This window comes from Nesterenkonia xinjiangensis (assembly GCF_013410745.1).
Lineage (GTDB): Bacteria > Actinomycetota > Actinomycetes > Actinomycetales > Micrococcaceae > Nesterenkonia > Nesterenkonia xinjiangensis.
Map to the genome: position 1 here is coordinate 3267306 of NZ_JACCFY010000001.1, position 115343 is coordinate 3382648.

Here is a 115343-nt window from a genome sequence, read left to right on the forward strand (position 1 = left end):
GCTGACGATTCCTGGTGTTCAGTGTTCCCCGGGTGCTGGTCCACGTGGTCCTCCGCCTGTCGCTGTTCGCCGGTGTCGCGTCCGGCAGGGCTTCGCCACGGCGGTGCCGGACTCCCCGACGCCGGTGGCGCCCTGCCCTGATCATGGCTCAGTCTTGCAGATCGGACGTGCTCGAGGAGGAAGATGTACAACGATGTAAGGGGGCCGTCGCGGGGAGTCGGCTTCCCCTGGGCCAGCGTCGTCCAGGCATCAAGGGCCATCCTCAGCGTGGCGGTACGGGTGGCGTGGTCTCCGGGTCCGGGGCCAATGACGACCTGAGCGATCTCACGAGCTCATGGAGGGCGGTTCCATGGGAGGACTTCACGATGACAGTGTCGCCGGCTCTGAGGTCAGACAGCACGGTGCGTGCCAGCTCGTCGAGATCGCTCCAGTGGGTGCTGACGAGCCCCCTTGTGGCAAGCGCCGCATGCAGGTGCCGCATGTCTGCGCCGTACAGGTGTGTGACCTGGGCACGGGACTCTGCCACGGCCGAGGCCAGTGAGGCATGGAGTTCAGCAGACGCGGTGCCGAGCTCGAGCATGTCACCGAGAACCAGGATCACGCGACCAGCACCGAGGTCAGGGACCTCTGCTGCCGCCTGCAAGGTGACCTTCATCGATCCGGGGTTCGCGTTGTAGGCCTCATCGACCACCGTCACCGCTCCGCCGTATGGCAGGCCCAGTGCATGGGAAGCGCCTCGACCGTCCAGGGCGGCGAAGGTGGCCAGGGAGTCGATGCCGCGCCGCCAGCCGGGGAGCCGGTAGCTCCGCAGGGTGGCGATGACCGCCAGGCTGTTCAGCGCCATATGCTTCCCGCGCGCCCCGACCGTGTAGGCGATGCTCTCTCCGGCGACTCTGGCTGTGACCTCACCGGTCTCAGGCCTGTACTCGAGGAGGCGGAGCGCCGCATGAGGCGATTCACCATAGGTCACGAGCTGACACCCCTGATCTGCAGCACGCTCCACCAGGATCTCCGCGTGCGGGGCGTCGAGATTGATGACCGCAGTGCCGGCCGCGGGAGGCCGGTCGAAGAGGTGCGCCTTCCGGGTCGCCACACCTTCGAGGTCGCCATGCTGATCGAGATGGGCCTCGGCGATGGACGTGACGATCGAGACGTCTGCAGAGACGGTGAAGTCGTTCGCGAGATACTCTGCGAAGGCTCCGCCGGCGATCTCGACGACGGAGTGGCGCACCTGGGGCGACCTGCTCAGATACTTGGCCGCGTCTGTCGAGACGTTGAAGGACTTCGGGCTGGACCTGACCCGAGCCCTGGGAGCGGCCGCGCGCAATGCGTGTGCGAGCATCCGCTTGGTGGTGGTCTTGCCGGAGGATCCGGTGATGGCGGCGATCTTGGACAGACCACGTGAGTCGCGCAGGACACCAGCCACACGGTAGAAGGTCTCCTGGGCCGTAGGTCCGGACAAGACGTTCTGGCCGGCCAGGGCAGGGTGAGTCGCACCCGCGGAGCTGGTGATGAAGCCGGCGACACCGCTCGCCGCCGCAGATCGGACCCAGTCCACCAGGTCATGCTCTTGCTGCTCCCGGATGCGAGCAGGTGCCGCACCGTGCCACTCGTCGTCGATGATGGTGGCGAACTGGTCGGCGATCCTGTCTTGGCCCCGCCCCAGCTGGACGCCTTCAATGCGAACCTCCGGGTCGCCCTGGAACGCGTAGCCGCCCCAGGCTTCAAGGCGCCCGATCACGAATGCAGCTCGCACGGGACGGTCCTCTCGGTGCGTGGTCGATGAAGCCCTATGGTGACATACCGCCTCAGATCCGCAGCGTCGACCTCGGGGAAGGGCCGGTGGCACACCCCACCGGACTTCAGATGGACTGGCTCCGATCAGGACGGGTACTGCTGGGGTTCACGCCTGCTGCTGGGCACGAGGGGCTCCACGGTCCTGGTTGGTCACCGGGGTCACCGTGGTCGCCGACGGTGCGGTGCGGGGCCAGGTCCAGGCGGAGCGGAGGATGTAGGCCAGGATGATCAGTTCGAGCACGACGCCGAGGCCCAAGAAGTACAGCCAGGACCCGCCGACCAGGTTGAACGCCGAGACGGGGATGTAGAGCGATGCCACGACGAGGTTGATCGTGCGGCTCGCACGGGCGGGCAGCGCCATGGAGAGCAGGATCATGAGGATCGGGATCCCCACGAGCACGAGCGCGCTGACGACGAATGTCTGGCTGGTGTCGAATTCGAAGACGATGCCGGCCAGGATGTCGTCGATGATGCCGGGCTTGTACAGGTGGAGGTAGTCGACGTAGATGTAGAAGAACATGAAACTCGTCCACGCTGCTGCAAGCTTGACTTTCACCGGCAACCGCAGGTCTTCCAGTGCGGTGGCGGTGGGTTGATGCTTTTTCATGGAGTGCTCCATTGCTGGGTGGCGGATCGGTAGTTCCACGATCGCTGACCACGACGGCGGGCACATCGGCCCTGAGGCCGGAGTTCACCTGGCCGATGGCACGGTCTCTCTCTCGTCAATTCGGCTGATCCGCCGCTGCCGCGCTGTCCCTACACTGGACAGATGGTGACCAAGGCGCTGCGCACGTTGTGGGCTGAGCCTCGACCGGCGAACCCGCCACGGCGGGTGTGGCGGGACTGGGCACTGCTCGGCGTGGCCGTCGCGGCGTCGCTGATCGAGGCCGTGCTACGGCCGGACCGAACCTGGCTGCTGGCCGCCCTGGTCGTCAGCGGCGTGGTCGCCGTTGCGGTGCTGTGGCGGCGGACCCAGCCGCTGGCTGCGGTCGCGGTCGCTTTCGGCACGCTGATCGTCTTCGATGTGGCACGGATCGTCGCGAGCGATGCGACCGGACTGGCGAGCATCGCGCTCGCGCTCGTGCTGCCCTACGCGTTGCTGCGGTGGGGGTCGGGCCGTGAGGCCGTCATCGGGCTCGGGATCATCCTGGTGTGGGTGAGTGTCACGCTTGTCGCAGTTCCGACCACGGTTCCAGAGGTGGTGGCCGGGTACGGGTTCTTCCTGTTCTCAGCTGCGCTCGGGGCCGCCATCCGCTTCCACGCGACCACTCGCATGCGTGAAATCGAGCAGGCCGAGCTCCGGCAGCGTCACGAGCTTGCTCGCGACCTGCACGACACCATCGGTCACTACATGTCGGGCATCGTCATCCAGGCCCAGGCGGGGCGGGCCTTGGCGGCCTCTGACCCCGATCGTGCGCTGGCCGTGCTCGAAACCATCGAGCAGGCAGCGACGAGGGTGCTGGCGGAGATGCGCACCATCGTCGGTGTCCTGCGTGTGGGGGCCGAGCCGGATCTCGCCCCTCAACCCGGCCTTGCTGACATTGAGCGGTTCGCCCGCGCCGCCGGCACGCCACGCATCGAGGTGGACCTGTCGGACCTGCACGACCTCCCTGCGGAGGTCAGCGTCGCGCTCTACCGGATCGCGCAGGAGGCCCTCACCAACACGATGCGCCACGCCTGCAACGTCACCCGCGTGCACATCGATGTCGTGGGTGACGTCGACCGGGTGCGTCTGACTGTCCGTGACGACGGGGTCCCCACTCCGGCCGGGGGCGCCCGCGCGGGGTACGGACTCGTCAGCATGCGGGAGCGTGCGACCCTCCTGGGCGGCACATTTCACGCCGGCCCGACCGCCGGCGGCGGCTGGCAGGTCGAGGCGATGCTGCCCCGCGTCGGGGCCACCTCATGAGCATCAAGGTGCTCATCGCCGATGACCAGGACATCGTGCGCACCGGCCTGACGATGCTCCTGAACGCCCAACCCGGCATCGAAGTGGTGGGTGCCGCCACCGATGGGCGCCAAGCGGTGAGTCTGGCGCGACAGCTGCGCCCGGACGTGTGCCTGTTCGACATCCGCATGCCGTGGATGGACGGCATCGAAGCCACCCGCCAGCTCGCCGGCCCTGACGTCGCCGACCCCCTGCCGATCGTGGTGATCACGACCTTCGATCTCGATGAGTACGTCCACGGGGCGTTGAAGGCCGGTGCTCGGGGCTTCCTGCTCAAGGACGCCGGACCCGCGCTCCTGGCCCAAGCGATCCACGCGGCTGCCGATGGTGACGCACTGATCGCTCCGAGCGTCACCGTCCGCCTGCTTGCGGCGTTCGCCAACTCGCCGAGCGGTCCATCCGCGCAGCCGGTCGAGCCGCTCACCGCCCGTGAGGAGCAGGTGCTCCTCGCGGTGGCTCACGGGCGAACCAACAGCGAGATCGCCGCTGAGCTCTACATCAGTCCCAGCACCGTCAAGACCCATCTGACCAGCCTGATGCGCAAGCTCGGCGCGCGCAATCGGGTCGAGCTCGCCATGTGGGCTCATGAGACCGACCGCTTCTGAGGTCGGAGCGGAGGTGCCGCAGATGCCAGCGTCTTACCTGATCCTCGCCCTGTCCCGGACGCATCGGCTACAAAGAAAAAACACCCCGAACCGGTGACGGTTCGGGGTGTCTCCCATCTCTTGAGACAGGACATCAGGGTGAGCGACGGGGCTTGAACCCGCGACCCTCGCGACCACAACGCGATGCTCTACCAGCTGAGCTACGCCCACCATGATCCGGCTCCGGGCCCCTTGGCCCTTCTCGGATCTCTGCTCGACCGATCCGGTGTCCGGATCGCTCGAGCAGCGCGAATCAGTCTACACATATTTCCGTCCGGATGAGACATCGAGCCCGGTCGGAGCGGAGTGTGATCTCGGCCGCACCTGGGCGAGGGTGTCGTCGCGCCCGCCTCAGAGGGTCCGGAACACGGTTCGGCGGTAGTGCTTGAGCTCCTCGATGGAGTCTCGGATGTCACCTAGGGCACGGTGGTTGCCGGTCTTCGCCGGCGCCTCGGCGCGGGCTTCGGGGTACCAGCGGGAGGCGAGCTCCTTGATCGTGGAGACGTCGACGATCCGGTAGTGCAGGTGGTCCATGAGCTTCGGCATGCCCAGACGCAGGAACGCTTTGTCCGCATGAACCGTGTTTCCGGCCAGCGGCGCCACACCCGCCTCCGGGACCCAGGCCCGCACATAGTCCAGGACCCGGCGTTCGGCCTCTTCGAGGCTGACTCCGGAGTCCAGCTCCTCGAGCAGGCCGGAATCGGTGTGCATGCGGCGCACCACCGGAGCCATTCCCTCCAGGGCGCCCTCCGGAGGTCGGATGACGACGGACACCCCGTCGCCGAGGATGTTCAGCTCGCTGTCGGTCACCAGGGCGGCGGCTTCGATGAGGACATGCGAATCCGGGTCCAGTCCCGTCATCTCGCAGTCGATCCACACCAGGCGGCCGGACCAGTCACCGGCGCCGCTGGATCCCGAAGGTGCCGTACCCTGCCGGGTGCCCTGGGTGGTGGTGGGGGCGGTGTCGTCTGCAGTCGTCTCAGTCACGGACCAACTCTATCGGCCGGGTCCCGACGCCGACACCGCAGCTTGTCCGCGGTTGGAACGGCACCCGATCCGGGCCGAGCCGGGAAAGGGGTCGGTGGTATCTTCGTGGGGATGACCGACGTGGCCGGCGCCGAGAACTCCGCCTCTGCCCAGCGCAGACCCGGCGGGGCCCTCAGCGACACCGTCACGCAGGGTGCGCGCCGGCTGGCCTCGCTCGGGCACACCACGCACCGCCCGGCGAGCCCTCTCGGTCCGATCGTCGAAGGTCTGGTGGGCTCCCTGTTGGTGCTCTTCGGCTCCCTAGGCGTGGGGTGGCTGGTCAGCACCTCGCCGATCGCCCGCCTGTCGTGGATCATCCCGCTGCGCACCGAGTCTCTCGGGGTGATCATCTGCACGGTGGCCCTCACGTTGGGCTGCTGGGTGATGTTCCGTGCCTGGCTCCGGCTGGGACGGGCCCTGGACGGGTTCGGGCCCAAGACGCTGCGCACGGTCAACCTGGCGGTGGTGCTGTGGTCACTGCCGCAGCTCGTCACTCTTCCGATCTTCTCCCGCGACGTCTTCGCCTACCTGGGCCAGGGACGGCTGGTGCTGGCCGGTGAAGACCCCTACACCACCGGAGTCTCGAGCCTGGACAACTGGTTCCACCTGGGCACCGACATCCTCTGGGCAGAGTCCGAGACCCCCTACGGTCCGCTGTTCCTCTGGATCGAGGCCGTCGTGATGAGGCTGACCGGGGAGAGCCCGGACCTGGCGATCCTGCTCTTCCGGCTCGCCTGCGTGGCCGGCGTCGTGCTGATCATGGTCTACGTGCCGAAGCTGGCGGCGCTGCACGGCGTGGACGGAGCGCGCGCCCAGTGGATCACGGTGGCCAATCCGCTGCTGATCATCAGCTTCATCTCCTCGGCCCACAATGATGCCCTGATGGTGGGCTTCGCCCTGGCCGGGGTCCATGCCGCGGCACGTGGCCACGGAGTGCTGGCCACGTTGCTGGTGGTCGTCTCCATCGGGATGAAGCCCATCTCGATGGTCCTGCTGCCGTTCATCGCGCTGCTCTGGGCCGGCCCGGCGGCGAGCTGGAGCCGTCGTTTCCTGTACTGGACCTGGACCGCGGGGATCGCCGCAGTCGTCCTGATCGCCGTGGGGGTCGTCCAGGGCTACGGATTCGGCTGGCTGGCGGTGATGGCCGGCACCGGCACCGGCAGCGTCTTCTGGTCCCCGCTGGGCATCGCCGACGGCATGGTCACCACCGTGCTGAACTCCCTGGGGATCCCCAGCTACTGGACCCTGGACACGCTGAAGCTCATCGGCCGACTGCTCTCGGTGATCATCGTGCTGGCACTCATGTTCCGCGGCGACCCCCGGCATGTCGTGCAGCGGATGACCTGGGCGTTCACCGCACTGGTGGTGCTCTCTCCGATCATCCAACCGTGGTACCTGCTGTGGCTGCTCCCGCTGTTCGCGGTCACCGGCATCCGGAAGGACTGGCAGTTCAAATGGGTCGTCTTCACGGTCGGCTTCTTCCTGGCATTCGGCGCCTCGGACCAGCTCTCCATCTGGCAGTTCCTGGACATGGATCAGCAGATGGTCGTCCTCTCCCTGGCCATCTCCTGGGCCTGCATGCTCTGGCTGGGCCTGTTCGACCGGGGGACACGGTGGATCGTCTACGAGGGATGGAACCTGCCTGCGGTGCGGCTCGAACTGCCGCGTCGGAGGAGAGAGAGTGCGTGACACCCTGATCTCGCGCGCCGCCCTCCGGACACGTGATGTGCTCGGTTCCTTCCCCGGCACCGCGTGGCTGATCGGTGGTGAGGAGGCCGCCGCCTCGCACACCCTGCGCCAAGGGCTGCTGGCCTCCCTGATGATCATGGTCGGCTCGTGGGGGGTGGGCTGGCTGGCGATGACTCCCTCCTCGGTGCTGGCCGTCCACCCGCTCCTGCTGCCGCTGCGCACCACCACCGCAGGTGTCATCACCTGCGCGGTGCTGCTGAGTCTGGGGGCGATGCTGCTGGTGCGTTCCTGGCTGCGGCTCTCCCAGCGCGTCGGTGGCTGGCACGAGGGCGCGACGTCGACCATCCGCCGCGCGGTGCTCATGTGGGGCGCACCGCTGCTGTTCACCGTGCCGATATTCTCCCGGGACGTCTATTCCTATCTGGCCCAGGGTCGGGTGCTCCACGCCGGGCTGAACCCCTATGAATCCGGTGTCTCGGAGCTGCCCGGATGGTTCATGGAGGGCGCCGACGGGCTGTGGGCGGAATCGCCCTCACCCTATGGGCCGCTGTTCCTGCTGGTGGCCCAGCTGATCTGGTTCCTCTCTGGCGGCGTCCCGGAGGTCTCCGTGATGCTCTTTCGGCTGCTCAGCGTCGCAGGGGTGGCGATGATGCTGCTGGTGGTGCCGCGCCTGGCTCGAGCCTTCGGCTCCCAGCCGGCATGGGCGTTGTGGCTGTGCGTGCTGAACCCGCTGAGTCTGCTGGTCTTCCTGCCGGCGGCCCATAACGACGCCCTGATGATCGGGCTGCTGCTGCTGGGCATGTGGTGCGCACTGCGTCGACGGCGGCTCGGCGCGGTGCTGCTGATCACCGCCGCGGTGGCGGTCAAACCCATCGCGATCACGGTGCTGCCCTTCGCCGTGCTGCTCACCCTGAAGAACCCCACACGCATCGTGGGCGACTACCGGGCCCGACTGCGGGAGTGGGTCCTCGCCGGGCTGCTCGCTGCCGGCCTGCTCGTGGGGGCGGGGGTGCTGCTCGGCGTCGGGCTGGGATGGATCACCGCGGCGCTGGGCGCCGGATCCGCCATCGCCCCGGTCGCACCGGTCGGGCTGCTGGGCACCGGGTTGGGCCTGGTGGCGGCCGTGGCCTGGGGCGCGGACCCGCAGCAGACCGCCTCCTGGATCTACACCGGCGCGCGTGTCGTCTCCGCTGCGGTGCTGGCCTGGATCCTGCTGCGCCGCCGCCTCGGCAACCCGGTGCTGTGGGCCGGCGTGGGGCTGATCGTGGTGGTGCTAAGCTCCACGGTCGTCCAGCCCTGGTACCTGCTGTGGATCCTGCCGCTGTTCGCCGTGGTGCATGTCCACCGCGGCCGTGCGTTGGTGCTGGTGAGCCTGCTGATCACGGTGCTGGTGCTGATCTCCCTGGTCGGCCAGCTCTCCGTGGCCCAATGGATCGACACCACTGTGGTGCAGACGGTCGCGGCCGGCGTCGCGACGGTCTACCTCGTCTACCTGCTGGTCTTCGACCCGAACACCACCGAGCTGTTCGACATGCGGCGCCCCTCACAGATCTGGAATGCCGCCGTCGGGTGGACCGGCCTGGGACAATTGACCCGATCCCCGGCCCCCGTGCCCGCGGAACCCCGGCTCGAGGGCTCCGAGAGATCCTCCCGCCCTGACCTGCCCGCTCCTGCGGACGCCCCGGACCGACCTGAAGGAGCCCGGTGACCAGCACCGCCGAGATTCGCCCCACGCCTCGTACCTCTCGGCTGCTCTGGATCCTGCTGGCCGCCACCTGCCTGGGCGCGGTCCTCTCGGTGCTGGCTGTGCAGTGGTGCCGGATCAACGGATGGACCGACCCGGGCCAGCACGTGCACATGTGCTACTCGGACTTCGCGCTGCTGTTCACCGAACGGGGTCTGGCCGCCGGGCACTTCCCGTTCCTCGGGGACGCCCCGCAGGGCCAGGCCATGGAGTATCCGGTGCTCATCGGCGTCGTCGCGGGCGTGCTGTCCTGGCTGGTCCCGGGCACCGGCGAGGGGCCCGAGCGTGTCCTGGCCTTCTACGATCTCAACCATGCTCTGGTAGTGCTCTGCTGGCTGGGCACCGTGCTGGCCACGGCCTACTCGGCGGGGCGTCGTCGTTCGGACGCGATACTTGTGGCCCTGGCCCCGGGCATCGTCCTGACCCTCTCGGTGAACTGGGACATGTGGGCGGTCTTCCTCGGCGCGCTGGCACTTCTGCTCTGGGGTCGAGGCCGACCCGGCTGGGCCGGCGTGCTCATCGGTCTCGGGGCAGCGATGAAGCTCTACCCGTTGTTCTTCTTCGGCGCAGTGCTGGTGCTGTGCGTGCGCTCGGGGCGCCTACGCTCCGCGGTGACCACCCTGTCAGCAGCTGCGGCGACGTGGCTGGCGGTCAACCTGCCGTTCATGGTCGCCGCATTTGACCAGTGGGCACTGTTCTATCGGTTCTCCTCCGAGCGCGAGGTCAGCTTCTCCTCGATGTGGCTGGCCTTCGGCTGGCTCGGGCTCGACGGCGAAGGCTTCTCGCTCCTCTCCAACGGGCTGTTCCTGCTGTGCTGCATGGGAGTGGCCTACCTGGCCTGGGCGGCTCCCACACGGCCTCGGATGGCCCAGCTGTGCTTCCTGATCGTGGCCAGCTTCATTCTGCTGGGCAAGGTCTACTCGCCACAGTTCGTCATGTGGCTGATCCCGCTGGTGGTGCTGGCGCGGCCCCAGGTGCGGGGCTTCGTGGTGTGGCAGGCCGCCGAGGTGTTCCACTGGGCGGCGGTGTGGCTGATGAGCGCCAAGATCACCTCCGGCGGGGAGTTCGGCGCCGGGCATCACCTCATCGAGGCCGCCTACGGGCTGGGCATCGTGCTGCACATGGCCACCGTGATCTACCTGATGGTGCAGGTGGTCCGGGAGATCCTGCATCCGGAGCGTGACGTGGTGCGGCAGGGTGCGCCCGACGACGCCTACGACCCTCTTGCCGGAGTGCTCGCCGGCCATGGTGACGCCTTCGCCCTCCCCGGGCTGGGCCGCCCGGCCGACCTGCGGCTGCGCTGGTAGGCCTGCTCGGCCACGTGCTGCCCGCAGCCGCCGACGGTGCTCGGGGCTGCGGGACTTCTGCCTCCGCCGTCGAGCACGTACGCTCCGGAGAAGTGGAGGACGTGGGGAATGGAGAGACATGTGTGGACGCTATGTGATGGCACTGCGCGCCGGTGACCTGATCGATGCACTCGAGGCCTGCGGGATCGATGACGTCGCCCTGGCCGGCCCGGCCACCGGCGTCGATGCGTCGCCGGCGGGTCCGGAGCAGTCGTGGCGTGTCTCCTGGAACGTCGCGCCCACCTCCACTGTGCCGATCCTTGTGGAGCGATATGAGGAGGGTGCGGACGAGGCCGGGACGCACGCGGGGCGACAGCGGGAGATCCACCCGGCCCGGTGGGGCCTGCTCCCGCGGTGGGCGGAGACCGCCGCGTTCAGCTCGAAGACCTTCAACGCCCGCTCCGAGACGGTGGTCTCCAAACCCAGCTTCCGCTCTGCGGTGCGCCGCCGTCGGTGCGTGGTGCCCGTCCAGGGATACTACGAGTGGAAGGTGTCCCAGGAGCCGCAGACCGGCAAGACCGTCCGTGTCCCGCACCTCGTCCGAGACCGTGAACGGCCGCTGATCCTCTTCGCCGGTCTCTACGAATGGTGGAAGGACCCCGAGCGCGAGGCTCAGGGGCGGGACGCCTGGGTGCTCTCCACCACGATCCTCACCGGCCCGTCACCCGATGTCGGCGAGGACGGCGCAGGCCCGGCCCACGGTGACCGTCCGGTGCTCACCGAGCTGGCCCAGCTGCACGATCGTCTGCCGCTGGCCATGAGCGCCGACGAGGCGGCCGACTGGATCGCTCCGGGGGAGCGGAGCCGGGAGGACACGGAGGCGGATGTGGAGCGGCTGCGGCTCGGGGCTGTGGAAGTCGCTCGCGGGTGGACGCTGCATGAGGTGGACCGTGCGGTGGGCAATGTCCGCAATGACTCTCCTGAGCTGATCCGGCCCCCTGACGTCATGTTCTGAGCCCCCGCTGGGCGAGGCCCGGGGGAGTGCCACCCATGACCTAGGATCGTACGGTGCTCTCCATGCTCACGACGATCGCCCCGATGTTCCTCGTGCTCGTCGTCGGATTCCTGGCGGGCTTCGCCTCCCGATTCCGCGGATTCCAGGGTGCGTTGAACGCCTTCGTCTTCTATTTCGGACTGCCGGCCTTCGTGTTCTCCGCCGTGGTGGCCGCACCTCCGACCGGCCGCTTTCCGGTGGGGGCGGTGATCATCGCCGCGATGGTCACGTTGGCGCTCTCCGTGGGGACCTACGGCACGGCCCATCTGCTGGGTTCGCGTGCCCGTGCTGGGGCGGCGCCGACTTCACTGGCGGCCACCTTCGGCAACGTCGGCTACTTCGGCATCCCGATCACGCTGAGCACGATCGGGCCTGAGGCCGCACTGGCTGCCGGCATCATCCATCTGGTGCACAACATGATCTACATGACCGGTTATCCGGTGGTCCGCACGGCCCTCGGCGGGGCTGAGACCACGCCGCCGGGTCCCGGGGATGCGGGGGACACCTCCTCAGAGGTGGGGTTCCGCTCTGCCTGGCGACGTCGGCTCTGGCCGATCGTCCGCCGAGCGGTGCTGCTGAACCCCATCGCGCTCTCCATGGCCGCTGCACTGCTGGTGGTGATGACCCCGCTGGCCCCGCCCCAGGTGTTCTCGGAAGGGGTGGAGATGATCGGACAGACCGCGGTCCCGCTGGCGCTGTTCGCCGTAGGGCTGGCCATGCACCCCGCACTGGAGGGCATCCGCAGCGGCGGAGTGCCCAAGCGTTCGATCGCGCTGGGCACGGGGGTCAAACTTCTGCTGCTGCCTGGGGTCACCTGGCTGGCGGTGCTTCCTTTCCTGGACCACTTGGGGCCGGTCTGGGCCGCGACACTGGTGCTGATGGCGGCCATGCCGTCGTCCACCACGGTCTTCATCTTCTCCGAGGAATACGATGGAGACGGTCGTCTGGCCGCGGCGATCCTGGTGGCAGGCACCGTGCTGAGCGTGGTGACGTTGCCGATGATCGCCGAGCTGCTGCAGATATAGGGGAGGTCGCGACGGTCGGTCGGGGACCATCACCCTTCGGAGGCCGAGCTTGAGCACGCGTGAAGGCGGCAGGCTCTCCTGCCAGAACTCACTCGTCACCGGCCTCATCATCGTGACGATGGAATCGAACGTCACGTCTTAACAAGGCGAGTGATCTTCCCTAGTGTGGGGTGCAGAGTCCGTCGGGAATCGTGGACCGCAGGCATTCGATGTGCGGCGATGCGGCGGCGCTCACTGAGCACACGGAAGAATGAGAACACCGCAGAAGGGGTGCCGAGAGACAATGATGACACGGACTTTCTATGCCACCGCAGCAGCCGCAGCACTGACCATCGGCACAGCAGGAGCCGCCTCCGCTGCCGGTGACGGCCACCACCCCGCTGAGCCAGAGGCCCCCGCCCCGAGCCCCGAGCCAGTGCTCACGGAGACCGAAGAGCCGCCGAACGCCCCGGTTCTCGAGATCAACCGTCTCAACCACCTGGTGATCGTGACCTGGGAACCGGTGGATGGCGCTGAGACGTACCGGTGGTCACTGGCAAGCGAAGAAGAGACCGTCGACGGCGGCCTCACGCACGAGGGCAACCGGGCGATCGCGTACGACACCATAGGACTTGAGCCCGGTTTCTACACGCTCAGTGTGATCGGATTCGACGAGAACGGTGTTCCCGGCGAGGCAAGCAGTGTGGAGGTCCAGGTCGCCGGGATGATCGGCGGCTGAGCGATACCCACAACGCAGAGGTGCTCTGAAGGCCCCGCCAGAGGTGAGGGCCAGCTAGGTGCTAAGACGGGACATCCGCACCAGCGTCTCGGCGGGCCGTCCGCGACGCTGACGCAGTGTCGGGACGGCCCGCCGTCGTTCATCGTCCCGAAGGGCTCGCCAGCACTGCGCGGGCGAAACGTTCCCCGATGAAGCGGTGCGTCGCAGTGTCGGGGTGCAGGCCATCCGGCAGAGGACGGGTCTGTGCGTCGTCAGGACCATAGAGCTCCAGGCCGTCCACCAGGTGAAGGTCCGGGTCGGTCGAGGCTCGCTCTGTCACGATGCGCGTCAGCTCGGTCCGCACCACCGTCAGGTCGAGCCGCCCCTCAGAGACGTGTGCCGGATCCCCGGTGGCGTGGAAGACCCGACGCACGCCGCCGTCGTCATCCGTATGGTCCGTCGCGACGACCGGCCCGGGGGTGAGCTCCTGGATGCCGCACCACAGGGGCGTGATCACGTGCACCGGCGTGTGCGGATGGCCGTCGCGGATCGTGTCCAGGAAGCCGTGGACCGCCGGAGAGAAGCTGCGCAGCCGGAAGACGTCCCCGTTGACCACGTTGATCCCCAGCTTGAGGGTGATCACCTCGGCCGGCAGGTCACGGATGGTGCGGGCGGTGAACTGGTCGAGCATCGCATTGCCGCCGAAGCCCAGGTTCACCACGTCGTGGCCAGAGAGCCGCGCCGCCACGGCGGGCCATGTCCGGGAGGGGCCTTCCGCATCGGAGCCGTGGCTGATGGAGCTGCCGTGGTGCACCCAGCGCGGTCCGGCCGGCGGCACCGGGAACACAGGCTCGTCGCTCTGCAGGGACACCAGCTCGGCGGGCTCCTCATACGGCAGCCAGATCTCCACGAGCTTCTCTCCGGTAGGCAGCAGCCCTGTCGGCGCCGCATCGGAGAGCTCCACCGTCCATGGTGCGTCCGGCATGTCGCAGGGGTGCGCCACCGCTCGTGAGGTCAGGACGCCGTCGACCAGCACATCATGCACCGGCGCGGGGCGCACAGGGTCCTGACGGGCTCCCAGGTCGGTCGGCAGCACCTGCATCGACAGACGTCGGGCGCTGGTCCGCAGTCGGAGCCGCACACCGGCCGGCGCCGCCGCCACGGCTGCCGTGCCCGGATCATGGAGCTGGGCGCGCGCGTGGGCAGGCAGACGCTGGGGCAGGAGCCCGTGCCTCCCGGGGACGAGCTCCACCGCCCCATGGAGGTGGTGATCCATGATGCGGGTGGTCTGCAGGGCAGTGGCCTGGGACAGCTCGGTCATGCCTCCAGAGTCTACTGACCTCCCCGTGGCCGGCCTGCGGGTCCACCCGTCGCTCGCAGGCCGCAGAACGGGACGAGGCGGTGACGTTCGCCATCCGTTAACCTGACTTCGACAGTCTGGAGTCCTGTGAGCCACGTACACCACCCCTCAGTCCCCGCTCGAGGCCATGACGGCAGCGTCGCCGAGGTCTTCCTCATCTTCCTCCGTCTCGGACTGACCTCGTTCGGCGGTCCGGTCGCCCACCTGGCCTATTTCCGTGAGGCCTTCGTGGAGCGGCGCCGGTGGCTGAGCGAGAAGGCCTATGCGGATCTCGTCGCTCTGTGCCAGTTCCTGCCGGGGCCGGCCTCCAGCCAGGTTGGGATGGCCCTGGGTCTGCAGCGAGCCGGCTGGGGAGGGATGTGCGCGGCATGGTTCGCCTTCACCCTGCCCTCGGTGCTGCTCCTGGTGGCCTTCGCCTATGGTGTCGCCACGCTCGGGGACTTCTCTGATGCGGGCTGGATCCACGGGCTCAAGGCCGCCGCCGTCGGCGTCGTCGCCCATGCGGTGCTCGGCATGGCGAAGACGCTCACCCCGGATGCGCCCCGGGCGAGCATCGCCGCCGGGGCCATGATCACTGTGGTGCTCGTCCCGCAGCCTTTCGTGCAGGTGGGGGCGATCGCCGTCGCCGGACTGGTCGGCCTGCTGTGGCTGCGTCCCGAGACTCCTCAGCCCCGGGACGAGGACGCCTTCACCGTCAAGGTCTCCAAGAAGGTCTCCGCCGGTGCGCTGATCCTCTTCGGTGCCCTGCTGGTGGGGCTGCCGCTGCTGGTCGCCTCCGCCGGGTCGGCCGCTTGGCACGGGGCGGCCCAGCTGGTGGACCTCTTCTATCGCGCAGGCTCTCTGGTCTTCGGCGGCGGGCACGTGGTCCTCCCGCTGCTGGAGGCGGAGATGGTCGGGCCCGGGCTGGTCGACTCGGAGGTCTTCCTGGCCGGCTACGGCGCCGCCCAGGCGGTACCCGGCCCGCTCTTCACCTTCGCCGGCTACCTGGGCGCCTCGACGATCGAGGGACCCGGCGGTGCCGCCGGGGCACTGATCGCCGTGGGGGCGATCTTCCTGCCTGCGGCGCTGCTGGTCATCGGAGCCCTGCCGTTCTGGGAGGCGCTGCGGGGTGCGCCGCTGGCACGGCGGGCATTGACGGGTGTCAACGCCGGGGTGGTCGGAATCCTCGCGGCCGCGCTCTATGACCCGGTGTTCACCGCCGGAGTGCTCGACGTCGGCCTGGTCGCCCTGGCCGTGGCCGTGGCCTGCTTCGTCGCGTTGAACAGCTGGAAGGTGCCGGCCTGGGCGGTCGTCATCGGTGCAGGCTTCCTGGGCTGGATCGTGCTCTGAGCACCGTCCGGGACGTGCCGTCGTCGGGCAGACCGTGTGAGGTCCCGCACGCCCTCGTCGACTAGACTCGATCAGCGGCACGGGGTGCCTGAGCCTGCGGAGCGACTCTGCACAGCGGCTCAGGCTGAGAGCACACCCGTTGAACCTGATCCTGATCATGCTCGCGAAGGGATGCCCCGATGACGTCACCCTCCTCTGCTCGCCCAGCTCCGGGCTCCCCACGGGAGATTCCCAACATCCTCTCCATCGCCGGGACCGACCCCACCGGGGGAGCCGGGATCCACGCGGACCTGAAGAGCTTCGCCGCCCACGGCGGCTACGGGATGGCGGTGGTGACTGCGCTGGTCGCGCAGAACACCCAGGGTGTCCGGGAGATCCATCTGCCCCCGGTCTCCTTCCTGCAGGCGCAGCTGGAGGCGGTCAGCGATGACGTCTCTCTGGACGCGGTCAAGGTGGGCATGCTCGGAACGGTGGACGTCATCGAGACCGTCTCCACTTGGTGGGACGCTCTGCCGGGCCGGCCTTGGCTGGTGGTGGATCCGGTGATGGTCGCAACCTCGGGGGACCGGTTGCTCCAACCGGACGCGGAGCAGGCGCTCATCGGATTTCTGCACCGGGCGGACCTCATCACCCCGAACATCCCGGAGCTGGCGCTCCTGGCCGGAGGACCACCCTCCGAGGACGGCGAGTCGCTGATCCGCCAGGCCCGCACCGTGGCGGACGCCCATGACGTCGTCGTGCTCGCCAAAGGCGGACATTTCGACGACGACGAGGTCGAGGACATCCTGGTCCACCCGGCCGAGGACGACGGCACGCGCAGGCCCGAGGGGCGGCACGTCTCGGAGCGCATCCGCACCACCAACACCCACGGCACCGGCTGCTCGGTGTCCTCGGCGTTGGCCGCACTGCGGGCACGTGGACTGGACTGGGAGACGGCGGTGCCTGTGGTCAAGGAATGGATGACGGCGGCCCTGCGAGACACCGAGCGGCTCGACGTCGGCCGCGGCCACGGACCCATCCAGCACTTCGCGCAGCTGTGGGAACGCCGCTTCTGAGCTCAGTTCTGCTGAGAGGAGGCCTGCTGGGCGATGTCCTCCCACTTCCAGGCGGCTGTGGTGGCCTGCTCGCCGGAGAACTCGTCCTCCGAGAGCTCCTCATCCGGGAACCACGGCCCGGTGCGGGGCCGGTCGGCAGCGGCTGGGGTGGGGCCGGTGGCGCCCTGGCCAGAGGTGGGGGCCTGCTCCTTGAGCTGAGTCACGCGGTCCCTGATCTCAGCCATCTGGCGATCCAACGCGGCAGCCTTCTCCGCGGCGTCACGCAGCTCCTCGTGAATGTCGTCCGGGACCTCGCCGGAGTAGGTGTAGTAGATCTTGTGCTCCAGGGAGGCCCAGAAGTCCATGGCGACGGTGCGGATCTGCACCTCGACGTAGACGAACTCGGTGCGATTCGAGAGGAACACCGGAACCTGCACGATCACGTGCAGACTCTGGTAGCCATTGGGCTTGGGACTACGGATGTAGTCCTTGACCTCCACGACCCGCAGGTCCGGCTGGCTGCACAGCATCTCCGCCACCCAGTAGGCGTCGGAGACGAAAGAGGTGGTGATGCGGATGCCCGCGATGTCTCGGATCGATCCACGGATGCCCTCCAACGTCGGCTCGCAGCCGTAGCGCTGCACCTTGTCCAGGATCCGATCCAGGGACTTCAGCCGGAAGTTCACGTGCTCGATGGGGGAGTAGTCGCGGGTGTGCTCGAACTCCTCACGCAGCACGTTGATCTTGGTGAGGACCTCGTCCATGCCGAACTTGTAGTGCAGCTGGAACTCGGTGAGCTGTCGGCGGATGTCGATCATCCGCGGCACCACCCCGGTGGTGCCGTTCTTGCCGGCGTTGGTGTGGAGCTGCTTCAGCAGCTGCTGATAGGTGTCGTCCTCATGCTCCTCGCTCCGGGCGAGGGCGGCGCCGGTGGGCCGGGGCTGCTGCCGGGGGGAAGGGCTTCGCCCATCAGTCGACAGGAGACGGCTGTCGGCCTCAGTGGACTGGCCAGCGGACATGGTCACTCCTTCGTATTCCATCCCGGGGCAGAGCTGCTCGCCGGGGAGGTCGAGTCGGTGCACCTCGACCCCTTCGATTCTCGACCCTAGGAGCAGAACCTGTGAAGTCCCTCGACGGTTGTGGCCGAATCGATACCTTCTGCACCTCGATGGACTGCCGCGGGGAACTGCGGCGTGCGGGCACTGATCAGGCCCCTCCAGCAGCCTGATCGCGCGGGTGCCCGTAGGCCAGCCGGTCGGCGGAGATCTGGTCGAGCACCAGATCGGTGACGAGCCCGGCGGCGAGGGCTCCCCGCAGCGCCGGAACCTTGTGCGGCCCGTTGACCACACAGATCCGGCGCGGGACGCGGACCAGCTCCGAGGGCACCGGACCGGAGCCGCGGCGGTTGAGCGCGATGTCCTCCCAGCTGCCGTCCGCGCGGAGGAAGACGGTGCAGACATCGCCGACCACCTGCTCTGAGGAGAGCGCGTTGAGGTCGTCGCGGCTGAGGTACCCGCCGGAGTACACCTGGGAGGGCAGCCCTTCGGCGAAGGTGCCGACGCCGAAGACCGCCAGCGCGGCGCGACGGTGCATGTCCAGGATCCGCCGCGTCGAGCGTTCGCGCCACAGCGCCTGCTTGGTCTCCTCATAGTCGAAGAACGCGGGCACGGCGAAGACATGGGCGCGCGCGCCGTAGGCGGCGGCGAATCGCTCGACCACGCCGATCCCGGTGCCCAGGGGCGCGCCGATGCCCTCCGGCTCGGAGTTGACGGCTCCGTTGAGCTGGACGACGTGCAGGTCCGGAACCTCCCGTCTGTTCAGCCGGGCCACCACTGAGGTCATGGTCTGGCCCCAGGCGACGCCGACCACGGAGTCGGGACGTACCAGCCGGTCGACCAGGCCGGCGGCGAGCACCGCCACGCTGTCGCTGCGGCGCGAGGGGGCGTCGCCGCGTTCGGAGACGGCCACATGGGCGCGCACCCCGTAGAGCTCCCCGATCCGGTGCTCCAGGGCGCTGGGACGGTCCACGGGAGGGTGCAGGGAAATCCGCACGATGCCCTCGCGCCGCGCCTGCTGGAGGAGCCGGGAGACTGTCGATCGGGAGACGCCGAGCTCTGCGGCCACCGCCTGCATCGTGCGATGTTCCCCGTAGTACATCCGTGCAGCGTGGTACTCGGCCTTCTCCCGATACGTGGTCTTCATAGGGCGCAGTATCCCCTATTTCTGCACGTATGTGCAGATTCCTTGAGAAGATGCACCACACCCGGTGAGATGGGTCCCACATCGCCGTCCATGTGACAAGGAGATCGCCGGTGAGAGCAGAGCCGCTCAGCGCAGAGACCCGCCGTGAGGCGCTGGACGCCATGGCCGGGACCAGTCCCGAGGACCCTCTGGACATCCTGATCGTCGGCGGAGGTGTCGTCGGCGCAGCCGCGGCCTTCGACGCCGCCACCCGAGGCCTGCGTGTGGGTCTGGTGGAGTCGCAGGATCTGGCCCAGGGTACATCCTCCCGTTCCTCGAAGCTCGTCCACGGTGGTCTGCGCTATCTGCAGATGCTGGACTTCAAGCTCGTCGCCGAGGCCCTGCGCGAGCGCGACCTGCTGCTGAAGCACACCGCGCCGCACCTGGTCCGTGCCCTGCCGTTCGTCTTTCCCTTCGAGAAGCGTGTGGTCGACCGCGCCTTCATCGGCTCCGGCGTCTCGCTCTATGATGCGATGTCCATGCGGCCGGGGGAGAAGCGTCCGGTGCCGTTCCACCGCCATCTCTCCCGCACCCGCCTGCGCCAGCGCTTCGCCGGCCTGGACCACGAGAAGTTCATCGGTGCGCTGGAGTACTACGACGCCCAGGTCGACGATGCTCGCCTGGTGATGACTCTGGCTCGGAGCGCCCACAGCCTCGGCGCCCAGATCGCCACCCGTACCGAGGTGATCGAGTATCTGCGTGCGGAGGCTCCCGACGTCGACGACGCCGATCAGGCCGCCGCCGAGGACGCCCCGGTCCAGGGAGTGACCGTGCGGGACAAGGAGACCGGGCGACGCCTGGAGATCCACGCCCGGGAGACGATCCTGGCCGCCGGCGTCTGGACCGGACGTCAGCAGGAGGCCGCCGACGTGCCGTCTGGGCTGAAGGTGCTCGCCTCCAAGGGCATCCACATCACCGTGCCCAAGGACCGGATCGCCGCGGACGACCATGTCGGAGTGATCACGCAGACCGAGAAGTCGGTCCTGTTCATCATTCCCATGGGGAACTACTGGTCGATCGGCACCACCGACACCGCCTGGCACGAGGACGTCGACACGCCTGCACCGACCTCGGAGGACATCGACTACGTGCTCGAGCACGCCAACGCCGTGCTGGAGGCGGATCTCAGCCGGGAGGACGTCATCGGCAGCTGGGCGGGCCTGCGGCCGCTGCTGCAGCCGATGGAGACTGACGAGTCCAAGAGCTCCAAGGTCTCCCGCGAGCACACCGTCATGCAGCTCTCTCCGGGACTCTCCGCAGTGGCCGGGGGCAAGCTCACCACCTATCGGGTGATGGCCGAGGACATCATCTCCTTCGCGCTCGGAGACCGCCAGGTCCACCGCGAGAGCCTCACCCATGCGATGCCGCTGTTGGGCGCGCAGGGCTACAGCGAATGGGAGTCCCGTGCCCCAGAGATCGCCCGCGACTACGGCTGGTCCGACGAGACCGTGGACCGCCTGCTGAACCGCTATGGCGCCCTGCTGGCCGAGCTGCTCGCCCTGGTGGACCAGGACGCCGATCTCGGCGAGGAGGTCCCGGACAGCGGGGGCCACCTCCGCGTGGAGTTCGTCTACGCCGCCCGCGCCGAGGGAGCCCTGCACGTGGAGGATCTCTTGGAGCGTCGCACACGGGTCTTCCACGAGGTGCCGGACCGTGGTCTCCGGGCCATGGAGACCGTCGTCGAGCTGGTCGCCCCGATCCTGGCTTGGGATGAGGAGACCGTCGCCCGAGAGAAGGCGGCCTTCACCGGAGTGGTGGAGGCGCATCTGGCCGCCGAGCGCTCCAGCAGCGACGCCGAGGCGGCCGGACTGGTCTCCGCGGCGACGCCCGAATACCTGCCCGGCTAGTCCGAGGTGCCGCCGCCGCCGGGAGCTCCCGGCGGCGGCAGCATCACCGCAGCTCTGTGGCCCCGCCGGGGGCGGGCATTCGTGTATCCGCTGGGCGGTGTGATGGGCGACACTGAACGAGAGGCTGATAGGGGTCGAGAAAGCTTGACGGGTACATCATTCGCATCGTATTCAAAGACGAATATCTTCTGAGAGGAAACCATGGGAACAATCTTCCTGTTTGAGATCATGGGGACGGCCATGCTCATCCTGCTGGGTGCCGGCGTGGTCGCCAACGCGATCCTCGTCGGCACCAAGGGCATGGGCGGCGGCTGGCTGCTGATCAACTTCGGCTGGGGGCTCGGCGTCTTCGCCGGTGTCTACGTGGCCTACGGCTCCGGTGCGCACATCAACCCGGCCGTCACTGTGGGTCTGATGACCTCAGGGGCCGAGGAGTTCGCTCCGGGCATCGCGGCGAACCTGCAGAACATGCTGGCCTACTTCTCCGCGCAGATGATCGGCGCCTTCCTGGGGGCCGTCGGCGCCTGGCTCGCCTACAAGAAGCACTTCGACGATGAGACCGACCCCGGCAAGATCCTCGGGGTGTTCTCCACCGGCCCGGAGAAGCGGGCCTACGGGTGGAACGTGGTCACCGAGGTCATCGGCACCTACGTGCTGGTCCTGCTGGTGCTGATGTTCGGTGAGACACCTGCCGAGCTCGGACCCCTGGCGGTGGCCCTGGTCGTCGTCGGCATCGGCGCCTCACTCGGTGGGCCCACCGGCTACGCCATCAACCCCGCTCGTGACCTCGGCCCGCGCATCGCGCACGCGCTGCTGCCGATCGGCAACAAGGGCTCCAGCGACTGGGCCTACTCATGGGTCCCGATCGTGGGGCCGATCCTCGGCGCCATCCTGGCCGGCTCCACCGTCCAGGTGCTGCCGCTGCTCGGAGCCTGAGAATCCGCTGAGGCGTACCCTCGAGACAGCAGCAGCACCCCGTTCCGGTCGGCTGACCGGCCGTCGGAGCGGGTCCGAACCAGCACGGCACACCATTGGGAAGGAACAAGCCCATGAATGACTACGTCCTCTCGATCGACCAGGGCACGACGTCGACGCGCGCGGTGGTCTTCGACCACGGCGGACAGATCGTCGGCAGCGGCCAGAAGGAGCACGAGCAGATCCTGCCGCGGGCCGGCTGGGTCGAGCATGACCCGCTGGAGATCTGGCGCAACACCCGCGAGGTCGTCGGACTCGCCCTGGCGGATGCCAACATCAACCGGCACAGCCTCGCCGCCGTGGGCATCACCAATCAGCGTGAGACCACGGCGGTCTGGGACCGCCGCACCGGTGAGCCGGTCTACAACGCCATCGTCTGGCAGGACACCCGCACGCAGAAGATCTGTGACGAGCTGGCAGGGGACGCCGGGCCGGAGCGCTACAAGGAGCGGGTCGGACTGCCGCTGGCCACCTACTTCGCCGGGCCGAAGATCCGCTGGATCCTCGACAACGTCGAGGGTGCCCGGGAGCTGGCCGAGGCCGGGGATCTGATGTTCGGCACCATGGACTCCTGGCTGGTGTGGAACATGACCGGGGGCCCCAACGGGGGGACTCACATCACGGATGTCACCAACGCCTCGCGCACCCTGCTGATGAACATCGACACCTTGGACTGGAACGAGCAGATCTGCGCGGACATGGGCATCCCGATGTCCCTGCTGCCGGAGATCCGGTCCTCGTCCGAGGTGTACGGCCATGGCCACAAGCAGGGTCTGCTGATCGACACCCCGATCACCGGAATCCTCGGCGACCAGCAGGCGGCGACCTTCGGGCAGGCCTGCTTCGAGCCCGGCATGGGCAAGAACACCTATGGCACCGGAAACTTCATGCTGATGAACACCGGCACCGAGGCGGTCCGCTCCGACAATGGGCTGCTGACCACTGTGGCCTACAAGCTCGGGGAGGAGAAGACCGTCTACGCGCTCGAGGGTGCGGTGGCGGTGACCGGCTCGCTGGTCCAGTGGCTCCGCGACAACCTGGGCATCATCAGCTCGGCGCCGGAGTCCGAGGAGAAGGCCAAGAAGGTCGAGGACAACGGCGGCGCCTACATCGTGCCGGCCTTCTCCGGGCTCTTCGCACCCTATTGGAAGTCCGACGCCCGCGGTGTGATCGTCGGACTGACGCGCTACGTCAACCAGAACCACCTCTGCCGGGCGGCTCTGGAGTCTGTGGCGTACCAGAGCGCCGAGGTCGTGGAGTCCATGGACGAGGACGCCGGACGTGCGCTGACCGAGCTCAAGGTCGACGGCGGCATGGTGGTCAACGAGACCCTCATGCAGTTCCAGGCCGACATTCTCGGGGTGGACGTGGTCCGTCCGCAGGTGATCGAGACCACAGCCCTGGGTGCGGCCTATGCGGCCGGCCTGGCGGTGGGCTTCTGGAAGGGCACCGAAGAGGTCACCGCGAACTGGGCCGAGGACAAGCGCTGGACGCCGAACATGGACCAGGCGGACCGGGAGCAGGCCCTGCGGCTGTGGAAGAAGGCCGTCACCAGGTCCTTCGACTGGGTGGACGAGGACGTCGACAGCTGAGCTGACGAGCGGGTATCACCCGCGGATCTGCGCGACCAGGGCCGCGCTGCGCCGAGCCTGCTCGGACAGCGCGGCCTCGTCCTGTGCGGCGACCAGGTGCTGCGGCACCATCCAGGAGCCGCCTGCGGCCATCACGCACGGGATCGTGAGGTAGTCGGAGAGGTTCTGCGGGCTCACTCCGCCGGTCGGCATGAACCGCACCTGAGGGAAGGGGGCCGCCAGGGCGCTGATGACAGCCGGACCGCCGGAGCTGGCGGCGGGGAAGAATTTCAGCGCGGTGAGCCCGAGCTCGAGGGCGGCCTGCACCTCCGTGGCGGTGACGGCCCCTGGGATCACCGGCAGATCATGTGCGGCAGCGCGCGCGACGACGCTGCGGGACAGGCCGGGGGAGACGATGAATCGTGCGCCGGCCGCGGCGGCTCGGTCCACCTGATCCGCGGTGATGATCGTGCCGGCTCCCACCAGGAGCTCGGGCTCCTGGCTGAGTGCGGCGACGGCGGCCTCGGCGGCGTGTGTGCGAAAGGTGACCTCGGCGACCGGCAGTCCGCCGGTCAGCAGCGCGCGCCCGAGGGTGGGGGCATGGGCGGCGTCGTCGAGCGTGACCACGGGCACCACGCCGTGGCCGCAGATCCGGGAGAGCACGGAGGACATGAGGGGCCTTTCCGCCGGGTGTCAGAGTGGCCCGGTTCACTTTTGACCGGAAATGATCATATCATTGGACTCAGGCGGTGCCGCCTCGGTCGGCTCGCCTCCACCCTCAGCGTCGACCCCGGAGGCGAGACGGATGCTCATCCTTGCCCTTGAAGCAAGCACCACCTCGGCGAAGACCATGCTCTTCGACACGGAGACCCAGGAGGTGACGGTCCGCACCCGCCGGTTCGTCATCGGGGGAGAGGATCCGGCCGTCCGTGAGGCTGAGGGCATCTTCGTCCAGCTCGTCCAGCTCGGCGCAGAAGCTGCGGCAGGGCGCGCGGTCGACATGATCGCCCTGTCCGGCACCTGGCACGGGATGACCCTGCGCGAGCCGGACCTGGCTCCGATCACCGCCGTGCAGGAATGGCCCTACACCGGCGCCCAGGACCTCTGCGCCCAGCTGCGCGAAGACCAGGAGTTCACCCGCTGGTTCTACGTCCGCACCGGGTGCATGGTCAATGCGAGCTATCCGGCCTTCAAGCTCATGCTCCTGCGTCGCCAGGGCATGCAGGTCGCCGGCGGTCTGGTGCTGGATCAGAACAGCTACACCTTCGCTCGGCTGACCGGCCGCGTCTGGACCTCCTACTCCCAGGCCTCCGGCACCGGACTGCTCAGCACCGCCGAGGATGACTGGGACCGGGAGGTGATCAGCCGCCTCGGACTCGACGGAATCCTGCTGCCTGAGCTGCATCATGGCGAGGAGACCGCCCCGCTGACCCGCGAGGCCGCCAGCATGCTGGGCGTAGCCGCCGGGACCCCGGTGGTCCTGCCTGGCCCCGACGGGGGGCTCAACCAGGTGGGCGAGGATGCCACGACCCCCGGGGAGATGACCTTCTCGATGGGAACCTCAGGCGCCCTGCGCTGCGCCGTCGAGGCGCCGTCGCTCTCCCCGCAGATGAGCACCTGGGCCTACCGCTCGCCCACGGGGTGGCTCTCCGGGGCGGCCACCTCGGGGTGCACGAACTGCGTGGACTGGGCCAAGGATCAGCTCTTCGGCGGGTCCACGACCTACAATCAGCTCGAGCCGATGCTGAGCACCCGGGAGCGGGACATGCCGCTGTTCATGCCGTTCCTCTTCGGGGAGCGCTGTCCCGGCTGGCAGGACCAGCGCCGGGGCGGCTTCCTGGACCTGCACCCGAGCCATGGCAAGGAGGACCTGTACCAGTCGGTCCTCCACGGGGTGACCTTCTCCCTCTACCACTGCTACCGCGAGCTGATCGCGCTCAACGGGGAACCCGAACGCATCATCCTCTCCGGCGGGGTGCTCTCCTCGCCGTTCTGGACCCAGCTGACCGCTGACGTCTTCGGGGTGGAGATGGAGCTCTCCGCCCTTCAGCACAGTTCCACGGTCGGCGCGGTGAAGATGGCGCTGCGCGCCGCCGGTCTGCCTGCGGCCCAGCCGGCGCTGACGGACTCTCACCGGGCATCGGTCGTCCCGGAACTGACAAGGAGCCGCCGCTATGCCGCCGAGTTCGAACGCTATCTGGAGGGCTACGCCCGCACCAGCCCTGACCAGGACGTCCGAGGAGGCCTCCGATGAAGATCCTCGTGACACCGACCTCACTGAGCCGGTCCCCGGAGGCCGCCGCCATGCGACGCCTGCGCGACGCCGGCGCGAAGGTGGTCATCAACCCGCACGGCCGACCGCTGACCCCCGCTGAGCTCGGCGTGCTCCTCACCGATGTCGACGGCGTCGTCGCCGGTCTGGACCACTACACCGCCGAGATCATCGCCGATGCCCCTCGGCTGAAGGTCATCTCCCGGTACGGGGTCGGCACCGACCGGGTCGATCTGGAGGCCGCCCGCGCCGCCGGCGTGGCGGTGGCCAACGCCCCCGGGGCCAACTCCCGGTCCGTGGCCGAACTGACCGTGGGCCTCATGTTCGCCGTGGCGCGCCGCATCCCGATGCTCGACGCGGCCGTCGCCGACGGCGGGTGGCCCCGCGCCGACGGAATCGAGCTCGGAGGGCGACGGCTCGGGGTGATCGGCCTGGGGGCCATCGGCCGTCAGGTGGCCCGGGCGGCCGCAGGTCTGGGCATGGAGGTCCATGGCTGTGACCCAGCGATGGGGGAGCGGCAGATTCGCGACCTGGGCATCGTCCCCGGCTCCCTGGACGACGTCTGCGCACGTGCCGACGTGCTGACCCTCCACGTGCCGCTGACCGAGGGGACGCGCCACCTGCTCGACGCCCGGCGCCTGGGCCTGCTGCCGGAGGGGGCGATCGTGGTCAACACGGCACGTGGAGGCCTGCTCGACGAGCAGGCGGCATGGCGTGCCCTGGAGGTGGGGAGGCTGCACGGTGTGGCCGTGGACGCCTATGAGAGCGAGCCGCCGCAGGAGTCTCCCCTCGTGGGCCACCCTCGCGTGGTGGCCACCCCGCACAGCGGCGCGCACACTGCCGAGGCGGTCACCCGGATGGCCGACACCTCGGTGGAGAACCTGCTCGCGCTGCTCCAGGGCCGACCTTGTGATCACCGGGTGGTCTGAGGGCGGAGGAGCCGGAGTCAGGGGTAGGCGCGGACCTCAGCCAGGATCGCCTCCACGTAGCCGCGCACATGCCGTTCTGCCGCGTCGGCGTCGCCGCGCACGATCGCCGCGGCGGCCTCCACGTGGTTGTGCAGCGCCTCATGCACGGGGTGGGCCGGGGTGAGCCCGGCGTCCTGGCGACCGGTGAGCACCTCGGCGATGGGCCCTCTGATCGCCGTCAGCATGAGGTTGCCGCAGGAGTCGAGCAGGCAGTCATGGAAGGCGATGTCGGCGGCGAGGTACTCGGGGCTGTCCCCGCGTCCGTCGTCGCCCAGGCGCTTGAGCTCTGCCGAAAGCCGGCCGATCTCGGCCCGCTGGTCCTCTGTGGCGCGCAGTGCCGTGAGCCGAGCCGCGGCGGGCTCGACGGCCAGGCGCAGCTCCGTGAGCGCGACGATCTGCTGGGCACGGGCGGCACTGCGCAGGCGCCAGCGGATGAGTCCGGGGTCGAGCACGTTCCATTGCCGCATCGCGCTGACAGTGACACCGATGCGTCGCTTGGACGCCACCATGCCCTTGGCCTCGAGGACACGGACCGCCTCACGGATTACTGTGCGGGAGACTCCGTACTCGCCCTCCAGTCCGGCCAGGGTCAGCACTGTGCCGGGGGTCAGTTCTCCGCCGGCGATCCGACGTCCGAGGTGGTCGAGGACGGAGTCGTGAGATGCCACGGGGCCTGCCTTAGGGATGCGACTGCGCTGATCACCACAACACTAGGTCACCAGGATCACCCCGTGATGACTGACACGCATAGGTATGACGACTCCTTGCGAAAGGTGTGATCTATATGGCAAGCTCGCATCGATCGCAGCGTGTGAGGCAGGACACTTGATCCGCTCCTCTGCTCCGTCCCCGCACATCAATGGAGAGTCACATGGACAACTGGACCCAGACCCTGGGCACGGGCCCGCTGCTGGCGATCGCCGCCGGCGCCATCGCCCTCATCCTCATCCTCATCATCCGCTTCAAGGTCCACGCCTTCATCACACTGGTCGTGGTCTCCGCGCTGACCGCGATCGTCGCCGGGGTGCCCATGGGGGCCATCTCGGACACCCTCATGGACGGATTCGGCTCGACCCTGGCCTCGGTGGCGATCCTGGTGGCCCTGGGTGCCATGCTCGGGCGCCTGGTGGAGCACTCCGGCGGCGCGCAGGCGCTGGCGGACCGGATGGTCACCACCTTCGGCGAGAAGCGCGCACCGTTCGCCCTGGGCATCGCCGCGCTGATCCTCGGCTTCCCGATGTTCTTCGACGCCGGCCTGGTGATGATGCTGCCGATCGTCTTCGCCGTGGCGCGGCGCGTCTCCGGCAACAAGTCAGTGCTGCTCTTCGGCATCCCGACCGCGGCCGCGTTCTCGGTGATGCACGTGTTCCTGCCGCCGCACCCCGGGCCGGTCTCGGCCTCTGAGTTCTACGAGGCCAACCTGGGCCTGGTCCTGCTGGTCGGTCTGCTCATCGCCTACCCGCTGTGGTACCTCGCCGGCGCGATGTGGGGCCGGCTGGTCGGGGAGCGCATCATGCTTCCGGTGCCGAGCCTCTTCGGAGACGTCGACGACGACCAGCCGAGGAACCCGCCGCGGGTGCGGACCGTCATCGGCTTGCTCCTGCTGCCGATGTTCCTGATCTTCCTCAACACCGGCCTGAGCAGCCTCGCCTCGGTGGGCGTGGTCGACGACGAGGCCCTCTGGGTGCAGACCCTGACCTTCCTGGGCACCTCCGCCATGGCGCTGCTGATCACCGTCATCGTGGCCACCGTCGTGCTCGGCCATCGTCGCGGCGAGAAGGGCACGGCCCTGGAGAAGCTGCTGGACTCCGCGCTCGGCCCGGTCTGCTCCGTCATCCTGATCACCGGTGCAGGCGGCATGTTCGGCGGTGTGCTGCGAGCCTCGGGCATCGGTGACGCGCTGGCCGACACGCTCAGCGGCGTCGGCCTGCCGGTGATCGTGGCCGCCTACCTGATCGCCGTGGCGCTGCGTCTGGCTCAGGGCTCGGCCACCGTCGCACTGGTGACCGCCGCCGGTCTGGCCTCGCCAGCCGTGCTCGCCGGTGACTTCAACCCGCTGCAGGTCGCCTGCATCGTCCTGGCCACCGCCGCGGGATCGGTCTTCGCCGGACACGTCAACGACTCCGGCTTCTGGCTGGTGGGTCGCCTGATGGGCATGGACGTGAAGACCACTCTGAAGACCTGGACCGTGCAGCAGGCGCTGCAGTCAGTCGTCGGATTCCTGCTGGTCGGTATCGTCTATCTGGCCGCCAGCGCGCTCTGAGGAGGAACATCATGATGGATGAACAGCAGCACATCGGTGACCCCGACGCCGCACAGACCCCAGACCTGCCCTCAGGTCTCTTCGACGTCCGCGACCGCCTGGCCCTGGTGACCGGCTCGTCGCGGGGGCTCGGTCGCTCCCTGGCGCTGGCTCTGGCGGACGCCGGTGCCCGGGTCGTCGTCCACGGGCGCAACGCGCAGGCGCTGGAGGAGGTCCGACGCGAGGCCTCCGAACGATCCCGGCACGAGGCCGTCAGCGTCCGGTTCGACGTCACGGACGTCGACGCGGTCCGCGCGGGGGTGGAGGATCTGGTCTCCGAGCACGGCGTGCCGGACATCCTGGTCAACAACGCAGGACTGCAGCGCCGGGCGCCCTTCGAGACCTTCGACCCGCAGGATTGGGACGCCCTGGTCGCCTCGAACCTGGACAGCGTGTTCTACGTCTCCCGACATGTGGTGCCGGGGATGGTGGAACGCGGCTCGGGCAAGATCATCAACATCGGCTCGGTCCAGTCTCTGCTGGCCCGAGAGACCATCGCCCCGTACTCGGCCACCAAGGGCGCCGTGGTCCAGCTGACCAAGGGCATGGCCGCCGACCTCGCTCGCCACGACATCCAGGTCAATGCGATCTCCCCGGGGTACTTCGCCACGGAGATGAACCGGGCGCTGGTGGAGGACGAGACCTTCAACTCCTGGCTGGTCAACCGGACTCCGGCGCGCCGCTGGGGCTCCTTCGACGAGCTCTCCGGGGCGCTGCTGTTCTTCGCCTCACCGGCCTCCAGCTTCATCTCGGGACAGAACCTGTTCGTCGACGGCGGCATGACGGCGGTGGTCTGATGCAGGACCACAGCATGCCGAGCAGCCGCGAGGTCCGCGCACTGTTCATCGACGCGGCGGAGCAGGCGGCCGTGCGGAGAGTGGACGTCCCCGCCCCTGAGGCGGGCCAGGTGCGCCTGGAGGTGCACCATGTGGGCATCTGCGGCTCGGATCTGCACTATTACTTCGAGGGCGCCAACGGTGCCTTCGTGGTGCGGGAGCCACTGATCCCCGGCCATGAGCTCTCCGGCGTCGTCGAGCACGACCCCGCCGGCGAGCTGGCGCCGGGCACCCCGGTCACCGTGCATCCAGCCCGGTTCGGCGAGAGGGACGCCCGGTTCGCCGACGCCCCGCACCTGTGGCGCGGCGGCTCCTATCTCGGCAGCGCCTCGACCTGGCCGCACACCCAGGGGGCGCTCAGCGAGCTGCTGGTGGTCGAGCGGGACATGGTGCGGCCGCTGCCTCCGGAGCTCCCCGTGCGACGCGCGGTGCTGGCCGAGCCGTTGGCGGTCTCCCTGCACGCGCTGGCCCAGGCCAAGGCCGCGGGAGCGCAGCTGGAGGGTGCGAGGGTGCTGGTCACCGGTGCGGGTCCGATCGGACTGCTCGCGGTGGCCGCCGCCGTCGACGCCGGAGCGGCCGCGGTGACCGCGGCCGACGTGCTTCCCGGTCCGCTGGAGCGGGCGCGCGGGCAGGGCGCCCAGGACACTGTGGACGTCTCTACGGACGCGCTGCCGCAGAGCAGCTTCGACGTCGTGCTGGAGTGCTCCGGGGCCACGGCCGCGATCGGCTCTGTGCTCCAGGCAGTGCGCCCTGCCGGCGTCGTGGTCCAGGTGGGGATGGTCCCTGCGGAGCCCCGACCCGTGGACCTCTCGCCGTTCATCGCCAAGGAGGTGCGCTACGTGGGCACCTTCCGGTTCCATGAGGAGATCGACGCCGCGATCAGCCTCCTCGCCCGACGCCCGCAGATAGAGGCTGTCATCACCCATGAGCTGCCTCCGGAGGACCCGGAGGGGCTCTTCTCCGCCGCTCGGGACTCCGCGAGCTCCGGGAAGGTGATCAGCGCACCCTGGAGCTGAGAGAAGAGAGGGGAGCCGCCCACCGTGGAGCAGGACCGCCGCGGGGGCCGCTCGTCACCCCACCGGGCCGGCCGCAGCACAAGATGTTGCGGTCGGCCCGGTGTCGTGGTGGCACATCTTCGGTCCGAGGGGAGACGACACGCCGCGACACGCGGTGAGAAAGATCATCCCCTCCGTGGAGAGGCGGATCTCCACAGCTGTGGAGCAATGAGGGTGCAGGTGGGTGGATCCGCGTGAATCCGGGCATCCGTCGATCCACAGGGGCTGTGCACTCACCGGTGGACGAACTACACTGGTGTGAGTACAGCATCTAGTGGTGACTTCCATGCCTAGACCCAAGATGTAGTATTGAGGCACAGCTTCAGCAGGAACGCCAGATGACGACGCCCGGCCCTCACCGAGGGCGGGAGAGAAGGGGAGGACCATGTCCGTCACCGTCTACACCAAGCCCGCATGCGTCCAGTGCAACGCCACGTACCGTGCCCTGGACAAGAACGGCCTCACCTACCGGTCCGTCGACATCTCGCAGGACGCCGAGGCGCTCGAGCGGGTGCGGGCCCTGGGCTACATGCAGGCTCCCGTCGTCATCACGGACGACGACCACTGGTCCGGCTTCCGTCCGGACAAGATCTCCGGCCTCGTCGCCCGCGCAGAGGCCACCTCCGTCGCCTGAGACGCGCTCTGCGACCGGGGGAGGAGCCCTCACCCGGACGGATGGCCCACAGGGCCGCCAGGAACCAGCACGGAGCAGCATCGAGGAGCACCGATGATGACCGCAGCAGCCACGGAGACCTCCCGGCTCAGTGCCGGATCGCCGGGGGACACGTTCTCCGGAGGAACCACCTCGGCCTCGCTGATCTACTTCTCCTCGGTCTCTGACAATACTCACCGGTTCGTGATGAAACTGGGACTGCCGGATGATGAGATCGCCAGGCTCCCGCTCCGCACCCAGGAGGACACCCTCCGGGCGACCGAGCCCTTCGTGCTGATCCTGCCCACCTACGGGGCCGGCGGCGGCGAAGGCTCGGTGCCCAAACAGGTCATCAAGTTCCTCAACGTGGAGTCCAACCGGGACCTCCTGCGCGGTGTGATCGGCGCGGGCAACACGAATTTCCACGAGAGCTACTGCATCGCCGGTGACATCGTCGCCGCCAAATGCGGAGTCCCTCATCTGTACAGGTTCGAGCTGATGGGCACTGAGGATGACGTGTCCACCGTCCACCAGGGATTGGAAGAGTTTTGGAAACAGCAGTCATGCCGCTGAAGGACCGCGACGAGCACCCGCGTGCCGCCGGAGAGCCGTCGCTGGCCAAGGAGATGCCCCCGCAGTGGCAGGGGCTGAGCTACCACGAGCTCAACGCCATGCTGAACCTCTACGGCTCCGACGGAGAGATCCAGTTCGAGGCCGACCAGCTCGCCGCACGCCAGTACTTCCTCGACCATGTGAACACCAACACGGTGTTCTTCCACGACCTGGACGAGAAGCTGAAGTACCTGGTCGAGAAGGACTACTACGAGATCGAGACGCTCGAGCAGTACAGCCGGGAGTTCATCAACGGTCTCTGGGACGAGGCCTACGCCCGTCGGTTCCGCTTCCCGACCTTCCTGGGCGCCTTCAAGTTCTACACCTCCTACGCGCTGAAGACCTTCGACGGCAAGCGCTACCTCGAGCGGTTCGAGGACCGAGTCTGCATGGTCGCTCTGCACCTGGCCCGCGGTGAGGAGAAGCTGGCGTCGCAGATCATGGAGGAGATCATCTCCGGGCGCTTCCAGCCGGCCACGCCGACCTTCCTCAATGCCGGGAAGAAGCAGCGCGGAGAGCTCGTCTCCTGCTTCCTGCTGCGCATCGAGGACAACATGGAGTCCATCGCCCGCGGCATCAACTCCGCCCTGCAGCTCTCCAAGCGCGGCGGCGGGGTGGCCCTGTCGCTGACGAACATCCGTGAGCACGGTGCTCCGATCAAGCAGATCGAGAACCAGTCCTCCGGGGTCATCCCGGTCATGAAGCTGCTCGAGGACTCCTTCTCCTACGCCAACCAGCTGGGCGCCAGGCAGGGCGCAGGTGCTGTGTACCTCAACGCCCACCACCCGGACATCCACCGGTTCCTGGACACCAAGCGTGAGAACGCCGACGAGAAGATCCGGATCAAGACCCTGTCCCTGGGCGTGGTGGTTCCGGACATCACCTTCGAGCTCGCCAAGCGCAACGAGGACATGTACCTGTTCTCCCCGTACGACGTCGAACGCGTCTACGGCAAGCCCTTCAGCGAGATCTCGGTGACGGAGAAGTACTACGAGATGCTCGACGACGCGCGCATCCGCAAGACGAAGATCAGCGCTCGGGAGTTCTTCCAGACCCTCGCGGAGATCCAGTTCGAGTCGGGCTATCCCTACGTGATGTTCGAGGACACGGTGAACCGGGCGAACCCGATCGCCGGTCGGATCACGATGTCCAACCTGTGCTCTGAGATCCTGCAGGTCTCTGAGCCCAGCGCCTACCGCGCGGACCTCGGCTACGAGACCGTGGGCAAGGACATCTCCTGCAACCTCGGCTCGCTGAACATCGCCCGCACCATGGACTCCCCGGACTTCGGGCAGACCATCGAAACGGCGATCCGTTCGCTCTCCGCGGTCTCGGACATGTCGTTCATCGACTCCGTGCCTTCCATCGCCGACGGCAACCGTCGGTCCCACGCCATCGGCCTGGGCCAGATGAACCTGCACGGATACCTGGCCCGTGAGAAGGTCCACTACGGGTCCGAGGAAGGCATCGACTTCACCAACATTTACTTCTACACCGTGCTGTTCCACGCGCTGCGGGCCTCGAACCAGCTGGCCCAGGACACCGGCGAGAAGTTCGACGGCTTCGAGGACTCGACCTACGCCTCCGGCACGTTCTTCGACAAGTACACCGAGCAGGTCTGGGAGCCGGAGACCGAGAAGGTCCGCGAGCTGTTCAGCCACGTGCACATCCCTACGCAGGCGGACTGGCGTGAGCTGAAGGCTTCCGTGATGGAGCACGGCATCTACAACCAGAACCTGCAGGCGGTGCCGCCCACGGGGTCGATCTCCTACATCAACAACTCGACCTCCTCGATCCACCCGGTGGCCTCGAAGATCGAGATCCGCAAGGAAGGGAAGATCGGACGGGTCTACTACCCGGCTCCCTACCTCAACAACGACAACCTGGAGTACTACCAGGACGCGTACGAGATCGGCTACGAGAAGATCATCGACACCTATGCCGCGGCCACCCAGCATGTGGACCAGGGCCTGTCGCTGACGCTGTTCTTCAAGGACACCGCCACCACCCGCGACATCAACAAGGCCCAGATCTACGCATGGAAGAAGGGCATCAAGACGCTGTACTACATCCGTCTGCGTCAGCTGGCCCTGGAGGGCACCGAGGTCGAGGGCTGCGTGTCCTGCATGCTGTGAGCCCCACCCGGGCCCAGCGCCGCCGTACGATCTCCGGACAGACATCGCCTGCCCCGCAGGCGCCGCCAGCACGAGAAGAGAGACCTCACCCGAGATGACCACATCAGCAGGAGCAACGACCTCCGCGACGCTGCTCGACCATGTCGAGGCGATCAACTGGAACCGGATGCAGGACGACAAGGACGGCGAGGTCTGGAACCGTCTGGTCAACAACTTCTGGCTGCCCGAGAAGGTCCCGCTGTCCAACGACGTCCAGTCCTGGGCGACGCTGACGCCCGAAGAGAAGACACTCACGATGCGGGTCTTCACCGGGTTGACGCTGCTGGATACGATCCAGGGCACCGTGGGCGCCGTCGCGCTCATCCCACATGCGCTCACCCAGCATGAGGAGGCGGTGTACACCAACATCGCGTTCATGGAGTCGGTGCACGCGAAGTCCTACTCCTCGATCTTCTCCACGCTGTGCTCCACCAAGGAGATCGACGACGCCTTCCGCTGGTCCCGGGAGAACCCGAACCTGCAGCGCAAGGCACAGATCGTCATGGACTACTACCACGGCGCAGACGGGCTGAAGAAGCGGGTGGCCTCGACCATCCTGGAGTCTTTCCTGTTCTATTCCGGCTTCTACCTGCCGATGCACTGGTCAGCCCACGCCAAGCTGACCAACACCGCTGACGTGATCCGGCTGATCATCCGTGATGAGGCCGTGCACGGCTACTACATCGGCTACAAGTACCAGCGCGCTCTGGAAGCCGAGACTCCGGAACGCCGCCAAGAGCTCAAGGACTACACCTTCGACCTGCTCTTCGAGCTCTACGAGAACGAGGTGCAGTACACCCACGACCTCTACGACGGTGTCGGCCTGTCCGAGGACGTGAAGAAGTTCCTGCACTACAACGCCAACAAGGCACTCATGAACCTGGGCTACGAGGCGATGTTCCCCAAGGACGTCACCGACGTGAACCCGGCGATCCTCTCTGCCCTGAGCCCCAACGCCGACGAGAACCATGACTTCTTCTCCGGCTCCGGGTCCTCCTACGTCATCGGCAAGGCCGTGGAGACCGAGGACGAGGACTGGGACTTCTGAGGTGACCGCACAATCAGGGACCGAGGCCCGGGCGACGCCGGAGCTCGCCATGGGGGACTTCTTCTATGAACCCCTCGGCGACGGCCGGTTCCGCTCCACGGTCCACGCCCAGGGGGCGTGGAATCCGCACGAGCAGCACATGGCGCCCGCCACCGGCCTGCTCACCCACGCGCTGGAGTCCTTCCAGCCGCGGGAGGATCTGCGTCTGGCTCGGCTGAGCCTCGACATCCACGGAATCATCCACGCGGGCGAGGTCGAGGTCACCACCCGGATGATCCGTCCCGGACGGACGATCGAGCTGGTGGAGGCGGAGATGACCGCCCAGGGGCGCACGGCCGTGGTCGCCCGCGGATGGCGGCTGCAGACCGCGGACACCACCGCGGTGGCGGCTGTCGAGGACGCGTCGATCGGCACCCCGGACGGGCTTCCCGGAGGGGACGGCATGTCGGTGTGGCCCGGCGGCTACATCCGTTCCCTGGAGATCCGGGTGGGGGAGGAGCACCGGCCCGGTAGAGGAATCACCTGGCTGCGCAATCCCTATGAGATGGTCGCCGGCCACGCCACCGGCTCGCTGGTCAGGCTCCTGGGCATGGTCGACACCGCCAACGGTGTGGCGCCGCGTGTGTCTCCGGGGCCGGACTCCTGGATGTTTCCCAACGTCGACCTGCAGATCCACCTCCATCGAGCCCCCGTGGGCGAGTGGCTCGGCATGCAGACCTGCCAGACGTTCGGCGAGGACGGGATCGGCCTGACCTCCTCGGTTCTGCATGACATCGCCGGTCCCTTCGGCCGGGCCGAACAGATCCTCACCGTTCGTCCGTTGTGAAGAGAACTCGACGCCGGCCCCGCCCGGTCCCTGAGCTGAACCTGCGTCGGCAGACCGAGTCCCTGGGCGTCAGCGCAGATCTCGAAGAGGCCATCTCCCTGCTGCAAGGCACCCGTGACGGATCTGCAGTTCCGCTGCTGCGGCTCTATCGTCCGCTCCCCACGGTCGCCTTCGGCCAGCGCGACCGTCGACTGCCCGGTTTCGAGGCCGCGGCTCAGGCTTGCCGTCGGCTGGGGTACGAGCCGCTGGTGCGCCGGGCAGGGGGCCGTGCGGCGGCCTACCACCCAGGCTGCCTCGTGGTGGACCACATCGAACCTGACCCGGACCCGATCGTGGAGTCGCGAGACCGCTTTGCCGCCTTCGGAGAGCTGCTCACCGACGTGCTGGTCTCCTGCGGCCTGGACGCACGCCTGGGAGAGATCCCCGGTGAGTACTGCGCCGGCAGGGAATCCGTCCATGCTGTCGGAGGCGGTGAGACCGGGGCCTGGTCGTCCGACCGCCGGGTGAAGATCATCGGCACCGCCCAGCGCGTGATCGCCACCGGCTGGCTGTTCTCCTCGGTGATCGTCGTCCAGGGCGGCCCTTCTGTGCGTCGTGTCCTCAGCGAGGTGTACGGGCATCTGAACATCCCCTGGGATCCGCTGACCGCCGGCGCGGCCGACGAGCTGCGTCCTGGTCTGGACGTGGACGCAGTGGAGCAGGCCGTGCTGGAGACCTATAGGCGCCACTGGCGGCTCGTCCCCGAGAGGCACGAGGCCGTGACGTCGGGATGAGCGCCGCGCAGCGGGTCCCGCTGTCGGGTGTCAGTGTCCGCGGTCTACCCATTCTTGGAGGTGGGGCTTCTCGGCCTGGATCCGGGTGGAGTCTCCGTGGCCGGGGTGGACCTCGGTGTTCTCGGGGAGCTTGGTGAAGATCTGGTCTCGGATGGACTCGATGATCGTCTCGAAGCTGCTGTGGGACCGACCAGTGGCTCCGGGGCCTCCTTGGAAGAGGGTGTCCCCGGAGAAGAGCACCGAGCCGCGGGAGCCGTCGGTGTGGGGGAGGTCTTCGGCGTAGAAGCAGGTGGAGCCGGGGGAGTGTCCGGGGGTGTGGATGGCGGTCAGGCGGGTGTCGGAGATGGTGAAGACATCGCCATCGGAGATCTCCACCTCAGGCAGGGCATGGGCGTGGACCTGCTCCCAGAGCACGTGATCGGCGGGGTTGAGATGGATGCGGCCCCCGACCTTGCGCTGGACCTCGAAGACTTCACGGATGTGATCGTCATGGCCATGGGTGAGCAGGATGCCCAAGACCTGGCGGTCACCGACCTGCTGGGCCACAGCCTCGGCGTCGTGGGCGGGGTCGATGATGAGCACTTCCTGGTCATCGCCGAGGAGGTAGACGTTGTTCTCCACCTCCCAGGTTCCTCCGTCCAGGGAGAAGGTTCCTGCGGTGATCAGATGTTCGATGCGTGCCGTGGTGGTCATCGGGTGGACTCCTCTTAGCCGATTTCGACGACGCTGCGCAGGACGTCGCCGTGGTTCATGGTGGTGAAGGCTTCTTGGACTTGGTCCAGGCGGATGCGCTCGGTGACGAAGGCATCCAGGTCTAGGCGATTCTGGCGGTAGAGGTCCACCAGCATGGGGAAGTCGCGGCTGGGCAGGCAGTCGCCGTACCAGGAGGATTTCAGGGCTCCGCCGCGGCCGAAGATGTCGATCATGGGCAGTTCCACGCTCCAGGAGGGGTCTGGGACACCGACGAGTACGACGCGGCCGGCGAGGTCGCGGGCGTAGAAGGCTTGGGTGTAGGTCTCGGGGCGGGCGACGGCGTCGATGACGACATCGGCGCCGAATCCGCCGGTGAGTTCGCGGATGGCTTCTACCGGATCAGTGCTGCCTGCCTCCACAGTGTGGGTGGCGCCGAGTTGGCGGGCTTTGTCGAGTTTTCTGGGGTCGAGGTCTACGGCGATGATGGTGGTGGCTCCGGCGAGGCGGGCTCCGGCGATGGCGGCGGTGCCGACTCCGCCGCAGCCGATCACGGCCACCGATTCTCCGCGGGCCACCTCACCGGTGTTGATCGCTGCCCCGATGCCGGCCATCACCCCGCAGCCCAGGAGTCCGATGGCGGCGTCGTGCTCTTCTTTGGTGTCTTCGATGAGGGTGCATTGGCCGGCGGCGACCAGGGTCTTTTCGGCGAAGGCGCCGATGCCTAGGGCGGGTTCTAGGGGGGTGCCGTCGGTCAGGGTCATTTTCTGGGTGGCGTTGTGGGTGTTGAAGCAGTATTGGGGCTGGCCTTTGCGGCAGGCGCGGCAGTCTGCGCAGACGGCGCGCCAGTTCAGGATGACTTTGTCCCCGGGGCTGATCGAGGTGACTCCTTCGCCGATGGCGGTGACGCGGCCGGTGGCTTCGTGGCCTAGCAGGTAGGGGTAGTTCTGGCCGATGAGGCCTTTTTGGTAGTGCTGATCGGTTTGGCAGACCCCGCAGGTGAGGATGTCCACCAGGGCCTCTCCGGGGCCGGGGTCGGGGATGATGATCTTCTCCAGGGTGGCTGGGGCGTCTTGGGCGGTGACGACGACAGCATTGACGGTATGAGGCATCAGGCTCTCCGAGACTCGGCAGGTGGTCCGCTCATCATGGCATCATCGACCCCGGTCGGGGAAGAGCGAGAACCTGGTCAGCACGTCCAAGACTGCAGGTCAGCGGCCTGCTCGGAGGCAGGGGTCTGCACATGTCACCTGCCGCGTCGGCTCAGATGCCCAGCGCCTGCGGCAGCTCGATCGCGATGCTGGCGGCGACCAGCAGGTAGATCAGCACCAACACGACCCACCACCAGTCCGCGGTCACCCGGCGGACGGCCCCGGATGCCGGGATGGTCCCGGTGAGGATGTTCCGGGCGGTGACCGACACGGTCATCGGGATCACAGCGGCCCAGACGACCATGCAGTAGGGGCACAGCGCACCGATGGTGTAGACGGCCTGGGACCACAGCCAGACGCAGAACCCGAAGGCGAACAGCACCCCGGCCTGCAGCCCGAGCCAGTACCAGCGCGGTGGCCGCAGTCCCGCCAGGAGCGTGATGCCGACAGCGATCACGACGGGGAAACCCACCACGCCGAGGAAGATGTTCGGAAAGCCGAAGGTGGCCGCCTGCCAGGAGTCCATGACCTCTCCGCAGGACACCCACGGATTGATGTCGCATGCGGTCGAGTGCTCGGGATCCTGCCAGAGCAGGATGCGTTCATGGAGCAGCAGGAAGCTGGCCGCGGCACCGACGAGGCCGGTCGTGATCAGCCAGATCGCCATGGTGCGACGACTGAATGCGCGGCTGGTCTCCGCAGCCTCAGGCGGCACTGGACGGGCGCGATCATCGGTCCCGGAGGGCGGGGTGGTGTCCACTGACATGGCTCAGATTGTACGGGGGATGCCTGCATGTTTCCTCGGGGACGGCTCCACGATGTGCGATACTGAGAATCACCGACGTGCGGACCACACCCGGACGTCGGAAGAGCTTGACTGCTCCGACAACTGCACAGCCGCACCGCACGCATGGGCCCAGGCGACGCCGGCACCCGTCGTGGACGAGGCGACGAGCCCGAGTCCGCACGGATCCGACGAGACGATGGACGAGAAGGCGCAAGATGCCGCCGCCGACGCCCCGGGAGTCCTGCACGGCCCCGAGCCTGCGCAGGTGCGGACGCAGCGCGGAGTGAATGTTCGCGGACAGGCCGTGAAGAGCGCACAGCGGAAACCCGTTGTCAGCGCCCGGCGTGGACCGCGAGGCTGCAAGAGCAGAACTTGCAGACATCGACGATGTGCCTCGGCCGCACCCGCTGTGAGAGAGCGGGGGACGGCGGCCGGAGGAATGACCGTACAAGCGGCCGGCGCGAGGGTGGGTGTGGCAGCCTCGGCGTCGGCATGGAGCAACCGAACAATGTCGCACACAGACACGCCGAACGACACGGCGTCAACACAGGACACCGCGGGCGCAGACATCTTCAACCCGTTCAGCCCGCCCGCCGAGGACATCGGGACTGACCAAGAGTCGGCGGAGGACACTGAGCAGCGCGCCCAGCCCGCCGCTCAGGATCAAGGCGAGGAGACCCCCGAGCCCTCGGAGGCGGACACCACCGCAGCAGAGGCGGAGCAGTCGGCCCCTGCTGACCCGGTGGCCGTGCTCTTCCAGGCCCCGGACCTCACAGCTGTGGAGCAGGTCCGCCGCTCCCGGCCCCCGTCGAAGCGGGACGACCAGCAGGACGACGACGCGCCGGCCCGCAGTCGTAGGGACGGCGGCTCCCGAGACAGCAGTTCCCGGAACGAAGATTCTCGCGACGACGAATCCGGAGATGACTCGCCTCGTCGGGGTCGCCGGACCGCACAGAGCCGCCAGGGCAGCTCCACCGAAGACGCCCGTGGAGATTCGGCCGAGGAGACCCAGCACGACGAGGCCGGGGAAGCCCGTGACGACGCTGGTGACCACGCTGGTGACGATTCCGAGGACGGCGAGTCCTCGGGCGGTCAGCGGCGCTCCCGGCGCAAGCGTCGCCGTGGCGGACGAGGTCGCAGCAGACAGCAGTCCGACTCTGAGGACGGATCCTCCGCAGACTCTGGTGAGGACGCCGGGAAGCAGCGCGGCCGCGAGGACTCCGCCTCGGCGGACGCCTCTGAGGACTCGGACCAGGGCGAGGAGGCCCGTGACGAGGACGGCCAGGTGGTCCGTCGGCGTCGTCGGCGTCGACGCGGCTCCGTGGACATGGAGGTCGCCGGCGGCGACGGCGACGACCCCGAGCACACCGTCACCCGTGTCCGAGCCCCACGGGAGGCCGCCGAGCCCGCCGCTCCCACCAAGGTGACCGGGCTGAAGGGCTCCACCCGTCTGGAGGCCAAGCGGCAGCGGCGGCGCGCGTCACGGGAGACCGGTCGTCGTCGGCAGGTCATCACCGAGGCTGAGTTCCTGGCCCGCCGCGAGTCGGTGGATCGCCAGATGATCGTCCGTCAGAAGGGCGACCGGATCCAGATCGGCGTCCTGGAGGACGGCGTGCTCGCCGAGCACTACGTCTCCAACACCCAGCAGGACTCGCTGATCGGCAACGTGTATCTCGGCAAGGTGCAGAACGTCCTGCCCTCCATGGAGGCGGCCTTCGTGGACATCGGCCGCGGACGCAACGCGGTGCTGTACGCCGGTGAGGTGGACTGGGACTCGGCGAACCTCGACGGCGCTCCGCGCAAGATCGAGAATGCGCTGAGGTCCGGCGACTCCGTACTGGTGCAGGTGACCAAGGACCCGGTGGGCCACAAGGGCGCGCGGCTGACCAGCCAGGTGTCACTGCCGGGCCGGTATCTGGTCTTCGTCCCCGGAGGTTCCATGACCGGGATCTCGCGGAAGCTGCCCGACACCGAGCGCTCCCGCCTGAAGAAGATCCTCAAGGAGCACATGCCTGACAAGGCCGGGGTGATCGTGCGCACCGCCGCCGAGGGCGCCTCGGAGGAGGAGCTCACCAACGACATCAACCGCCTGCGGGCGCTCTGGGAGACCATCCAGACGCAGAAGGGCGACCGCAAGGTCCTGCCGCCTGAGCTGCTCTACAGCGAGCCCGACCTGACCATCAAAGTCGTTCGCGACGTCTTCAACGAGGACTTCTCCTCGATGGAGATCCAGGGGGAGGAGACCTGGGACAACGTCGAGGCCTACGTGACCTACGTGGCGCCCCACCTGCTCGACAGGCTTCGCCGCTGGGAGCCGGAGGAGCAGCGGGCGGAGGACATCTTCAGCCACCACCGCATCGATGAGCAGCTGGCCAAGGCGCTGGACCGCAAGGTCAATCTGCCCTCCGGAGGCTCACTCGTCTTCGACCGCACCGAGGCGATGACCGTGGTGGACGTCAACACGGGCAAGTTCACCGGGTCGGGCGGGAACCTCGAGGAGACCGTCACCCGGAACAACTTGGAGGCGGCTGAGGAGCTGGTGCGTCAGCTGCGGCTGCGCGACATCGGCGGCATCATCGTCGTCGACTTCATCGACATGGTCCTGGAGTCCAACCGGGACCTGGTGCTCCGCCGCCTGGTCGAATGCCTGGGGCGGGACCGCACCAAGCACCAGGTCGCCGAGGTCACCTCCCTGGGGCTGATCCAGATGACCCGCAAGCGCATGGGCACCGGCCTTCTCGAGGTCTTCTCGGAGTCGTGCGAGCACTGCGCCGGACGCGGAGTGCTCACCCATGGGGAGCCTGTGGGGCACACCCCGTCCTACACGTCCCAGGGCGAGGTGCGCTCCGGGAAGGGCTCGAAGAAGCGGCGCAGCAAGAAGGGCGGCAAGGGGCCCTCCGGCGGTGAGCAGCACAGCGAGCCGAGCGCCGAGGAGCGGGAGAAGCAGGAGAAGGCCCGCCAGGCTCTGGCCCAGGTCGCCGCTGCGACCACCGGACAGACCGACGACGGGTCCGGCGAGAGCTCCCACGGATCCGGCAGCTCCTCCGCGAAGGATGACTCCACGAGGGGTGCCACCGAGGAGGAGCCGAGCTCAGGGCGTCGTCGCCGCGGACGCAAGCCGCGTCGGGCCACCGGCGGAGGTCGCGTGGACGTCGACGAGGCCTCGGGCGCTCAGGACTCCTCCGGGGCTGGCTCCGGAGACGGCTCCGGGACGCGTTCCGGGAACCGCACGTCCGGCGAAGTCGAGACCCCGGTGCTCACCATCGGGGGAGAGCCGGTGCCGGTGCCGCGCGGTGAGGCTGGCGGTGCGGCACAGACCACCAAGGCGACCGAAGACGACGCCGAGAAGCGCCCGGTCTCGCTGGACTCGCTGGACGAGGCGCTGGCTTCGCGTTCCGGCGACAACGCTGCGGCAGAGCAGGAGGGGTCCACGGGCTCCTCGGCCGGACGCCCGAAGGGGCGCCGTCGTCGGCGGGCTGCCGGCTCGGCTCAGGGTGCCGGCGGCGAGGTGCGGGAGGTGTCCGCCGAGGTCTCCGGACCCAGCCGCACCTTCAGCAGCACCGCTGCCGGGTCCTCGAAGGCTCCGGAGCCCTCCGCTGCCGCGGAGGAGCCGGTGATGCTCGGTGTCGGGGTCAGCGCTGAGAAGCTCAATCAGGGCGCCGCGGGCCCCCGTGATCAGGATGCGGAGGCCGTCGGTGGATCGGGGAAGAGGGGCGACGACGACGGGGATGTCGCCACCTCGGAGTGACAGGCGTGTCGCAGGGCTGTCCGGTTGCTGCAGGGCGCTTCTTCCCGTAAAGTAGATCCCTGGTGTCATCGGCACCAGCACGTCTTCTGCGCTCGGAAGCGAACGAGTACACCGGCAGTCCGACGACCCGCACGCCTGAGCTCCTCAGCCGTTCTGCGAGTCCCGCCTGGCCGTCGTCGAGTCCTCGTCTCCGACCAGATCAAGAATTTGACCGTATTTGTCATCGAGAGAAGTGAGTCCCAAGTGGTGTACGCGATTGTCCGCGCTGGCGGCCGCCAGGAGAAGGTTTCCGTCGGAGACCTCGTGACCCTTGACCGCGTCCCGGGCGAGGCAGGCAGCACCATTGAGCTGCCGGCAGTGATGCTGGTGGACGGGGACGAGGTCACCACCGCGGCCGACGACCTGGCCAAGGTCACTGTGACTGCCGAGGTCCTGGAGAACATCCGCGGCACGAAGGTGGTCATCCACAAGTTCAAGAACAAGACCGGCTACCACAAGCGCCAGGGTCACCGTTCTGAGCTGACCCGTGTGAAGGTCACCTCCATCGCCTGAGCGGCGCCGGAACGACGACGCACGCTCAACCCGTTCAACAACCCACTCAGCTGAGAGGCAGGCAGTCCCATGGCACATAAGAAGGGTGCGAGCTCGACTCGCAACGGTCGTGACTCGAACGCACAGCGCCTCGGCGTGAAGCGCTTCGGGGGCCAGGCCGTCAACGCCGGCGAGATCCTGATCCGCCAGCGCGGCACCAAGTTCCACCCCGGCACCAACGTCGGACGCGGCGGGGACGACACCCTGTTCGCCCTGGCTGACGGCGCTGTGGAGTTCGGTAGCCGTCGCGGCCGCAAGGTCGTCAACATCGTCCCAGCCGCACAGTGAGTGCGGCGCCGGGCTGAGCTGGGCGCCACGCGTCCCGCGGGCCCGGCGACTGAACGACACGAGATCGAGGACGGGCCGACACGGTCCGTCCTCGATCTGTCTTAACAGCCGGTCGAGCACCGGTGCACCGGCCCTGACAGGAGCATCACCATGGCACACTTCGTCGATCGCGTCGTGCTGCACGCCTTCGGCGGTGACGGGGGACACGGCTGCGTGTCCGTCCACCGCGAGAAGTTCAAGCCGCTCGGCGGACCCGACGGCGCCGACGGCGGTGACGGCGGTGACGTCGTCCTCGTGGTCGACCCGCAGACGACCACGCTGCTCGACTACCACCATCGGCCGCATCGGCGCGCCGAGAACGGCGGCGTCGGGCAGGGAGGACTGCGGCACGGCCGACGCGGCCCCATCCTGGAGCTGCCCGTGCCTGACGGGACCGTCGTCAAGGATCAGGACGGTGCCGTCCTGGCCGACCTGATCGGTCAGGGCGCCCGCTACACGATCGCCCAGGGTGGGCAGGGGGGCCTGGGCAACGCGGCGCTGGCCTCGAAGCGCCGCAAGGCGCCCGGATTCGCCCTGCTCGGCACCCCGGGCGAGGCGCGTGAGGTCGTCCTCGAGCTCAAGACCGTCGCAGACATCGCCCTGGTCGGATTCCCCTCGGCGGGGAAGTCCAGCCTCATCGCTGCGATGAGCGCCGCCCGGCCGAAGATCGCCGACTACCCCTTCACCACGCTGGTCCCGAATCTCGGGGTGGTGCAGGCCGGCGAGACCCGCTTCACCGTCGCCGACGTGCCGGGACTTATCCCGGGAGCGGCCGAAGGCCGCGGCCTGGGTCACGAGTTCCTGCGCCATGTGGAGCGCTGCGCCGCGCTGGTGCACGTTCTGGACTGCGCCTCTCTGGAGACCGAGCGTGATCCGCTCAGCGACTTCGAAGCCATCGAGACCGAGCTGGCCGCCTACAGCCCTGACGCTGTCGTCGATGTCGCCGGGAACGCGGGCGAGGTCGCGGTGCCGCTCAACGAGCGGCCCCGCCTGGTGGCGCTGAACAAGACCGATCTCCCCGACGGTGCTGCGATGGCGGACATGGTCCGCGAGGAGCTGGAGTCGCGCGGTCTGCGCGTCTTCGACGTCTCCGCCTTGGATCGTTCCGGGCTGCGTGCGCTGGGCTTCGCCATGGCGGAGATCGTCGAGAATGCCCGCCGTCAGCGCGAGGTGGAGCCCGCCCCCGTGCCTGTCACGGTCCGGCCGAAGGCGGTCAACACCAAGCCGTTCACCATCACGCGCGAGGAGAAGGGCGGAGAGCCGCTCTTCCGCGTGCACGGAGCGAAACCGGAACGCTGGATCCTGCAGACCGACTTCAACAATGACGAGGCCGTGGGCTACCTGGCGGACCGTCTGGCCAAGATCGGCATCGAGGACGACCTCTTCCGCAAGGGCGCCACCCCGGGCGACGCCGTGGTCATCGGCGGGGAGGACGGCGTCGTCTTCGATTGGGAGCCCACGATGGTCGGCGGCGCGGAGCACCTGGCCGGTCCGCGCGGCAGCGATCTGCGCTTCGACGACACCAGCCGTCCCACTCGTGAGCAGAAGCGTGCCGAGCAGCAGGCTCGCCGCGACGCCAAGGCCTCGGTGCGCGCCGAGATGGACGCCCAGTACGCCCACTGGGACTCCGAGGCGGCCGATGACGCCCCGGACGAGGAAGACGTCGAGATCGTCTACACCCACGGTGACCCAGAGGAAGACCTGCGCGTGGAGGACCGGCGCACCTGGCGCGAGGTCGATGAGCACGAGGCATCCGACGAGTCCCTGGATGCGTCCGAGGGGGCGGGGGAGGACTCCCGATGAGCACCCCCCGCCTGACCCAGTCGCTCATCACCGAGCGGGCCGAGATCATCCGGGCCCGCCGGCTGGTCGTGAAGGTGGGCTCCTCATCGCTGACCACCATCGACGGCGGCATCTCGGTGGACGCGCTCAACCGACTCGTGGACGCCCTGCAGCTGCTGCGGGCGCGCGGCACTGAGATCGTCCTGGTCTCCTCCGGCGCGATCGCCGCCGGTCTGGCCCCGCTCGGCCTGGCGCGCCGGCCCCACGACCTCGCCACCCAGCAGGCGGCCGCCGCCGTGGGGCAGGGCCTGCTGCTGGCCCACTACAACCGCGCCTTCGCCAGCTACCGGACCCCTGTCTCCCAGGTGCTGCTCACCGTGGAGGACCTGATCCGCCGGACGCAGTACACGAATGCGCTGCGGGCCATCGAGAAGCTGCTGAGCCTGGGCTCCGTGCCGATCGTCAACGAGAACGACGCCGTCGCGACCCACGAGATCCGTTTCGGGGACAATGACCGGCTCGCCGCGCTCACCGCCAACCTCATCCGAGCCGACGGGCTGGTGCTGCTCTCCGACGTGGATGCGCTCCACGACGGGCCGCCCGACCAGGGCGGACGTCCGGTCTCCACGGTGCGCGGTCCGGAGGACCTCGTGGGCGTGACCCTGGGCAGGCGGGGGAAGGCCGGCGTGGGCACAGGGGGCATGGTCACCAAGGTGGAGGCCGCGCAGATCACCGCGGCCAACGGGATTCCCGCGATGCTCACATCCGCAGACCAGGCTCCGCGCCTCTTCGCGGGGGAAGGGGTCGGGACCTACTTCGTGGCCCAGGGCCGTCGTCGTGGGGCACGGTCCGCCTGGCTGGCCCACCTGGCCCATGTCAAGGGCCGACTCACCATCGATGAGGGGGCCGTGGCCGCCGTCGTCGAGGGCAGGAGGTCCCTGCTGCCGGCGGGGATCGCACGCGTCAGCGGGGAGTTCGAGGCCACGGATCCTGTGGAGATCGCCGATCTGCGAGGGGTGGTGCGTGCTCGAGGGCTGGTCAGCTACTCCTCCACGGAGCTGCCGAACATGCTGGGACGGTCCACCGCGGATCTCGGGAGGGACCTGGGCGCCGACTATGAGCGCCCCGTAGTCCACACCGACGACATGGTCAGAGTCCCAGTCCTCTGACCCGCGGGTCTGCACGAAGAGATGACATTCATAGGCTGAGACGTCCGAGAGACCTGGTCTCCGGACGGGAGACGACGACTAGGCTGGAGACCATGAGCGAGCAGCAGACCACCGAGCAGCAGCAGACCACCGAGCAGCAGCAGGACCTCGGCGAGGAGATCCGAAGCCTGTCCCACCGCGCCCGGGCGGCCTCCAAGCGCCTGGCGCAGATGGATCGTGAGCACAAGGACCGGACGCTCGGAGCCGTGGCCCAGGGACTGCGGGAGTCGCGTGTCGCGCTCCTGGAGTCCAACCGTGAGGACCTGGAGCGCGGACGAGAGGCCGGGCTCAGCCGTGCGCTGCTGGACCGGCTGTCCCTCGACGAGGCTCGGATCGAGCAGCTGGCCGCCTCGGTGGAGGAGATCATCGGTCTGGAGGATCCGATCGGCCGGGTCGTGCAGGGCCGCACACTGCCGAACGGGCTGCGGCTCACCCAGGTCACCGTGCCGCTCGGGGTGGTCGGAGCCATCTACGAGGCCCGCCCCAACGTCACCGTGGACATCGCTGCGTTGGCCCTGAAATCCGGCAATGCTGCTCTCCTGCGGGGCGGCTCTGCGGCCCTGCGCAGCAACGAGACGCTGCTGTCGATCATGCGCGAGGCGCTGCGTTCCACCGCCGCTCCCGTGGACGCGGTGCTGAGCATCGACCCCTACGGGCGGAAGGGCGCCACCGAGCTGATGACCCAGCTCGGTTCTGTAGACGTGCTCATTCCACGCGGTGGCCGAGAGCTGATTCAGCACGTGGTCCGGAACTCCCGGGTGCCGGTGATCGAGACCGGTGAGGGAAACGTGCACGTGTACGTGGACGCGACCGCCGACCCCGATACCGCACGCGACATCGTGGTCAACGCCAAGACCCACCGGCCCAGCGTGTGCAACGCCGCCGAGACACTCCTGCTGCACCGCGACGCGGAGAAGGCCGGTCGCGAGGTGCTGCGCGGACTGCTGCGGGTCGGCGTCGACCTTCATCTGGACCCGCGTGCCCGGGACTGGCTGCCGGTCCCCGAACCGGAGGATCCGGCACAGGACCGCACCCAGGGTGAGGTGCTCGAGCTCACGGATAAGGACTACGCCACCGAGTACCTGGACCTGCAGATGGCCGTGGGGGTGGTGGACTCCCTGGACGAGGCGATCGAGCACATCGGCCGGTGGACCACCGGTCATACCGAGGCGATCATCACGGACTCGGTCGCCGATGCGGATCGCTTCGTCGCCGAGATCGACGCCGCCGCGGTAATCGTCAACGCCTCCACACGCTTCACCGACGGCGGCCAGTTCGGCCTCGGCGCGGAGGTGGGGATCTCGACGCAGAAGATGCATGCCCGCGGTCCGATGGGTATGGGACAGCTGACCACCACCAAATGGATCGTCCGTGGGGAGGGTCAGGTGCGCGCCTGACCCGGCGGCGCCTCGGTGCGCCGGGCGTGGCGAGGTCCCCACGGGCCGTCCTGCGATCCATGGACCTGTGCCAGGCCCTTCGGTAGCGTATGTGATGTCAGACACCTTTCGGGGGCTGTTGGCTGTGCTGCAGGTCCTCGCGCCGGGGCAGAGCCGCGATCGCCAATGTGACGTTCGCGGTCATCGTCATCGAAGTCGGCATCGCGAGCACGATCATCCGCTTTGGCACTTTGGCACTTTGGCACTTTGGCACTTTGGCACTCTGGCGCTCGTCGTCGCGATGGGTCTGCAGTACGTGGGCATCGCGGGCTCGATCATCAACTTCGCCTTCGGTGCTGTGGTCGTCGGCGGCGCACTCGCCACCGCGCTGGCCTTCGGCCTGGGCGGCGGGATACCGCAGCCCGCACGCTGAGGGAGCTTGACGGGTGCGCCCCTGGGCCCATCGGGTGACACCGGTGAGGCGAGGGGCGAGCAGGGCCCCTTGTCGCGTAGACTTGGCGTGTTCTGACACGTCCGTAGAGGGAGAGGCATGCTCAACCTGCCGTTCGCCGCCCCGGTGCTGGCCGCCGAGGGTGAAGAAGAGATCGCACTCTTCATGCCCGCCGAGTGGTTCGGCATCATCATGTTCATCGTGCTGATGCTGCTGCTGCTGACCACCGTGGCGTTCTCCAGCAAGAGCAAGAGTCCCGCAGCCCGGGAGCACGAGGACCACTGAACGCAGTGCCTCCCCAGTCAGCCGCCACCTCTGATCCCGGGCGCCGCAGGATGCGGCTCGGCGTCATGGGCGGGACCTTCGACCCCATCCACCATGGGCACCTTGTGGCCGCCAGTGAGGTGGCCAGTGAGTTCCAGCTGGATGAGGTCGTGTTCGTCCCGACCGGACAGCCCTGGCAGAAGGCAGAGCGAGATGTCACCGCGCCGGAGCACAGGTATCTGCTCACGGTGATCGCCACCGCAGCCAATCCGCGGTTCACGGTCTCTCGCGTTGACATCGACCGTGCGGGCCCCACATATACGATCGACACGCTGCGGGACTTCCGCCGGCTCTATCCCGAGGCGGAACTGTTCTTCATCACCGGGGCCGACGCCATGGCTCAGATCATGTCCTGGAAGGGAGTGGACGAGCTGTGGGAGCTCGCGCACTTCGTCTCCGTCACTCGCCCGGGCTATGACTCCCAGGATTTCGGGCGTACCGAAGAGATCTCACTGATGGAGATCCCCGCGATGGCCATCTCCTCCACGGATTGCCGGGAGCGGGTCCGGGGCAACAAGCCGGTCTGGTACCTGGTGCCTGACGGCGTGGTGCAGTACATCGCCAAGCACCGGCTCTACCAGGATCTCAGCGCCGCTCGGGAAGCCTCCGACCCCACCGGCGAGGCGGTCAGGCTCGAAGCCGAGCCGCCGCATAGCATGGACGAAACCCCGCGATCACGGACCGCACAGAGTCCGCAGGAGGCTACGAGATGACAGCAGAGAATCCGGAGCAGGGCGACGGAGGCCCCGACCTCCGTGCCCGCTACCTGCCGGTGTCTCGCAAAGAGCTGCGTCGACGCCGCGAGGCGGAGCTGGCAGCGATGAAGGACGGCGGTCCGGCACCTTCTCTTGACGCCACCGACGACGTGGCTGACGAGGCGGCTGACGAGACGGATGACGAAGCCGAAGCGGCCGTCGAGCACCTGGCACCTGCGGCTCCCGTCTCCGTCTCCGCCGTGATCGATCAGGAGACGCAGAGCGCGAACACGCCTGTGGTCTCTCCCGACCGCTCGGAGGACATCCTCCCGGACGGCTCCGATGGATCGACGGACGTGCAGGGGGAGGAGAAGAGTCCCGAGGTGACCTCCGACGCCGTCGCTGATGTCTCAGACCCGGCTGTCGAGGCCACGGATGTGAACCTCGCCCCCGTGTCGCCGGAGGACGAGTCCGACCCGGAGGAGCTCGACGACCTTCAGGACGATGATGAGGCTGAGCCTGGCGGGGAGGATGGCATCGCCGCTGACTCAGACGAGGCCGGTTCCGCGGGAGAAGGCCCCGAGGCTGAGGACGTCGCATCTGATGAGGCGGCTTCCGACGACGCCGCAGAGGAGCGTGACGATCAGGGAGAGAACCTGGCTGAGGTCGAGGATCCTGTTCAGGAGACGCAGTCGCCGGAGAGCGATGAGCTCGTCGCGGAGTCCGAGGACGTGCAGACCGGCCTCGACGACGCGGCCGAGGACGACGCTGAGGATGACGGTCTGGGTGAGGAGCTCGAGGACGACGACTATGACGATGACGTGTCCGCTGACGATTCCGCGCCGATCCCGGCCTCGCGCAGGGCTCGGCGTCTGCTGCGGGAGACCGGCAGCCTGGACCCCCTCACCGATGAGCGCCTCCAGGAGATCGACCAGCTGACCTCGGAGATCGCCGCCCAGCCGGTCCAGGACCCGCACCGGGTGGACCCGGAGGTGTTGAAGAGGCAGCAGGCGCTGGCGGCCAAGGCCATGCAGGTGAACCAGGAGCGGCGTCGTCGCGAGATGGAGGAGGCGGCGCGGGACAAAGTCCGTCGCCGTCGGGAGCGCCCAGAGTCCGAGGTCATCACACGGAAGGCGCTGCGCGCCTATGCGTCCTCGGATGATCAGGAGTACACAGACGTCGCCACCGGGGAGATCGATCCGATCGACGCCAGGGGCGCGCACGGCCTTGAGCTCGACGACATGGTCGAGCACACGTCACGGCAGGCGTCACGGCAGGCTCTGCTGCTCTGGCTGGTGATCATCCTCGCCGTGCTCCTGCTCATCGCCGTCGGCGTCGTGCTCTTCACCATCCGCTGACATCACCAGATCATCCACACTCATCCGGCGCTGACGCGTCGGCGACCTAGGAGCGACGAATCGACGTGACCATCCCGGAGCCGGTCCTCACTGAACTGCGGACGGCGGCAGCCGCCGCCGTCGACAAGCTCGCCACAGATGTCGTGGGACTCGACGTGGGGGAGCGTATCGGCATCACCGACGCGTTCCTTCTCTGCTCGGCGCCGTCGGACCGTCAGATCAACGCGATCGTCGACGCGATCGAGCATCAGCTCAAAGAGAAGCATGACTCGGCGCCGCCGCGCCGGGAAGGCCGTGACTCCGGCACCTGGGTCCTGCTGGACTACGGCCATATGGTCATCCACGTCCAGCACGAGCAGGAGCGCGTCCTCTATGGGCTGGACCGTCTCTACGCCGAGGTGGACCGCGTTGACCTGCATATTCCCCAGGCCGGGCCCGCCATCCAGGACGATTGATCGCCCCAGGTCAGACGCAGGTGTGAGGGTGATGAGCAGCACAAGGGGTCGATTTGCATCGGTGCTCGAGGGGTGAGTAAAGTATAGGAGTCGTCGCAGCGACGCGAACAAAAGAATACGGGGGTATGGCGCAGCTGGTAGCGCGTCTGCATGGCATGCAGAAGGTCAGGGGTTCGAGTCCCCTTACCTCCACCACGAGACTCAGGGCCGACACCATAAGGTGTTGGCCCTGAGTCGTCTCCGGGGTCTCCGCCTCTGCGGCACCTGCTGAATCCCCGGACGCGGCTCGCCGGTCCTGACGGCGCGCGGGCTAGAGTGGCACCGGTGAGAGATCGCTCTGACCGGTACCCCTGAGACGACGGAGGAGCACGACGTGGAGCACAGGACACTGGGCAGGACTGGCCGCGAAGTCTCGAGCATCGGGCTGGGCACCTGGCAGCTGGGGGCGGACTGGGGCGAGGTGGAGGAGTCGGCGGCCCTCGAGGTGCTCGACGCTGCGGCCTCCTCGGGTGTGAGCTTCTTCGACACCGCCGACGTCTATGGCGACGGACGCAGCGAGAGCGTGATCGGTCGCTGGCTCCGGGAGAATCCCTCCTGGGGCGGAACCGTGGCGACGAAGATGATCCGTCGCGCGCCCGATCCGAGTCTCGAGCACGCCAGCTACGAGAACTTCAAAGCCTGGACGGACCGCTCTCGGCGCAATCTCGGCGTCGACACCATCGACCTGGTGCAGCTGCACTGCCCCGCCGGCGACGTCATCACCGCGGACGCGGTGTACGAGGCATTGGACCGTCTCGTCGAGGAGGGGGCGATCGCCGCCTACGGCGTCAGCGTGGAGACCTGCCAGCAGGCGCTGGACGCGATCGCGCGACCTCACGTGGCCACGGTGCAGATCATCCTCAACGCCTTTCGTCGCAAGCCGCTGGACGAGGTGCTGCCCGCCGCCCAGGAGGCGGGAGTCGGCATCATCGCCCGGGTGCCGCTGGCCAGCGGCCTGCTCAGCGGCCGCTACACCGCACAGACCCGCTTCACCGAGAACGACCACCGCAGCTTCAACCGCGGGGGAGAGGCGTTCGACGTCGGGGAGACCTTCTCCGGAGTGGACTACCTGACCGGTGTCGAGGCGGCCGCGCACTTCACTGCGCTGTCCCGCGAGCTGGGCCTCGAGCCGCCCACGGCCGCACTGGCCTGGGCCGCGCAGCAGCCGGGCGTCACCACGGTCATCCCTGGCGCTCGGTCCAGCGAGCAGGCACGTGCGAACGCCACCGCCGGGGACGTCGATCCGCTGCCTCAGGACTTCCTGGACTCGGTCCAGGACCTCTACGACTCGACCTTCCGGGAGACCATCCACCCACGCTGGTGAGTGCGTCCAGCGCTCGGCCCCCGGCGGGCGTCCAGGGGCGACCCTGCGGCGGAGCTGGTTCAGCGTCCGGCCCAGCGGGTCACCGTGATGTCCACGTCGTGGACGCGCCAGTCCATCTCGCGGCAGCGTCGTCGGATCTCGTCGATCGCCTCGACGGGGACGGCCGTTGAGGGGCAGCGCACCCGGGCGGTGAGGTGCAGCACATGGCCCTGGTCCCTGGCGATCACGACGACGTCGTCGGCCCATTCCTCGGCGGCGATCATCTGTTCGGCCTGACGGATCACAGGATGGGGCCCGGCGTTGTCGAAGGTGGTGGCACGGGCATCGAGGATGTCCTGCACGGCGTCGCGGGTGTTCGCCCAGCCGTCCTTGGTGATGCTGGTGGAGATGACGATGGCGGCTGCCGCGTCAGCCCACCAGAGTCCCACGCCGATGCCCAGCACTCCGGCGGCGGTCGCCAGTCCGGTCATCCAGTCCGCCCGGTTCATGTCCGCATCGGCACGGAGCACCTTGTCGTGGAGCACCTCGGCGAGGTGCCGCTTGCGGCGGCCGAGGATGACCGGAGCCACGCAGCTGGCCAGGGCGACGCTGATCATCAGCCATCCCTCCCAGACAGGGATGCCGAAGAGATCCAGGGCTCCCAAGGGCGGCCGCTCCTCCTGGAGCAGGTTGGTCACGCCGTCGACGAGGAGGAAGATCCCCGCTCCGCCCAGCGTCACCCCGGAGACGAGATGACCGATCTCCAGGGAGCGGTGAAGCCCGAAGGGATGCCGCACCGTGGGCGGACGGGCCGCCAGCCGGGCCGCCAGCAGGAACGCCACCGGGGGAAGCACCGAGAGCAGGTCTTCGATCCAGGCGGTGCGCATGGCCTGTGAGCTGCCCATCACTGCGGCCATCGCAAGGACGGTGACCAGCAGGATGCTCAGCCAGATCCACTGGAGCCGGCGGGCCTCACGAAGCGCGGCGCGCTGTTCTTCGGGCAGTGAGCCCTCGGAGGCTGGACGCAGCATGGAAGGGCTGCTCATGAGTCGTCCCGAGTGATGAAGTGGGACTCGAGGTCGTGGAGCAGGGCGTTCTCTCCGAGTTCGACGAGCACCACTCGCCCGGGCCCCTCCGGCGGGACCTCATAGGGACGGGTGACTGCGGCATGATGATCCCAGACGGTGTGCTCGTCGAAGCCGCCGATGACGACGTCGAGCTGACGATCATGGAGACGGCCCACCAGACCGCTCTCGCTGCCGGTGGACCAGGCGACCTGCGCTCCGATTCGTTCGGCGTACTCCTCGATCAGGTCGACCTCGGGCCCCGAGGGGCGTTCGCCGTCCTCCACAGACACCCACGGCGGGTTGTGCACCGCGCCGGCGGAGAGCTCCGCTCCTCGGGCGGCCTCGAGGCTCTGCTCCGGATCGCGGGGGATCCCGCATCCGGAGAGGATCACGGAGACGCCCAGCAGGCAGGCGATGGCCCCGGTGGCGGCGTCGGGGCGCGGGATGCGGACCATGATGTCTCCCTCCTGGCGAGGTGCACATGCTGACAGCAGAACTGTATCGCCGAGGCCGGTAGGGTGGGTCATGACCCCGGCCATGACAGCGCGTCACCCACCGAGACCCAACCCGAGTCCACGGAGCGGCCCATGAGCGAGTCCGAACCGTCGTCCTGCCCCACGTCCATGACATCCGGACCGTCGAGGACCACGTTCACGAATTGGTCCGGCAGCGTGTCCTGCACACCGAGGCTGCGGAGCAGTCCTGACAGCGTCGAGGAGCTTGCCGAGGTGATCTCCGCCGCGGCCGCCGCCGGTGAGAGCGTCAGGCCGGTCGGCTCCGGGCATTCCTCGCTGCCCCTGATGACCACTGACGACGTCCTGATCAGCCTCGACCAGCTCTCCGGGGTCGTGGAGGCCGACGCCGAGGCCGGAATCGCGAGTGTGCTGCCGGGCACGGGTCTCGCACAGCTGGGAGCCCAGCTGGCGGAACACGGGCTGGCCATGGAGAATCTCGGCGACGTCGACTACCAGGCCATCGCCGGGGCGATCGCCACCGGCACTCATGGTTCCGGAGCGACCTTGGGCAACCTGTCTTCCACCTTGGTGGGCGGCCAGCTGCTCGACGGCCGGGGAGAGCTCGTGAGCTTCGGCGTCGACGCCGGTGCGGGGCCGGACGACCCGCTGCTGCGGGCCGCTCAGGTCTCCCTGGGTGCGCTGGGCGTGCTCACCCGCCTGACCCTGCGCCTGGAGCCGGCCTATGAGCTGCACCGCGTCAACGTCATGACTCATGTCGACTGGGTGCTGGAGCACTTCGAGCAGCTGATCGCGGCGCACCGCAGCGTGGACTTCTACTGGTATCCGCGCAGCGACCTGGCCCAGGTGCGGATGCTGAACAAGCCGGGGGAGGAGCCCGACCCGGATCTTCCGGGCGCCGTGCCGCCCGGGAGGGTGAAGACCGATGAGACCGGTCCCTCCTACGAGATCATCCCCAACTCCCGTGATCTGCGGTTCGAGGAGATGGAGTACATGCTGCCGCTGGACCCGTCGCTGGAGGCCTTCCGGTTGGTCCGTGAGCGGGTGAAGGACCGGCACCGTCACCGGGTCGGATGGCGGGTCCTGGTGCGCACGATCGCCCCGGACCGCGCGATGATCAGCAATGCCCAGCTTCGCCCGACGATGACCATCGCGCTGCTGCAGAACGCCTCTCTCGACCATGAGGAGTACTTCGCCGATCTGGAGCCGCTGCTGCGCGCCTTCGGCGGCAGGCCCCATTGGGGGAAGAAGCACTCCCTGCGGGCGCCCGAGCTGCGCCAGCTCTACCCGGAGTGGGAAGACTTCCTCGGGCAACGGGAGCGGCTGGACCCGGAACGCCTCTACATCAACGACCATCTGGCCCAACTCCTCGGACTTCAGGGGACAGCGCGGAGGGAGCAGAGATGAGCGAAGGACACATTCCCGCAGCCCAGCCGGGCAACGGCCCAGGCAGCTGCCGCTGGGCCTTCTCAGCGGGCTGGATCCCGCCCGAGAGCACAGGTCACGAGCCTGCGTTCACCAGCCGAGATGTGCTGTGCCTGCTGAACACCGACACCGGGGAGGCCTGCGTGGAGGCGACCGTGCACCACTCCGACCGCGACCCGGTGGGCCCCTACCGGATCAGTGTGGCCGCTGGACGGGTCAAGCACGTGCGCCTCAATGACCTCATCGACCCCGAGGCGGTGCCATTGGGCGAGCCCTACGGCCTGGTGCTGGTCAGTGACGTGCCGGTGGTGGCGCAGCTGGCCCACCTGGACACCCGGGACGGCCAGCGGAGCGGGGCTCTGCTCAACGGGGTTCCGGGCGACTGACCTCGGATGACCGCGGATCGGTCAATGGTTGCGCAGTGCTGAGATCAGCTGGTCTTTGGTCATGTCGGAGTAGCCGGTGATATCCAGCTCCTTGGCGCGCTCACGGAGCTCGTCGACGGTGCGGTCCTCGTAGTTGGATGCCTGGCCGCCCTTCTCTCCGAGTTCGCTGCGGCTCTCCTTGGCTGCCTGGTTGGCGATGCGGGCGGCCTTCTCCTTCGACTCGCCCTCGTCACGTAGACGCTCGTAGAGCTCCTCGTCCTTGATGCTGTCTCGTGCCATCTCAGAATCCCTTTCCTCCGGTCACCGGGATGACGGAGCCGGACACGTAGGAGGCCTCATCGCTGGCCAGATACACGTAGGCGCCGGCCAGCTCGGCAGGCTGTCCCGGGCGGCCCAGGGGAGTGTCCTGGCCGAACTCCTCGACGGCGTCGTCGGGGAATCCGGTGGCCGGGATCAGCGGAGTCCAGATCGGGCCGGGGGCCACTGCGTTGACGCGGATTCCCTTTTCGCCGAGCTCGAGCGCCAGCGCCTCGGTGAAGGCGATCTGGGCGGCCTTGGTCATCGCGTAGTCGAACAGCGGCGGCTTGGGGCCGACGGCCTGGATGGAGGTGGTGGTGATGATCGAGGACCCGGGCTTCAGGTGGGGGACGGCCTCCCGAGTGATGACGACGTGAGCCAGCAGGTTCGTGTCGAAGACGCGGCGGACCTCGTCGGTGGGGACGGTGTCGATTCCCTCACGCTGCCGCTGATAGGCGGCGTTGAGGATGAGCACGTCCAGACCGCCGAGGTCATCCACGGCACGGCGCACCACTTCCACGGCCCGAGCCTCGTCGGTGATGTCTGCGGCGTACGCCGCGCAGGTCCGGCCGGCTTCGCGGACCAGCCTGGTGGTCTCCTCGGCGTCCTCGGCCTCCTCGGGGAGATGGACGAAGGCGATGTCGGCGCCCTCCCGGGCGAAGGCGAGGGCGACGGCCCGGCCGATGCCGGAGTCCCCTCCGGTGATCAGGGTTTTCCTGTCCGTGAGCCGACCGTGCCCGATCCAGCTGTCCTCGCCGTGGTCGGGCGTGGGGGAGGTGGGTGCGGTGAGTCCCGGCTGCTCGTCCTGCTGCTGAGCCGGGAGCGGATCCTCGCGGTGCATGGTCCGCGGGTCGCGCTGAGTCTCGTCGGTGGTCATCGGCTGCCTCCTGATCGAAAGCTGACGCGTGCAATCTCCAACTTACGCCGGTCGCCGGCGCAGTCAACGGGATGGGGCGGATTCTCGGGGAATCTTGAGAAATCGCGGAGGCGACGTGGAGATCCCGGCAGTCCTCTCATCCTCGGCTGCGTGAGACCAGGAGCCCGGTGAGCAGGCGGCGGCCGAGGAGGAAAGTGGTCAGCACGCCGGCGGTGACGAGCACGAAGGAGACCGGGGCGCCCCCGAGACCCAGCACCACGCGCAGCGCCATACCCAACGTCACCGTGGCGATGAGGATGATCACGCCGTCGGGCCAGAGACGAGATGGCCGGTGCCAGGTCCGCAGGGCCGCGGCGCTCAGGGCCCAGGCGAGGAGGAAGGGCGAGGCGGTGGAGAGGATGTCGACCAGCCCGAGCCCGCTCAGATGGGTGCGGTTGCCCAGTGCGGCGAACAGGATGATCAGCGCGGCGTCGAGGAGCAGCATCCACCAGGCGCCGCGCAGGCCTCCGGGGCGGTGGCCTGCGTGACTACTGTCTTCGTGACCGGTGTCGAGTGTGTTCATCAGGGCCAGCATAGGCATGGATTCCAGAGGTTGTGAGCCCATGAACAACTCCTAGACGTTGTATCCCTGTTCACAACCGATTACAGTTGTGACCATGTTCGTCATGACCCTGGACCAGAAGGGCTCCCGCCGTCAGCCCGATCTCGTGGATCAGGCGGCCGCCGAGCTCGACGCGCGCGCCGCGGAGCACCTGGTGCGGCCTTTCCAGCGCACCGCTGGCGATGAGATCCAGGGGGTCCTCGACGACGCCGGGGCAGTCCTGGTCGTCGCGCTCTGGGCGGCACGCAGCGAGCAGTGGAGCATCGGGATCGGCGTGGGCACCGTACGCACGCCGCTGCCGCAGGAGACTCGTGCCGGAAGTGGTCAGGCCTTCGAGGCCGCGCGCGAGGCGGTCACCCGCGCCAAGCGCGCCTCAGGGGGAGTGGCGCTGAGCGCCGGGGAGTCCCAGGGGCATGCCGCCGAGCAGGCGGAGGCGCTGCTGCAGATGCTCGGCGAGCTGGAGCGCCGGCGCACTGGCTCCAGTCAGGAGGCGGGTGAGCTGATCGAGCAGGGATTCTCCCAGGCTCAGGCCGCCGAGCAGCTGGGGACCAGCCAGCAGGCGGTCTCTCGCAGGCTCCGGCGCGGGCTCTGGACGGAGACGCGGCGGGTCATGTCAGTGGCGGCAGAGATCATGGAGGACATGTACCAGGACATGTACCAGGAAGAGGATCAGGAGCTCCACGAGTGATCATCGCTGCCACCGTCCTGCTCCTGCTCGCCGCCGTGCCGGCTGGGGCATCCCTTCCGCATCGTGCGGCGCGTCCCTCCCTGGGGCTGCTCAACATCACGGCATTGGCGCAGCTGGCGCTGCTGGCGGCCGCCGCGCTGTGTGCGCTGCAGGTCTCCGGAGTGGACGACGGCGGCTGGCGCCCCGCGCTGGTGATCGCCGCGACGGCGGCGGCCTGTCTGGGTGGTTCAGGGGTCTCCGTCGCCGTGCTGGACACCGCCACGCGGTTCGACGCGCGGCCGCACGCCGACCAGGGGCCGCCGGTGCTGCGCGGCGGTGCCTGGATAGGCCTGCTGGAACGCCTGGCGGTGGTGTCCACGCTGCTCATGGGGTGGCCGGAGGGTCTTGCCGTGGTGCTCGCAGTGAAAGGGTTGGCCAGATATTCGGAGCTCAAGCAGCCCAACGGCGCGGCCGAGCGCTTCATCATCGGCACTTTCTGCTCGGTGCTCTGGGCCTCCGCCTGTGCGGGCGTGGCGACACTCGGCCTCATGGGATGAGAGTCCCGGAGGTCGCACAGTCGCCTCGAATGCAACAAAGGGTTGCACATGACCGCAGCTCCCGGTACTCTGCCACTATCAGCAACCATTTGTTGCATAAAATCGAGGCTACGAGATCACCGACATCGCCACGAGAGGGCCGATCATGTCAGACCACACGCACTCGTCAGGCCACACGCCGGGCACCGCAGAGCCCGAGCAGGGAAGCATCACTCGGACGCTGGAGATCGAGGCGTCTCCGGAGATCGTCTATGAGGTGATCAGCTCGCCGGGACATATGGCGAGATGGTGGCCGGAGCAGGCGGACTTCACCTCCCGGGCGGGGGAGACCGGCACGCTGGTCTTCGGTGAGTCCTGTGGCTGCGGACAGGCCGAGACCGTGCCCCTGACTATCGTCGAGGCGAACCCGCACCGGCGCTTCTCGTTTCGGTGGGTCTACGACGAATCGCATGCCGCACCGGGGAACTCCCTGCTGGTGACCTTCGACATCGCGCCGCGGCGCGGAGCCCGGGCATCCACTGTGACCATGACTGAGTCCGGCTTCAGGGAGCGTGGCTGGAGCGAGGCCGTCGCCCGGGCGGAGCATCGGGATCATTCCCAGGGGTGGGGCATCTTCCTCCCGCGCCTGCAGTCCTATGCCGCTGAGCTGGTGTCCGCCGCATGAGTCTGGGAGAGCATCGGCCGGACCGGATCGGGGTGGACGACGCCTTGTGGGATGCCGTCGGGGATCCCACAAGGCGGGCCCTGCTGGATCTGATGCTCATCGGCGGGCCCAGCAGTGCAACCCGGCTCAGTGAGCGGATGCCGGTCTCCAGGCAGGCCGTGGCCAAGCATCTGTCCGTGCTGCAGCGGGTCGGACTGGTCCAGGCGCGCCAGGAAGGGCGGGAGCGGCAGTTCTCGGTGGACTCCGAGCAGCTGGTGCGGGCCACTGCGCAGCTTCATGAGGTGGGTCGTCGCTGGGACGAGCGCCTGGGTCGGATCAAGCAGATCGCCGAGGAGATCCAACGTTCACGCCAGAGCTGAACCGCAGGCACCGTCACGCGGCCTTCTGGTCGGGTCCGGCCGCACCGGAAGTGACGCGCCGAAGCGCGGAGGAGGAAGAGTAAGCTGCCCTCCGCTAGGTTGACATAATGTAGATTATCGGGCAATTTGGGATGATATGAGAGAGGCTCTCTGTCTGGTCCCTGTCTGGCCGAGGCTATGTCGTCCATGGCCGGTCTGAGGGACACGAGCGCGTCAAGCGTGCAGAGCGCTGACGCATCGACTGAGACGGCTTCGACTGAGACAGTCGCGGCCACGTGAGCCGATACGCTTCTGGACATGAGTCAGTCACCGTCGGAGTCCACTGGTCCTGAGCTGATGAGCGACGAGAGTTGGCCCGTGACGTGCCCGCTGCATGATGACTCACCTGAGGCCGGGTCCCAGGCATCGTCCGTCAGTCAGCCCCTGACCATTCTGCGGGGGGCTTCGGACCCACGAGTGAAAGGGCTCGCCTGCCCTGCCGGACACCGATTCGACGCGGCCAAGCAGGGTTATGTCAATCTGCTCGTCGGACGCGGATCATCCGTCACACCGGACTCCCCGGCGATGATCATGGCGCGCGAACGCGTGCAGAGCGCCGGAGTCTTCTCGGCCCTCACCGACGCACTCGACCAGCTGGCGGAGCTCTGGGCCCCCATGCGCCACACCGGCGGAGTCGAGATCATGCTCGACTGCGGCGCCGGGACGGGCCATCATCTGCAGAGCCTGTTGGATGCACGACCACAGGCACGCGCAGTGGCGCTGGACCTCTCCCCTGCCGGTCTGAAGCGCGCCGCACGGCATCCTCGCACCCTCGCTCTGGCCTGGGATCTGTGGAGGCCACTGCCTGTGGCGGACGGCACCGTGGAGCTGCTCCTGGACATCTTCGCGCCGCGGAACGTCGACGAGTACTTCCGCGTCCTGCTCCCCGGAGCGCCGGCGATCGTCGTCACGCCTCGTCCGGCGCATCTCCGTGAGCTCTCGGGCCTCGGGCTCCTGGGGATGCAGCCGAACAAGCTCGCAGATCTCAGGACACAGATGCACCGTCGCTTCCTCGAGCCTGTGGAGCATCGTGTCGTCACCGCTCAGGTCCCGGTCAGCGGCGACTCGGCCCGCGATCTGGTCATGATGGGGCCTGCCGGGCATCACCGCGAGGCCGACGAGGTCACCGCCCGGATCACCGAAGAGGGCGTCGATCGCGTCACCGTCGACCTGGATGTGACCGTGTGGCGACGACCCGCCGGCGGCCGGGGATCCGCGCACGAGTGTGACAGGGGTGACGGGAACCCGTGAGTCAGGCAGAATGAAGGAGACACGCGGCTCACCTGTGCGTTTCCGATCACCGGGCGCATGCTGAGCAGATGGTGGAGAAGGCTCTCGAGGAGGTTCGCGCATGATCGAATGGTTCGGCGAGAATCTCTGGGCGGCCTGGCTCTCCCTGACCTTCGTGCTGCTCGTGCTCGAGCTGCTCATGCTCGATCTCCTGTTCCTGATGCTCGCCGCCGGAGCCGCCGGAGCCACCACGGTGGCCCTGGCCGGCGGGCCCGGCTGGATGCAGGTCGTCATCGGCTCCGCCACGGCCCTGCTGATGCTCGGCGCCGTGCGACCTGTCGCGCTTAAGCACATGAAGAAGGGCTCCGAGGAGCAGCTGACCAATGTGGACCGGATGGCCGGCCTGGACGCACAGCCCCTCGAGACGATCACCGCTGAGGGTGGCCTCGCCGAGGTCGACGGTGACACCTGGACCGCCCGCACCACCGGGAACTTCCGCATCGAGCCGGGCATGGCAGCCGTCGTGGAGTCCGTGGAGGGCGCCATCGTCTACCTGCGGCCCGTTCCCGGAATCGAGTGGCAGGATCCTGAACCCCGCGAGGCCTGAGCGGCACTGCCAGACCCCAGAGACCAGTCAAGTTCCCCGCGACAGAAACGAAGATCGGAAGCCCCATGGATGTAGCAATTCTCGTCGTCCTCCTGGCGTTGATGGCGCTGGTCGTCATCATCCTGGTGCGCAGCGTGCGGATCATCCCGCAGGCGCGTACCGGGATCGTCGAGCGCCTCGGCAAGTACCAGCGGACTCAGGGCCCCGGGCTCACCCTGCTGGTCCCCTTCATCGACCGGCTCGTGCCGCTGCTGGACATGCGCGAGCAGGTCGTCTCCTTTCCGCCGCAGCCGGTGATCACCGAGGACAACCTCGTGGTCTCCATCGACACTGTGGTCTACTTCCAGATCACCGACCCCAAATCGGCGACCTATGAGATCCAGAACTACATCCACGCAGTCCAGGAGCTGACCACCACCACGCTGCGCAACGTGGTCGGCGGCATGCACCTGGAGGCCGCACTGACCTCCCGGGACCGGATCAACGGGCAGCTTCGCGGCGAGCTCGACAAGGTCACCGGCCGGTGGGGCATCCGCGTCGCCCGTGTGGAGCTCAAGGCGATCGAGCCACCCCTGTCCATCCAGGACTCGATGGAGAAGCAGATGCGCGCCGAGCGCGACCGTCGCGCGGCGATCCTCACCGCCGAGGGCACCAAGCAGTCGGCGGTCCTTACCGCCGAAGGTGAGCGCCAGGCCGCCATCCTGCAGGCTGAGGGTGAGGCCCAGGCCCGCATCCTGGCCGCCAACGCAGAGGCCCAGGCCATCGAGACCGTGTTCAGCGCCGTGCACGACTCCGAGCCAGGCCCGGAGCTGCTCTCCTATCAGTACCTGCAGACTCTGCCCGAGCTGGCCAAGGGCGACTCCAACACCATGTGGGTCATCCCCGGCGAGTTCGGCGATGCGCTCAAGGCATTCTCCGGCGCGTTCGGCGGCAACACCGAGGCGACCGACGGCCGCAGCCCCGAGGAGCGTGAGGCCGAGCGTGCCGCCCGCGAGGAGCGACTGCGGGCGCGTCGTGAACGCAAGGAGCAGGAGGCCAAGGAACGCCGGGGCAAGCCGGCGATCTCCGACGCCATCGCAGACATGGCGTCCTCGGCACGATCCACCTCGGTGACCGACGAGCACCCGCACTATGAGGGCACCCGGGACATCGAGGCCGAGGCACGTCGAGCACAGACCGGCGGCGGAGGACGGGACGCGCCCAGCCTCGACAGGGAGTCGAGCACGGACACCCTGAAGCGGATCGCCGAATCGGCACCTCCCGAGGCTGACCCGTCCATCGGATCAGGCCGCGGGATCGGCGAGGACTCTGCCCAGCAGGCACTCCCTCAGAACCCTCAGCGCCCGGCCTACGATCCCTACGCGAATCAGGGGAACCCGCAGGAGCAGGTCGACCAGCAGGGTCAGCAGCCTCCTCAGGGTTGGCCGCGGCCCCAGCCCGGCCAGGGACCGCACGGCCAGCAGGGCGGCCGACCCCCGCAGCGGGGCTGATGCCGCGAGAGGTCCCGGAGCCTGCACCCCCTCTGCGCTGAGGGGAGCCAGCTCACAGCTGGCGCCCGGAATATCCGGGCGCCAGCTGCTGTTGTGCATCTCGATAACCTGTGTCCCCAGCAGTGGAGGAGAAAGCCGATGAGCGATCGCAGTCTGCGCGGAATGCGCCTGGGTGCGCAGTCCATGGAGACGGAGCAGGGCGTGGAGCCGGCACCTCGTCAGGACGTCCAGTACGTCTGCGAGGACGGCGAGAAGATCACGGTGACCTTCTCGGCCGAAGCCGATGTCCCGTCCACCTGGACCTCGCCCACCGGCAAGGAGGGCGTCCTGATGGACGGCTCCAAGCCGGACGACACCCCGGAGAAGCCGGTCCGGACACACTGGGACATGCTCCTGGAGCGTCGCTCCGTCGAGGAGCTAGAGGAGATCCTCACCGAGCGTCTCAAGCAGCTCCGTGAGCGTCGCGGCGAGAAGGTCTCCTGACCCTGGTCACGCCCTCGGACGCGTCCGCCCCATAATCCTGTCAGAAGAGCCCGTCACCGGAACAGCGGTGGCGGGCTCTTCTGACCTCAGACCGCTGACGCGACGTCGAGGCTGATCACGGCGGGTCAGCGCAGTCCGAACCTCCCGGACAGCGCCTCGGCGCGGGCCCCCAGACCCCATCGGGTCACGTTCAGCATGGCCTCGACGACGATGTCGGAGCTCATCTTCGAAGCCCCAAGCGTGCGTTCCACAAAGGTGATCGGCACCTCCACGATCGTCTTGCGCTGCCGGGCCACGCGGAAGGTCATGTCCACCTGGAAGCCGTATCCCACCGATTCGATGCTGTTGAGGTCGATGTCCTCCAGGGTGGAACGGCGAAACACCCGGAAGCCCGCGGTGATGTCCCGCACGGGAAGGCCCAGCAGGGTCCGTGAATACAGAGAGCCTGCGCGGGAGATGACCTCACGGTGCAGGGGCCAGTTGACCACGGCTCCCCCGGCCACCCAGCGGGATCCGATGACCAGGTCGGCCTCATCGATCTTCGCGATAAGGTCCGGCAGCTGCTCGGGCTGGTGGGAGCCGTCGGCGTCGAGTTCGACGAGCACGTCATACTCACGGTCGAGGCCCCAGCGGAAACCCGCGATATACGCTCCGCCCAGACCGTTCTTCGCCCTTCGGTGCAGCACATGGATCTGCGGGTCCTCGTGCCCCATACGCTCGGCCAGCTGACCGGTCCCGTCGGGACTGTTGTCGTCGACCACGAGCACGTCAGATTCGGGCACGGCGGCGCGCAGCCGCTGCACCGTGATCGGCAGAGCCTCGATCTCGTTGTATGTCGGGATGATCGTCAGGATCTTCACGGGTGGCCTCGTGCCCCTTCTGTCTCAGACTGTCTCGTGCCGACTCTGGCCGTCGGGCACGGGTGCCCGCCGAGGACGGCAGCACTCGATGTATTGTGCACCCATTCGGGCCGGTTCAGGAATCCTCTGTCCCGGAGTGTCGGGCCTCGGCGGTGCCGTGAACTTCGACACCTCCGATCACCGTCGCCCGCAGCACGGGCGAGACCGCGGGCTCGTCCACCGTGCCCAGGTAGGGCAGCAGCGGAGTGCGGGCCCGCGCGTCGGTGCTCCAGGCCGCGGTGCGCGAATCCGGGGTCTGCACCGCCAGGGCCTCCGCCTCCCAGACGGTGTAGCTCGCCGCCGCGCCGGGGTCGAGCTGCGGCGCCAGGGCGGCCAGCGCGGGCGCCGCACCATCGGCGGCGGGCAGGGAGCGGTGGGCCGCCCGCGTCTGAGCGTTGAAGGCCGCCCGCACCGAGACCGGCGACTCCTCGCGGTGCACGTGGGCTGCGATCAGCTGCCACGGGTCAGCGGCCTCGGACGGCGCGACGGAGGTGGGGATCCCCACGCTCAGCGCCAGGCCGAGGTGTCCGGGGCGGCGCAGCAGCACATGGACGGCCGTGCCGACGAGGGCCTCCCAGTCCTGACGGTGTGCCGAGTCGAAATCCACCAGGACAGTCGGTCGGTCGGGACGCGGCGTCATTCCGCGGTCCTGGAGTCGGCGGCGCGTCTCGGCGACCAGGGCCGCCACGGCGGCGGGAGGGTGTCCCCCGACCTCCAGGAGCAGCTGACGTGACTCTTCCGCCACGGCGGCGGAGACAGTCACCAGGTGCTCGACAGCCAGCTCCCGGACGTCCTCGGAGCTCAGGGAGGTGCCCGCGGAGTCCTGTGGGGTGAGCTCAGGGATGAGCTCCGCGAGTCGGAGCTCCACGCCAACCGGAGCTCCGGCCGCGTCGTCGACATGCTCGAGCAGGTCCAGCAGGCGCCTCACGGCGACTCGCACCTCGTGGAGGGCGTGCGGGCCGTCTTCCAGGGTCAGGCCGGTCATCCGTACCGCCGGGAGGACCACGACCGGATGCCAGCGGGCAGCTTTCACCACCTCTATCAGGCGGGTCCGAAGCTGGCCGGCCGGGTCGTCCAGCTCCTCAGCCGAGACTCCAAGCATGAGGCGCAGGGCTCCTTGGCCATGGGCGGCCGCCACATCCAGCGCCGCGGCCGCTCCCCCGGCGTCCAGCGATTCGAGATCCCGGTCCAGGCGCCCCACGAACGCAGGAGCGACCAGACCACGGCCCAGCTCCTGACGTTCGAGACGGTCGGTCAGCCGACCCGCAGTGTCCGGGTCGCCGAGCCAGGAGATCAGCCCATCGTCGACGACCATCGCCTCGGAGTACGGCTCGGCGATGCTGTGGATGGTGCCGTCGATCAGCAGCCGCGGGATGTTCTCGCGCGCCTGGTGCTCCAGCGGGAAGGGCTCGGGCTCCTGCCCGGCCTGTGCGCTCGTCATGGGAATGATCCCGTCCTCACAGTCGTTCGTCCTCGGGGCCGGCAGTCTGCCGGCTGTCTTCTGCCTCGTCGGTGCCTTCGTCGGTGCCTTCGTCGGTGCCTTCGTCGGTGCCTTCGTCGGTGCCCTCGAAGGTGCCCTCGAAGGTGCCCTCGAAGGTGCCCTCGCCGTCGTCGCCCTCGTCCAGGCCAGGCAGAGCGGCCACCGCAGAGTAGGCCACCACTCCCCTGGCCACGAGATCGACCGCCTCATGACAGCGGGCTGACAGTCTGGCGGCAGTGTGTGGGGCACGGCCGAGCTGGTCCAGCGAGTCGACGCACTGCTTCGCCCAGCGGACGAAGTCTCCGGCGGCCAGCGGAGAGTCCTCCAGGGCCTGACGCAGGCTGAGTCCGGACGCCCAGGCGTGCATCGGCACCACCAGCCCCATCTCCGGGGCCGGTGTGGGCTCCAGATGGTGCTGCTTCTCCAGTGCCTCCAGCTCGTCATGGACGTCGACGGCGGCACGGACCGCGGCGTTCAGCCGTTGAGTGGGCATCTGCGGCATGGCACCTTCATCGTCCCGCTTCGCCTGGTAGGTCAGCACCGTGGAGAAGGCGGCGAGCTCCGCGGCAGAGAGGCTGGCGAGGACGCCGCGCTGCTGGAGCATCTCGGTGAACAGATCCCGCTCCCCGTAGATGCGGCGCAGACGCTGCCCCCGCTCGGTGACGGCGAACTCCGGCGCATCCCACTCCCCCTGGGAGGAGGGAACCTGAACATCTGCTCTAGCGCCCCCGGACGCCGACTCTGCGGCGGACCCGGGCAGCGACTCCGGCTCCGGCACCAGATGCCCCAGCTCGACCAGGACCCCACAGATCCTGTCGAAGGTCTTGGCGATGGACCCGGTGCGGCGATTGATCCGTTCCTTGATCTGATCGGTCTCACGGCGCAGCCGCCACCAGCGCTCGGCCCAACGGGCATGCTCCTCGCGCTCCCCGCAGCTGTGGCACGGATGCCTGCGAAGCTGAGACTCCAGGGAGTCCACGGCGTCCTCGTCGGGCTCATCGACGAATCCGAAGCCGGGCGCGGGAGCGTCACGGCGGGGTGGAACACGATCGCGCAGAGCGCTTCGCATCGCCGCGGCCAGATCGCGACGCACCTTGGGCACCTTGACCTGCGGCTTCCGGGGCAGTCGGATGCTCGTCAGAACCTCGGGCGGCTGGCTGAAGTCCTCCACAGTGAGTCGCCGCAGCTGACCCGCCGCGGTGATCACATTGGGCCGTGGATCATGCTCCGGGGCGCTGTGCACCACCAGGCACTCCCCCATCCGGCGCCGTCCGGCCACCTCGACGACATCGCCGGGCTGCAGGGCCGCCAGCACCCGCACCAGCTCGCGGCGACGCTGACGGTTCCTCGCCTTGGCCTGTCCCTTCTGCACCTCGGCGAGACGCCGGCGCAGCTCGGCGTACTCCCGGAAGTCACCCAGGTGACAGGTCATGGCCTGCGCGTACCCCTTCATGGATGACTCCCGCTGGGCGACCTCACGGGCCTGACCCACCACGGAACGGTCGGCCTGGAACTGGGCGAAGGAGGATTCCAGGATCGTGCGCGCCCTGTCCCGGCCGAACTGGGCGGTCAGGTTGACCGCCATGTTGTAGCTCGGGCGGAAGCTGGAGTTCAGCGGATACGTGCGCCTGGAGGCCAGACCGGCCACCTGACGGGGGTCCATTCCGGGCTGCCAGACGACGACCGCGTGGCCCTCGACGTCGATGCCACGTCGGCCCGCACGTCCGGTCAGCTGGGTGTATTCGCCGGGAGTGACGTCCACATGAGACTCACCGTTGAACTTGTCGAGCTTCTCGAGCACGACGGTGCGCGCAGGCATGTTGATGCCCAGGGCCAACGTCTCCGTGGCGAAGACGACCTTCAGCAGCCCTTCCGCGAAGAGCGCCTCGACGAGCTCCTTGAACGGGGGCAGCATTCCGGCGTGATGGGAGGCGACGCCGTTGACCAGCGCTTCACGGAAGCTGTCGTAGCCCAGCACGGAGAGATCCTCGGCAGGCAGCTCCCAGCCCATCTGCTCCACGCGAGATGCGATCTCACGGGCCTCCTCACGGGTGGTCAGCTGGATGCCGGCCCTCAAGCACTGCTCGACGGCGGCCTCGCAGCCGGCGCGGGAGAAGATGAAGCTGATGCAGGGCAGCAGCCCGTCCCGGTCCAGGGCGCGGATCATCCTGGGGCGGTTGACCCGTGCTCGTGCGCCCGAGGAGCCCGAGATGCCGGAGACGCCAGCGCTCATCTGGGTCGAGGAACGACGCTCCGAGGCACGCTCGCGGCGAGGGGCCCGGCGTCCACGGCCCCGGGAGCGGTGCCCGCCGGAACGGCGAGACGGTGGGGCCTGCTGGCGCTGGGCCAGGCGCTGCAGCTCCGGATTCACCAGCAGCTGGCCACCCTCGGCGGCGTCGTGCTGGTCGTCGTCGGTGATGAACAGGTCATGGAGCTGGTGGTCCACCAGCATGTGCTGCCAGAGCGGCACGGGCCGATGCTCGGAGACCACCACCGCGGTCTCTCCCCGGACGGTGTCCAGCCAGGCGCCGAACTCCTCGGCGTTGGAGACCGTGGCGCTGAGCGCCACGAGCTGCACGTGCTCGGGGAGATGGATGATGACCTCCTCCCAGACGGCTCCGCGGAACCGGTCGGCGAGGTAGTGGACCTCGTCCATGACCACGTAGCTGAGGTTCTGCAGCGCCTCGGAGTCCGAGTAGAGCATGTTGCGCAGGACCTCGGTGGTCATGACCACGATCTGTGCGCCCGCATTGATGGAGGTGTCTCCGGTGAGAAGTCCGACACGGTCGACGCCGTGATCCGCCACCAGATCCTGGTACTTCTGATTGGACAGCGCCTTGATCGGCGTCGTGTAGAAGGTCTTGGTGCCCGTGGCCAGGCCCAGGTGGACCGCGAACTCGCCGACGATGGTCTTTCCGGCCCCGGTCGGGGCCGCCACCAGGACGGCCTTCCCTGCCTCCAGATGTCGGCAGGCCTCCAGCTGGAACTCATCAAGCTCGAAGCCCTGCTCACGGCGGAAGGCTCCCAGCTCGGTCTTGGCGTCTGCGGTGCGGCGTCGAGCCTGGGCGTATCGCTCGGCCGGTGAACTCATGCCTCCCAGCCTATGGCATCGCGAGGCCTGTCATATGAAGTTGCCCGGCGGAACCTTCCCAGGGTCCGGGAGTAGGCTGACGGTCGTGCCTGCCGACCCTCGATCTGCCGCAGCCGCAGGGAACCCGCAACGTCATATGCGCCTGTTCCCCTTCCATACCGTGGTGCTCGGGGCACTGATCCCGGCCTTCATCTTCAGCATCGGGATCGGTGCCATGCTGCCGATCATCGCCCCGCACGCCATCCAGCAGGGAGCCACGCTCGCCGTGGCCGGGGTGATCGCCGCGATGCTGCCGGTCGGGCAGATCCTGGCGGACATCCCCGCAGGGGCTCTCGCCTCCCGGATCGGTGATCGCCCGGCGATGCTGCTGGCGGGAGGGACGGCCTGCCTGGGCCTGCTGGGCGCTGCCCTGGCCGATTCGCTGATCGCTCTCGCGCTGGCCATTCTGCTCGTCGGCGCCGCCAACGCGGTGTTCCACCTCGCCCGACATTCGTATCTGACTGAGATCACCCCGCCGATGCACCGGGCCCGGGTGCTCTCCACCCTGGGCGGCGTCCACCGGATCGGGCAGTTCGTCGGCCCGTTCATCGGAGCGCTGGTGCTGCAGACCGGAGACCTGCGCCTGGTCTTCCTGCTGGCCACGGCGACGGCGGCGGCCGCATCCGTGACAGTCGCGCTCTCCCGGCCGGAGGAGCGACGCAGAGACTCGGGCCAGCGACGCTCGGACTCGGAGGCCGAGGACACCGTTGTGCGACCGAGCCTGCGCACGGTGCTGCGTGATCATCGCGCCCTGCTGCTGACCCTGGGGGTCCCGGTGCTGCTGGTGGGCTGCATCCGAGGTGCACGGCAGCAGGTCATCCCGCTCTGGGGAGAGCATCTCGGACTGGATCCGGCGACGATCTCGATCATCTACGGGATCGCCGGCGGCATCGACATGCTGCTGTTCTATCCGGCCGGCAAGATCATGGACCACTTCGGGCGGCTGTGGATGGGTGTGCCGGCGATGGTGGTCCTTGGGCTCGCGATGGCCCTGGTGCCGCTGACCCAGGGAGCCGCTCAGCTGACCTGGGTGGCGGTGGCACTCGGCCTGGGCAACGGGTTGGGCTCTGGGATCATGATGACCGTCGCCTCCGACGTCGCACCCTCCGCCGGGAGACCCCAGTTCCTCGGTGCCTGGCGGCTCCTGCAGGACCTGGGCATCGCCGCCGGCCCTCTGATCATCGCCGCCGGTGCGGCGCTGGGCTCGCTGGCGGCCGGTATCTGGGTGGCCGCCGCGATGGGGCCCGCGGCGGGTGCCGCCCTGCAGCGCTGGCTGCCACGCTGGTCGGTGCACGCGAATCGCACCACGCGGCGTCGAGCCGGACTGCTCTGAGGCCAGGGCCGCTCTCAACGATGGTGGGCTTCCTCGACCATGGGGACACGTCGGTCGGGCTGCCCTGCAGAACGCGTTCAGGCCATGCGCGGTGCGGAGGTGCTGCTGCGCACTACCAGCTCATAGGGCAGGGGCCCAGGCACCTGCTCCGGCCCGGACAGGGACCTGGCCGCCTCCGCAGAGGTCGCGGCGGAGTCCGGAACCGGCGGACCATCGGCAGGATCTGAGCCCGAGCCGGCGGGACGGGGGTCCTCGATGCGCTCCAGAATGTCCCGGGCGGCCTGCCCGCCCTGGTTCAGCGGGTGCTGGTCCACCGTGGTGAGCCCGAAGAGCGGTCCCAGGTCATGGCCGTCCATGCCGACGACGGAGATGTCCTGCGGGACCTCCAGCCCGAGCTCCCTGGCTGCCAGAAGTGCACCGATCGCCATCTCATCGGAGAAGGCCACCAGGCCGGTCGGCGCCGCCTCCGAACGTCCGAGGATCAGCTTCGCGGCGCGGTGACCCCCCTCGATGGTGAAGTCGGCGGTCACGCAGAGCCGTGGATCGGCCTCCAGCCCGGCCTCGGCGAGAGCGTCGCGGAAGCCGGCCTCGCGGCGCGCAGGGATGTGGAAGTCACGGTTGAAGCTGGCCTCGGCACCGATCCGGCCGATACGGGTGTGCCCCAGCCGCAGAAGATGTTCCACGGCGAGCCGGGCGAGGGCATGGTCGTCGACGGCTCGGCCGAACAGGCGAGGGTTCGAGCCCCCGAGGGTGAGGACCGGGATGCCGAGCTGGGTGAGCTGATCGATCTCCTCGGCGTCCAGCTCCATGGCGACCACGATCAGCCCGTCGACCCGGCGCCGACGGAGGAAGGAGGAGAAGATCTCGCGGCGGAGCGCCTCATCATCGGAGACGTTGTACAGCGTCAGATCGTAACCGCGCCGACTGAGCTCCTCCGAGATGCCGGTGAGCACCGTGGAGAAGAACCAGCGGTGCAGGTCAGGGAGCATGACCCCGATGTTGCGGCTGCGTCCCGAGGCCAGGCTCGAAGCAGCCGAGGAGACCACGTAGCCGAGCTCGCCGGCCACCCGCAGGACCTTCTCCCGGGTGAGGGGAGAGACGTGTCCACGCCCGCTGAGGGCGCGGGACACCGTCGCGGACGACACGCCCGCGGTGCGGGCGACCTCATCGATGCTGACCACGGTCTCGATTCCTCAGCTGAACTCGGGGCTCTCCGGCGAGACCAACCATACAACGGCGTCGGACGGAAGCAGGGCGGCCGCTCCCCCGACGGAGCTCTGTTCGACGCCGTGCTGAGCCGACGGGAGGTGGGTGCTGGCCGCCAGCACCGTCGCTGCGGAGGGCAGCGCCACCGGGTCGGCACCCAGGTTCGCCAGCACGACGACGCCCTGGTTGCGCAGGGCGAGCACCTCGGCGGCCTCGGCGCCCAGCAGGTCCTTGACATCGAGCCACTCCACCGACCCCTCCCCCAGCCGGTGGGTCCGGCGCAGCGCGAGCAGCCGGCGGTACATCGAGAGGGTGGAGTCGGCGTCGTGGCGCTGTCCGTCGCGGGCATACTCCCCCCAGCCCTGCGGCTGCGGGATCCAGGAGCGTCCGGTGGCGCTGAAGCCGTGAGCCGGAGCGTGGGCCTCCCACGGGATCGGCACCCGGCACCCGTCACGGCCGTATCGCTCACCGGAGGTGCGGAACCAGGTGGGATCCTGGCGGGCGTCGTCAGGGATCTCGAGCACCTCGGGCAGACCCAGCTCCTCCCCCTGGTAGAGGTAGGCGGAGCCGGGCAGGGCCAGCATCAGTGCGGTGGCCGCCCGGGCTCGCTGCAGGGCTTGGGAGGGGTCAGGCAGCCCTGGAGAGTCCGAGCCGATGCCGGCGCCCTGCGGACTTTCGGCGGTCAGCCCCAGCCGGGTGGCGTGGCGGACGACGTCGTGATTCGACAGCACCCAGGTGCTGGGCGCTCCCACGGAGCTGAAGGCGGTCAGCGAATCGTCGATGGTCCGCCGCAGCGCCGAGGCGTCCCACGGAGTCTCCAGGTAGTGGAAGTTGAAGGTCTGGTGCATCTCGTCGGGGCGGACCCACAGGGCGGTCTTCTCGATGGTGGAGACCCAGGCCTCCCCGCACAGGGCGCGGTCCCCGTCGTACTGGGCGAGGAGACGGTTCCAGTCTCGGTAGATGTCATGCACACCTACCTGCTCCCAGTAGGGTGCCGGCGTCGCGTCGCCGCCCATCGAGGCGGCCTGCGGATCCGGGGTCCAGTCCGGGAAGGTCGGGTCCTTGACCATGCCGTGTGCGACGTCCACGCGGAACCCGTCCACCCCACGATCCAGCCAGAAGCGCAGGATGCGACGGAACTCCTCCTGGACCTCCTCAGAGTCCCAGTTGAAGTCCGGCTGGCTGGTGTCGAACAGATGCAGGTACCACTGCCCAGGGCTGCCGTCCGCCTCGGTGACCCGGGTCCAGGCGGGGCCGCCGAAGATGGACTCCCAGTTGGTGGGCGGCTGGTCGCCCTCGGGGCCGCGGCCCTCCCGGAAGATGTATCGCGCACGCTCCGGCGAGCCCGGCGCGGCGGTCAGCGCCTCCTGGAACCAGGGGTGCTGGTCCGAGGAGTGGTTGGGCACCAGGTCCACGATGATGCGGATCCCCCGAGCGTGGGCTGCGGCGAGGAGCTCATCGAAGTCGGCGAGCGTGCCGAAGAGCGGGTCGACGTCGCAGTAGTCGGCGACGTCATAGCCGGCGTCCTTCTGCGGGGAGACCATGAAAGGACTCAGCCAGAGGGCGTCGACGCCCAGCTCGTCCAGCGCATCCAGTCGACCGGTGATGCCGCGCAGATCGCCCACTCCGTCGCCGGAGGCGTCTGCGAAGGAGCGCGGGTAGATCTGGTAGATGACGGCGGTGCGCCACCACTCGGGGGCGGTGAGGGCCTGGGGGATGCGGCGTGCCTCGTGGCTGGTGTGCATGATCACACTGTACTGGCAAGCGTTTACATTTCACACCTCCGCCAGTGCCCGCGTGGCCGCAGCCTAAGGCCACAATCTCGATGCTTGCAATGAGCGGTGACCTGACTCATACTGGAAGCGCTTGCAGTGAGGTGGCTCACGTGACCTCCTCCATCGCACCTGTCATGCACATCGACGATCAGAGGGACACACTATGAGGCCCAACACCACCCGAGCCCGCGGCGCCGGCGCCGCCCTGGCCGCCGGAGCACTGCTGCTGACCGCCTGCGGATCCGATGACGCGACCGCTGAGGACGGCGGTGACGCTGAGGGCCCCGAGGCCACCGGCAACCTGACCGTCTGGGTCGATGCCGACCGGGCCGACGTCCTCCAGGACGCGGCCGCAGATTTCACCGAGGACACCGGAATCGACGTCGAGCTGGTCCAGCAGGACTTCGCCGACGTCAGGGACCAGTTCGTCTCGCAGGTCCCCACCGGCGAAGGCCCCGACATCGCTGTCGGCGCCCATGACTGGCTGGGCACACTGGTCACCAACGGTGTCGTCGCGCCGATCGAGATCGGCGACAAGGCGGAGGAGTTCCAGGACGTCGCCCTGGAGGCGTGGTCCTATGAGGGCAACCTCTATGGTCTGCCCTACTCCATCGAGAACATCGCCCTGCTGCGCAACGCCGAGCTCGCACCGGATGCCCCGGAGAGCTACGCGGAGATGGTCGCCATCGGGGAGGACGCCGAGGTCGACTACCCCTACCTGGTGGGTCTCGACCCGACTGAGGCCGATCCCTATCACCTCTACCCGTTCCAGATGTCCTTCGACGCCCCGGTCTTCGGCACCGACTCGGAGGGCGGCTATGACGCCGCCGACCTGCGCATCGGCGAGGAGGGCGGAGTGGACTTCGCCGAGTGGCTCGCCGAACAGGGCTCTGAAGGGCTGCTGAACACCAACATCGACGGCGACCTGGCCCGGGAGAACTTCGTCGACGGCAACACGCCGTTCCTCATCACCGGCCCGTGGAACGTGCCCGCCGCCCTGGACGCCGACATCGACCTGCAGGTGGACCCGATCCCGGCCGCGGGCGATCACGCGGCGCAGCCCTTCGCCGGAGTGCAGGGCTTCTTCCTCTCCGCGCAGAGCGAGAACGTCGTCGCCGCCACGACGTTCCTCACCGAATACATCGGTTCCGCCGAGATCCAGACCGCCCTCTACGAGGTCGGTGGCCGGGCCCCGGCGCTGACGGAGTCCTTCGACGCCGCCCTGGCCGATGACGAGATCGTCGCCGGATTCGGCGAAGTCGGCGCCGAGGCCGTCCCGATGCCCAACATCCCGGAGATGGGAGCCGTCTGGGAGTTCTGGGGCACCACCCAGGCCGCGATCATCGAGGGCGACGGCGACCCGGCCGAGCTCTGGGAGCGCATGGCCGATGACATCGCCGGAGCCATCGACTGATCCGTGATGACCACCACCTCTCCCGCCCCTGAGAAGTCCCCGGCGGCCGCGGAACACCCCCGCGGCCGCCGGCCCCCCGGGAGGAGGCATCGGCAGGCCGAGCGCCTGGCCGAGGCCGCCTCCGTGGGATGGAAGCTGCTCGTCGTCAAGATCCTGATCCTCGGCGCGCTCAACGCCGTCGCCGTCTACGCGGCCCTGGTGCTGTTCGCCAGCGACCAGCCGCTGGTCGGGGGCGCCGTCGTCGTCGCGGGGATCCTCATCTCGTGGATCTACTTCCGCCGCGGCGGACTGCCGGCGAAGTACCTGCTTCCCGGTGTGGCGTTCCTGCTGATCTTCCAGATATTCATGGTGCTGTACTCCGGGTACGTCGCCTTCACCAACTACGGCACCGGACACAACAGCGACAAGGACGACGCGGTGCACGCGATCATGCTGCAGAACCAGGAGCGCGTGCCGGACTCCCCCACCTACTCGCTCGCTGTGGCGGAGCGCTTCGGTGAGCTCTCCTTCGTGGTCACCGACCCGGCAGGCGATGTCTTCATCGGTTCCGCGGAGCAGCCTCTGGAACAGGTCGACGGAGCCGTGGTCGATGCCGGGCGCGTGGTCGACGTCCCCGGACATGACGTCCTGGACTTCGCCGAGGTGCTCCAGCGCCAGGGGGAGATCACCCAGCTGGCGGTGCCCTTCAGCGAGGACCCCAATGCGGGCATGCTCCGCACCCAGGATGCGCAGTCGGCCTATCTCTACACCTCTCGGTATGTCTACGACGCCGAGGCCGACACCATGACCAACTCAGACACCGGGACGGTCTACGCCGACGCCGGTGAGGGCGCGTTCAGCTCCCCGCAGGGTGAGGAGCTGATGCCGGGCTGGCGGATCCACGTCGGCCTGGACAACTTCGTGCGTGCCGCCACCGAGCCCACGATCCGTGGCCCGCTGCTCTCGGTGACGATCTGGACCTTCGCCTTCGCGTTCCTCTCGGTGGCGACGACCTTCGTCCTGGGCCTGTTCCTGGCGATCGTGTTCAACGACGCCCGGATGCGAAGCCGCAAGTACTACCGGCTGATCATGATCCTGCCCTACGCCTTCCCCGGGTTCCTCTCCGCACTGGTCTGGGCAGGCATGCTGAACCAGGAGTTCGGCTTCGTGAACAACGTCATCTTCGGAGGCGCCCAGATCCCCTGGCTGACCGATGCCCTCCTGGCGAAGGTCTCGATCCTGCTGGTGAACCTCTGGCTGGGGTTCCCCTACATGTTCCTGGTCTGCACCGGCGCGCTGCAGGCGATACCCGACGAACTCACCGAGGCCGCGCAGATGGACGGCGCCAGGCCCTTCCAGGCCTTCCGGATGATCAAGCTGCCCCTGCTGCTGGTCTCCCTGGCACCGTTGCTGATCTCGGCCTTCGCCTTCAACTTCAACAACCTGACCCTGGTGTACATGCTCACCGGAGGCGGGCCCCGCGATCTCGACGCCGGCATCAACGTCGGTGCCACCGACATCCTCATCACCCTGGTCTACAAGGTGGCCTTCGTCGGTGCCGATCGAGACTATGGGCTGGCCAGCGCCTTCGCGATCATCATCTTCCTGCTCGTCGGCACCGTCTCGGTGATCGCCTTCCGGCAGACCAAGTCACTCGAGGAGCTGAACTGACATGAGTATCGACACTGACAGCGCCCCTCGCCCCCTCCGCACCGGCCGGCCCATCCGCGTCTGGATGCGCCAGACCGGCTGGCGTCATCTCGTCGGTGCGGTGATCGTGGTCTTCTCGATCTTCCCGCTGGTCTACGTGTTCTCCGCCTCGCTGAACCCCGGCGGCACGCTGATCACCGCCAACTCGCTGTTCCGGAACATGAGTCTGGACAGCTATGTCGAGCTGTTCGACCGTCCCCAGCAGCCCTACGCCGCCTGGTTCGGGAACACGCTGTTCATCGGCCTGACCTCCTCGGCGGGAAGCGTGCTGCTCGGCGCACTGGCCGCCTATGCGTTCTCCCGGATGCGGTTCACCGGACGGCGGGTCGGGCTGATCACCCTGCTGCTGGTGCAGATGTTCCCGCAGCTGCTGGCGATGGTCGCGATCTTCCTGCTGATGCTTTCCATCGGGGAGATCTTCCCGGCCATCGGGGTGAACAGCCAGATGGGACTCATCCTGGTGTATCTGGGCGGGGCGCTGGGGGTGAACACCTATCTGATGTATGGGTTCTTCAACACGATCCCGCAGTCCATCGATGAGGCCGCACGCATCGACGGCGCCGGTCACGCCCGGATATTCTTCACCATCATCCTGCCGCTGGTCTCTCCGATCCTGGCGGTGGTGGCGCTGCTCTCGTTCATCGCGACCACCAACGACTTCGTGGTGGCCTCGGTGCTGCTGATCGACCCGGACAAGCAGACTCTGGCGGTGGGGCTGTACCAGTTCATCTCCCAGGAGACCTCGCAGAACTGGTCGATCTTCGCCGCGGGCGCGGTGCTGGCCGCGATCATCCCGGTGGCGCTGTTCCTGGCCCTGCAGAAGTACATCATCGGTGGACTGACCGCCGGAAGCGTGAAGTGAGGAGACCCATGCCAGCACCCGCCCACCCGTCCCCGCCTCCAGCCGACCTGCTCCCCCATCACGACGGCTCACCCCTGCACGTCTCGGACGACGCCCCCGCTCTGGGCGAGCGCGTGCGGGTGCGGCTGCGCGTGCCGGAGGGCTTCGGCCCGCTGGAGGCGGTCATGGTGCGGTCCAACCCGGACCGCGAGCCGACCTGGGACGAGGCCGAGCCGCTCGGTGCTGCGGGCGGCTGGCAGTGGTGGGAGGCCGAGGTCACTGTGCACAACCCCCGCCACGGCTACCGCTGGCTGCTGCGCGGCGCCGGCCGTGTGCACTGGCTGAACCAGTCCGGTCTGCACCCCGGGGAGGTCCGCGACGCCGATGACTTCGTCCTGCTGGCCACCCCGGCGGCTCCGGCCTGGCTGGCAGAGTCGGTGATGTACCAGATCTTCCCGGACCGGTTCGCCCGGTCCGCAGAGGCCGCGGATCGTGAGGCTCCTGAGTGGGCGATCCCGGCCGCCTGGGAGGACCCGGTGGCCCCCGTGATGCCGTGCAGGAGTCAGCAGCTCTACGGCGGTGACCTCGACGGGATCGTGGAGAAGCTGGACCATCTGGCCGAGCTCGGAGTGGACCTGATCTACCTGACGCCGATCTTTCCGGCGGCCTCGAACCATCGGTACGACGCGGCGAGCTTCGAGCGGGTGGACCCGCTGCTCGGCGGCGATGAGGCCTATGTGCGCCTGGTCCGAGCCGCCCACGCCCGAGGCATGCGGGTCATCGGGGACCTGACGAGCAACCATTCCGGGGATCGCCACGAGTGGTTCCAGACCGCTCTCGCCGATCCTGGGGCCCCAGAGCGGCAGTACTACTACTTCGCCGAAGACGGCTCCTACGAGTCCTGGCTGGGCACGCCGTCACTGCCGAAGTTCGACTGGTCCTCCGAGCAGCTGCGTGAGAGGTTCATCCAGGGGACGGACTCGGTGGTCGCCCGCTGGCTGCTGCCGCCCTTCGAGGCCGACGGCTGGCGGATCGATGTGGCGAACATGACCGGACGGCTGCGCGACGTCGACCTCAACGCCGAGGTGCGGCAGATCCTGCGCCGCACCATGGAGAAGGTCAACCCGGACACCGTGCTGCTGGCCGAGTCCACCAATGACGCCACTGAGGACCTGCAGGGAGACGCCTGGCACGGGGCCATGACGTATCCGGCCTTCACCCGACCGCTGTGGTCCTGGTTGAGCGATCCCACCGGGGAGCCCTGGACCACTGCGGAGGGCTCCCAGCGCACCGAGCCGTGGTTCTTCGGCCTGCCGCTGGGCGGGATCCCGAAGATCACCGCCGCGGAGTTCGCCCAGGCGGTGACCCGGTTCTCCGCCGGGATCCCGTGGCGGATCCGGCTGGGGAACATGCAGCCGCTGAACACCCATGACACCGCGCGGTTCTCCACGCACGCCGCCGAGGGGGCCATGCCGCTCGCGCTGGGTCTGGCGATGACCCTGCCGGGGGTGCCGGTGCTCTTCGCCGGGGACGAGTTCGGGCTCACCGGGGCCGACGGCGAGCTCAGCCGCACTCCGATGCCCTGGGGTACGGAGTCCCAGCCGGAGGTCGCCGAGCGGCTGCGACTGTGCCGGGAGCTGGTCGGTCTGCGCCGCGGTCATGAGGTGCTGGCCCGCGGCGGGATGCGCTGGGTCCACGCTGACGACGACGCCGTGGTGTTCCTCCGCGAGTCGTCCCAGGAGAGCCTGCTGGTGCTGGCCACCATGGCTGAGCGTGAGGTGGAGCTTCCGGTGGTGGCCGTGCCGGGGCTGGCGGCGTCCGGCGGTCAGCGGGACGAGCCGGCGGTCTCGCGTCTGACCGGTGAGTCCGTGTGCGGCCTCTCCGGCGAGACGATGCGGATCTCCGCCCTCGGCCCGTCCTTCACCGTGTGGCGGCTGCCCGGGGTGCCCGCTCCGCGCTGAGCGTTGCGCCTGCCGGCGGTGTCGGAGAATGACTCCGGCACCTCGGCAGGCGCCTTCTGGCGGTGTCGCACGCCCGCCTGCCTCGCATGTCAGCGGTCCGTCATAGCCTCCCTTTGTATTCGAAACTGTGTTCGAACTACGATGGAGGGGCGAGAGGCGGTGCCTCGCTCCCCGCTCGCTCCTTCCCATCGTCAGCGAACACTGCACCTGCGCGCCCTCGGGCGCTGGACCTAGGGAGTAGAGCTGATGAGCACCACCTCGACCACCCCCGCCCTTCCCGGCGTCGTCCGCCTCGTCGCCCCGGAGGAAGCTCGCCGCCTCGCCGCCGCGAGGAGCCAGAGCGCCGCGAGCCGAGCCTCTGGCTCAGGATCCCGGAACGATGCAGCCGTCATCCCGCTGTCGCGGGCCCTCACCGAGGAGCTGACCGTCGAGTGCGACGAGACCGGCATCCCGCACCGGCTGTGCTGGCGGGATCGCTGGCATGCCGTCGTGGAGGAGCCGGTCCGCTGGTTCGAGCGCCGTCGCTGGTGGCTCGAGGACGCCCGGGTCGAACGCGGTCGCGGCGCAGGGGTCGTCGACCATGAGATCTGGCGGCTCCAGATCCGCCTGGAGGCCGCCTCCCGGGCCGTGCCCCGCACCGTCGACCTGAGCCGTCACGCCGGCTCCGGACGATGGCGGCTGCTGAGAGTCCACGATGCGGCGGCCTGATCTCACCGCCCCTGACCGGCTCACCCCATCTCGGGGAGCACGCTGATGGGTGGGTTCGTGCATCTCGACGTCGCCTCCTCCTTCAGCGCCCACTACGGTGCCAGCTGGCCGGAGGACCTGGTCGCGGCGGCTGCCGCGGACGATGCGGGCGCCATCGCCTGCGTGGACCGGGACGGCCTGTACGGGGCGATCAAGCATGTCACCGCCTGCCGCGTCCACGACGTCTCCCCCATCCTCGGGGTGAACCTGCAGGTCATCGAGGAGCTCCCCGACGGCGGCCTGGCGGACCGCGGACGGGTGGTTCTGCTCGCCCACGGTTCGGCGGCCGGGTATGCGGCGCTGTGTCGGGCGGTCTCTGCCGCCCATCTGCGGGACACCGGCGCAGGGCCCCGCCTCGGCCTCTCTCGGCTGGTGGAGCTGGCCTGCCCCGCAGGGGTGCGGGCCGTGGCCTCCGGAGAGGCCGATCCGGCACTGTTCGTGCTGCTGGGGCCGGAGAGCGACGTCGGCACCGCTGCGGCCACCCGACGCTACGCCCAGGCCCGAGGGCTGCTGCACGGCTGGCGATCGGCCCTGGGGGCCGCCCCGCTGCGGATCGAGGTGGTCTCCCACCTCGCCCCTCCCGGAGAGGCGCTCTCCACCGCCCATGCCGCGCGGATGCTCGCGATCGCCGAGGACTGTGCAGTGGACCCGGTGCTGACGAACATGGTGCGCTTCGCCCAGGAGGACGACGCCACCACCGCCGATGTGCTCGACGCGGTCCGGGTGCTCTCCAGTCTCCACGTCACCGAGACCCTGCAGCCCAACGGCCAGGGCTGGCTCAAGCCTGCCCGGACGATGGAACGACTGGCCGGGGAGATCTGCGCGTCCAGCTCGGCGGCACGCATCGACGCCGTGGACCTGCTCGAGCACACCCGGGCGCTGGCGCAGCGTTGCCTCCTGGACCCGGTGGCGCACATGAGCTTCCGCGTGCCGAAGGTCCCGGAGGCCCGGGTGATCGGGCTCGGCCGGCAGGGGCGGTGCACAGATCCGCGCCGCGAGCTGCGCCAGCGCTGCGAGGCCGGGCTCACCGCGCGGTTCCCCCGGCTCTCCTCCTCAGCCGCCGCGCAGGTGAGGGGGCGGTTGGAGCATGAGCTGACGATCATCGAGGATCTCGGCTTCTCCAGCTACTTCCTGACGGTCGCAGAAGTGGTCGAGATGGTCGAGCAGATGGAGGTGCGGGTCTCGGCGCGCGGCTCAGGGGCCTCCTCTCTGGTGAACCATCTGCTGCGGATCAGCGCGGTGGACCCGATCGAGCATGATCTGATCTTCGAACGTTTCCTCTCACGACGCCGTTCCACCCTGCCGGACATCGACATCGACGTGGAGTCGGCCCGCCGCCATGAGGTCTACCACCGGATCTTCGAGCGGTTCGGTGGTGAGCGCACCACGCTGATGAGTATGCAGAACAGCTATCGGATCCGCGGAGCCGTGCGCGACGCCGGCCTCGCTCTGGGACTGCCGGAGGAGGAGATCGCGCAGATCGCTGAGACCATGTGGCGCTTTCCGGCCAGTCGGTTCCGAGAGGCGCTGGCGGAAAAGCCGGAGCTGCGCACCCTGGCCGCCCGGTTGGACTCCGAGCGGTCGCAGGGGCGCCAGCAGCTGGACCTGCTGGTGGATCTCACCGAGCGGCTGGACCGGCTTCCCCGGCATATCTCCACCCACCCCTGTGGGGTCATCCTGGGCGATGAGCAGCTGCTGGACCTCACGCCGGTGCAGCCCTCCGGCGTGGACGGACTGCCGATGAGTCAGTTCGACAAGCACGACATGGACCCGATGGGTTTCCTGAAGCTGGACGTGCTGGGGGTGCGCATGCAGTCCACCATCGCCTACGCCCTGCAGGAGGTGCGGCGCACCACCGGGGAACGGATCGAGCTGGAGGCGGTGGACCGCGACGACGAGGCGACCTATCGACTCATCCAGTCCACCCACACTTTGGGCTGCTTCCAGATCGAGTCTCCGGGGCAGCGGGAGCTGGTGGGCAAGCTGGTGCCACGACGCTTCTCCGACCTGGTGGTGGACATCTCGCTGTTCCGACCGGGGCCGATGGGGTCCGGCATGGTGACCCCTTATCTGGAGCGGCGGCATGGTTTCGAACAGGTGGCCTCCCCGCACCCGGACCTGGCCGACGTGCTGGCCGAGACCCACGGGGTGACGATCTACCACGAGCAGGTGCTGCGCATCTTCGACACGATGACCTGCTGCGGACTGGCCAAGGCCGATGAGCTCCGCCGTGCACTGGGCGGCGAGACCCATGACACGGTGGAGACCTTCTTCCGCACCCGGGCCGCAGCGCGCGGGTATGCCGACGGGGTGATCGAGGAGGTCTGGGAGATCCTGGACAGCTTCGGCTCCTTCGGCTTCTGCAAAGCACATGGGGCGGCCTTCGCGGTCCCGACCTTCGAGTCTGCCTGGCTGAAGACCCACCATCCGGCGGCTTTCCTCGCCGGGCTCTTCGAGCATGATCCGGGCATGTATCCGCTGCGGCTGCTGGTGGCCGAGGCCAGGCGTCTGGGAGTGCCGCTGCTGGGCATGGACGTCAACCGCTCCACCCGGCACTATGTGCTGGAGGAGTTGGATGAGCCGGCCGCAGCGGGCATCCGCATGGCGCTGACCAGCCTCAAGGGAATCAGCGAGGCGGAGATCGACAGGATCGTGGAGGCCCAGCCCTTCGACTCGCTGGCGGACCTGCGGGATCGGGCGCGTCCGAAGCGTCCCACGCTGCGCGCACTGGCACAGGTGGGGGCCTTGGACTCACTCATGCCCGGGGGCCTGGGCCGACGGGGGGACCTGATCGCCGCCGTCGCGGACCGGACCCGGGCGCGGGTCTCCTCGCCGCGACGCCGGGAGGTGGCCGGCCAGCTGCCGTTGCCCCTCCCGGACGTGGAGGTCTCCTCCCTGCCGGAGACGCATCCCTCCCCCACCAGGGAGGAGCTGATCAGTGACGAGCTGCGACTGACCAGCATCGACGTCACCGGCCATGTGATGGAGAACCATCGGGCGGCGCTGGACCGCTTCGAGGTGACCCGGGCGGAGGACCTGCTGGGGCTGCGCAGCGGCTCCACTGTGCGAGTGGCCGGGATCCGGGTGGCCACCCAGACCCCGCCGATGGCCAGCGGGAAACGGGTGGTGTTCATCAGTCTCGACGACGGCACCGGCTGCGCCGACGTCGCGTTCTTCGAGGAGGCCCAGAGCAACGCCGGGGAGATCCTCTTCACCGCCCAGCTGATGCTGGTGGAGGGCACGATCCGCCGCACCGGACCGCGGGCGGTGAGCATCCAGGCCGCCGACGCCTGGGACCTGCGGCGTGAGGACCACCTGGAGCGGCTGCGGCGACGCACTCCCCCGGCCCGGCGGAGGGCTCAGCCGGTGCGGACCGGCTCCAGATCCTGGGACTCCTCGTCGGTGAAGAGGCGGGAGCGGATCACGAACCGGTGACCGGTGGGCCCTTCGATGGAGAAACCCGCCCCACGGCCAGCGGTGACGTCGATGGTGAGGTGGGTGTGGGACCAGTACTCGAACTGAGCCTGGGAGATCCACACCGGGACAGGTTCGCCGGTGCCGGCGTCGAGTTCGCCGAGCAGCACATCCGAGGAGCCGGTGAGGAAGGTCCCCTGGGTGTAGCACATGGGGGCGGAGCCGTCGCAGCAGCCTCCGGACTGGTGGAACATCAGCGGCTGGTCATGCTCTGTGCGGAGGCGGCGCAGCAGGGCTGCGGCCTCCTCGGTCAGGGCGACACGTGCATGGGGCATCGTCCTCATTCCCTTCTCCTGGTGGGGCGTCCTTGGGACGGAGACGCCCGCCGCCCGGGGCTCCCCCGGCGGCGGGCCGTCATCCGGCTCTGTGGCGACCTGCTGATCAGAACAGGCCGGCAGCTCCTTCGGAGTAGCTGACCAGCAGGTTCTTGGTCTGCTGGTAGTGGCCCAGCATCATCGCGTGGTTCTCCCGGCCGATGCCGGACTGCTTGTACCCACCGAAGGCGGCGTGGGCGGGGTACTGGTGGTAGCAGTTGGTCCAGACCCGTCCGGCCTGGATCTCCCGGCCCGCGCGGTAGGCGGTGGCACCGTCGCGGGACCACACCCCGGCTCCCAGTCCGTAGAGAGTGTCATTGGCGATGTCCATGGCATCCTGGTAGCCGGAGAAACCGGTCACCGAGACCACGGGGCCGAAGATCTCTTCCTGAAAGATACGCATGGAGTTGCTGCCGCGGAAGATCGTCGGTTGCACGTAGTATCCTCCGGAGAGATCCCCGCCGAGGTCCACCTGCTCGCCGCCGAGCAGCACCTCCGCGCCCTCCTGCTTGCCGATGTCGATGTAGGAGAGGATCTTCTCCAGCTGATCGTTGCTGGCCTGAGCGCCGATCATGGTGCTGGTGTCCAGCGGGTCGCCCTGCACGACCTTCTTGGTGCGTTCAACGGCATCGGCGAGGAATCCGTCCATGATGGTCTCGTCGATCAGGGCGCGCGACGGGCAGGTGCAGACCTCACCCTGGTTGAGAGCGAACATCGTGAAGCCCTCCAGGGCCTTCTCATAGAAGGCGTCCTTCTCCCGGGCGACGTCGGAGAAGAAGATGTTGGGGCTCTTGCCGCCCAGCTCCAGGGTGACCGGGATGAGGTTCTGGGAGGCGTACTGCATGATGAGCCGGCCGGTGGTGGTCTCTCCGGTGAAGGCGATCTTGCGGATCCTCGGGCTGGAGGCCAGTGGGGCTCCGGCCTCGGCGCCGAAACCGTTGACCACGTTGAGCACCCCGGCCGGCAGCAGGTCGGCGATCAGCTCGGACAGCACCAGGATGGATGTCGGCGTCTGCTCGGCGGGCTTGAGCACCACCGTGTTGCCGGCGGCCAGCGCGGGGGCGAGTTTCCATGTGGCCATCAGCAGCGGGAAGTTCCAAGGGATGATCTGGCCGACCACGCCCAGCGGTTCGTGGAAGTGGTACGCCACGGTGTCGCCGTCGATCTCACTGATCCCGCCCTCTTGGGCGCGGATGGCGGAGGCGAAGTAGCGGAAGTGGTCCACGGCCAGCGGCAGGTCGGCGGCCAGGCACTCACGCACGGGCTTGCCGTTGTCCCAGGTCTCGGCCACCGCGAGCATCTCCAGGTTCTCCTCGATCCGGTCGGCGATGCGGTGGAGTACCAGCGCACGCTGGGCGGCGGAGGTCCGGCCCCAGCCAGGAGCCGCCTGGTGTGCGGCGTCGAGGGCGAGCTCGATGTCCTCGGCGTCGGACTGAGCGATCTCGGTGAAGGTCTTCCCGGTGACCGGGGACGGGTTCTCGAAGTAGCGTCCTTTGACCGGGGCGACCCATTCGCCGCCGATCCAGTTCTCGTACCGGGCTTTGAAGCTCACCAGGCTCTCGGGGTGGCCGGGCTGCGCGTAGACGCTCATGGGGACTCCTTCGTCAGGGATGGCATGTCAGAGCTGTGTCACCGCCAGATCAGTCTCGCCACGAGGAGCACGCCTCCGTCGGTGAGCCGGCACCAGTGACATTGACCCAGCATGTGAGCTGATTCACACAGTGATGACGCTAATGGACGGGCCGTTGCATCGACGTTGCAGCTCCGCCCCGGATGGAGAGGCCTCGCCGCCTGGGTTCATGGCCTATCCTGAAAGTCGATCCCATGTGTGCTGTATCACGTACACGACAGCCGGTGAACCGTTGCCCGATCCGCGGCGGAGTATTGACGATGCGCCCCTCAGGAGGCTCCATGATGCGTGAGGCCGTCCCCGACGAGCCGCAGACATGGGAGGCGCTGCCCCCGATGCTGCGCGAGTCGTGGCGTCGCTCCTCGGGATATCTGAAGGACCCGGGTCATGCGTCGCCGCCCATCGACCTGTCTGAGTCTGACCTCCCGGGCGCCCGCCGGGAGCACCCGCTGTCGGCTGCGATGCCGGTGTTCGACCGTCTGCTGATCCAGCCGGCGCGGGACGCAGGTCTCATCGTCGCCGTCGGAGACGCCCAGGGGCGACTCCTCTGGGTCGACGGCGATCGCCCGACGCTCCGCCGTGCTGAGTCCCAGGGATTCCAGGCGGGGGCCAATTGGTCGGAGCGAGCGATCGGCACTTCTGCGCCTGGCACCGCACTGGCCAGCGGCCGGGCCGTCAAGGTGGATCAGGAGCAGCACTTCGCCGTCGCGGCGCACCGATTCTCCTGCTCCGCGGCTCCGGTCCACTGCCCACACACCGGCGGACTGCTCGGCATGGTGGACATCACCGGAGGACGAGAAGCGGTGGCCACCCATTCCCTTCCGCTGGTCGTCGCGGCGATCGCCGCGGCCCAGGGGGAGCTGCGCTCCACCGCGGCAGGGCAGGGGCTGCCGCGTCTCATCACCCTGGGCCAGGAGTCCCCGTCCCTCGCCCGGGGCCCCGCCTCGTGGCGCCTCAGCCCCCGACATGCCGATCTGCTCGTGCTTCTGGGCTGGGAGACCGGAGGACCCCGGGGCCGAGCCGAGGCGGGAATGAATGCCGCCCAGCTGGCCGAGGACCTCTTCGGCGAACCCGGGCACGAGGTCTCCCTGCGCGCCGAGGTCAATCGCCTGCGCCGAGTCCTGACGCAAGTTCCCGCCCCGGAGCCCGGCCTGACGCTGCTGTCTCGCCCCTACCGGCTCTCACAGCCGCTCCCCCTGGATGCGGTGGACGTCTACGAGGCGCTGCGCCGGGGCGACCGGGCCACGGCACTGGACCTCTATGCCGGAGACCTCCTCCCCCGGTCCCAGTCCCCCGGCATCACCCGCATCCGGTGGGAGCTCTCCGCCATGCTTCGCGAGGCCGTGCTGCAGGACGGCTCCCCCCTGGAGATCTGCCGCTACCTGCAGCTTCCCGAGGCGCGCGGCGACGAGGCCGCCCTCCGGGAGGCTCTGCGCCTGCTGCCTCCGGACTCTCCCGAGCGAGCCCTGCTCGTGGCGCGTTCCACCACGTGAGCCTGGGCATCCGCCTGAGGCGCCGAGCGGCGCAACTCCCCTGCAACCTCAGTGTGAATATCGTCACATGTGCCATCATCGGACGAACACACGAGGAGTGACGATGAGCACCATGACAGCAGCAGTCGTCGAACAGTTCGGCACCGAGCTGAATGTCCGTGAACACGATCTGCCGGAGCCGGGCCCCGGGCAGGCCCTCGTGAAGCTGCAGGCCTCGGGCGTCTGCCACACCGACCTCCATGCCGCGGAGGGGGACTGGCCGATCAAGCCCACCCCGCCGTTCATCCCCGGCCATGAGGGCGTGGGCGTCGTCGAGAAGGTCGGCCCCGGCGTGACCGAGGTGGAAGTCGGTCAGACGGTCGGGAATGCGTGGCTCTGGAGCGCCTGCGGGGCCTGTGAGCACTGCCGCACCGGATGGGAGACCCTGTGCGAGCAGCAGATCAACGGCGGGTACGCCGTCGACGGCTCCTTCGGGCAGTACATGCTGGTCGACGCTAAGTTCGCCGCGGCGATCCCCGACGGAGCAGACCCCTTCGAGGTCGCTCCGGTGCTCTGTGCCGGAGTGACGGTCTACAAGGGCCTGAAGGTGACCGGGGTGCGGCCCGGTCAATGGGTGGTGATCTCCGGCATCGGCGGTCTCGGCCACCTGGCCGTCCAGTACGCCGTGGCCATGGGGATGCGCGTCATCGCGGTGGACATCGCCGACGACAAGCTCGCCCTGGCGGAACGGCATGGGGCGGAGATCACACTCAATGCTCTGGGGGCCGACCCGGCCGAGGAGATCCAGCGCCGGGTGGGAGGGTCCCATGGCGTTCTGGTGACTGCGGTCCACCCGGATGCCTTCCGCCAGGCCATCTCGATGACTCGTCGAGGTGGGACCATCGTCTTCAACGGCCTACCGCCGGGCGAGTTTCCGGCCCCGATCTTCGACATCGTCCTCAAGGGGCTGACGATCCGCGGCTCGATCGTCGGAACGCGTCAGGACATGGTCGAAGCTCTGGAGATCTACTCGCGGGGCAAGATCCATCCCACGATCTCCACACGCCCGCTGGGAGACATCAACGCCGTCTTCGACGAGATGCAGCACGGCAAGATCGACGGCCGCGTGGTCATCGACTTCCAACAGGCCGGCTGATCCCCAGGTGACGCCCTCCGGGTCGGTCTCGGCCGCCTGGCGTGGGGGTGGTGGACTCGGCCAGTCGCCATCCCACGGTCGCCGGGCCGTCCGGGCCGATCCCGGATCAACTGGAGCAGTCCTGGCCCGCTCCGTGGGCTCTGGGCCTCACTGTTTGCGGGAGGAGAGGACGCAGAACTCATTGCCCTCCGGGTCTGCCAGCACGGTCCAGGTGGCGTCATCCGGAGCGCCGACGTCGACGATCCGGGCTCCGAGGTCGAGCAGCCGCTCGATCTCGGCGTCACGGTCATCGCTGATGTGTGGTGCGAAGTCCCAGTGGAGCCGGTTCTTGGTGTTCTTCTCGTGCCCCACCGGCACGAAGAGCATGCCCGGAGGCACGCGATGGAAGTCGAGGATCTCCACGAAGTCCTTCGCCCAGGGCGGCAGGACCGCGGCTTCCTTCTCCGTCTCGAAGGCCACGTCCCAGCCCAAAGCCTCAGCCCACCACCGGGCCAGAGCTCGGTGGTCTCTCGCCTCGACGACCGTGGAATACCAGCGCAGAGACATCGTCCTCCCTCCCCACCATGCCGCCGGTGGCTGCTCTGCCGCCGAGGCAGGCGCCGTCGCACGGGGCGGCGGCTGGAAGTTCAGGCTAGCTCATCAACGGGGCGCCGATGAAGGGATCGAGGGCCAGGCCCACGAAGAGAAGCGTGAGATACATGATCGACAGGTGGAAGACCTTCATGGCCTTCTTGTCGGTGAGCGATTCCCGCTGAGCCTGACGGTGCAGCACGTGACACTCGTAGAGGAACCAGCCTCCGGAGACCGCCGCGAAGGCGGTGTAGGTGATGCCTGCCCAGCCCATGGGGATCAGCAGCAGTGAGCAGACCACCGTCGCCCAGGCGTAAAGGACGACCTGCACGGAGACGGTCTTGGCAGTGGCCACGGCGCCGAGCATGGGGACGTCGGCCGTCTGATAGTCGGTGCGGTACTTCATGGACAGTGGCCAGTAATGGGGCGGGGTCCAGAGGAAGATGATGAAGAACAGCACCAGCGCGGGCCACTCGACGCTCTCGCGGACCGCGGCCCACGCGATGAGCACGGGGAAGCATCCGGCCAGGCCGCCCCAGATGATGTTCTGCTCGGTGCGCCGCTTCAGGATGATCGTATAGATGACCACGTAGAAGAACATGGCCGCCGCTCCGAGACCGGCTGCCAGCGGATTGGCGCCGATCCATAGGATGGCGATCGCGACCGCGCCGAGCAACGAGGCGAAGACGAACGCCTCCCACGGAGTGAGCTCCCCGGTGACCAGCGGACGCTTCTTGGTCCGGTTCATGAGCTTGTCCATGTCCCGGTCGATATAGCAGTTGAACGCGCCCGCGGAGCCGGCTGCGCAGGCTCCGCCGACCATGGTGGCGAGAACCAGCCAGAAGTCAGGGAACCCCCGCTGGGCGAAGATCATCGTGGGAAGCGTCGTGACCAGCAGCAGCTCGATCACCCGCGGCTTCGTCAGCGACCAGTAGGCCGCCGCTTTGCGGCGCCACTGCGGCCGTGCCTCACCGGCCGGGTGACCCGGGGTCGGTGAAGAGGCGGGCGGCGCGGGCGCGCCGGAGAGGTTCTGGGTCACGTCTGATGCTCACAATGGGTCAAGGTGCAGTCGCGGTCGGAGCCCAGTCTATCGTCAGATCGCCGTCCCCCGCGCTGTCACGCGCCAGTGAGGCAGAGTATTTCGACACGTTGTAGAAGAACTGGTGGCAGGTGCGGCCCACTGGTGTGCCGGATCCGCCTCAGGCGTCGATACGTTCGCGGTCAAGCGCCTGCGAACCCTCGATGATGAAGTCCTTGCGCGGCGCCACGACTGAGCCCATCAGCAGGTCGAAGACCCGCTCGGCATTCTCCGCGTGCTCCACCCGGATGCGCCGCAGAGAACGGAAGGCCGGATCCATGGTGGTCTCGGAGAGCTGGTCGGCATCCATCTCGCCCAGACCCTTGTAGCGCTGGATGGGTTCCTTGTAGCGAAGACCCTCGGCTTCGAGACGCGCCAGCAGCTGGTTCAGCTCTGCTTCCGAATAGGTGTAACGCACTTCGTTGGGCTTCTTTCCGGCGTGCACCACTTCTACTCGGTGCAGCGGAGGCACGGCGGCGAACACCCGCCCCTCCTCGATCATCGGTCGCATGTATCGGAAGAAGAGCGTCAGCAGCAGGGTGCGGATGTGGGCACCGTCGACGTCGGCGTCGGTCATCAACACCACTTTGCCGTAGCGCGCGGAGTCCACATCGAAGGTCCGGCCCGAACCGGCGCCGATCACCTGCAGCAGGGCGGCACACTCGGTGTTGGAGAGCATGTCCGAGACGGAGGCCTTCTGCACGTTGAGGATCTTGCCCCGGATCGGCAGCAGAGCCTGGTAGTCAGAGGAACGGGCCAGCTTGGCCGTGCCCAGCGCGGAGTCCCCCTCCACGATGAACAGCTCGGTGTTCTCCACGCCTTTGGACCGACACTCCACCAGCTTCGCCGGCATCGAGGAGTTCTCCAGGGCGTTCTTCCGACGCTGGGTCTCCTTGTGCATGCGCGCTGAGATGCGCGACTTCATCTCCGAGACGACCTTCTCCAACACGGCGGTGGCCTGCTGCTTCTCCCCGCGCTTGGTGGAGGTCAGTCGTTGGCCGAGCTCCTTCTCCACCACCTTGGAGACGATCTGCCGTGCCGCGGAGGTCCCAAGGATCTCCTTGGTCTGGCCCTCGAACTGGGGCTCGGCGATGCGCACCGTCACCACGGCGGTCAGCCCGGCCAGGACGTCGTCCTTCTCGAGCTTGTCATTGCCGGCCTTGAGCCGCCGGGCGTTGGCCTCCACGTTCTTGCGGAAGGTCTTCAGCAGCGCCTGTTCGAATCCGGTGAGGTGGGTGCCGCCCTTCGGTGTGGAGATGATGTTGACGAAGCTTCGCACGTTCGCGTCATAGCCCACGCCCCAGCGCATCGCGATGTCCACTTCGCAGTCCCGCTCGACGTCCTGCATGTGGCTCCGGCCGTCATCGCCGATCACCGGCACACGCTCGGTGAAGCTCCCCTGACCCTGGATCCGCCAGATCTCGGTGACGGGGGAATCGGTGGACAGGAAGTCGACGAACTCCCCTATCCCGCCGTCGTACTGGAAGACCTCCTCCGAGGGAGTCTCCCCGCGCTGATCGCGCACCGTGATGCGCAGCCCTGGGATGAGGAATGCGGTCTGCCGGGCGCGATTGCTGAGCTCCTCATCGTCGAAGCGTGCATCCGGGGTGAAGATATGACGATCCGCCCAGTATCGGATGGTGGTGCCGGTGGTGCCCCGTTTGGCCTTGCCGACCACTTCCACCGGGGAGCCCTCCGCCGCCGGCGTGAAATCGGCATCCGGGTCCGCCCTGCTGCCGGCGAAGATGCCCGGCTCGCCGCGGCGGAAGGACATCTGGTAGACCTTGCCGCCACGCGTGACCCGGGCGTCGAGCCGCGCGGACAGCGCGTTGACCACCGAGGCGCCGACCCCGTGGAGTCCTCCGACGGCGTTGTAGGAGCCACCGCCGAACTTGCCGCCGGCGTGGAGCTTGGTGAAGACCACTTCGAGCCCGGAGAGGCCGGTGCGAGGCTCCACGTCGACGGGGATGCCTCGGCCGTCGTCGGTGACCTCCACCGAGTCGTCCTGATGCAGGACGACGGTGATGGTCGAGGCGTAGCCCGCCAGCGCCTCGTCCACCGAGTTGTCGATGATCTCCCAGAGACAGTGCATGAGACCGCGGGAGTCGGTGGAGCCGACGTACATCCCCGGTCGCTTCCGGACCGCTTCCAGGCCCTCGAGCACCGACAGATGCCGAGCGTCGTACTCGGATCGCTTTGCCACGGATCTCCTCCTGCTGGACTCGGGTCGCGCACCGTCTCGACGTCGCAGCATCTCGCCTTCGCGGCGACGGCGCGTGCCGCATAGGACACAGACATTGCAAGCCTATCCGGCGGAACCTCACACTGCCTTCAGAACCGCCGCAGGACCGTCGTATCCGTCCAGATGGGCCGCTCACCGCGTACGCGGTGAGCGAAAGGCCCGGGAAACGGGCGGTGGACTGCGAATGAAACGGCCCCCGGCATGGTTGTATAGGTATCTACCATTCACGTGAGGAGGCGAAGAGCATGACCGGCACGACTGGGACACTCGAAGCACACCCGAACACTCTGACTGCCCTCGACCGCTGCGACCGCTGCGGAGCACAGGCTTATGTGCGAGCGGCTCTCTCCTCCGGCGCCGGTGTTCTGCTCTTCTGCGTTCACCACGCACGTCATGTGGAAGAGACGCTGCGTCCACAGACCTCTGAGTGGGTCGATGAGTCGGCCCGCCTTGCGGAAGCGCGCTGAGGCGCGGTACCCGCGATCATCACCACTGCATAGGTTCGGCGACCTCGATCGCCGGCACAGGCGAAGGGCCCGGAGGATCATCCTCCGGGCCCTTCGTCGTCTGCATGTCGTCAGTCAGATCGTCTTTGTCTGCAGGGAAGTTCGTGACAGTCCTGCTGGGGCGCGCAGGCGCACCCCAGCAGCTGACGTGATGATGATCGGGCCTCTTCAGCCGGAGCTCCGGACCGCTCTCGCGTGCCGGGGCTCCACGGTCAGGGCGCGTCGCCGATGCTCAGTCGAGGTAGTCGCGGAGCACCTGCGAGCGGCTCGGGTGACGCAGCTTCGACATCGTCTTGGACTCGATCTGTCGAATGCGTTCCCGGGTGACGCCGTAGACCTTTCCGATCTCGTCTAAAGTCTTCGGCTGGCCGTCGGTGAGGCCGAATCGCATCGCCACGACACCCGCCTCACGCTCGGCCAGGGTGTCAAGGACGGAGTGGAGCTGCTCCTGCAGGAGCGTGAAGCTCACCGCATCGGAGGGGACCACTGCCTCGGAGTCCTCGATGAGGTCACCGAACTCCGAATCCCCGTCCTCACCCAAGGGGGTGTGCAGCGAGATCGGCTCGCGGCCGTACTTCTGGACCTCCACGACCTTCTCGGGCGTCATGTCCAGTTCCTGGGCCAGCTCTTCCGGCGTGGGCTCCCGCCCGAGGTCCTGCAGCATCTGTCGCTGGACGCGGGCCAGCTTGTTGATGACCTCGACCATGTGGACCGGGATGCGGATGGTGCGAGCCTGGTCGGCCATCGCGCGGGTGATGGCCTGACGGATCCACCACGTCGCGTAGGTCGAGAACTTGAAGCCCTTCGTGTAGTCGAACTTCTCCACTGCGCGGATCAGGCCCAGGTTGCCCTCCTGGATCAGATCCAGGAACAGCATTCCGCGGCCGGTGTAGCGCTTGGCCAGAGAGACGACCAGACGCAGGTTCGCCTCCAGCAGGTGGTTCTTCGCTCGGCGACCGTCGGCGACGATGAGCTCCATGTCCCGGCGCAGCCGCCGATCGGCGATCTCATCCTTGGCGAGCTTGTGCTCAGCGAAGAGACCGGCCTCGATGCGCAGCGCGAGGTCCACCTCCTGGGCCGCATTGAGCAGCGCCACCTTCCCGATCTGCTTGAGGTAGTCCTTGACCGGATCTGCGGTGGCTCCGGCGGACACGACCTGGACGGCGGGAGCGTCGTCGTCATCGGCGTTGGAGATGACGAAGCCTCGGCCTCGCGTCTCCTCCTCCTCGGCGTCCTCGCCCTTGGCCGCCTTCTTGGCGTTCTCGAGGATCGCCTCGGCGTTGCCCTGGTCGCCTGTGGCGGCGGCGACCTTCTTGGCGACCTCTTCCTCGTCGCCGTCCTGGAGGGCCTTGGCCACGGCCTGCTCGAGCACCTCGGTCGGAGCGGCCTGCTCCTGCTCCGCCTCGGCGAGGACCTCGTCGACGGGGTCCGCGGCCTTCCTGCGCCCGCCGGTCTTCTTGGCGGGGCCGTTGGTGGCGGATCTCGCGGTGGACTTCTTCGCAGTGGAGCTCGACTTCTTGGCCGCGGCGCTGTCGCCAGGCGCGGAGGTGCGCGAAGCTGAACTCCCGCTGGCAGCGGAGGACTGCTCCCCCTCTGTCGCGGCTGCGTTCTCTTCGGTGGACTTGGACGCAGTAGTGGGCACGATGACCTTCCGACTCGGACGTGTGAAGGCGATGGGCTGACCCAGGGTCAACACACCTATGACCCTGTCAACTCCATGGCCTCGCTCACGCTGACCGTCCCGGCGGCCTCCGACCGTCTCCCTGAGGGAACTGGCGGCGCCGATCTGCCGGTACGTGGCGAGCGACCTGACGATGGTTGCAGGGTCTCAGCAGGGCACAACGCCAGCCATCTCCGGATCATTCCCGCCCGCCGCAAATAAATTCCCAAGAATTCTCCTGCCGGATGCCCGAAGACCTTCCCCAGCTCTCCTCGGTCGCTGAAGACCAGGCCCCAGCTCGGCTCCCGCCCGACGAAGCTGCCGCCTCACCTTCACGTCCCCGTGCGGGAGATACCCCAGGAGTGTTCCCTGACCATCGCCCAGGGGCAGATCCGCCCGATGCCTCGGTCTGTCTTCCTCATGCGCCCCACCTGGTGCCCGGGCACCAGGTGCAGGCAACGGTCGAGATAGGCGCCGGAGAGCGTCCCTCTGCCGCGCGCCCACTCGATCCAGGACATCAGCGCCAGTGTCTCAGTCTTCTGCTCGGCCACCAGCATCGGCTGCAGCTGCGAGAGGATCGCCGCCAGGGCATCCAGTCTGTCCCAGCGCGGACGTTCACCGGTCGCGCCCTGCAGTGTCGCATGGAACCTCTTCAGATGAGCCTCGATGAGCCGCCGCTGGTCCTCGATGCTGGCCGCCGTCGCGCCAGCGCCCTCCCGGCAGGGTTGGGCGTGCTCGGCCCAGCGCCGAGCCAATGCCGTCAGACGTCCTTCCGCGCCCGCATCCTCTCCGGCCGCTCCTGGGACGTCGCGGCAGGCCCGGATCACCTCGTGGCCCAACGCCGCCACATCCAGCCCGTCTGCGGCGAGCACGAGCACCGCATCGGGAACGTCTCCCTGGGAGAGGGACCCGACCATCATCGACAGCTGGTCGCGATGTTCATCCGCCCATGCCTCGATCCGCTCGGACTCGTCCCCGGCTGGCAGGCCGGGCCTCTCCGGCGGCTCTCGGCCTTCCCGCTCACGGACCTCGTCCTGGATCATCTGATCCCAGACCCACAGGGCCTGCTGTGCTCCCTGGGAGTCGGCGACGTCCAGGCCGAGGTGCGCCTGTTCAGCCGCCACAGCATCGACGGTCTGATCCGAGGGAGATGCCGCCGGAGCGAGGAAGTCGTCCACCACCTGCCGTGGGGTGCGCAGGATCCGACCGCGGTAGACCATATGCGCATGCAGGACGCTGGCTGCCGCGGCCTGGACGTCCTGCCCGGGATAGGCGCAGCACCGGGAGTCGAGGCAGTCATAGTCCCGGATGTGTCCGTCGCCCACCCACCAGCTCTGCTCCACGTGGATCTCGTGCTGATCGCGAAGCGCCGCCGTCAGTGAGGCATGCAGGGCCGCGTACGGGCGCAGGGAAGGGTCATCCCAGGTGGGCGGAGCGGGTGCCTCCCCGACGAACAGATAGATCACCGCGCCATCGGGCCTGGGGCTGACCCGCGGGCCGGCCAGGTGGTCGCAGACCCATTGCGCGAGTCCCTCCGGATGGTCGGCGCCGGCGCGCAGGTCGATGCGCAGGTGCGCTCCGACGCGCGTGCCATGGAGTCCGACGACGACGAGCGAGTCCTCGGGCAGGAAACCGAAGGTGTGCTGCACCAGAGCCAGGGCGTCGCCAGCGCCCGAGATGCTGATGACCTCCTCCGGCGTGTCGTCCGGCGAGCCGGAGCCAGGCGGAGGCGATGTGCGGTTCCGGGTGGAGGCGAGGTCGTCCGGGCGGTGGCTGTATGTGCTCATGACGCCAGTCTTGAGTGCACACACGGCCGCGGCCAGGGCCTCCAGGTGGTCTGTGGAGAGGGCCGCGTGTCGCGCTGGGACCACGTCAGCTGTGGAGGATCAGAACAGGCGTGGCAGGCCTTCGCCGGAGGAGGTGTCGTCGTCCTCGGAAGAGTCGCCACCCATCCCCTCGGGCGTGGTGTCCTCGGGCATGGTGTCCTCTGGCGTCGGCTGAGCACGCAGGAACGCCTCCACTGCGGCACCGAGCTCCTCGGCGTCGGGGACGGCGTCGTCCTCATTGACCAGCAGGGATCGCTGCTCAGTCGTGGCGTGCTCGTCGAAAGTCTGCTCCAGCCGGTGCACCAGTCCCTGGATCTCACTGTTGCCACTGACCTGCCGGGTGATGTCTTGGTCGACCATCCGGGCAGACTCCCGCAGCTCATCAGTAGGCAGCATCAGCTCCATGGCGGCGCCGATGTACTCCAGCGCGGAGACTGCGACCTGCGGATACCGACCGCCGGCCAGGTAGTGCGGGACGTGCAGGGTGTACCCGACGACGTCGTGCCCCTCCTCGTCCAGACGCATCTCGAGCACCTGTCCCAGGCCGGCCTCGATCTGCGCGGCGGGGCTCCAGGTGGAGATGCCGGTGATCAGGTCTTTGCGGCTGCCATGGGCCGTCACGCCCAACGGCCGGGTGTGCGGGGCCGGCAGGCCCAACGCGTCCACCAGGACCACCAGGGAGATGTCCAGTCGCTCCACCAGCTCCAGCACCGCCTCGGAGACGCGCTCCCACTGAAAGTCGGGCTCGTCGCCGGTGAGCAGCAGGAACGGCCTTCCGGAGGCGTCGCGCACCTCGTAGAGGTCGAGCTCAGGTCCGTCGTAGTCGGTGAAGCGGTCCTCCAGGAACGTCACACGGGGACGGCGTGAGCGATAGTCGAAGAGCTCATCGAGGTCGAAGCTGGCCAGCAGCTTGTGCGGCAGGCCCCCCAGCAGGGCTTCGGAGAGCTGGGAGCTCAGCGCACCTGCGTCAGTGTGCCCGGCCCAGGAGACCAGCATCGTCAGGTTCTCCGCCGGCCGGGCCGCCCGCGGATCACGCAGCACGAGGTCACCGCCCTGGGCCTGCACGGTGGAGTCCGACTTGCCGGGGCGGGGAAAGCCTCCATGCTCCTCCTCGGGCTCGGTGGGGTGCACATGGAGCAGATCCAGGGGTTCCTTCATGAAGCTGAGGCTCCTCTCCGTGCGATCTCGACACGTCATCCGGGTCCGGATGATCGGCGACGGGGGCCTCCTGCGAGGAGGTCACCCCAGGTGAACACAGATGTAACGACCCCACCGTACGGAGAAATTCCCCGCAAGGGGCGGGCGGCGGCGACCGGTGCGCGCTGGGGTTCGGACCCGGTGACATGCCCGGGCTGACGCGCTCCGCACCGAGGCGCTCATCGCGTGTGTGGGCCCGGTGATCCGCACCCCACGTCAGGGGTGCAGGCGTCAGGATCTCGGATAGGATCGAATCCTGAGGCCGCCGAGGGCTTCCACACACGGGCAGCGCGTCGGCGGATGCATCCACAGAAGATTCGACGTTCCCCGGACCGGGGATCAGACGGGATTCACGTGATCAACGACTTCCAGCCCACACTCTCCGCTGTCGCCACGGCTGTCGAGAAGACCCAGACCGACGCTCTCGTGCTCGGCGTGGCAAAGGGGCCTGAAGGCCCCATCCTCCTGCCGAACCCCTTGGCGGACAAGGCCGCCCGCGGCGTGGCCGACTCGCTGAAGGCCCTCGGCGCCACCGGTGCGGCCGACCAGCTGCTCCGACTGCCCGGCGTCGACGGCTTCCGCAGCGAGACCCTTGTGCTGATCGGCGTCGGCGAGCTGACCGGTGAGCCCACCGGCGGCGTGTCGCTGGAGGCGCTGCGCCGCGCGGCCGGCTCCGCGGTGCGTCAGCTGGGGTCGCTGAACTCGGTGGCCCTGGCGCTGCCCGCATCCAGCCCGGAGGAGGTCGCAGCCGTCGCCGAGGGTGCCGCCATCGGTGCCTACTCCTTCACGGCCTTCCGCAGCTCTGAGGAGGCCCGCGCGAAGACTCCGGTGGAGGAGATCCTCATCCTCACCGATCTCAAGGACCGTCACACGAAGTCGGTGCTGGACCGCGCGGCCGTCGTCGGCTCCGCCGTGCGCGCCACCCGCGACCTCGTCAACGCTCCTCCGAGCCACCTCTACCCCGAGACCTTCGCTGATCTCGCCGCCGACCTGGCCGGCCGCACCAAGGCACCGGCTCAGAACGGCTCCACTACCAAGGCTCCGAAGCTCGGGGTCAAGGTCTGGGAGGAGAAGGACCTCGAGAAGGGCGGCTTCGGTGGACTGCTCGGCGTCGGAGGCGGCTCCTCGCGCGGCCCGCGCCTGGTGCGCATCGAGCACTCCCCCTCCAAGCCTGCGGCCCACGTGGCACTGGTGGGGAAGGGCATCACCTTCGACTCCGGCGGCCTGTCGCTGAAGCCGGCTTCCGCGATGACCACGATGAAGCTCGACATGGGTGGCGCCGCCACAGTGCTCGCCGTGGTCCGGGCGGCCGCCGACCTCGACCTGCCGATCAAGGTCACCGGCTGGCTCTGCCTGGCCGAGAACATGCCCTCCTCCACCGCGCAGCGTCCGGAGGACGTGATCACCATCCGCGGCGGCAAGACCGTCGAGGTCCTGAACACCGATGCTGAGGGTCGCCTGGTGATGGCCGATGGTCTGGTCGTGGCTTCCGAAGAACAGCCTGACGCGCTCATCGACGTCGCCACTCTGACCGGCGCCCAGATGGTCGCCCTGGGGCTGCGCACCAGCGGCGTGATGGGCGAGGAGCAGCTGCGCTCCGCGCTGGTCGACTCTGCTGACTCCGCCGGCGAGAAGGTCTGGCCCATGCCGATCCCTGAGGAGGTGCGCTCGGGCTTCGACTCCGAGGTGGCCGATCTCACCAACCTCGGCGATCGCCACGGCGGCATGCTGGGTGCGGCCGCGTTCCTGCGTGAGTTCGTCGGTGAACGTGCCGACGCCGACCAGGACGTCCTCGACGCCGAGGCGCGCAGGATCCCCTGGGCACACCTGGACATCGCCGGACCGGCCTTCAACGAGAAGTCCGCCTACGGGTACACGCCCAAGGCCGGCACCGGCGTGATGGTCCGGACATTGATCGGCTATCTCGAGAGCCTCTCCCGCTGACCAGTGACGACGCCGTCGGTCCGAGGGGCCAGAGGCCCCTCGGACCGACGGCGTCACAGTTCACGGCACCCGTGACGTCGGTGGAAGCCTCGCACGTTCAAGCGATAGGCTGGCACCCGTGCGCACGGGTGCCGTGCCGGGTCTGCAGGCACGGAGCTGTGTCCGCGGGACTCCCGGTCTCCGCAGCCCGCCGACAACTTCACACCACAAGACTCACGCGACCCAAGGGAGCAACGACCGTGGCCGACCAGCCCCAGGCACAGGAATTCGACGTACTCGTCCTCGGCGGAGGCAGCGCAGGCTACGCCGCGGCGCTTCGCTCGGTGCAGCATGGACTCACGGTCGGTCTGATCGAGCGGTCCAAGCTCGGCGGCACCTGCCTGCACACCGGCTGCATCCCGACGAAGGCCTACCTGCATGCGGCGGAGCTCGCCGACGAGGCCCGGTCCAGCGAGAAGTATGGCGTGAAGACCACCTTCGAGGGCATCGACATGGCCAAGGTCCGCGAATACAAGGACGGCATCGTCGCGGGCAAGCACAAGGGGCTCACGGGTCTGCTGAAGATGCGCAAGGTCACCGTCATCGAAGGTGAGGGCCGTCTGGTCTCGCCGCAGGAGATCGAGGTCGACGGCACCCGCTACACCGGCCGCAACATCGTCCTGGCCACCGGCTCCACGTCCAAGACGATGGGCCTGCCCATCGGTGGTCGGATCATCACCTCCACAGAGGCCCTGGAGATGGACCACACACCGAAGTCGGCCATCGTCCTCGGCGGAGGCGTCATCGGCTGCGAGTTCGCCTCCGCGTGGACCTCCTACGGCACGGACGTCACGATCATCGAGGGGCTGCCCTCTCTGGTCCCCAACGAGGACCCGGCCATCATCAAGAACCTGGAGCGCAGCTTCAAGAAGCGCGGCATCACGTTCAACACCGGCACCTTCTTCAAGGACGTCACGGAGACCGACGACGGCGTCAAGGTCACCCTCGAGGACGGCAAGACCTTCGAGGCGGAGATCTGCCTGGTCGCTGTCGGCCGCGGCCCGGTCACCGAGGGCTTCGGCTTCGAGGAGCAGGGCGTCACCCTTGACCGCGGCTTCGTCATCACCGACGAGCGGCTGCACACCGGCGTCGGCAGCATCTACGCCGTCGGCGACATCGTGCCGGGCCTGCAGCTGGCCCACCGCGGCTACCAGCAGGGCATCTTCGTGGCCGAAGAGATCGTCGGCAACAACCCGGTGGTGGTCGAGGACATCAACATTCCCAAGGTCACCTTCTGCGAGCCGGAAATCATGTCCGTCGGCTACACCCAGCCCAAGGCTGAGGAGGAGTACGGCAAGGACAACGTCGAGGTCACCGAGTACAACCTCGCCGGCAACGGCAAGTCCTCGATCCTGGGCACCGGGGGGCTCATCAAGATGGTGAGCGTCAAAGGCGGCCCGATCGTCGGAGTGCATGGCATCGGCTCCCGCATCGGGGAGCAGATCGGCGAGGCGCAGCTCATCGTGAACTGGGAAGCCTACCCGGAGGACGTCGCCACCCTGGTGCACGCCCACCCGACGCAGAACGAGGCGCTCGGCGAAGCGGCCATGGCGCTCTTCGGGCATCCGCTGCACGGCTGAGCGGCGCCTTTGATCCACCCGGAGAATTCAACACATCTGAGAAGACGCACCACGTCCGCCTGGTGCGACGCATTCAAGAGTAGGAGCCGGACATCATGTCTGAGACCGTGAACCTTCCAGCCCTCGGTGAATCAGTCACCGAAGGCACTGTCACCCGATGGCTCGTGGAGGTCGGGGAGGAGGTGGAGGTCGACCAGCCGATCGTGGAGGTCTCCACCGACAAGGTCGACACCGAGGTGCCCTCCCCTGCTGCGGGCGTCATCGAGGAGCTGCTCGTGGGCGAGGACGAGACCGTCGAGGTCGGCGCCCCCCTGGTGAAGATCGGCGACGGCTCCGGCGGCGGATCTGAGGACACCGGCTCCGACGACGCTGCCGACGGCGACGACGAGCAGGCCACGGAAGAGGCTGCTGGCGACACCGAGGAACCCACTGAGGAAGCCGCTGAAGAAGCCTCCGAGCCCGCCGGCGAGGCGGAGGGGGCTGAGGCCACTCCCGAGGAGTCCTCGCCTGCCGAGGACACCGGCTCCTCCGGCGACGGCGAATCCCAGGAGGTCACCCTCCCGGCGCTGGGCGAGTCCGTCACTGAGGGCACCGTCACCCGGTGGTTGGTCGAGGTCGGCGACGAGATCGAGGTGGACCAGCCTCTGCTCGAGGTCTCCACCGACAAGGTCGACACCGAAGTCCCCTCGCCCGTGGCCGGAACTCTGCAGGAGATCAAGGTCGGCGAGGACGAGACGGTCGAGGTCGGTGCCGTGCTGGCACTGGTCGGCTCGGGCGCCGCCCCGGAGCAGGATGCCCCTGCCGAGGAGAAGCCCGAGGCTGAGGAGAAGCCCGAGCCCGAGGCTGAGGAGAAGCCCGAGCCCGAGCCCGAGGCTGAGGAGAAGCCCGAGCCCGAGGAGGAGTCTGAGGAGCCGTCCGACTCCGAAGCGTCTGCCGAACCGAAGAGGGCCGCACAGAAGGAGGCTCCGGCTCAGGAGACCACCGGTGGTGCCGAGGGCTACGTGACCCCGCTGGTCCGACGGCTGGCGAAGAAGGAAGGCATCGATCTGTCTTCCGTCACGGGTACCGGCGTCGGGGGTCGCATCCGCAAGCAGGACGTCGTCGAGGCCGCCGAGTCCAAGAAGGCATCGGCAGCACCGGCCGCCTCCGCGGCGGCGCCTGCGGCTGCCTCCGGCGCTGAGGTCGAGGTCGACACCACCAAGCGAGGCTCCACCGAGAAGGCTCCGCGCATCCGGCAGGTGATCGCTCAGCGGATGAACGAGTCGCTTGAGGTCAGTGCTCAGCTGACGCAGGTGCATGAAGTCGACATGACGCGCATCGTGAACGTCCGGAACCAGGCCAAATCTGCCTTCAAGCAGGCCAACGGGGTGAATCTCTCCTACTTGGCGTTCATCGCGGTGGCCGTCACCGAGGGGCTCAAGCAGCACCCGAAGCTGAACGCCGAGTATGACGAGAAGCAGCAGCAGATCACCTACCACGATGCCGAGCACCTGTCCTTCGCCGTGGACACGGAGAAGGGGCTCATGGTTCCAGTGATCTCCGACGCCGGCGACCTGAACCTGGCCGGCATGGCGAAGAAGATCTCCGACGTCGCGGCGCGGACACGCAGCAACAAGATTGGCCCGAACGAGCTCTCGGGCGGGACCTTCACGATCACCAATCTGGGCTCCTTCGGTGCCCTGACCGATACTCCGATCATCAACCAGCCGCAGGTGGCGATCCTCGGCCCGGGATCCATCGTCAAGCGCCCGATGGTCGTCACAGATGCGGAGGGCAACGAGAGCATCGGCATCCGCCACATGATGTACCTCTCGCTGACCTACGACCACCGTCTGGTCGACGGTGCCGACGCTGGCCGCTTCATGCAGACGCTGAAGGCACGCTTGGAGGACGGCAGCTTCGAGTCCCAGCTGGGTCTGTGAGCACCACCGCCTGAGTCTCCTCTGTCGCAGCATGGAGGGCCCGTCCTGACCAGGACGGGCCCTCCATGTGTCTCCGCGGCTCACCCCGCGGCACAGGGTCCATTCCGGCCCAAGGTCCGTGCCCGGTTCACGGGCCTGTCTCCTCTGTGGCCTCCTGCACCGCGTGCAGGCGCCAGGATCCGTCCGGCCGGCTGAGCACGAGGCGGACGTCCTGCACCTCGGCGCGGGGGCCGTCCAAGGCGTCCATGGTGACGTGGGTGGGTATGACCAGCGCTGCGTCGTCCCCGCCGACGTCTAGCGTGCCCTCAGCGGGCTGAGGCTCCCCCGCCGGACGGATCGTCATGGTCGCGCCGTGATACTCCCGTCCGGCCTTCGCGAGACGGCGCAGCAGCTCCTCCTCCGACCTCTCAGCCGGCGAGTCCGCGGCGACGTAGTCTCGGACCGCGGCCTGCTCCGGATCCCGTAGCGCCGCGGTGCGCAGCACTCCCAGGGCCTGCACGGCGCGCAACGGATCGTCATCGTCGAGCAGCTCGGAGGCACGCGCGACGTCGTCCACGGGATCCTCCGCCGAGGAGAACTCCGGCCCGTCTGCGCCGAGTCCCCCGAGCAGGATGATGCCCGTGGCGAAGAACAGTGCTCCGGCACACACGGAGACGAGGCGTCGCCGCCCATGTGACAGGCCTGAGCTCAGGGACCCGTCGCCAGGGCCCATGGTGGGCAGCTCCGCGATCACCTCGTCGTCCACATGGGGCGAGAGGTCGAGCGGCTGGGGCGCCGCACTGCGATGGAGCCCGGCGGCGAACTCCCCCGCGCCAGGCCGGGCCTCGGGGTCGTCCCCGAGGGTCTCCTCGAGGAGCCGGATCAGCCGTGGCGGCACCCGGGGACAGAGCGTGCCCAGGGGTGTGCGACTGCGTTCCGGCCCGGGCGGGGAGCCCGTCAGCGCATACCAGGTCACGGCCGCCAGGGAGTACACGTCGGCCTCGGGAGCCAGGGTGGCCTCCCAGGCTCGCGCGCCGGCGTCCCGATGAGCTCCGCGTGCGGCCAGAAGCCGTTCCGGCGCGGCGAAGCCGGCGGTGGCCGCTGCGCCACGGGCTTCGCCCAGCAGCTGCGCGTCTCCGAGATCAGCAAGTGCTGGACGCCCGTCGGGTGCGAAGAGCACGTTGCCGGGTGAGACGTCCCCATGAGCGATCCCGCCCCGGTGCAGATGCTGCAGCGCCTGCGCGATCGGACTCAGCGCTGTGACCACCTCCCCCAGGCTAAGCGTGCCCCGTGCGGCGAGGATCCGGCCCAGAGATCCAGCGGTGAACGGCTCGAGCAGGAGCCCCGGGCCGCAGGAGGTCTCAGTCCAGCCGAAGGCGCTCACCAGATGCGGATGGCGCAGACGGCGCATCGCCTGCAGCTCGGCAGTGAGCTGACCGCGACCGCCGGCGCTCTGCTCCCGTCCGTGTTCCGCTCCGTGTTCCCAGGAGGGACCGCCCGACGGCTGCGGCGGAGCGTGCCCGCCGACGATCTTGATCGCCACGGTGTCCCTCCCGGGCTCACCACCGGTCCAGCGCGGGCCGTCTCCGGTGACACGGGCGAGCCACACCGACGACGATGCTCCGACCCCGAGCAGCCTGATCACCCGAAGGCCCGCGGCACGAGGAGGTGCTCCACGCCGCGGGGCGGAGAGGCTCCCCGAGGCGCCCTGGCGGGGGTCCTCCTCGATGCGGCTCCCGACGGGCGGCTGGCCGGCTTCGGAGGGGGCAGCTGCGTGGGGGCGCGTCGTGTTGCTGTTCATGACGACCAGCCTGCCGCAGTCGACGAGGTTCTGCAGACGTTTTCCACAGGCGCCCGTCCCCGGCGGTCCCCGAGACGGACTAGGCTGGATCTCATGGACCTTGCCTTCCGGAGGCTCGGCCTCCACCCCGATCTGGTGGACTACGCCGAGGCCCTCGCCATCCAGCGGCAGCTGCACACCGACGTGCTCGCCGATCAGTCTCCCTCCACCGTGCTGCTCCTCGAGCATCAGGACGTCTACACGGCGGGTCGCCGCACCGAACCGGAGGACCGGCCCAAGGACGGCACGCCCGTGGTCGACGTCGACCGTGGAGGCAAGATCACCTGGCACGGGCGCGGACAGCTCGTGGGATATCCCATCCTGAAGCTCGCCAAGCGCGCCATGGTCAAGGACTACGTGGCGTCTCTGGAGGAGCTGCTCATCCGGGTGCTACGCCGTGAATACGGCATCACCTCCACCACCGTGGAGGGGCGCTCCGGTGTCTGGCTGGTCGACGGCGGGCGCGACCGGAAGATCGCCGCCATCGGGCTGCGCGTCCACCGCTCCGTGACCATGCACGGATTCGCCCTGAACTGCTCGAACAGCCTGACGCCCTTCGAGAACATCGTCCCCTGCGGCATCAGCGATGCCGACACCACCACCATCAGCGCCGAGGTGGGCGAGGAGATCGCTCCCGCCGACGTCGTCGACGCCGTGGCCGCGGAGCTCGCCGCCGAGCTGCCTCGCTTCCTCGGCGGCGCACACATCACCCCTGCTGCAGAAGGAGCCCTGTCGTGACTCTCGCCCCCGAAGGCCGTCGCATGCTCCGCGTGGAGGCGCGGAACTCCGAGGTGCCCGTCGAGCGGAAGCCCGAGTGGATGCGCACCAAGGTGAAGATGGGGCCGGAATTCGCCGCCATGAAGAAGCGGGTCGGTTCCAAAGGGCTGCACACCGTGTGCGAGGAGGCCGGCTGTCCGAACATCTTCGAGTGCTGGGAGGACCGCGAGGCGACCTTCCTCATCGGCGGCTCCGCCTGCACCCGGCGCTGCGACTTCTGCGAGATCGACACCGGTCGTCCGCAGCCGGTGGACGAGGGTGAGCCCCTCCAGGTCGCCGAGTCCGTGCGGGAGATGAACCTCCGCTATGCCACCGTCACGGGGGTGGCCCGCGACGATCTGCCCGACGAAGGTGTCTGGCTCTACGCGGAGACGATCCGCAAGATCCACGAGCTGAACCCCGGCACGGGTGTGGAGATCCTGATCCCCGACTTCTCCGGCAAGGACGAGAACATCGCCGCGATCTGTGAGACGGCACCGGAGGTCTTCGCCCACAACGTGGAGACCGTGCCGCGCATCTTCCGCCGCATCCGTCCGGCCTTCCGCTATGAGCGCTCCCTGGACGTGCTCACCCAGGGCCGGAGCCACGGGATGATCACCAAGTCGAATCTCATCCTGGGCATGGGCGAGACCCGTGAGGAGATCACCGAGGCGCTGCAGGACCTCCATGACGCCGGGTGCGACCTGATCACGATCACCCAGTACCTGCGCCCCACCCCGCGGCACCTGCCGGTGGACCGCTGGCTCAAGCCGCAGGAGTTCCTGGAGATCTCCGAGGAGGCCGAAGAGATCGGGTTCCTGGGTGTGATGTCTGGACCCCTGGTCCGTTCCTCCTATCGCGCCGGCTCCCTGTGGGCCAAGGCCATGCAGAAGAAGGGCCGGGAGATCCCACCGGAGCTGGCACACATCCAGCCCTCCGGCACCACCCGCCAGGAGGCCGCGACACTGGTCGCAGCCGGCCACTGAGCCCCGTGCGCCACACGCTCGTGGTCGTCGAGGATCCGGCGACTCCGTGGGGGCACCGACGGGACGCCGGACAGAGGCTGCCCGGGCACGCCGGGGTCCGCCGTGATCCCCCGGCACGGTAGACTGAGGTCACTATGGCACCAGCTGACTCCCCCACTCCCCAGGTCTCGTCGAAGGCAGAGGCGAAGGCCGAGCTCAAGAAGCTCAAGGCCCAGCAGAAGGCCGAGACTCAGGCCCGCAAATCCCGGAAGAAGGCCAACAAGAAGGAAGGCTTCTTCTCGCGCATCAAGCAGGTCTTCTCGATGACCCGCGCGCACGATCCCAACATCGCCTGGTGGATGGCCCTGGCCTTCCTCATCACCTTCGGCGTCTCCGCGGTGCTCATGGGGCTGCTCCTCAACTGGGTCACCGGCATCCTGTTCGGCCTCCCCATGGGCCTGCTGGCCGCGATGATCCTGATGAACCGCCGTGCCGAGAAGGCCGCGTTCGCTCGGATCGAGGGGCGCCCCGGTGCTGCCGCCGCCGCGCTGGGCACGCTGCGCCGAGGATGGATCGTCGTGGAGGAGCCGGTGTCGATGGACCCGAAGACGCAGGCCGCCATCTTTCGCGTGGTCGGCCGACCCGGCCTGGTCCTGATCACCGACGGACCCGCCGGCGCGGTCCGCAAGATGGTCCCCAAGACTCGTAAGAGGTTCAGCCCCATCCTGCGTGACACGGGTGTGCCCATCCACGTGGTGGAGACCGGCAACGGCGAGGGCCAGGTCCCGCTGCCCAAGCTCACCAAGCACCTGAAGAAGCTCGACAAGGCGCTCAACAAGCATGAGGTGAGTGCTCTGGAGCAGCGGCTGGCGTCCCTTCCGATCTCCCGTCCGCCCATCCCCAAGGGTGTCGACCCCTACCGTGTCCGTCCCGACCGCAAGGCGATGCGAGGCTGACCCGCCGCGCAACTGCCCGCAGCACAGGGCCGGCCCGATCTCCGTGATCGGGCCGGCCCTGCTGCGTGGTAGAGTTATACGCTGTCTGGCAGGCGTCGTCCAGCGCCCCGCCTCGAGCGGGACGCACCATGGAGATCCTCCACGCTCAATGCTCGTCACCGGCCCCCTCGGGGGCCATGGGATGTGCTGACGAGGGTGCGGATGACGCCGCAGTGAGCGAGCACTCGGCAGCTCGCGCTCTCCGGTTCGGGATCCCGGAGGCCAGGTGACCGTCCGTTCTTCGTTTCGATGCCACGCATCGAGTCGCAGTGCCGCGGACGGCAGATAAACATTCAGCTGCCGATACAAGAGAAAGGCACATGCATGCCCACCACTCCCCTGCGCGGTCGTCGTACCGTGAAGGCCTCGCGTGCCCTCGGCATCGCGTTGACGCCGAAGGCCCAGAAGTACCTGGACCGTCGGCCCTACGGCCCCGGCCAGCACGGCCGCACCCGTCGCAAGACCGATTCCGACTACGCGGTGCGTCTGCGCGAGAAGCAGCGTCTGCGCGCCCAGTACGGCATCCGCGAAGCGCAGATGGTGCGCTACTTCGAGGAGGCCAAGCGTCGCGACGGGCTGACCGGTGAGAACCTCATCGAACTGCTCGAGTCGCGGCTCGACGCTCTGGTCCTGCGTGCCGGCTTCGCCCGCACCAGTGCCCAGGCCCGCCAGTTCGTGGTCCACCGTCACATCACGGTCAACGGCAAGCGCGTGGACCGTCCGTCCTTCCGCGTGAAGCCCGGCCAGGTCATCCAGGTCCACGAGCGCTCGGAGAAGTTCGAGCCGTTCCAGGTCGCCGCCTCCGGCGCCCACCAGGACGTGCTCCCCACGGTGCCCGGCTACCTCTCCGTCGACATCGACAAGCTGCAGGCGACCCTGTCTCGTGCTCCCAAGCGCGAAGAGGTCCCCGTCACCTGTGAAGAGCAGCTCGTCGTCGAGTACTACGCCCGCTGACCATCAGCGTGCAGCACAGGACCTCCGCGTCCTGAACCGCAGAGCCCGTTGCGACTCCTCGTCACCGCACGAGTCGCAACGGGCTCTGCGTCTCTCGGCACGTCTGCATGCGGCTCCGGCCCGGCAGGCATCGACGCAGCGCCGGAGAGGTGTCGGCTCCGCAGAACCTCTAGACTTGTTCCGGCGTCATGGACGCCCGCAGACCGCTTCATCAGCAGGAGGACCGCAGAATCCCATGAAGACCGAGGACATCACTCGCACGTGGTACGACTACTTCGCCGCGAAGGGCCATGAGCGTGTCCCCTCGGCGTCCCTGATCTCTCCGGACCCCTCTGTGCTGTTCACCATCGCCGGCATGGTGCCTTTCATCCCTTACTTCCTCGGGACGGAGAAAGCACCCTACGACCGCGCCGTCTCCGTGCAGAAGTGCATCCGCACCGCGGACATCGAAGAGGTCGGCAAGACCGCCAGGCACGGCACCTTCTTCCAGATGTGCGGCAACTTCTCCTTCGGGGACTACTTCAAGGAGAAGGCCATCCCGATGGCCTGGGAGCTGCTGACGAGCCCTGTCGACGGTGACCCGGAGACCGGAATACGCGGCTTCGGCCTGGACCCCGAGCGTCTCTGGATCACCGTCTACGAGGACGGCGAGGAGCGTGACGAGGAGGCACGTCGGATCTGGGAGGACGTCGTCGGCGTGCCGCACGAGCGGGTCGTGGGCACCGGCAAGGCCGACAACTACTGGAACACCGGCCAGCCGGGCCCTGGCGGCCCCTGCTCCGAGATCTACTATGACCGTGGGCCGGCCTACGGCGTCGACGGCGGTCCCGCCGTCGACGAAGACCGCTTCATGGAGCTGTGGAACCTGGTCTTCATGCAGGACCGGCTCTCGCAGGTCCATTCCAAGACCGAGTTCGAGATCGCCGGTCCGCTGCAGAACACCAACATCGACACCGGTCTGGGCCTTGAGCGTCTGGCGATGGTGCTGCAGGGCGCGGAGAACATGTACGAGACCGATCAGGTCCGGCCCGTGCTGGACCGCGCCGCGGAGCTCACCGGCGTCACCTATGCCTCCACCGAGGACCCTGAGGACCCGCGCCACGCCGACGACGTGCGCCTGCGAATGATCGCTGACCATGTGCGCAGCTCCTTGATGCTCATCTCCGACGGCGTCCGGCCCTCCAATGAGGGCGGAGGCTTCGTCCTGCGCCGGCTGATCCGCCGAGTGATCCTCGCCATGCGCCTGATGGGCGTCGAGGAGCCGGTGTTCGGTGATCTGTTCAGCGTCTCCCGGGACGCCATGAAGGGCGTCTATCCAGAGGTCGCCGAGGACTTCGACCTCCTGCACCAGGTGGCGATCAAGGAGGAGCAGGCCTTCCTGCGCACCATCTCAGCCGGCACCGCCAAGCTGGAGAGCGCGGTGTCCGCCGCCAAGAGCTCTGAGCGTCCGCTCTCCGGCGCCGATGCCTTCGCCCTCCATGACACCTACGGCTTCCCCATCGACCTGACCCTGGAGATGGCAGCGGAGGCCGGAGTCGTCGTCGACGAGGGCCGCTTCCGCGAGCTGATGACCGAGCAGCGCGAACGTGCCCGTGCTGACGCCAAGGGCAAGAAGTCCGGCCACGCCGACACCGAGGTCTACGCCAGGCTGCGCGGCGAGCAGCCCACGCACTTCACCGGATACACCGAGCACACCACCGAGTCGAGCATCCGTGGACTCGTCGTCGACGGCCGGTCGACCGATCGGGCGTCCGCCGGCGAGGAGGTCGAGATCGTCCTCGACGCGACCCCGTTCTACGCGGAGGCCGGTGGACAGGCTGCCGACACCGGCCGGATCACCGGTGACGGCTTCGAGCTGGAGGTCACCGATGTCCAGTCGCCGATCCGAGGTCTCGCGGTGCACCGTGCCCGGGTGCTTCACGGTGAGGTGCCCGCGGGCGCCCAGGCGCTGGGCGCCATCGACAGGCGCCGCCGTCTGGACGCCCAGAAGGCCCACTCCGCCACCCATATCATCCACGCGGCCCTCCATGATGTCGTGGGCCCGCAGGCCGTGCAGGCCGGCTCCTTCAACAAGGAGGGCTACCTGCGTTTCGACTTCACCGCCGAGGACGCTCTGAGCGCCTCTGCGCGCCAGGAGCTCGAGGAGGTCGCGAACCTCGCCATCCGGGACAACCACGCGGTCAGCACCCAGGTGATGTCCCTGGACGACGCCCAGGCGATGGGCGCGATGATGCTCTTCGGAGAGAAGTACGGCGACGAGGTCCGCGTGGTCGAGATGAACGGTGCCTGGTCCCGGGAGCTCTGCGGCGGCACCCACGTGGGCAGCACTGCGGAGATCGGCACGCTGGCTCTGATGAGCGAGGCCTCCGTGGGATCGGGCAACCGGCGGGTCGAAGCTCTGGTCGGGCTCGATGCCTTCTCCCACTTCGCCGCCGAACGCACCCTGGTCAACCGGCTCACCGACATGCTCAAGGTCCCGGCCGAGCAGGTGCCGGACCGCATCTCCAGCACCCTGCAGAAGCTGCGGGACACCGAGCGGGAGCTCGAGCGCCTGCGTGCTGAGCGTCTCCGCGCCCAGGCCGGAGAGCTCGTCAAGGAGGCCGTGGACGCCGACGGGGTCGACGTGCTGGCTCATGCCGCAGGTCCGGTCTCCGGCGGCGACGACCTGCGTGCACTGGCGCTGGACCTGCGCCAGCGCTTCGGCTCCCGGGCGGCCGTCGTCGCGGTGGCCGGTGAGGCTAAGGGCCGTCCGCTGATCGTGGTGGCCACCACTGAAGCCGCCCGTGAGGCCGGCGTCCAGGCCGGTGCGCTGGTGAAGGAGGCCTGTGCGGTGCTCGGCGGCGGCGGGGGCGGCAAGCCTGACGTCGCCCAGGGCGGCGGTCAGGACGTCTCCCGGATCGGCGACGCCCTTCAGGGCATCGTGCGGTCGGTCCGCGCCCGTGGCTGACCAGCATCCGGAGCCTGTGGCCGAGCGGGCAGGCGTCCGTCTGGGGGTCGATGTCGGAGAGGCCCGGGTGGGGCTCGCGGCCTCGGACCCCGATGCGCTCGTCGCCACCCCGGTGATGACGCTGCGACGCGATGTGAAGCGCCGCTCCGACCTGCGGATGCTGATCAAGATCGCCCGCGATCGGGAGGCCCGCGTCATCTACGTGGGGCTGCCGCTCTCGCTCTCCGGAGGCGAGACCGCCTCCACCCAGAAGGCACGGGACTACGCCGACGCACTCGCTCAGAAGCTCGCCGCCGCCGAGCTCCCCACCGCCGTGCACCTGGTGGATGAGAGGCTCTCCACAGTGTCGGCCGCAGAGAAGATGCGCGCCTCGGGGGTGGAGGCCCGTGACCAGCGCAGCCGCATCGACCAGGCCGCCGCCATGGAGATCCTCACCCAGGCGCTGGAGATCCGCCGGTCCCAGGGACGCGAGCCCGGTGAACCGGTCATCCCGGACAGCTGATCCTCCACACCCTCTCCGTTCTCCACAGATCCGTCTCAGTCCCCCCGCTCGATGGCACGGATGCGGCAGGCTGGAGACATGCCCGCATCACCTGCCGCTCCGTCCCGCTCATCCTCCGTCCACCCCGTCGGCCACCCCGCCGGTGGGGAGTCCGGCGCGCCGAAGGAGCCGCCGCGGGAGCTCTACCGCGCGGGTGCACCGTTCAGCGACGAAGAACTTCAGATGATGGTCGCGGAGGGTGCCCTGGAGCATCTGATCGCCGACGTCTACGCGCCGGCCTGGCGCCGGCACACCCCTGGACTGCGGGCCCGTGCGGCCAGGTTGCTGCTTCCTTCCGCGGTGGCCAGCAGCTCGGTGCTCTGCGGCGAGTCGGCGGCATGGATTCAGCTCGGCGGCTCCCCCGGTCCCCGGCTCACGCTGATCTCGCCGGTCTTCCGCCGCGGTCGGGCTGCCGGCTCCCCGCTGTGGCAGGTGCACCAGGTGGAGCTCTCCGATCATGACGTCCGTCGAGTGTCCGGAGTCGCCGTCACCACGCTGCTGCGCACTGCCGGCGACCTGTTCCTGGGTGTGGGCACCACCGACAGCCGCCGGTCCTTGGACCTGCTGGCGGCCGGCTCCGTGCACGCCCGCCATCCCGAGCTGAGTTCCGCCGCCGGTGCCGCGGATCCCGCCTGGATGTCGCGGTGGTGGCTGTTGGCGGAGCTGATGCACGCCCGCCGTCAGGATCTCGACGCCGCGACGCTGTCCGCGCACCTGGTGGCACGGGTCCGGCGCCGCCGGCATGACCCTGACCGGCCGGCCCGGATCAGAACCCTCGTCGATCAGTGCGCATCGCGGCGTCGTCCCACCGTGCGATAGACATCGTAGACTCCGTCGATGCGCCGGACCGAGTTCAGCACGTGGTTGAGGTAGCGCGGATCTCCCATTTCGAAGGAGAAGCGGGAGATCGCCACGCGGTCCCGCGAGGTCTGCACGCTCGCGGAGAGGATGTTCACCTGGGATTCGGCCAGCACCCGAGTGACATCGGAGAGCAGCGACTTCCGGTCCAAGGCCTCGACCTGGATCTCCACCAGGAACACCGAGGTCTTCGTCGGGGCCCACTCGACCTCCACCAGGCGCCCCGGCTGCTGCCGCAGCTGCTGGACGTTCCGACAGTCTGCGCGGTGCACGGAGACTCCCTGACCGCGGGTCACGAAGCCTTCGACCTCGTCCGGGGGCACCGGGGTGCAGCACCGGGCCAGCTTGGCCAGCACGTTCCCCACCCCCTTGACGATGACACCGGCGTCCGAGTACTGGCTGGCAGGAGTGACCGGTGTCGTGATCGGAGTGGTGTCGTGTTCCTCGGACTCCTCCTCCTCGGGCTCGAAGAGGGCGGAGAGGTGCTCGATGACGTTCTTCGTGGAGACGTGGTTGTCACCGACTCCCGCATAGAGCCCTGAGATGTCCGGGTAGTGCAGCTGCTGGGCGACCTCAGTCAGGACGTCCGGGTTCATCACCTTCTGCAGCTGCAGATTGGACTTCCGGATCGCCTTGGTGAGCTCGTCCTTGCCTCGCTCGATGGACTCCTCGCGACGCTCCTTGGAGAACCACTGGCGGATCTTATTCCGCGCCCGGGCACTTTTGACGAACTGCTGCCAATCGCTGCTGGGGCCCGCACCCTCAGCCTTGGAGGTGAAGATCTCCACCCAGTCTCCGTGCTGCAGCTCGGAGTTCAGCGGCACCAGCTTGCCGTTGACGCGTGCACCGATGGTCTTGTGCCCCACGTCGGTGTGGATCGCGTAGGCGAAGTCCACCGGCGTGGCTCCGGCTGGCAGCGCCATGACCTCGCCCTTGGGGGTGTAGACGAACACCTCTTTGGCGTTGATCTCGTAGCGCAGCGACTCGAGGAACTCATCTGGATCCTTGGTCTCCGACTGCCAGTCGACCAGCGAACGCAGCCAGCCGATGTCTGCGGTGGTCTGGCTCTGCTGAGTGGCAACCTCCGGAGTGCGTACCGCGCCTTCGGCGGAGGTCTGTGCGCCCTCGGCCCCCACAGGGCCGCCGGGCTTCTGCTTGTACTTCCAGTGTGCCGCCACACCATATTCGGCACGGCGGTGCATGTCATAGGTGCGGATCTGGATCTCCACCGGCTTGCCCTGCGGACCGATCACCGTGGTGTGCAGCGACTGGTACATGTTGAACTTGGGCATGGCGATGTAGTCCTTGAACCGCCCGGGCAGAGGGTTCCACCTGGCGTGCAGCGCACCCAGTGCTCCGTAGCAGTCCCGCACCGTGTCGACCAGGACCCGCACACCCATGAGGTCGTGGATGTCGTCGAAGTCCTTCCCTCGCACGATCATCTTCTGGTAGATCGAGTAGTAGTGCTTGGGCCGACCCGTGATGGTGGCCGCGATGCTGGCCTCGTTGAGATCATCGGCGATCGTCTCGCGCACCTCGGAGAGGAACTTCTCGCGCTGAGGGGTCCGATCCCCGACGAGTCTCACGATCTCTTCATAGACCTTCGGGTACAGCGCGGCGAAGGAGAGATCCTCCAGCTCCCACTTGATGGTGTTCATCCCCAGCCGGTGCGCCAGTGGGGAGAAGATCTCCAGAGTCTCCTTGGCCTTCCGGGCACTGGACTGGGCCGCGACGTAGCGCCACGTGCGGGCGTTGTGCAGGCGATCCGCGAGCTTGATCATCAGCACCCGGATGTCTTTGGCCATAGCCAGGACCATCTTGCGGACAGTCTCCGCCTGCGCGGCGTCCCCGAACTTGAGCTTGTCGAGCTTGGTCACCCCGTCCACGAGGAGGGCGATCTCCTCGCCGAAGTCGGCGGTGAGCTGTTCGAGGCTGTAGTCCGTGTCCTCGACGGTGTCATGGAGCAGCGCGGCCGCGAGCGTGGAGCCGGTCAGGCCCAGCTCCGCCAGGATCGTCGCCACGGCGACCGGGTGAGTGATGTACGGGTCGCCGCTCTTGCGCTTCTGGTCGCGGTGGTGGTGGTTGGCGACCTCGAAGGCCCGCTGGATCAGAGGCAGGTCCTGTTGGCCCC

At 68.3% G+C, this 115343-nt stretch carries 99 protein-coding genes, 2 tRNA genes and 1 riboswitch (2 of these 102 cut by a window edge); of the genes, 67 read left to right on the plus strand and 34 right to left on the minus strand.

Annotated elements, in window-relative coordinates; all coding sequences use genetic code 11:
* The 3 genes from HNR09_RS14625 to HNR09_RS14635 form a co-directional block, all read right to left on the minus strand.
* Positions 1-44: the beginning of an FAD-binding protein gene (locus HNR09_RS14625; RefSeq protein ID WP_425488284.1), read on the minus strand. Its footprint begins 1297 nt before the window's first position; 44 of the gene's 1341 nt are visible here — the first part of the coding sequence; the start codon lies at positions 42-44; its stop codon lies beyond the left edge, outside the window.
* Positions 45-262: 218 nt separating this feature from the next.
* Complete coding sequence (locus HNR09_RS14630) at positions 263-1756, minus strand: Mur ligase family protein (protein WP_179542703.1); 1494 nt, start codon at positions 1754-1756, stop codon at positions 263-265.
* A 147-nt stretch (positions 1757-1903) separates the two neighbouring features.
* Positions 1904-2404, minus strand: a complete 501-nt coding sequence (locus HNR09_RS14635; RefSeq protein ID WP_179542704.1) for a DUF6326 family protein — start codon at positions 2402-2404, stop codon at positions 1904-1906.
* Between the two features lie 165 nt (positions 2405-2569).
* Here HNR09_RS14635 and HNR09_RS16530 point away from each other — a divergent pair, with 165 nt between their 5' ends.
* Positions 2570-3706 carry a histidine kinase gene (locus HNR09_RS16530; RefSeq protein ID WP_218881952.1) on the plus strand — a complete coding sequence of 379 codons (1137 nt, stop codon included), beginning with the start codon at positions 2570-2572 and terminating at the stop codon, positions 3704-3706.
* Complete coding sequence (locus HNR09_RS14645) at positions 3703-4350, plus strand: response regulator (RefSeq protein WP_179542706.1); 648 nt, start codon at positions 3703-3705, stop codon at positions 4348-4350. Before HNR09_RS16530 ends, HNR09_RS14645 begins: the two co-directional genes overlap by 4 nt.
* Before the next feature lie 137 nt (positions 4351-4487).
* On the opposite strand, the gene HNR09_RS14650 is transcribed toward HNR09_RS14645, so the two are convergent.
* Both HNR09_RS14650 and orn read right to left on the minus strand, forming a co-directional pair.
* A tRNA-His gene (locus HNR09_RS14650) sits at positions 4488-4560 on the minus strand.
* A gap of 180 nt (positions 4561-4740) precedes the next feature.
* Positions 4741-5376 (minus strand): oligoribonuclease, encoded by a 636-nt coding sequence (orn, locus tag HNR09_RS14655; protein WP_378936717.1) that lies wholly within the window; start codon positions 5374-5376, stop codon positions 4741-4743.
* A gap of 111 nt (positions 5377-5487) precedes the next feature.
* On the opposite strand from orn, the gene mptB (HNR09_RS14660) reads away from it, so the two are divergent.
* The 6 genes from mptB (HNR09_RS14660) (at position 5488) to HNR09_RS14685 (ending at position 12931) form a co-directional block, all read left to right on the plus strand.
* The gene (mptB, locus tag HNR09_RS14660; RefSeq protein WP_179542707.1) at positions 5488-7104 is read left to right on the plus strand and encodes a polyprenol phosphomannose-dependent alpha 1,6 mannosyltransferase MptB; all 1617 of its coding nucleotides are present in this window, start codon (positions 5488-5490) and stop codon (positions 7102-7104) included.
* A complete protein-coding gene (mptB, locus tag HNR09_RS14665; RefSeq protein ID WP_179542708.1) occupies positions 7097-8812 on the plus strand; it encodes a polyprenol phosphomannose-dependent alpha 1,6 mannosyltransferase MptB in 1716 nt (571 codons plus the stop codon). The genes mptB (HNR09_RS14660) and mptB (HNR09_RS14665) overlap by 8 nt, the downstream gene beginning before the upstream one ends.
* A complete protein-coding gene (locus HNR09_RS14670; protein WP_179542709.1) occupies positions 8809-10155 on the plus strand; it encodes a glycosyltransferase 87 family protein in 1347 nt (448 codons plus the stop codon). Before mptB (HNR09_RS14665) ends, HNR09_RS14670 begins: the two co-directional genes overlap by 4 nt.
* A gap of 118 nt (positions 10156-10273) precedes the next feature.
* On the plus strand, positions 10274-11149 hold the full coding sequence (locus HNR09_RS14675; protein ID WP_179542710.1) for an SOS response-associated peptidase: 876 nt from the start codon (positions 10274-10276) through the stop codon (positions 11147-11149).
* A gap of 62 nt (positions 11150-11211) precedes the next feature.
* Positions 11212-12213: an AEC family transporter gene (locus tag HNR09_RS14680; protein ID WP_179542711.1), complete on the plus strand. Its 1002-nt coding sequence runs from the start codon at positions 11212-11214 to the stop codon at positions 12211-12213.
* Between the two features lie 283 nt (positions 12214-12496).
* A complete protein-coding gene (locus HNR09_RS14685) occupies positions 12497-12931 on the plus strand; it encodes a hypothetical protein (protein WP_179542712.1) in 435 nt (144 codons plus the stop codon).
* Between the two features lie 139 nt (positions 12932-13070).
* On the opposite strand, the gene HNR09_RS14690 is transcribed toward HNR09_RS14685, so the two are convergent.
* Complete coding sequence (locus HNR09_RS14690) at positions 13071-14231, minus strand: SGNH/GDSL hydrolase family protein (RefSeq protein WP_179542713.1); 1161 nt, start codon at positions 14229-14231, stop codon at positions 13071-13073.
* Positions 14232-14357: 126 nt separating this feature from the next.
* On the opposite strand from HNR09_RS14690, the gene chrA reads away from it, so the two are divergent.
* Together chrA and thiD are read left to right on the plus strand one after the other, a co-directional pair.
* On the plus strand, positions 14358-15599 hold the full coding sequence (gene chrA, locus HNR09_RS14695) for a chromate efflux transporter (protein WP_179542714.1): 1242 nt from the start codon (positions 14358-14360) through the stop codon (positions 15597-15599).
* A 70-nt stretch (positions 15600-15669) separates the two neighbouring features.
* Positions 15670-15788: riboswitch (TPP riboswitch) on the plus strand.
* Positions 15779-16654, plus strand: a complete 876-nt coding sequence (thiD, locus tag HNR09_RS14700; RefSeq protein ID WP_179542715.1) for a bifunctional hydroxymethylpyrimidine kinase/phosphomethylpyrimidine kinase — start codon at positions 15779-15781, stop codon at positions 16652-16654. Its footprint overlaps the riboswitch before it by 10 nt.
* Positions 16655-16656: 2 nt before the next feature.
* On the opposite strand, the gene HNR09_RS14705 is transcribed toward thiD, so the two are convergent.
* Positions 16657-17652 (minus strand): GTP pyrophosphokinase, encoded by a 996-nt coding sequence (locus HNR09_RS14705; RefSeq protein WP_246348871.1) that lies wholly within the window; start codon positions 17650-17652, stop codon positions 16657-16659.
* A 187-nt stretch (positions 17653-17839) separates the two neighbouring features.
* Positions 17840-18835, minus strand: a complete 996-nt coding sequence (locus HNR09_RS14710; protein WP_179542716.1) for a sugar-binding transcriptional regulator — start codon at positions 18833-18835, stop codon at positions 17840-17842.
* A 161-nt stretch (positions 18836-18996) separates the two neighbouring features.
* Between HNR09_RS14710 and HNR09_RS14715 the strand changes: the two genes are divergently transcribed.
* The 3 genes from HNR09_RS14715 (at position 18997) to glpK (ending at position 23288) form a co-directional block, all read left to right on the plus strand.
* Positions 18997-20721: a glycerol-3-phosphate dehydrogenase/oxidase gene (locus HNR09_RS14715; RefSeq protein ID WP_179543238.1), complete on the plus strand. Its 1725-nt coding sequence runs from the start codon at positions 18997-18999 to the stop codon at positions 20719-20721.
* A gap of 201 nt (positions 20722-20922) precedes the next feature.
* On the plus strand, positions 20923-21657 hold the full coding sequence (locus HNR09_RS14720) for an MIP/aquaporin family protein (protein WP_179542717.1): 735 nt from the start codon (positions 20923-20925) through the stop codon (positions 21655-21657).
* Between the two features lie 113 nt (positions 21658-21770).
* The gene (gene glpK / locus HNR09_RS14725; protein ID WP_179542718.1) at positions 21771-23288 is read left to right on the plus strand and encodes a glycerol kinase GlpK; all 1518 of its coding nucleotides are present in this window, start codon (positions 21771-21773) and stop codon (positions 23286-23288) included.
* A gap of 15 nt (positions 23289-23303) precedes the next feature.
* Here glpK and HNR09_RS14730 read toward each other — a convergent pair whose 3' ends face one another.
* On the minus strand, positions 23304-23939 hold the full coding sequence (locus tag HNR09_RS14730; RefSeq protein ID WP_179542719.1) for a bifunctional 4-hydroxy-2-oxoglutarate aldolase/2-dehydro-3-deoxy-phosphogluconate aldolase: 636 nt from the start codon (positions 23937-23939) through the stop codon (positions 23304-23306).
* Between the two features lie 133 nt (positions 23940-24072).
* Here HNR09_RS14730 and HNR09_RS14735 point away from each other — a divergent pair, with 133 nt between their 5' ends.
* Both HNR09_RS14735 and HNR09_RS14740 read left to right on the plus strand, forming a co-directional pair.
* Positions 24073-25521, plus strand: coding sequence for a gluconokinase (locus tag HNR09_RS14735; protein WP_179542720.1), 1449 nt, complete (start codon positions 24073-24075; stop codon positions 25519-25521).
* Positions 25518-26468, plus strand: coding sequence for a phosphoglycerate dehydrogenase (locus HNR09_RS14740; protein WP_179542721.1), 951 nt, complete (start codon positions 25518-25520; stop codon positions 26466-26468). Before HNR09_RS14735 ends, HNR09_RS14740 begins: the two co-directional genes overlap by 4 nt.
* A gap of 17 nt (positions 26469-26485) precedes the next feature.
* Here HNR09_RS14740 and HNR09_RS14745 read toward each other — a convergent pair whose 3' ends face one another.
* Positions 26486-27175, minus strand: a complete 690-nt coding sequence (locus HNR09_RS14745) for a FadR/GntR family transcriptional regulator (RefSeq protein WP_343047561.1) — start codon at positions 27173-27175, stop codon at positions 26486-26488.
* A gap of 203 nt (positions 27176-27378) precedes the next feature.
* Here HNR09_RS14745 and HNR09_RS14750 point away from each other — a divergent pair, with 203 nt between their 5' ends.
* The 9 genes from HNR09_RS14750 to HNR09_RS14790 all read left to right on the plus strand — a co-directional run bounded on the left by HNR09_RS14750 (position 27379) and on the right by HNR09_RS14790 (position 36785).
* Positions 27379-28770 carry a GntP family permease gene (locus HNR09_RS14750; protein ID WP_179542722.1) on the plus strand — a complete coding sequence of 464 codons (1392 nt, stop codon included), beginning with the start codon at positions 27379-27381 and terminating at the stop codon, positions 28768-28770.
* Between the two features lie 11 nt (positions 28771-28781).
* Entirely contained in the window at positions 28782-29606 is an 825-nt protein-coding gene (locus HNR09_RS14755) for a glucose 1-dehydrogenase (RefSeq protein WP_246348875.1), read from the plus strand.
* Between the two features lie 14 nt (positions 29607-29620).
* Positions 29621-30661 carry a zinc-binding dehydrogenase gene (locus HNR09_RS14760; RefSeq protein ID WP_179542723.1) on the plus strand — a complete coding sequence of 347 codons (1041 nt, stop codon included), beginning with the start codon at positions 29621-29623 and terminating at the stop codon, positions 30659-30661.
* Between the two features lie 424 nt (positions 30662-31085).
* On the plus strand, positions 31086-31334 hold the full coding sequence (gene nrdH / locus HNR09_RS14765; RefSeq protein WP_179542724.1) for a glutaredoxin-like protein NrdH: 249 nt from the start codon (positions 31086-31088) through the stop codon (positions 31332-31334).
* Between the two features lie 96 nt (positions 31335-31430).
* Positions 31431-31925, plus strand: coding sequence for a class Ib ribonucleoside-diphosphate reductase assembly flavoprotein NrdI (nrdI, locus tag HNR09_RS14770; protein WP_179543241.1), 495 nt, complete (start codon positions 31431-31433; stop codon positions 31923-31925).
* Positions 31926-31978: 53 nt separating this feature from the next.
* Positions 31979-34099 (plus strand): class 1b ribonucleoside-diphosphate reductase subunit alpha, encoded by a 2121-nt coding sequence (gene nrdE, locus HNR09_RS14775; protein WP_378937338.1) that lies wholly within the window; start codon positions 31979-31981, stop codon positions 34097-34099.
* 94 nt (positions 34100-34193) lie between these two features.
* A complete protein-coding gene (gene nrdF, locus HNR09_RS14780) occupies positions 34194-35186 on the plus strand; it encodes a class 1b ribonucleoside-diphosphate reductase subunit beta (protein WP_179542726.1) in 993 nt (330 codons plus the stop codon).
* Between the two features lie 49 nt (positions 35187-35235).
* Positions 35236-36012, plus strand: coding sequence for a thioesterase family protein (locus HNR09_RS14785; protein WP_179543242.1), 777 nt, complete (start codon positions 35236-35238; stop codon positions 36010-36012).
* Positions 36009-36785: a lipoyl protein ligase domain-containing protein gene (locus tag HNR09_RS14790; RefSeq protein ID WP_179542727.1), complete on the plus strand. Its 777-nt coding sequence runs from the start codon at positions 36009-36011 to the stop codon at positions 36783-36785. Before HNR09_RS14785 ends, HNR09_RS14790 begins: the two co-directional genes overlap by 4 nt.
* Positions 36786-36815: 30 nt before the next feature.
* On the opposite strand, the gene HNR09_RS14795 is transcribed toward HNR09_RS14790, so the two are convergent.
* The 3 genes from HNR09_RS14795 to HNR09_RS14805 form a co-directional block, all read right to left on the minus strand.
* On the minus strand, positions 36816-37478 hold the full coding sequence (locus HNR09_RS14795; RefSeq protein WP_179542728.1) for an MBL fold metallo-hydrolase: 663 nt from the start codon (positions 37476-37478) through the stop codon (positions 36816-36818).
* A 14-nt stretch (positions 37479-37492) separates the two neighbouring features.
* Positions 37493-38587, minus strand: coding sequence for an S-(hydroxymethyl)mycothiol dehydrogenase (locus HNR09_RS14800; protein WP_179540275.1), 1095 nt, complete (start codon positions 38585-38587; stop codon positions 37493-37495).
* Positions 38588-38738: 151 nt separating this feature from the next.
* Positions 38739-39392 (minus strand): vitamin K epoxide reductase family protein, encoded by a 654-nt coding sequence (locus HNR09_RS14805; protein WP_179542729.1) that lies wholly within the window; start codon positions 39390-39392, stop codon positions 38739-38741.
* Positions 39393-39921: 529 nt separating this feature from the next.
* Here HNR09_RS14805 and HNR09_RS14810 point away from each other — a divergent pair.
* The 13 genes from HNR09_RS14810 (at position 39922) to HNR09_RS14870 (ending at position 53091) form a co-directional block, all read left to right on the plus strand.
* Positions 39922-43161: an Rne/Rng family ribonuclease gene (locus HNR09_RS14810; RefSeq protein ID WP_179542730.1), complete on the plus strand. Its 3240-nt coding sequence runs from the start codon at positions 39922-39924 to the stop codon at positions 43159-43161.
* 243 nt (positions 43162-43404) lie between these two features.
* On the plus strand, positions 43405-43713 hold the full coding sequence (gene rplU / locus HNR09_RS14815; RefSeq protein ID WP_179542731.1) for a 50S ribosomal protein L21: 309 nt from the start codon (positions 43405-43407) through the stop codon (positions 43711-43713).
* Between the two features lie 69 nt (positions 43714-43782).
* Positions 43783-44040 carry a 50S ribosomal protein L27 gene (gene rpmA, locus HNR09_RS14820; RefSeq protein WP_179542732.1) on the plus strand — a complete coding sequence of 86 codons (258 nt, stop codon included), beginning with the start codon at positions 43783-43785 and terminating at the stop codon, positions 44038-44040.
* Between the two features lie 150 nt (positions 44041-44190).
* Positions 44191-45882, plus strand: a complete 1692-nt coding sequence (gene obgE / locus HNR09_RS14825) for a GTPase ObgE (protein WP_179542733.1) — start codon at positions 44191-44193, stop codon at positions 45880-45882.
* Positions 45879-47030: a glutamate 5-kinase gene (gene proB, locus HNR09_RS14830; protein ID WP_179542734.1), complete on the plus strand. Its 1152-nt coding sequence runs from the start codon at positions 45879-45881 to the stop codon at positions 47028-47030. Before obgE ends, proB begins: the two co-directional genes overlap by 4 nt.
* A gap of 92 nt (positions 47031-47122) precedes the next feature.
* Positions 47123-48466 (plus strand): glutamate-5-semialdehyde dehydrogenase, encoded by a 1344-nt coding sequence (locus tag HNR09_RS14835; RefSeq protein ID WP_179542735.1) that lies wholly within the window; start codon positions 47123-47125, stop codon positions 48464-48466.
* A gap of 238 nt (positions 48467-48704) precedes the next feature.
* Positions 48705-48878, plus strand: coding sequence for a hypothetical protein (locus tag HNR09_RS14840; protein WP_179540185.1), 174 nt, complete (start codon positions 48705-48707; stop codon positions 48876-48878).
* Between the two features lie 117 nt (positions 48879-48995).
* A complete protein-coding gene (locus HNR09_RS14845; RefSeq protein WP_179542736.1) occupies positions 48996-49181 on the plus strand; it encodes a hypothetical protein in 186 nt (61 codons plus the stop codon).
* Positions 49182-49231: 50 nt separating this feature from the next.
* The gene (gene nadD / locus HNR09_RS14850) at positions 49232-49933 is read left to right on the plus strand and encodes a nicotinate-nucleotide adenylyltransferase (protein WP_281366433.1); all 702 of its coding nucleotides are present in this window, start codon (positions 49232-49234) and stop codon (positions 49931-49933) included.
* The gene (locus HNR09_RS14855; RefSeq protein WP_179542737.1) at positions 49930-51273 is read left to right on the plus strand and encodes a hypothetical protein; all 1344 of its coding nucleotides are present in this window, start codon (positions 49930-49932) and stop codon (positions 51271-51273) included. Before nadD ends, HNR09_RS14855 begins: the two co-directional genes overlap by 4 nt.
* 65 nt (positions 51274-51338) lie before the next feature.
* A complete protein-coding gene (gene rsfS / locus HNR09_RS14860; protein ID WP_179542738.1) occupies positions 51339-51728 on the plus strand; it encodes a ribosome silencing factor in 390 nt (129 codons plus the stop codon).
* Between the two features lie 119 nt (positions 51729-51847).
* Positions 51848-51923: transfer RNA gene (locus HNR09_RS14865), tRNA-Ala, on the plus strand.
* A gap of 178 nt (positions 51924-52101) precedes the next feature.
* Positions 52102-53091, plus strand: coding sequence for an aldo/keto reductase (locus tag HNR09_RS14870; RefSeq protein ID WP_179542739.1), 990 nt, complete (start codon positions 52102-52104; stop codon positions 53089-53091).
* 59 nt (positions 53092-53150) lie between these two features.
* Here the strand turns inward: HNR09_RS14870 and HNR09_RS14875 are convergent, their stop codons facing one another.
* From HNR09_RS14875 to HNR09_RS16535, 3 genes are all read right to left on the minus strand, one after another.
* Entirely contained in the window at positions 53151-54116 is a 966-nt protein-coding gene (locus tag HNR09_RS14875; RefSeq protein ID WP_179542740.1) for a cation diffusion facilitator family transporter, read from the minus strand.
* Positions 54113-54592 carry a transporter substrate-binding domain-containing protein gene (locus HNR09_RS14880; protein WP_179542741.1) on the minus strand — a complete coding sequence of 160 codons (480 nt, stop codon included), beginning with the start codon at positions 54590-54592 and terminating at the stop codon, positions 54113-54115. Before HNR09_RS14880 ends, HNR09_RS14875 begins: the two co-directional genes overlap by 4 nt.
* A gap of 68 nt (positions 54593-54660) precedes the next feature.
* Positions 54661-54945: a hypothetical protein gene (locus HNR09_RS16535; protein ID WP_218882231.1), complete on the minus strand. Its 285-nt coding sequence runs from the start codon at positions 54943-54945 to the stop codon at positions 54661-54663.
* Between HNR09_RS16535 and HNR09_RS14885 the strand changes: the two genes are divergently transcribed.
* Both HNR09_RS14885 and HNR09_RS14890 read left to right on the plus strand, forming a co-directional pair.
* Positions 54866-56017, plus strand: a complete 1152-nt coding sequence (locus HNR09_RS14885) for a D-arabinono-1,4-lactone oxidase (RefSeq protein WP_218881954.1) — start codon at positions 54866-54868, stop codon at positions 56015-56017. The genes HNR09_RS16535 and HNR09_RS14885 overlap by 80 nt on opposite strands.
* Entirely contained in the window at positions 56014-56421 is a 408-nt protein-coding gene (locus HNR09_RS14890; protein ID WP_179542742.1) for a sensory rhodopsin transducer, read from the plus strand. Before HNR09_RS14885 ends, HNR09_RS14890 begins: the two co-directional genes overlap by 4 nt.
* A 21-nt stretch (positions 56422-56442) precedes the next feature.
* Here the strand turns inward: HNR09_RS14890 and HNR09_RS14895 are convergent, their stop codons facing one another.
* The 3 genes from HNR09_RS14895 to HNR09_RS14905 form a co-directional block, all read right to left on the minus strand.
* Positions 56443-56700, minus strand: a complete 258-nt coding sequence (locus tag HNR09_RS14895) for a DUF7218 family protein (protein WP_179542743.1) — start codon at positions 56698-56700, stop codon at positions 56443-56445.
* A 1-nt stretch (position 56701) separates the two neighbouring features.
* A complete protein-coding gene (locus tag HNR09_RS14900) occupies positions 56702-57595 on the minus strand; it encodes an SDR family oxidoreductase (RefSeq protein WP_179542744.1) in 894 nt (297 codons plus the stop codon).
* A gap of 136 nt (positions 57596-57731) precedes the next feature.
* Positions 57732-58157 (minus strand): DUF3054 domain-containing protein, encoded by a 426-nt coding sequence (locus HNR09_RS14905; protein WP_179542745.1) that lies wholly within the window; start codon positions 58155-58157, stop codon positions 57732-57734.
* 94 nt (positions 58158-58251) lie between these two features.
* Between HNR09_RS14905 and HNR09_RS14910 the strand changes: the two genes are divergently transcribed.
* The 8 genes from HNR09_RS14910 to HNR09_RS14945 all read left to right on the plus strand — a co-directional run bounded on the left by HNR09_RS14910 (position 58252) and on the right by HNR09_RS14945 (position 64292).
* Positions 58252-58884 (plus strand): hypothetical protein, encoded by a 633-nt coding sequence (locus tag HNR09_RS14910; protein ID WP_179542746.1) that lies wholly within the window; start codon positions 58252-58254, stop codon positions 58882-58884.
* The gene (locus HNR09_RS15985) at positions 58881-59420 is read left to right on the plus strand and encodes a hypothetical protein (protein ID WP_179542747.1); all 540 of its coding nucleotides are present in this window, start codon (positions 58881-58883) and stop codon (positions 59418-59420) included. Before HNR09_RS14910 ends, HNR09_RS15985 begins: the two co-directional genes overlap by 4 nt.
* Before the next feature lie 145 nt (positions 59421-59565).
* On the plus strand, positions 59566-60084 hold the full coding sequence (locus HNR09_RS14920; protein WP_179542748.1) for an SRPBCC domain-containing protein: 519 nt from the start codon (positions 59566-59568) through the stop codon (positions 60082-60084).
* A complete protein-coding gene (locus tag HNR09_RS14925; protein WP_179542749.1) occupies positions 60081-60443 on the plus strand; it encodes an ArsR/SmtB family transcription factor in 363 nt (120 codons plus the stop codon). The genes HNR09_RS14920 and HNR09_RS14925 overlap by 4 nt, the downstream gene beginning before the upstream one ends.
* A 456-nt stretch (positions 60444-60899) precedes the next feature.
* Complete coding sequence (locus HNR09_RS14930; protein WP_179542750.1) at positions 60900-61733, plus strand: putative RNA methyltransferase; 834 nt, start codon at positions 60900-60902, stop codon at positions 61731-61733.
* Positions 61734-61833: 100 nt separating this feature from the next.
* Complete coding sequence (locus HNR09_RS14935) at positions 61834-62319, plus strand: NfeD family protein (RefSeq protein ID WP_179542751.1); 486 nt, start codon at positions 61834-61836, stop codon at positions 62317-62319.
* A 65-nt stretch (positions 62320-62384) separates the two neighbouring features.
* The gene (locus HNR09_RS14940) at positions 62385-63809 is read left to right on the plus strand and encodes an SPFH domain-containing protein (protein ID WP_179542752.1); all 1425 of its coding nucleotides are present in this window, start codon (positions 62385-62387) and stop codon (positions 63807-63809) included.
* Between the two features lie 138 nt (positions 63810-63947).
* On the plus strand, positions 63948-64292 hold the full coding sequence (locus HNR09_RS14945) for an RNA polymerase-binding protein RbpA (protein ID WP_179542753.1): 345 nt from the start codon (positions 63948-63950) through the stop codon (positions 64290-64292).
* A 125-nt stretch (positions 64293-64417) separates the two neighbouring features.
* Here HNR09_RS14945 and HNR09_RS14950 read toward each other — a convergent pair whose 3' ends face one another.
* The 3 genes from HNR09_RS14950 to HNR09_RS14960 all read right to left on the minus strand — a co-directional run bounded on the left by HNR09_RS14950 (position 64418) and on the right by HNR09_RS14960 (position 69762).
* Positions 64418-65152 (minus strand): glycosyltransferase, encoded by a 735-nt coding sequence (locus HNR09_RS14950; RefSeq protein ID WP_179542754.1) that lies wholly within the window; start codon positions 65150-65152, stop codon positions 64418-64420.
* A gap of 115 nt (positions 65153-65267) precedes the next feature.
* On the minus strand, positions 65268-66632 hold the full coding sequence (locus HNR09_RS14955) for a hypothetical protein (protein WP_179542755.1): 1365 nt from the start codon (positions 66630-66632) through the stop codon (positions 65268-65270).
* Positions 66633-66648: 16 nt separating this feature from the next.
* Entirely contained in the window at positions 66649-69762 is a 3114-nt protein-coding gene (locus HNR09_RS14960) for a DEAD/DEAH box helicase (protein WP_218881955.1), read from the minus strand.
* Between the two features lie 85 nt (positions 69763-69847).
* Here HNR09_RS14960 and HNR09_RS14965 point away from each other — a divergent pair, with 85 nt between their 5' ends.
* Positions 69848-71134: an MFS transporter gene (locus HNR09_RS14965; protein ID WP_343047562.1), complete on the plus strand. Its 1287-nt coding sequence runs from the start codon at positions 69848-69850 to the stop codon at positions 71132-71134.
* 77 nt (positions 71135-71211) lie between these two features.
* On the opposite strand, the gene HNR09_RS14970 is transcribed toward HNR09_RS14965, so the two are convergent.
* Both HNR09_RS14970 and HNR09_RS14975 read right to left on the minus strand, forming a co-directional pair.
* Positions 71212-72315, minus strand: coding sequence for a substrate-binding domain-containing protein (locus HNR09_RS14970; RefSeq protein WP_179542756.1), 1104 nt, complete (start codon positions 72313-72315; stop codon positions 71212-71214).
* Between the two features lie 12 nt (positions 72316-72327).
* Positions 72328-74085, minus strand: a complete 1758-nt coding sequence (locus HNR09_RS14975; protein WP_179542757.1) for a glycoside hydrolase family 13 protein — start codon at positions 74083-74085, stop codon at positions 72328-72330.
* Positions 74086-74278: 193 nt separating this feature from the next.
* Between HNR09_RS14975 and HNR09_RS14980 the strand changes: the two genes are divergently transcribed.
* From HNR09_RS14980 to HNR09_RS15005, 6 genes are all read left to right on the plus strand, one after another.
* Positions 74279-75529, plus strand: a complete 1251-nt coding sequence (locus HNR09_RS14980) for a sugar ABC transporter substrate-binding protein (RefSeq protein ID WP_179542758.1) — start codon at positions 74279-74281, stop codon at positions 75527-75529.
* Between the two features lie 6 nt (positions 75530-75535).
* Positions 75536-77179, plus strand: a complete 1644-nt coding sequence (locus HNR09_RS14985; protein ID WP_179542759.1) for an ABC transporter permease subunit — start codon at positions 75536-75538, stop codon at positions 77177-77179.
* A gap of 1 nt (position 77180) precedes the next feature.
* Positions 77181-78080, plus strand: coding sequence for a sugar ABC transporter permease (locus tag HNR09_RS14990; RefSeq protein ID WP_179542760.1), 900 nt, complete (start codon positions 77181-77183; stop codon positions 78078-78080).
* Between the two features lie 8 nt (positions 78081-78088).
* Positions 78089-80020 carry a glycoside hydrolase family 13 protein gene (locus HNR09_RS14995; RefSeq protein WP_179542761.1) on the plus strand — a complete coding sequence of 644 codons (1932 nt, stop codon included), beginning with the start codon at positions 78089-78091 and terminating at the stop codon, positions 80018-80020.
* A 246-nt stretch (positions 80021-80266) separates the two neighbouring features.
* Positions 80267-80728 (plus strand): DUF6504 family protein, encoded by a 462-nt coding sequence (locus tag HNR09_RS16540; protein ID WP_343047563.1) that lies wholly within the window; start codon positions 80267-80269, stop codon positions 80726-80728.
* 45 nt (positions 80729-80773) lie between these two features.
* On the plus strand, positions 80774-84202 hold the full coding sequence (locus HNR09_RS15005) for a DNA polymerase III subunit alpha (RefSeq protein WP_179542762.1): 3429 nt from the start codon (positions 80774-80776) through the stop codon (positions 84200-84202).
* Here HNR09_RS15005 and HNR09_RS15010 read toward each other — a convergent pair.
* Both HNR09_RS15010 and adh read right to left on the minus strand, forming a co-directional pair.
* Positions 84127-84525 (minus strand): DUF779 domain-containing protein, encoded by a 399-nt coding sequence (locus tag HNR09_RS15010; RefSeq protein ID WP_179542763.1) that lies wholly within the window; start codon positions 84523-84525, stop codon positions 84127-84129. The two genes, HNR09_RS15005 and HNR09_RS15010, sit on opposite strands and share 76 nt — an antisense overlap.
* Before the next feature lie 97 nt (positions 84526-84622).
* A complete protein-coding gene (gene adh / locus HNR09_RS15015; RefSeq protein ID WP_179542764.1) occupies positions 84623-86146 on the minus strand; it encodes an aldehyde dehydrogenase in 1524 nt (507 codons plus the stop codon).
* Positions 86147-86466: 320 nt separating this feature from the next.
* On the opposite strand from adh, the gene HNR09_RS15020 reads away from it, so the two are divergent.
* Both HNR09_RS15020 and adhP read left to right on the plus strand, forming a co-directional pair.
* Positions 86467-87678, plus strand: coding sequence for a sigma-54-dependent transcriptional regulator family protein (locus HNR09_RS15020; protein WP_179542765.1), 1212 nt, complete (start codon positions 86467-86469; stop codon positions 87676-87678).
* Positions 87679-87781: 103 nt separating this feature from the next.
* Positions 87782-88813: an alcohol dehydrogenase AdhP gene (adhP, locus tag HNR09_RS15025; RefSeq protein ID WP_179542766.1), complete on the plus strand. Its 1032-nt coding sequence runs from the start codon at positions 87782-87784 to the stop codon at positions 88811-88813.
* Between the two features lie 147 nt (positions 88814-88960).
* Here adhP and HNR09_RS15030 read toward each other — a convergent pair whose 3' ends face one another.
* From HNR09_RS15030 to HNR09_RS15040, 3 genes are all read right to left on the minus strand, one after another.
* Positions 88961-89359 carry a VOC family protein gene (locus HNR09_RS15030; protein ID WP_179542767.1) on the minus strand — a complete coding sequence of 133 codons (399 nt, stop codon included), beginning with the start codon at positions 89357-89359 and terminating at the stop codon, positions 88961-88963.
* A gap of 85 nt (positions 89360-89444) precedes the next feature.
* Positions 89445-90422 carry a heme o synthase gene (locus tag HNR09_RS15035; RefSeq protein ID WP_179542768.1) on the minus strand — a complete coding sequence of 326 codons (978 nt, stop codon included), beginning with the start codon at positions 90420-90422 and terminating at the stop codon, positions 89445-89447.
* Between the two features lie 160 nt (positions 90423-90582).
* Positions 90583-92664: a DNA gyrase subunit B gene (locus HNR09_RS15040; RefSeq protein WP_179542769.1), complete on the minus strand. Its 2082-nt coding sequence runs from the start codon at positions 92662-92664 to the stop codon at positions 90583-90585.
* A 284-nt stretch (positions 92665-92948) separates the two neighbouring features.
* Here HNR09_RS15040 and HNR09_RS16265 point away from each other — a divergent pair, with 284 nt between their 5' ends.
* Positions 92949-93170 (plus strand): DUF7455 domain-containing protein, encoded by a 222-nt coding sequence (locus tag HNR09_RS16265; RefSeq protein WP_246348888.1) that lies wholly within the window; start codon positions 92949-92951, stop codon positions 93168-93170.
* A gap of 271 nt (positions 93171-93441) precedes the next feature.
* Here HNR09_RS16265 and HNR09_RS15045 read toward each other — a convergent pair whose 3' ends face one another.
* The 3 genes from HNR09_RS15045 to HNR09_RS15055 form a co-directional block, all read right to left on the minus strand.
* Complete coding sequence (locus tag HNR09_RS15045) at positions 93442-94851, minus strand: RNA polymerase sigma factor (RefSeq protein WP_179542770.1); 1410 nt, start codon at positions 94849-94851, stop codon at positions 93442-93444.
* 350 nt (positions 94852-95201) lie between these two features.
* Positions 95202-96656, minus strand: coding sequence for a DUF4192 family protein (locus HNR09_RS15050; protein ID WP_179542771.1), 1455 nt, complete (start codon positions 96654-96656; stop codon positions 95202-95204).
* A gap of 99 nt (positions 96657-96755) precedes the next feature.
* On the minus strand, positions 96756-97853 hold the full coding sequence (locus HNR09_RS15055; protein WP_179542772.1) for a PAC2 family protein: 1098 nt from the start codon (positions 97851-97853) through the stop codon (positions 96756-96758).
* Positions 97854-98246: 393 nt separating this feature from the next.
* On the opposite strand from HNR09_RS15055, the gene HNR09_RS15060 reads away from it, so the two are divergent.
* From HNR09_RS15060 to sucB, 3 genes are all read left to right on the plus strand, one after another.
* Entirely contained in the window at positions 98247-99836 is a 1590-nt protein-coding gene (locus HNR09_RS15060; RefSeq protein ID WP_179542773.1) for a leucyl aminopeptidase, read from the plus strand.
* A gap of 239 nt (positions 99837-100075) precedes the next feature.
* Positions 100076-101455, plus strand: a complete 1380-nt coding sequence (gene lpdA, locus HNR09_RS15065) for a dihydrolipoyl dehydrogenase (protein WP_179542774.1) — start codon at positions 100076-100078, stop codon at positions 101453-101455.
* A 95-nt stretch (positions 101456-101550) separates the two neighbouring features.
* Positions 101551-103377, plus strand: a complete 1827-nt coding sequence (gene sucB / locus HNR09_RS15070) for a 2-oxoglutarate dehydrogenase, E2 component, dihydrolipoamide succinyltransferase (RefSeq protein ID WP_179542775.1) — start codon at positions 101551-101553, stop codon at positions 103375-103377.
* A gap of 127 nt (positions 103378-103504) precedes the next feature.
* Here sucB and HNR09_RS15075 read toward each other — a convergent pair whose 3' ends face one another.
* Positions 103505-105157 (minus strand): protein kinase domain-containing protein, encoded by a 1653-nt coding sequence (locus tag HNR09_RS15075; RefSeq protein ID WP_246348893.1) that lies wholly within the window; start codon positions 105155-105157, stop codon positions 103505-103507.
* A gap of 84 nt (positions 105158-105241) precedes the next feature.
* On the opposite strand from HNR09_RS15075, the gene lipB reads away from it, so the two are divergent.
* The 7 genes from lipB (at position 105242) to HNR09_RS15110 (ending at position 113173) form a co-directional block, all read left to right on the plus strand.
* Positions 105242-105934 (plus strand): lipoyl(octanoyl) transferase LipB, encoded by a 693-nt coding sequence (lipB, locus tag HNR09_RS16270; protein WP_378938635.1) that lies wholly within the window; start codon positions 105242-105244, stop codon positions 105932-105934.
* The gene (lipA, locus tag HNR09_RS15085) at positions 105931-106938 is read left to right on the plus strand and encodes a lipoyl synthase (RefSeq protein WP_179542778.1); all 1008 of its coding nucleotides are present in this window, start codon (positions 105931-105933) and stop codon (positions 106936-106938) included. Before lipB ends, lipA begins: the two co-directional genes overlap by 4 nt.
* Positions 106939-107072: 134 nt before the next feature.
* Positions 107073-107873, plus strand: a complete 801-nt coding sequence (locus HNR09_RS15090) for a DUF4191 domain-containing protein (RefSeq protein ID WP_179542779.1) — start codon at positions 107073-107075, stop codon at positions 107871-107873.
* Positions 107874-108236: 363 nt separating this feature from the next.
* Positions 108237-108866, plus strand: coding sequence for a 30S ribosomal protein S4 (gene rpsD, locus HNR09_RS15095; RefSeq protein ID WP_179542780.1), 630 nt, complete (start codon positions 108237-108239; stop codon positions 108864-108866).
* Positions 108867-109101: 235 nt separating this feature from the next.
* Positions 109102-111813, plus strand: a complete 2712-nt coding sequence (gene alaS, locus HNR09_RS15100) for an alanine--tRNA ligase (protein WP_179542781.1) — start codon at positions 109102-109104, stop codon at positions 111811-111813.
* The gene (gene ruvX, locus HNR09_RS15105) at positions 111806-112315 is read left to right on the plus strand and encodes a Holliday junction resolvase RuvX (RefSeq protein ID WP_322479620.1); all 510 of its coding nucleotides are present in this window, start codon (positions 111806-111808) and stop codon (positions 112313-112315) included. Before alaS ends, ruvX begins: the two co-directional genes overlap by 8 nt.
* A gap of 78 nt (positions 112316-112393) precedes the next feature.
* Positions 112394-113173, plus strand: coding sequence for a hypothetical protein (locus tag HNR09_RS15110; RefSeq protein WP_179542782.1), 780 nt, complete (start codon positions 112394-112396; stop codon positions 113171-113173).
* Here HNR09_RS15110 and HNR09_RS15115 read toward each other — a convergent pair.
* Positions 113137-115343, minus strand: partial view of a RelA/SpoT family protein gene (locus HNR09_RS15115; protein WP_343047592.1) — the 3' portion only. The gene runs 58 nt beyond the window's last position; only the last 2207 of its 2265 coding nucleotides appear in the window; its start codon lies off the right edge, out of view; its stop codon occupies positions 113137-113139. The two genes, HNR09_RS15110 and HNR09_RS15115, sit on opposite strands and share 37 nt — an antisense overlap.

Bases quoted from the DNA above. Each gene is read 5' to 3' on its own strand.
- HNR09_RS14635 (WP_179542704.1), bottom strand. From the start codon at position 2,404: ATGAAAAAGCATCAACCCACCGCCACCGCACTGGAAGACCTGCGGTTG.
- HNR09_RS14645 (WP_179542706.1), top strand. From the start codon at position 3,703: ATGAGCATCAAGGTGCTCATCGCCGATGACCAGGACATCGTGCGCACC.
- mptB (WP_179542707.1), top strand. From the start codon at position 5,488: ATGACCGACGTGGCCGGCGCCGAGAACTCCGCCTCTGCCCAGCGCAGA.
- HNR09_RS14675 (WP_179542710.1), top strand. From the start codon at position 10,274: ATGTGTGGACGCTATGTGATGGCACTGCGCGCCGGTGACCTGATCGAT.
- HNR09_RS14680 (WP_179542711.1), top strand. From the start codon at position 11,212: ATGCTCACGACGATCGCCCCGATGTTCCTCGTGCTCGTCGTCGGATTC.
- HNR09_RS14685 (WP_179542712.1), top strand. From the start codon at position 12,497: ATGATGACACGGACTTTCTATGCCACCGCAGCAGCCGCAGCACTGACC.
- HNR09_RS14690 (WP_179542713.1), bottom strand. From the start codon at position 14,231: ATGACCGAGCTGTCCCAGGCCACTGCCCTGCAGACCACCCGCATCATG.
- thiD (WP_179542715.1), top strand. From the start codon at position 15,779: ATGACGTCACCCTCCTCTGCTCGCCCAGCTCCGGGCTCCCCACGGGAG.
- HNR09_RS14705 (WP_246348871.1), bottom strand. From the start codon at position 17,652: ATGTCCGCTGGCCAGTCCACTGAGGCCGACAGCCGTCTCCTGTCGACT.
- HNR09_RS14710 (WP_179542716.1), bottom strand. From the start codon at position 18,835: ATGAAGACCACGTATCGGGAGAAGGCCGAGTACCACGCTGCACGGATG.
- HNR09_RS14715 (WP_179543238.1), top strand. From the start codon at position 18,997: ATGGCCGGGACCAGTCCCGAGGACCCTCTGGACATCCTGATCGTCGGC.
- HNR09_RS14720 (WP_179542717.1), top strand. From the start codon at position 20,923: ATGGGAACAATCTTCCTGTTTGAGATCATGGGGACGGCCATGCTCATC.
- glpK (WP_179542718.1), top strand. From the start codon at position 21,771: ATGAATGACTACGTCCTCTCGATCGACCAGGGCACGACGTCGACGCGC.
- HNR09_RS14730 (WP_179542719.1), bottom strand. From the start codon at position 23,939: ATGTCCTCCGTGCTCTCCCGGATCTGCGGCCACGGCGTGGTGCCCGTG.
- HNR09_RS14735 (WP_179542720.1), top strand. From the start codon at position 24,073: ATGCTCATCCTTGCCCTTGAAGCAAGCACCACCTCGGCGAAGACCATG.
- HNR09_RS14740 (WP_179542721.1), top strand. From the start codon at position 25,518: ATGAAGATCCTCGTGACACCGACCTCACTGAGCCGGTCCCCGGAGGCC.
- HNR09_RS14750 (WP_179542722.1), top strand. From the start codon at position 27,379: ATGGACAACTGGACCCAGACCCTGGGCACGGGCCCGCTGCTGGCGATC.
- HNR09_RS14755 (WP_246348875.1), top strand. From the start codon at position 28,782: ATGATGGATGAACAGCAGCACATCGGTGACCCCGACGCCGCACAGACC.
- HNR09_RS14760 (WP_179542723.1), top strand. From the start codon at position 29,621: ATGCCGAGCAGCCGCGAGGTCCGCGCACTGTTCATCGACGCGGCGGAG.
- nrdH (WP_179542724.1), top strand. From the start codon at position 31,086: ATGTCCGTCACCGTCTACACCAAGCCCGCATGCGTCCAGTGCAACGCC.
- nrdI (WP_179543241.1), top strand. From the start codon at position 31,431: ATGACCGCAGCAGCCACGGAGACCTCCCGGCTCAGTGCCGGATCGCCG.
- nrdE (WP_378937338.1), top strand. From the start codon at position 31,979: ATGCCCCCGCAGTGGCAGGGGCTGAGCTACCACGAGCTCAACGCCATG.
- nrdF (WP_179542726.1), top strand. From the start codon at position 34,194: ATGACCACATCAGCAGGAGCAACGACCTCCGCGACGCTGCTCGACCAT.
- HNR09_RS14785 (WP_179543242.1), top strand. From the start codon at position 35,236: ATGGGGGACTTCTTCTATGAACCCCTCGGCGACGGCCGGTTCCGCTCC.
- HNR09_RS14795 (WP_179542728.1), bottom strand. From the start codon at position 37,478: ATGACCACCACGGCACGCATCGAACATCTGATCACCGCAGGAACCTTC.
- HNR09_RS14800 (WP_179540275.1), bottom strand. From the start codon at position 38,587: ATGCCTCATACCGTCAATGCTGTCGTCGTCACCGCCCAAGACGCCCCA.
- HNR09_RS14805 (WP_179542729.1), bottom strand. From the start codon at position 39,392: ATGTCAGTGGACACCACCCCGCCCTCCGGGACCGATGATCGCGCCCGT.
- HNR09_RS14810 (WP_179542730.1), top strand. From the start codon at position 39,922: ATGTCGCACACAGACACGCCGAACGACACGGCGTCAACACAGGACACC.
- rpmA (WP_179542732.1), top strand. From the start codon at position 43,783: ATGGCACATAAGAAGGGTGCGAGCTCGACTCGCAACGGTCGTGACTCG.
- obgE (WP_179542733.1), top strand. From the start codon at position 44,191: ATGGCACACTTCGTCGATCGCGTCGTGCTGCACGCCTTCGGCGGTGAC.
- proB (WP_179542734.1), top strand. From the start codon at position 45,879: ATGAGCACCCCCCGCCTGACCCAGTCGCTCATCACCGAGCGGGCCGAG.
- HNR09_RS14835 (WP_179542735.1), top strand. From the start codon at position 47,123: ATGAGCGAGCAGCAGACCACCGAGCAGCAGCAGACCACCGAGCAGCAG.
- HNR09_RS14845 (WP_179542736.1), top strand. From the start codon at position 48,996: ATGCTCAACCTGCCGTTCGCCGCCCCGGTGCTGGCCGCCGAGGGTGAA.
- nadD (WP_281366433.1), top strand. From the start codon at position 49,232: ATGCGGCTCGGCGTCATGGGCGGGACCTTCGACCCCATCCACCATGGG.
- HNR09_RS14855 (WP_179542737.1), top strand. From the start codon at position 49,930: ATGACAGCAGAGAATCCGGAGCAGGGCGACGGAGGCCCCGACCTCCGT.
- HNR09_RS14875 (WP_179542740.1), bottom strand. From the start codon at position 54,116: ATGAGCAGCCCTTCCATGCTGCGTCCAGCCTCCGAGGGCTCACTGCCC.
- HNR09_RS14880 (WP_179542741.1), bottom strand. From the start codon at position 54,592: ATGGTCCGCATCCCGCGCCCCGACGCCGCCACCGGGGCCATCGCCTGC.
- HNR09_RS14890 (WP_179542742.1), top strand. From the start codon at position 56,014: ATGAGCGAAGGACACATTCCCGCAGCCCAGCCGGGCAACGGCCCAGGC.
- HNR09_RS14895 (WP_179542743.1), bottom strand. From the start codon at position 56,700: ATGGCACGAGACAGCATCAAGGACGAGGAGCTCTACGAGCGTCTACGT.
- HNR09_RS14900 (WP_179542744.1), bottom strand. From the start codon at position 57,595: ATGACCACCGACGAGACTCAGCGCGACCCGCGGACCATGCACCGCGAG.
- HNR09_RS14905 (WP_179542745.1), bottom strand. From the start codon at position 58,157: ATGAACACACTCGACACCGGTCACGAAGACAGTAGTCACGCAGGCCAC.
- HNR09_RS14910 (WP_179542746.1), top strand. From the start codon at position 58,252: ATGTTCGTCATGACCCTGGACCAGAAGGGCTCCCGCCGTCAGCCCGAT.
- HNR09_RS14920 (WP_179542748.1), top strand. From the start codon at position 59,566: ATGTCAGACCACACGCACTCGTCAGGCCACACGCCGGGCACCGCAGAG.
- HNR09_RS14925 (WP_179542749.1), top strand. From the start codon at position 60,081: ATGAGTCTGGGAGAGCATCGGCCGGACCGGATCGGGGTGGACGACGCC.
- HNR09_RS14935 (WP_179542751.1), top strand. From the start codon at position 61,834: ATGATCGAATGGTTCGGCGAGAATCTCTGGGCGGCCTGGCTCTCCCTG.
- HNR09_RS14940 (WP_179542752.1), top strand. From the start codon at position 62,385: ATGGATGTAGCAATTCTCGTCGTCCTCCTGGCGTTGATGGCGCTGGTC.
- HNR09_RS14945 (WP_179542753.1), top strand. From the start codon at position 63,948: ATGAGCGATCGCAGTCTGCGCGGAATGCGCCTGGGTGCGCAGTCCATG.
- HNR09_RS14955 (WP_179542755.1), bottom strand. From the start codon at position 66,632: ATGACGAGCGCACAGGCCGGGCAGGAGCCCGAGCCCTTCCCGCTGGAG.
- HNR09_RS14960 (WP_218881955.1), bottom strand. From the start codon at position 69,762: ATGAGTTCACCGGCCGAGCGATACGCCCAGGCTCGACGCCGCACCGCA.
- HNR09_RS14975 (WP_179542757.1), bottom strand. From the start codon at position 74,085: ATGCACACCAGCCACGAGGCACGCCGCATCCCCCAGGCCCTCACCGCC.
- HNR09_RS14980 (WP_179542758.1), top strand. From the start codon at position 74,279: ATGAGGCCCAACACCACCCGAGCCCGCGGCGCCGGCGCCGCCCTGGCC.
- HNR09_RS14985 (WP_179542759.1), top strand. From the start codon at position 75,536: ATGACCACCACCTCTCCCGCCCCTGAGAAGTCCCCGGCGGCCGCGGAA.
- HNR09_RS14990 (WP_179542760.1), top strand. From the start codon at position 77,181: ATGAGTATCGACACTGACAGCGCCCCTCGCCCCCTCCGCACCGGCCGG.
- HNR09_RS14995 (WP_179542761.1), top strand. From the start codon at position 78,089: ATGCCAGCACCCGCCCACCCGTCCCCGCCTCCAGCCGACCTGCTCCCC.
- HNR09_RS16540 (WP_343047563.1), top strand. From the start codon at position 80,267: ATGAGCACCACCTCGACCACCCCCGCCCTTCCCGGCGTCGTCCGCCTC.
- HNR09_RS15005 (WP_179542762.1), top strand. From the start codon at position 80,774: ATGGGTGGGTTCGTGCATCTCGACGTCGCCTCCTCCTTCAGCGCCCAC.
- HNR09_RS15010 (WP_179542763.1), bottom strand. From the start codon at position 84,525: ATGAGGACGATGCCCCATGCACGTGTCGCCCTGACCGAGGAGGCCGCA.
- adh (WP_179542764.1), bottom strand. From the start codon at position 86,146: ATGAGCGTCTACGCGCAGCCCGGCCACCCCGAGAGCCTGGTGAGCTTC.
- HNR09_RS15020 (WP_179542765.1), top strand. From the start codon at position 86,467: ATGATGCGTGAGGCCGTCCCCGACGAGCCGCAGACATGGGAGGCGCTG.
- adhP (WP_179542766.1), top strand. From the start codon at position 87,782: ATGAGCACCATGACAGCAGCAGTCGTCGAACAGTTCGGCACCGAGCTG.
- HNR09_RS15030 (WP_179542767.1), bottom strand. From the start codon at position 89,359: ATGTCTCTGCGCTGGTATTCCACGGTCGTCGAGGCGAGAGACCACCGA.
- HNR09_RS16265 (WP_246348888.1), top strand. From the start codon at position 92,949: ATGACCGGCACGACTGGGACACTCGAAGCACACCCGAACACTCTGACT.
- HNR09_RS15050 (WP_179542771.1), bottom strand. From the start codon at position 96,656: ATGAGCACATACAGCCACCGCCCGGACGACCTCGCCTCCACCCGGAAC.
- HNR09_RS15055 (WP_179542772.1), bottom strand. From the start codon at position 97,853: ATGAAGGAACCCCTGGATCTGCTCCATGTGCACCCCACCGAGCCCGAG.
- sucB (WP_179542775.1), top strand. From the start codon at position 101,551: ATGTCTGAGACCGTGAACCTTCCAGCCCTCGGTGAATCAGTCACCGAA.
- HNR09_RS15075 (WP_246348893.1), bottom strand. From the start codon at position 105,157: ATGAACAGCAACACGACGCGCCCCCACGCAGCTGCCCCCTCCGAAGCC.
- HNR09_RS15090 (WP_179542779.1), top strand. From the start codon at position 107,073: ATGGCACCAGCTGACTCCCCCACTCCCCAGGTCTCGTCGAAGGCAGAG.
- rpsD (WP_179542780.1), top strand. From the start codon at position 108,237: ATGCCCACCACTCCCCTGCGCGGTCGTCGTACCGTGAAGGCCTCGCGT.
- alaS (WP_179542781.1), top strand. From the start codon at position 109,102: ATGAAGACCGAGGACATCACTCGCACGTGGTACGACTACTTCGCCGCG.
- HNR09_RS15110 (WP_179542782.1), top strand. From the start codon at position 112,394: ATGCCCGCATCACCTGCCGCTCCGTCCCGCTCATCCTCCGTCCACCCC.